Here is a 112,804-nt window from a genome sequence, read left to right as displayed (position 1 = left end):
GAGGCGAGCGATCATTTCAACGCCCGGCCCCGCCACCCCCTGATCGGCGCGCGCGACCGCGCCGACGCGCTCGAATGGCGGGAAGTCCTCGACATTGCGCTGGAGCCGGCGCTCGCCGACCATGTCGTGGCCGGCCAAATCTATCTGCCTGGCGCGGCCTTCCTCGAAATGGCGCTCGCAGCAGCGCGCGACTGGCTCGGGCGCGACGACTTGGCCCTGAGCGGCTTCGAAATCCTGCAACCCCTGGTGTTCGCGCCGAACGCCGCCCGCGAATTGATCTGCCGCGTCGCGCCCGCTGGCGCGACGGTCGAGATTCTGAGCCGCGCGCGCCTGACCGAGACGACGCCGACTCTCCATGCGCGCGGCAAGATTCTGTCCGATCCCGGCCCCGATTCGGCGACGGCCGCGCCGGATTTTGGCGCGCTCGACGTCGAAATGGATGAGATTTACGCCGTGGCGGAACGGTGCGGCCTCGCCTATGGCCCAGCCTATCGCCGGCTCGCCCGCGCCGCCCGCGTGGACGCCGCGACGCTGGCGGTCGAACTGACGGCGGACGAGGGCGACCCGCGCTATCTCGTCGATCCGGCGCGTCTCGACTCCTGCTTTCACGGCCTCAATCTGCTGTTTTCCGGCGCAGGCGCGTCCTCGGCCTTCCTGCCCACGCGTTTCGACTTGGCGCGACCGCCCGCGGCGGGCGCGACTTTGGCGCGCGCCATCATCCGCCTGCGCCGCCACGACGAGCGCATCCTCGTCGCCGATTTTCTCCTCTTCGACGCCCACGGCCGGCCGGCCGGCGCGTTGCGCGGCGCCCGCTTCCAGGCGATGCGCCACAGGCCGGCAAGCCCGCCTGCGGATATCGTGAAACTCTGGGCGCCCGCCCCCGGCGACCTGAACGGCCCGCCGCCCTCCCGGCGCGCGCTTACCGCGCCTCTCGCGGATGAAGCGGCGCCGGCGCGCGACCCGCTGCTCGCCGACGCCTGGGCCGCCAGCGCCGCCTTGCGTCTCGCTCAAAATCTCGCCCGCCAAGGCCTTGTCGACATCGACGCGGCGATCCTTTCGGGAAAATTTCCTCTGGCCCTGCGCGGCTGGGCCTCGGCGCTGCTCGATTCGCTCGCCGACGACGGATTGCTCGCGCGGGACGCCGCCGGCTTTCGCCTGGTCGAGCCGGACTTCCCCTCGCCCGAGGCGTTGTTGCGCCACAGCGCCGCCCGCCAGCCGGGCGATGTCGCGGCCTTTAGGCTTGCCGCCGCCTCCGCCGCCATGCTGCGCGATGTCGCGGCTGGCCGGCCGCCGGCGCCGGCGGACGCCGCCTTCGAAGCCTATGAGCTGCGCTCGCTGCCGGTTCAGGCCTGCGCCCGCGCCGTGCGCCGGCGGCTCGACGCCCTGCTCGCGGATTTCCCCCGCAACCGGCGTTTGCGCCTGCTGCAGGTCGGCTGCGGCTTCCCCTTGACCCAGGCCCTGGCGCTGGCGCGCGATTGCGGCGCCCGCCTCACCTTGTTCGATCCCGACGCCCGGCTCGTCGAGCGCGCCCGCCTCATGCAGGCGCCGGGCGAGGAGCTCGCCTTCCTGTCCGACCCGGCTCTGCTCCCCGCGAACGGCTTCGATCTCGTCCTCAGCGCCGGCGGCTTGACGCGCGCCGCCGCCGACGTGGAAATCCTCGGCCGCATCGCCCAATCTTGCGCCTCGGGGGGCCGCATCGTCGCCGTCGAACCCGGCCCGTCGCGTTTCCGCGATCTGACGCTCGGCTTGAAACAGGCTCTCGACGGCGCCGCCCCTCCGGCAAACGCAACAGATTGGCGCGAAATCCTCGCTACGGCTCGCTTTGCCGCCCGCGACGTCAGGCCAATCGAACCAGACGGGGAGAGTGCCCTGCTGATCGTCGCCGACGCGCCGGAACGGCCGGCCTATATGGCGCCTGCAGAAGAAATATTGATCGTCCGCGACAAATCCGACGCCACCCCCTTCGCCTTGCTCCTGCGCGACGCTTTGCTCGCGCGCGGCGCCGCCTGCCGTCTCGCTTCCACCGGCGAGGAGCAGCCCAGCGAGGCGATATTGGTCCTCATCGGCGGAAACGACGGCGATGGCGAGGGCGCGGCTCGGCTCGCGGCCCGCTGCATGGCGATCCGGCAATGCGTCCTCGCGCACGACGGCGCGAGGACGGTTGTCGTGGCTGAATTCGCTCAGGACGCCGCCGTCGCCGAGGGCGTTTTCGCCTTCACCCGCAGTTTCGCCAACGAAGCGCCCGGGCTCGATTTCCGACGGGTCGAATTGCTGGCGCCGACCCCGCAGGCGGCAAAAAAGCTTGCCGATTTCATCCTCTCGCGCGCGCCGGAAACCGACGTCGCCTGCCGCGACGGGACTTTCGAGGTTCTCCGCTATGCGTCGCCCCCCTCGGCTCCGCCGGCCGGCCGCGCGCTGCGGCTGGAGAAATCGGCCGAGGGCGGCCTCGACCAGGTCGCCTGGAAGCCCATCCGGCGCCGCGCGCCGGGACCTCGTGAAGTGGAAGTCGAGATCGCCGCGAGCGGCTTGAACTTCCGCGACGTCATGTGGGCCATGTCGCTACTGCCCGACGACATGTTGGAGGACGGCTTCGCCGGCCCGAGCCTCGGCCTCGAATTCGCGGGCCGCGTCGTCGCGCTCGGCGCCGATGTCCAGGGCCTCGCCATCGGCGACGCCGTGGTCGGATTCTGCGGCTCCGCTTTTTCCACACACGCCACGGTCGATTGCGATCACCTCGTCGCCGCTCCCGCGTCGCTTGCGCCCGAGGCTGCCGCGACATTGCCGGTGGCTTTTCTTACCGCCTATTATGGGCTCGTTCATTGCGCCGATCTTCAGCCCGGCGAATGGGCGCTCATTCATGGCGGCGCCGGCGGCGTCGGGCTCGCCGCGCTCCAGATCGCGCTCGCGCGCGGCGCCCGGCCGATCGCCACCGCCGGAACGCCGGAAAAGCGCGAATTGCTGCGCGCGCTGGGCGCCGAACACGTGTTTGACTCTCGCGGCGGCGGCTTTTTTGACGACGTTCTGCGCGTCACCCAAGGGCGCGGCGTCGCGGTCGTGCTCAATTCGCTCGCCGGCGAAGCCATGGAGCGCAGCCTCGACCTGCTCGAACCCTTCGGGCGTTTCATCGAACTCGGCAAGCGCGACTATCTCGCCAATACGCCGCTTGGTCTGCGGCCCTTCCGGCGCAACCTGAGCTATTTCGGAGTCGATCTCGACCAGATGCTTCTGGCGCGCCCGGAATTGTCGCGCCGGCTTTTCGCCGAGCTGATGGCGCAATTCGCCGACGGGACATTCGCGCCCCTGCCCTACAGCGTCTATGAGTCGGGAGAAGTGGTCGAGGCGATGCGCGCAATGCAGCAATCGGCGCATGTCGGCAAGATCGTCATTCGTCCGCCAACCCCGTCGAAAGCCGCCCCGGCGCCGGAAACCGCCTTTCGCGTCAGCGCGGAAGGAACCCATCTCATCACCGGGGGGCTCGGCGGCTTCGGCCTCGCCGCCGCGCGCTGGCTGGTCGAGCGCGGCGCGCGGCGCCTTGTCCTCGTCGGCCGCTCGGGCGCCGCCGACGCGCAGGCGCGGCAGGCGCTTGAAGAATTGCGCCAAAGCGGGGCGAAAGTCCGGGTCGAGAAATGCGACATCGCCGACGCCGACGCCCTGCGCGCCCTGTTCGACGCCTTGGCCGCGAGCGAGCCGTCGCTCGCCGGGATCATGCACGCGGCGATGATTCTCGACGACAGCGTCATCGCCAATCTCGATGAGGCGAGGCTTGCCGCCGTCCTGCGGCCCAAGGCCACAGGCGCGGAAAATCTCGACCGCCTGACGCGCGGCATGACGCTCGATTATTTCTGGCTGTTCTCCTCGGCGACGACCGTGGTCGGCAATCCCGGCCAGGGCGCCTATGTCGCCGCCAACGGCTTTCTCGAAGGTTTTGCGCGCGCGAGGCGGAGCCAGGGCCTGCCGGCTTTGGCGGTCGCCTGGGGCGCGATCGCCGACGCTGGCGTGCTGGCGCGCCACGGCGCGGCGCAGGACAATCTCGCGCGGCGGACCGGCGTCAAGGGCGTCGCGGCGCGCGAGGCGCTCGACGCGCTGGCGCGCCACGCCGCTCTCGACGGCTCGGACTTCGTCGCCATCGCCGACATGGACTGGAGCGCGGCCTTCGCGCAATTGCCGCTGTTGCGCTCGCCAAGCTACGACCGGCTGCGCCGCGACGAGGACGGCGACGCCGCCGCGCTCCATTCGAGCGTCGATCTCGCCGAGCTCGCCGAACGCCTGCCCTGGGACCAGGCGCGGCGCACGGCGGCGGACATGATCGCCGAGGAAGTCGTGCGCATCCTGCGCCTGCCGCGCGACGACGTGAGCCTGACCAAGCCGCTCGCCGACATCGGGATCGATTCGCTGGTCGCGGTGGAATTGTCGCTCAGCCTCGAGGCGCGGTTCGGCCTGGACTCGGCCGCCGTCGCCGGCGGCTTGTCGATCATGGATCTCGCCGGCCAGATCCTTGCCGCCGTCGAGCCGGCCGGCCGCGATTGCGCAATGGCCGAGCGGGTCGCGCGGCGCCACGCCATGGCCGAGCCCCCACACGAAAGGCATCGCGAAGAGGCGCATCACGACGCACGCCGGGCCTGAAAGGCGAGGAGACCGACGCGACCATGACCCAGGCGCCGCCGTCTCAGCCCGATCCGCCCGCCGAGATTGGCGCGCGGCCGCTCATCTTCGACATCACCCGTCTTTTGCTGCGCGTGTTCAGCCGAACGCCCAACGGGATCGACCGTGTCGATTCGGCGCTCGCCGGATATTTTCTCGACCGCGCCGATCCACATCGCTCGGGCGTGATTCTGACGCCGATCGGGCCGCGCGTCCTCGCGCCGGAGGCGGCGCGCGAGGCCATCGCCATCATCCGCGAACATTGGGGCGAGAACGAAGCCGCGGACGATTGTCCGACCCTGCGCGGGCTGCTCGCCTCGCTCGGCGGCCTGGCTGCGCCGGTGAAGCGCCTGTCCAAGGGCCGCCGGGGCCGATATGCCAAGGCATTGCATTGGATCTTCCGCCACGCCGTCGCGAGGGGCCAATCGCCGCGCGATTTCCTGGCCGACGGCGGCGCCTATGTCAATGTCAGCCAGTTCCCGCTCTGGGCGGATCGCTATTTCCGCTGGCTCGACGACGCGTCAGGGATCGACGGCGTCTTTTTCATCCACGACCTGCTTCCGCTGGAGACGCCGGAATATTTCCGGCCGAGCGAAGAGCCGCGTCATCGCCGCCGCCTGAACACCCTGGCCCGGCGCGGCGCCGGCGCCATTGTCTCGACCGAGGTCGTGCGCCAGGCTTTGAGCCGCCATCTCGCCACGCTCGGCCGCGCCGACCTGCCGATCCTGGTCGCGCCGCTTCCGGTCGATCCGATTTTTTCCGCGCCATCTGGCGAGGGCGCGCCCGAGGACGTCCCGCCCTATTTCGTCCTGTGCGGCACGATCGAGCCGCGCAAGAATCACCTTTTGATTCTGCACGCCTGGCGCGATCTCGTCGCCGCCCATGGCGACGACGCGCCCCATCTGATTCTCGTCGGCGCGCGCGGCTGGGAGAACGAACATATCATCGACCTGCTCGAACGCTGTCCCGGACTGCATCGCCATGTCACGGAAGTTTCTGGACTTTCGACGCCGGCCCTGCGCCATTTGCTGGCGGGCGCGCGGGCGCTCCTCATGCCGTCCTTCGCGGAGGGCTATGGCCTGCCGCTGGTCGAGGCGCTTGCCTCCGGCGTTCCGGTAATCGCCTCTGACATTCAGACGTTCCGGGAGACCGGCGGCGCCCGCGTCCTGATGATCGATCCGACCGACGGGCCGAAATGGCGCGCCGCCATCGAAGCCTTCGCCGCGACGCCTTCGCCGGCGCGGGAGGAAACGGCCGCGCGCGCCGCGTCCTTCCAGCCGCCGGACGCCGCCCGACATTTCGCGCGCATCGAAGCCTTTGTCGCGTCGTTGAGCCAAGCCAAGGCCGCTGCGGGAGCGTTCAGGCGAAAATGAAACGACTGGCGTCGGCCTGCAATGGCGCCATGCCTGGACCAGCCATATTGGCGGCCCGTCACGAGTCCCCGTCACGAGTCAATGTCATCCGCGATGAAGCGCCCGGGCTCTTCAACGGCGGCATGGGAGAGAACCATGGACCGGAACGCAATCGAGAACCGCGATATGCCGAAACTCGCCGGGTTTAAGATATGCGACGGCGATAACAGGAGAAATTTTTGGGCCGTGGAGCGGGCGATGAGAATCGAACTCACGACATACAGCTTGGGAAGCTGTCGTTCTGCCACTGAACTACGCCCGCGCTCACGACTCTCATAGCCGGATCGCGCCCTTCCTTCAACCGGGCGCGCGAAAATCTTGCGCATTGGTCGTCAGGGCCATTCCGTCCGGCCACGCCGTTCGAGCGGAACAAGCGCGCGTCTGCCGTGTTGAATAGCGTGGCCATGGGGCGCGCGGGAGTTTAGCGTCATGGATCATCGAGCGCATTCGCCGCGCGCAATGCAGGATCGAACGAAGAATCACGACGCTCTGATCCGGCGATTGGCGAACTATTCGGTCATTGGTCTGTTTGCGCTCGCGCTGCTCACAACCCTGCAGATCGCCTCGGACATTGTGGTGCCGATTTTTTCCGCGCTGGTCATCGGCGCCATCCTCACGCGAATCACCGACCGCCTCATCGCCTGGGGATTGAAACCCGCGGTCGCGGCGTTTTGCGTCGGCGCGGCGGCGACCGCGCTCGGCGTGCTGATAATCAATGCGCTGATCGACCCTTTCTCCGCCTTCGTCGCCCAGGCGCCGAAAATGACCAGCGCCGTGCCGGAGATGGCGGAGCCGATCCTGCATCCGCTCGCCAATCTCAGGCACGCCCTGTTTCAAACGGCGGCCCCGGAAAGCCAGGCGCTTTCGATCGGCAACGAGACGGATTGGATCGCGGCCTTCCTCAGCCGCCTGACGCCGGCGCTCGGCGGGCTGCTGGTGTTTTTCGCCAGCCTGGCCTTTTTCGTCGCCGGCCACCCGGCCTTGCGCAGGCAACTCATCCTGGCGATGCCGGCGCACGCCAGCCGACTGAAAGCGCTCCGCGCCTTCGATGCGGTCGAAAACGCGCTGGCGCTCTATTTCGGCGCGACCGCCCTCATCTATGCCGCGGTCGGCGTCGCCACCGCTTTCGTCGCCTTCGCTTTCGGCTTGAGCAATCCGATTCTCTGGGCAGTCATGACGTTCGTCGCCGCCTATATTCCCTATTTCGGCGTAGCTCTCGTCACGCTCTCGCTCGCCGCCACGAATCTGCTGACGCATCCCCATTCCGCCTTCGTCCTGGCGCCAGCGCTGATCTACCTCGCGATCCATGAGGGCGCCGATCTTTTCGCGATTCCGACCCTGTTCGGCCGCCGTTATGAGATCAATCCGTTCCTGGTCTTCCTTTCCATCGTCTTCTGGAGCTGGATGTGGGGGCCGGTCGGGGCGCTTCTCGCCGTGCCGCTTCTAGTGACGTTGCAAAGCCTGATCAGCGTCCTGTCCGACGGAGACGGACGCCTTCCGTGATCGCCAAAAAAATGCCCGTGAAAACGAGACGCCGGAAACGCCTCCTTTTGCGATCAACGAAGTTGCGGCGGCGCGATATGGACGATGATTGGCCACTGCGCACGGGAGCCTAGCCTCTGCGCGCCGGAGCCAAAGCAGGGCGGCCGACGCTCACTTCGCGCTGTCGGCGCGCTGCAACCAGACCGTCTTCTCCTGCAGGCCATCCGGGCGGCCTCGTCAATGCCGGAACCTGCGGCTCCAGCGCTGGGGCTTGTCTCGAAAACTTCGTCAGTCTTCGAAATCTTCGGCTTCTGAATTGCGACACTGAGGCTAATGTGTTGCGCATGATGGTGAAGAGCCGGGCGCGCAAAGATGTGCCCGGCTGGAACCGATCCTCGGCCGCCCAGGTCTTGATCAAGGTCTCCTGAGCCAGGTCATCGGAGCGGTCGGGCGTATGGCAGAGCAAAAGGGCAAAGAAGCGAAGCTGAGCTAATTCACCCCGCAGCGCCGTTTTGAAATCCATCTTCGCGGTCATATGTTCACATCGATAGACGAACTCGACCGGGGGTCCTGCGGGGCGGAGGCCCCTGCGTCGCCGGCTTCCAGACGATCAAGCAGCGCCGCAAGCCGGCGCGGGATCGGCTGATTGGCCGTCTCGGCGAATAATTGTCTCAATTGGGCGCCGAGATGCGCCTGCAGCGCGGCGTCCATTGGCGGGCGCGTTTTTGCGGTCTTGCTGTGGCTCTCGTTCATTTTCGCCGCCGACGTCAAAGGGTTACGGTTGCGCTCGCCCGCATGAACGCCGCGCGAAAGCTTCCGGAAGGCGAACGCCAATGACGGTCGCGCGTTCCAAATTTTTATTGGTTTTTTTTATTTGACGGGAACCGGAGGGAAAGGGCGACGTTCTCAGTCGAGAGTTCTTCCGGCGTATGAACTCCTCGACATCGAAGGATTATTCGCCATGTCGCTGTCCGCGATGATCGCCCCGCAGCTCCCCTATCTCCGCCGCTATGCGCGCGCCCTGTCAGGGAGCCAGGCGAGTGGCGACGCTTTTGTGATGGCGACGCTCGAAGCCATCGTTGAGGACCCGTCCCTTTACGACCAGTCGCTCGACGCCAAAACCGCTCTGTTCCAGACCTTCTCCCGCATCTGGAATGCGATGCCGATGAACGCCGCGGTCGGCCGCGGCCCTGCCGATACGATCGCCGACCGGCGTCTCGAAGACGTTACGCCGCTGCCGCGGCAGGCTTTCCTGCTGACGGCGCTCGAGGGCTTCGGCGCCGGGCAGTCGGCGTGCATTCTCGAAATCGGTCTCGACGCCTATTCGCGCCTGATCGAAACCGCCGGCCGCCAGATCAGCGCGCAGCTCGTGACCTCCGTGCTGATCATCGAGGACGAGCCCGTCATCGCGATGGATCTCGAACATCTGGTCACGAGCCTCGGCCATGTCGTCGCCGGCAGTGCAAGGACGCGCGGCGAAGCGGTCGAAATGGCCAAGCGCGAGAAGCCCGGGCTCGTTCTGGCCGACATTCGCCTCGCCGATGGCAGTTCGGGTCTCGACGCCGTCAATGACATCCTCAAATCGCGCCAGATCCCGGCCATCTTCATCACCGCTTATCCGGAAACGCTGCTGACGGGCAAATGGCCGGAGCCAACGTTCCTGATCGCCAAACCGTTCGAGGAGGACATGGTCCGCGCGGTGATCAGCCAGGCTTTGTTTTTCGACGCCAAGGCGACGAAGGAGACGGCGTCCGCGGCCTGAAAGGCGGCCTGATTCCCAATCCCGCTCGAGTAATTCGGACGATGCGATTCATCTCGGATATCGCCGTCGGGATCGCGTGTCTTACGGCGGCGCTCGCGATCCTGTTCTATCTCTCGCGGCGTCGGGATGTCGCGGCGGAGGACAGGACGGCGCTGTGGTGCGCCATTTTTGGCCTCGCCCTTTTCGGCGGCCTGCAGATGGCCGGCGTCGCGGCCATCGCGCCCCCCGGCTGGTCGACGCCGAATATGCCGCAATTCATCGCCGCCGTCGTCGCGCTCGCCTCGGCATTCGCGATCTGGGCCATGGCTCCGAAATGGCTGTCGCGGCCGACGGTCGACGATCTGCCTGAAAAATCCAGCATTCTGGGCGGCGCGGCGCAGGAAAGCGCCGAGCGGCTAGAGCGGCTCGCGGCGGAAAAAGCCGCGCTCGAAAATGCGGTCGCGGCGCGAACCCGCGAATTGGACGAAGTCAACCAGCGCTTCTTCCTCGCGCTCAAGAACACCGGCGTCACCATGTCGCAACAGGATCGGGACCTGCGCTACGTCTGGATTCACAATGCGCCTCAGGGTCGGAAACGGCGCGAATTCGTCGGCCATTTGCAGGCGGAGGTCCTGCCGCCCGAGCTTGAGCCGAGAATCGCGCAGGCCAAACGGCAGGCGATGGAGCAGCGGTCGTCGGTGCGGATCGAAGTCCAGGCGACGGTCGACGGCGAAAAACGCTGGTTCGACGAAAGATTCGAGCCGATCGCGCGCGACGGCGAGATTACCGGAGTCATGACCACCTCCATCGACACGACCGCCTATCGCCGCCAGGAGGAGGACCTGCGCGAACTCCTGCGCGAACTCACCCACCGCACCAAGAATCTTCTCGCCGTCATTCAGGGCATCGCCCGCCAATCCGGGCGCGCCGCGCCCGACGTCGCCTCCTTCGTGACCGAATTCAACGGACGCATCCGCGCGCTTTCCGTCACCCACGAACTTCTGGTGAGCGCCAACTGGTCGGGCGTGGATTTGAAATCGCTGATCGAGGCGGTGTGGCGCGCGACCTCGCCGCTGACGCTGGCGCGCGTCAGCCTCTCGGGAGAGAGCCGCAAGCTGGCGCCGGAAGCCGCGCAGAATCTCGCGCTCGCCGTTCACGAAATGGCCGCCAACGCCGCGGCGTGCGGCGGCGACGCCCAGAACGCCGCGCAAGACGCCGCCTGGGTGCGCATCAGCTGGAGCCCCTATTGCGAAGAAGAAGGCCGCGGCGTCACCATCCTGTGGGAAGAAAGCGCCGCCGCGCCGCCCGATCAGGGTCTCGGCGAATTCGCGAAATTCTATGTCGAGTCCCTGTTGCCGCGGGCGACCGGCGGCGCCTCGGAAATCGTGGCCACCAAGGCGGGCGCCCGCTGGACGCTCAAGCTGCCGTCGCGCAATTTCATTTCCTGAAAAATGGCCTCTTCGCGCCGCGACCGAAGGCGCCATTGTGAACAGACATTGTGAACAGACGCCGCCCTCGCGCTACGCCGCCGATCCGGCGGGTTTCATCGGCTTCGCCGGGCCTTGCGCCTTCGATCCGATCGGCGCCAAAATCTTCGACTTGCGATCAATCGAGCGCCTCGTGTCCGATTGCGCCGCATGTGGCGAGATCCGATCCGTTTTTCGAGGGATAAGCCTTCGACAGGTCGCGCAGGGCGGTCCGCAGGCCCTCTTCGAGCGTCGGATGGTAGAAGGGCATGGCGAGCATGTCCCAGACCGTCAATTTGCGCTCCACCGCCAGAGCCAGCAGATGCGCCATATGCTCGCCGGCCGGGATGCACATTTCCGCGCCCAGGATCACGGCGGTCTCGCGGTCCGCGTGGATGCGCAGGAGGCCGGCCGCCGCCGCCGCCATGCGGGCGCGCGGCTGTTTGGCGAAATCGGCCTCTCCGGTCGCGCGGCGCGCCTCGGGAATTTCCGAAAGGGCGAGCCCGACGCGGGCAATCTGCGGCGAGGAAAAGACGATCGCAAGCGGAGGACGGCGGCAATGGGGCGCCGAGCCGACGCCGGGCGCCGCATTGCGGCCGGCGATATGGCCCTCGTCGGCCGCTTCGTGCATCAAGGGGCGATAGCCATTGGCGTCGCCGACCAGAAAGACCGGCAGGTCGCCAAGACGCAAGGTCGTCGGATCGATCGCGGGCATGCCGCGGCCGTCGAGCGCCACGCCCAAGCTCTCAAGGCCGAGTCCGTCGATATTGGGCCGCCGGCCGATGGCGGCGAGAACCGCGTCGGCCTCGAACCGGCCGCCGGCCGCGCTGACGGCAATTCCGCCCTCGGACGCCGCCAATTCCGCGGGGGCGCCGAGATGAAGCGCCATTTCGCGCGCGAGCAACGGGCGGAAGGAAGCGAGAATTTCGGGATCGTTGATCCCGGCGAGGCCGTCCACGGCGTCGAAGCCCGCGACCTCGACGCCAAGCCGCGCCAGGGCTTGCGCGATTTCGACCCCGATCGCGCCCATGCCGATCACGGCGATGCGGCGGGGCAGGTCCTCCTGCTCGAACAATGTGTCGCTGGTCAGGATGCGGTCGCCGAACGCGGCCCAGTCCTTGGGAACCACCGGCCGGCTCCCCGGCGCGAGAATGATCGCCCGCGCCTCGATCTCCTCGCCATTGACCTCGACGAGGTTCGGCCCCTTCAGCCGGACCCGTCCGGCGATGGCGCGCCGGCCGAGCTTCCCGCGGACCGATTCCGGCCCGGCGACAAAACCGTCGCGCAGGTTGCGGACATGAGCGAGAACGGCGGGAATGTCGGCGCGCAGGGCCTCTCCGCCGCGAATGCCGAAAGCGTCGAAAGCGACGCGGCGATGAAAGGCGTTGGCGACTTCGATCAGCGCCTTGGACGGCATGCAGCCGACCGCCGCGCAAGTGGTGCCCCAGCGTCCGTCGTTGACGAGGAGGAAATCCTTGGTATAGCGGCCGACCTCGCGCAGGGCGGTAAGGCCCGCCGTGCCCGCGCCGACAATGATCGTATCGACCTTCATCCCGGCCCCTCGCCTTTCAGGGCTGCGTCCGAATCCGCGCCGGCCCGCCGGACCATAACAACCGAATGCGAAGATTGTCCTCTTGTTTCGGCGCGGCCCGCCGCTATTCCGCCACCGCCCGGCGCCAGCTATAGTCGGCGCGAAGCGGAGACGCGTGGAATGTTCAAGGTGATCGAAGTCGCGACGCCCGAGAAGCGCGTTCATGCCGTCGTCGCCGTGGCCGAGGAGATGAAGGCGGCCGACGTCCAGATCGGGCCGCCCTTCGAGGATGGGCGGCGGCCGATTCGCCTGCTGGTGGGCGAAATCGATCGCCAGGCCCTGATCGACCGGCTCCATGGGGCGCTCGGCAAGTCCGAGAACTGGCGCATCACGATGCTTCCGACCGACGCCGCCATTCCCGACGAGCCCGAACCTGAAAAGACCGCGCCCGAGGAAGAGGACGAAGAGGCGAAAAAGGACGAGCAGGCGCGCGCCTCCCGGGAGGAGCTTTACCATCTGATCGAGAACGGAGCCCGGCTCGACGCCAATTTCATTCTGCTCGTGTTTCTCTCGACCTTGGTCGCGACGGTCGGGCTGGAGCGCAACGATGTCGCGGTGGTGATCGGCGCCATGGTCATCGCGCCTTTGCTTGGCCCCAATGTGGCCTTTGCCTTCGCGTCGGCGATCGGCGACCAAAAACTGATGCTGTCCGCGGCGAGCGCCAGCGCCGTCGGGGTCGTTACGGCGATCGCGATCGCGACGATTCTGGCCCTGTTGGCCGCGGCCGACCCCAGCACGCCCGGACTGATGGCGCGCACCTCGATCGATTACGCCAACATCATCCTGGCGATCGCGTCGGGGACCGCGGCGGCGCTTTCGGTCACGACCGGCCTGTCGTCAACCCTGGTCGGGGTTATGGTCGCGGTGGCCTTGCTGCCGCCGGCGGCGACGCTCGGGATCATGCTCGCGGCGCGCCGGTTCGATCTCGCGGGAGGCGCCGCAATGCTGCTCGGCGCGAATATGGCCAGCGTCAATCTCGCCGCTCAACTCGTCTTCATGGCCAAGGGCGTGCGCCCGCATGGCGGTGGCGATCAATGTGGCGACGTCGGTCCTCCTGCTCTGGGCGCTGATCGCCTTCATCGCCCTGCGCCCATCGTCCTCCTGACGCGCCGCGGGCGAACGATTCACGCCCACATGCGTTGTCAAGCTTGGGTCATATGATTTCCGAACGATCGATTCGGCCATCTTGTTCCGCGCGCACCGATTGCGAAGCAATCTTGCGGAAACCGCATCATAGGAGAGCGCCTAATGAACACCGCGAATTTGCAGCTCGAGGGAGTCTATATCGTCCTGGCGTCGCTGCTCGAGGCGTTGGTCGCCAAGGGCGCCTTCGACCAGGCGGAGCTGGTGGCGATATTGTCCGACGTCGAGCGTCGCATCGGCGCCGATTCCTCACGGCCGGTCGAGATCCGGGAATCCAATGTCGAGGCGGCGCAATTCCCGGCGCGCTTCCTGAAATCGGCCCTCCGGGCGTCGTCGGACGGCCGCAAGCCCTCCTTCGCCGAGATCGTCTCGCTCATCAAGGAATCGCGGCGTCCCGAAGGCGCGCCCGCCGTCAGCCCCTGATGCCGACCCTTAAGCCCGGCGCGGGGCGCTCGCGCAGCACGTCGCGGCGGAAGCGGAACAAAGCCGCGGGGCGGCCGCCGGTCGCGTGCGACATTTCGCCGGTCGGCTCGACCACGGCGGACCCTTCGACCAGGCGGCGGAAATTCTGCTTGTGGAGATGACGCCCGGAAATGGCCTCGACCGTCGTCTGCAGCGCGGTGAGGGTGAAATCCTCCGGCATCAGTTCGAAAATCACCGGGCGATATTTCAATTTTGCGCGCAGGCGCCCCATGGCCGTGGCCAGAATCCGGCGATGGTCGGCCTGCATGGATTCGCCGAGCGGCGGGCGCTCGCCGAAACCCGGCGCGGGCTCGCGGCCGTCGCGCACGCTTTCCTCGACGAGACCCGCCTCGTAAAGCAGCTCGTAGCGGTCGAGGACATTCTCCTCATCGAAACGGTCGCCGTCGTCCCCGAACAGCATCCGCACGCGCTCGATCCGGGTCAGGCCGCGCCTTTGGGGCGCATCGCCGCCGCGCGCGACAAAGGCGCGCAGGCCGGGCATGATGGTCGCATCGATCAGATCCGGCCGGCCCTGGCGCCAGTCCTCCCAGGGGAAGAAGCGATACCATTCGCGAAAGCCGGCGCCCGGCGCGGTCGGCGGCTCCTCGCCGCAGATGCGGGTCAGCGCCAGATAGCCGACCGAGACGACATGGGGATCGCGGCTGTCGGCGCGGCTGTGGCGGCCGCGGTCGCCAAAGGTGTAAAGCTGCTCGACATAGCCGACCGGCACGCCGGTCTGTTCGGCGACCCAGGCGCGCAGGCCGATCTCGAAAGTGCGGTGGTTGACCGGATCGAACGGGCCGGAAGGCAGGGCCGCCGCCCCCCCGGGCTCGTCGCCGCGCGCGCCGCGCGCCACCAGAATGAGCGGCGTGTCGCCGCGCACCGCGACGATCGCGGCGGTGAGGCCGATCTCCATAGGAATGGAAGGATGGGAGGGGCGGTTCATGTCAAATCCATGCAGAAAATTTCGCCTTCGAAACAATCCGCTCCGCGTCCGATCGATTCGATCGCCGCGACCATCCTTCCTTCGCGCGACAGGATTGCGTCGGCAAGAGCGACCAGATGCCGATTCGGCGTCGCGGTCGGCGAAAGCCTGCGCAAGTGGTTGGCGATTTCGGATTCGGAAGCCTTGGTCAGCGCGCAAGCCGCGATAAAGGCCGCCGCCGGCGACCGGCTGACCCCGGCGTAGCAATGAATGACGAGCGGGCGGGCGCGCTCCCAGCCCCGGACAAAGGCCAGCAGCGCTTCGATATGCTGCGCGCCGGCAAGCACATGCCCTTCTTCCGCCGCCACAATGTCCGACACGCCGAGCATGAGATGGTTTTGCGGCGCGACGCCCGTGACGCGCGGCGCCGTGGCGGGCGGGCCGAGCAGGGACACCACGGCGCCGGCGCCGGTCGCCGCGGCAAGCTCTCCGACCTTGCGGAGCGGGCAGACATAAAGGAGGCCCATCACGAAGCCCTTTCGAAAGCCTTGAACCGCTCGAGGAAAAGCGCCTGCGCTTCTTCCGAGCCCATCGGCGCCAGCAGATCGTCGAACAGGCGTGGATCGACGGCCGGCGCGCCGAACAGGCGCTTCGCCTCGTCGGTTTCGAAACCGGCATAAAGCGTCGCCTCGAAAAAGGCCGAAATCCGGTCGGCCCGCTTGGTCAGGCGCGCGAGCGCCGGCGGCGGATCGGGACTGAGCGAGAAACGCTGCAGAATGGCGCGCGCCAGCCGCGCCTCGACCTCGGTATAAACCGCGCCCAGCGCCGCCTTGAAGGGCGAGATCATGTCGCCGATGACATATTCCGGGGCGTCGTGGAGAAGTGCGTGGAGGCGCCAGCGCGCGGGCGCGGCGGGATCGAGCCGGGCGCAGATTTCGGCGACCAGGACCGAATGTTGCGCCACCGAAAAGATGACGCCGCCACGGGTCTGGCCGTTCCAGCGGGCGACGCGGGCGAGGCCATGGGCGATGTCCTCGATCTCGACGTCGAGCGGCGAAGGATTGAGAATGTCGAGGCGACGCCCGGAGAGCATGCGCTGCCAGGCGCGCGGCGCGGCCGTCGCCTTCATGCGCGCCCCGATTCGATGTTAGTACGCTGACAGGCCTCATGGCGATGGCAATCGACCAGATGGTCATTGACCATGCCGACCGCCTGCATGAAGGCGTAAACGATGGTTGGGCCGCAGAATTTAAAGCCGCGCGTTTTCAGGTCCCGCGCCATCCTTTCCGAAACATCCGTTTTCGCGGGAACCTCGTCCAGCGCGCGAAAAGAGTTCACGATCGGCCGTCCGTCGACAAAGTCCCACAGGTAACGCGAAAAACCCTGTCCGGCCTCGATGTCGAGGTAAAGGCGCGCCGAAGCGACGGCGCCCTCGATCTTGGCCCGATTGCGGACGATGCCGGGGTCGAGCATCAGGCTTTCGATTTTCGCGACGTCGAAAGCGGCGATCTTTTCGGGGTCGAAGCCGGCGAAGGCGCGGCGGAAATTGTCGCGTTTGCGCAGGATCGCGATCCACGACAGGCCGGCCTGAAAGCCGTCGAGCATCAGCTTTTCGAACAGGGCGCGGGAGTCGAACTCCGGAACGCCCCATTCGTCGTCGTGATAGGCGACATAGGCCGCATCCTGCCCCGGCCAGGGACAGCGCCTTTTGCCGTCGGGATGAAGAATCGCCAGTCGTTTCGCCTCGCTCATGCAGAAGATTTAGACAATGCGCGGCGCCAAGCCAAGGCGGCTCGCCGGTTTAGGCAAGGACAAGGGAACCGCTTCGCCACATGAGCGTTGCTTTGCCGCGCCAAGCCTCGGCTTGCTGGCGAAGGGAGCCTGTCCCATGTCCGTCAAGACCTTCCTGGCCGTTATCAGCATACTCGCCGTCGCCTATGGCGTCGCCTTCATTCTCGCTCCGGGGACGCTCGGCGCGATCTACGGGACCGCGAATTCGCCAGCCTCCGAAATGATGTCGCGCTTTTTCGGCGTCGCCTTGCTGCCGCTCGGCCTCATTTTATGGTTTGCAAGGGATTTCGACGGGCCGGCCCTGCGCAACGTCCTGGTCGCCATCGCGATCGGCGACACAGCGGGCATAGGCGTTTCGGCTTTGGGAACGCTCGCCGGCGTCATGAACGTCATGGGCTGGACGGCGGTTTTGATCTATGTATTCGGGGCCGTGGGCGCTTTTTGGTTCCTTAAAGGGAATTAAGCCTGAGAGGCGGGCTCGTCACGAAGCTGTCTTGATATATTCGTCGAGCCCTATATATCTGCCGCAACGCAACATGGAGCGCCCCATGATCTTCGACTGGCCTGAAACCACGCATAAGCTCTCCACCCAGCTGCGCGATCTGCGCGCGGGAGACGGCGTCGCCGACGTGATGAAGGCCTTTGCCGCCATGGCGCAGAACGCGACCAAGCCCGGCGTTCTCGATCCCAAGACCAAGGAGCTGATGGCGGTCGCGATCGGCGTCGCCACCCGCTGCGACGACTGCATCGCCTTCCACGCCCGCGCCGCCATCAATCTTGGCGCGACCCATGACGAACTGATGGAGACCCTCGGCCTCGCCATTTACATGGGCGCCGGGCCGTCGGTGATGTACGCCAGCCACGCCGTCCAGGCCTTCAAACAATTCGCCGACGCCAAAGCCGCGGCGGAATGATCACATCAGCCGCAGCCGGGTTTCGCCGCTGACGAGCGCCTGGCCTGCCTGGGCCGCCTCCTCGGCGCGGTCGATGCGCAGCAGCGCGAGGCCCTGCGCGCCGGCGCTCGAACCCATTACGCCGATCTTGGTTTCACCCGCCATGACGATCGCCCCCGGCGGCGGCGCGGCGCCTTCCAGCGCCACTTTCAGCACGCGGTTGCGGGTCGTGCCGCGATATTGCATGCGCGCGACCACTTCCTGGCCGACGAAACAGCCCTTCTTGAAATCGACGCCGTTGAGCTGATCCATGTCGGCTTCGTGGGGGAAGGCGTCGCCATAGGCGAAATCCACCCCGCCCTCGGGAACGCCGAGCGCGATGCGATGGGCGGCGTAATCGTCAAGCCCCGCGTCGCCGCCGAAGGTCAGCATCTGCGCCGCGATCTTGCCGTTGAGCGCGATCAGCCGCGTCCCCATGTCGGGATGGCGCGAATCGCGGGCGCCCTCGCCCGGCGCCCCGCCATAGAGCGCGATCACGCCAAGATGTTCGCTTTCGTCGGCGATGTCGACCTTGGCGCGCAATTTATACATGGTCAGCTTCTTGACCAGATCGGGAATTTTCTCGCGACTGACGTCGAGCAATATGGCGTCCGAATCGGCTTCGGATCCGGCGCTCATCAGGAAATCGAACAAAATCTTGCCCTGGGGCGACAGCAGCGCCGCCCAGCGCGCCTCGCCCGGCTGAAGCGTCACGACATTGCCGGTCACGAGGCCCTGAAGAAAGCCGCGCGCTTCCGGGCCGCCGATCCTGACCACGCCACGATCCGTCAAATGAGCCGCTTTCATCTTCTTCCCCGTAATCTCTTGCGGCGGCGTTCCGCGCCGCCGCCGGCCTGTCCAAATTTACCGACGCGATATAATGTCGGGCGCGGATAATTACGAACCCGTCCATGCAAGCTTCGGTCCGAAGCGCGTATATTATTTTGGAGACCCCATGCCGCAAAAAGTTTTCGATTTCATCCTGCGCGGCGGCGTGGTGGTCAACCAGGACGGCGTCGCGCCCCGCGACGTCGGGATCGTCGGCGAAACCATCGCCGCGATCGGCGACCTGTCGCAGGCGAGCTCGGGCGAGACGATCGACTGCGCCGGGCTGCATGTTCTGCCGGGCCTGATCGACAGCCAGGTCCATTTCCGCGAGCCCGGCCCGACCCACAAGGAGGACCTCGAAACCGGCTCGCGCGCCGCCGTGCTCGGCGGCGTCACCGCCGTGTTCGAAATGCCCAACACCAATCCGCTGACGACGACGCCCGAGGCCGTGGCCGACAAGGTTGCGCGGGCGACAGCGCGCATGCATTGCGATTTCGCCTTCTGGGTGGGCGGAACGCATGAGAACGCCAGGCATGTCGCCGAGCTCGAGCGCTTGCCCGGCGCGGCGGGCATAAAGGTGTTCATGGGCTCCTCGACCGGCTCCCTTCTCGTCGAGGACGACGCCGGCGTGACGGAAATCCTGCGCCACGCCCGCCGCCGCGCCGCCTTCCACAGCGAGGACGAATATCGCCTGAACGAGCGCAAGACTCTGCGCGTCGCCGGCGACCCGGCCTCGCATCCGGTGTGGCGCGACGTCGAAACCGCGCTGAACTGCACCCGCCGCCTCGTCGCCATCGCGCGCCGCGAACGCGCCCGCATCCACGTGCTCCATGTCTCGACCGGCGAAGAGATCGAATTCTTGAGCGAGCACAAGGACATCGCCAGCGTCGAGGTCACGCCGCATCACCTGACGCTGTCGGCCGACGATTATGCGACGCTCGGGACCAAAATCCAGATGAACCCGCCGGTGCGGGAAAAAAGCCATCGCGAAAGAATCTGGCGCGGCCTCGACCAGGGGGTGGTGGACGTGCTCGGCTCCGATCACGCCCCGCATGGTCTGGAGGAAAAGGCCAAGCCCTATCCGGAAAGCCCGTCCGGCATGACCGGGGTGCAGACCCTCGCGCCGATCATGCTCGACCATATCGCCGCCGGCCGCCTGACCCTGCAGCGCTTCGTCGACCTCACCAGCGCCGGCCCCGCCCGCATCTTCCAGATCGCGCGCAAAGGCCGCGTCGCCGTCGGCTATGACGCCGACCTCACCCTGGTCGATCTCAAGCGGCGGCAAGAGATCACGGACGGCTGGATCGCCTCGCGCTGCGGCTGGACGCCCTATGACGGCAAGACGGTGACGGGCTGGCCGGTCGGAACTTTCGTGCGCGGCGCCCGCGTGATGTGGGAGGGCGAGTTGCTGACGCCCGCCACGGGCAGGCCGGTGCGGTTCCTGGAGGCTTTGTAGGCTGGTGCGATAAGCGGGTTCAATCCTTGGGCGCCGCGCGGCAGACGCGCAGGATCGGATGGTTGTAATCCCAATTGCTGATCTGGACGCGACGGCGGAAAACGCAATTCTCCGCGCCGGAATGCGGGCCGATGACCGTCATGGGATGATATTCCGGATCCCAGCGGTTGCGCTCCATATAGCCATAGGGGTCATATTTGTACTGTCCGGAGGTCCAATAGGGATCGTTGACCGGCCCCGGATCGCCCTCCCAATAGGCCTGGCCGCCCGCCACTTTGATATTGGCGGCATGAGCCGCCTCAAGCCCCGACAGCGCCAGCCCGGCGCCGAGCGCCGCCATGCATGCGAATGAAAAGGCGCGCATCTCGCATATTCCCCGCTTTGCCTGCGATAGTCGTTGGTTCTCGCGGCGTTTTCGTGAATGCCGCCGGCCGCTTTCGTTCCGCCGCTAATTAAAGCCGCCGAACAATTTTTGGAAGACGTTGCGATTGTCCGGTTCGGGCGGCAGACGCCGCCCTGGCGGCGCGCCCGGTATGTCTTCCGGCGGAACCGGCGCCCCGTCGCCGCGCGGCGGCGCGGCGACGGGCGCGCCGGCGCCGGTGATGAGGAGCGGCGGGGAGGAATTGCCGGCGTCCATATGCGGCGGCGGATTCTGCGCCGGTTGCGAGAACGGCCACAAGGACGCCGCCGGCCCCGGCCCGGGCGCGCCTTGGCTGCGCCAGCCGCCCGTCGGCAGGCCGGCGACGGCCATGCCTCTCAGCGCGTCCCGCATATAGCTCGACCAGATCTCCGCCGGCAGATTGCCGCCGGACGCCTTCCTCGTCGGCGAATTGTCGTCGTTGCCGACCCAGACGCCGGTGACGAGCCTGCTGGTGTAGCCGACGAACCAGGCGTCGCGGTAATCCTGGCTGGTGCCCGTCTTGCCGGCGGCCTGCCAGCCGGGAACACTGGCTCTCCTGGCGGTGCCGATGATCAGGGTCTGCTCCAGCATTGAGTTCATCATCCCGACATAGGCCGGATCGACCACCCGCCCGTTGCTCGATCCCTTGCGGGCGTAAAGCAGCTTGCCGTCGGCGGTGCGCACCCTGGTGATGATGTGCGGCTGCACGCCGACGCCGCCGTTGGCGAAGGGCACATAGGCGGTGACGAGCTCCAGCGGCGTCACCTCCGAGGTGCCGAGGGCGATCGAGGCGTTGGACTGCAAGTCGGAGACGATTCCGAGCCGATGCGCGGTCTGGATGATCGCGCGCGGGCCGACTTCGAGTCCGAGCCGCACCGCCACCGTGTTGAGCGACATGGCGAGCGCGGTGGTGAGCGTGACCGGACCCATATAGCGGCGGCTGGCGTTCTCGGGCTGCCAGCCTTTGACGTCGATCGGGGCGTCGTCGCGCACCGTGTCGGGGGTGAGGCCATGCTCCAGCGCGGTGAGATAGACGAAGGGCTTGAAGGAGGAGCCGGGCTGGCGATGGGCGGCGACCGCGCGGTCGAACTGACTGTCCCCGTAATCGCGCCCACCGACCAGAGCGCGGATCGCCCCGCCAGGGTCCATCGAAACCAGCGCCCCTTGCGAGACGCGGTATCTGGCGCCGTCCTTGTCGAGGACGCCGTCAAGGGCGCGCTCCGCCGCCGCCTGCATTGCGGGATTGATGGTCGAGGTGACGACAATATCCTCATCGATCGCCCCGATCGTGTCGTCGAGCACGTCCATCACATAATCGGCGGCGTAATTGAGCGACGAACTGTCGCGCCCGCGCACGGCGTGGGCGGGATGGGCGATGGCGACCTCCGCCTGTTTTCTGGTGATGAAACCCTGCGCGGCCATGGCGGCGATGACCTCGTTGGCGCGTTCGATCGCCGCGGGCAGATTGTGGTTCGGCGCGAGCTTGCTCGGCGCCTTCATCAGGCCGGCGAGCATCGCCGCCTCGGGCAAGGTCACGTCCTTGGCCGGATGGCCGAAATATTTCTCGGCCGCCGCGTCCACGCCATAGGCGCCCGAGCCGAAATAGACCCGGTTCAGGTAAAGCTCGAGGATCTTGTCCTTGGAATATTTGTGCTCCAGCCAGAGGGCGAGGATCGCTTCCTGAATTTTTCGGGAAAAGGTGCGCTCCTGGGTGAGGAAAAGGTTCTTCGCCAATTGCTGGGTGAGGGTCGAGCCGCCCTGCATGGCGCCGCGCCCGAGGACGTCATTGACGATGGCGCGGGCGATTCCGATCGGATCGACGCCCCAATGGCTGTAGAAGCGCCGGTCCTCGATGGCGATGAAGGCGCGCGGCAGATAGGGCGGCAGATCCTGGAGATGGACCGCCGCGCCGCCGGTGTCGCCGCGATTGGCGATCAAGGTTCCGTCGGCGCCGAGAATGGCGATATTGGGGGGGCGCTTCGGGATCGCCAGGTTCTCGATATGCGGCAATTGCGAGCCGTAATAGATAAAGACGCCGCCGACGCCGATGACGCCCCAGACCGCGACGACGAAACCCCAATAGATCAGGCCGCCGAGCAGGGAGCGCCGCCGACTTTTCGACTCCTTGCTCCGGCGCGACGGCTTCTTTTCCCCGCCGCTCTTGCCCTTGTCCGAACCTTTGGCGCGGCGTTCCCCCGCGACGCGGGGCGCGCGATCGTCGTCAATATCGGGAAATCTGGGCTCGATGCGCTCTTTCAGAGCCTTTTTGCGCGCCATGCCTCGCGGTCCGCCTTATCCTGGAGCGCCGTCGGGAGACCAGCGCGCGACGGCTCGCCGCTTGCGGGTTCGTCCGCCATGTTCCTGTGCCCCGCGATAGAAAGAATAAATCGGGCGGTTTAAGGGCTGGTAAAGGCTTGTGGCCGCGCCGCGGCGCACGGAAAACCCCCAAGAAATGCCGGCGCGGCGCTTGCTTTGGCGGCTCAGGCGCTGCAAAGTTGCGCCCCCCGAAAGGCCTGATCCGGAACGCCGCCCCATGAAAGTCACAATCGAGAGAACAGCTCTGCTGAAGTCGCTCGGCCATGTCCATCGCGTCGTCGAGCGGCGGACGACCATTCCGATTCTCTCCAATGTCCTGTTGAGCGCCGGCGGCGGCGGATTGCAGCTCAAGGCGACCGACCTCGACCTTGAAGTGACCGAGACGGCTCCCGCCGACGTAGGCCGGCCGGGCGCCACCACTTTGCCGGCGCATGTGCTTTATGAAATCGTGCGCAAATTGCCGGACGGCGCCCAGGTGTCGCTTGAAACGGGCGAGGACGGCGGCCAGCTCCAGTTGCGCTCGGGCCGCTCGCGCTTCAGCCTCCAGGCCCTGCCCGAAAGCGATTTCCCCGATCTCGCGGCCGGCGACATGGCGCACAGCTTCAAGCTCGGCGCGGGCGAGTTGAAGCGCCTGCTCGACAAGACCCAGTTCGCGATTTCGAACGAGGAAACCCGCTATTACCTCAACGGCGTCTTCCTCCATGTGGCGGAAACGGACGGCCAATCCCTTTTGCGCGCGGTGGCGACCGACGGCCATCGCCTTGCCCGGCTCGAAACCCCCGCGCCGGCGGGCGCCGCCGGCATGCCCGGCGTGATCGTGCCGCGCAAGGCGGTCGCCGAAGTGCAGAAGCTGATCGAGGATCCGGAAGCCGAAATCACGATCGAACTCTCGCCGGCGAAAATCCGCTTCACTCTGGGCGCGGTGGTGCTGACGTCGAAACTGATCGACGGCTCCTTCCCAGATTACGCTCGTGTCATCCCGACGAGCAACGACAAGTTCCTCACCGTCGAGCGCAAGGATTTTTCCGACGCCGTGGACCGCGTCTCGACCATTTCGTCGGAGCGCGGGCGCGCGGTAAAACTGTCGATCAGCGCCGGCAAGCTGGTGCTCTCGGTCACCAATCCCGATTCTGGCTCGGCGGTCGAGGAGCTGGAGGTCGATTACGACGGCGCGCCGCTCGAAATCGGCTTCAACGCCCGCTATCTCATCGAAATCGCCAGCCAGCTCGAGAGCGACACCACCCTTTTCAAGATGAACGATTCCGGCTCGCCGACCATCATCCTGGACCGCGAAGGCGCGAGCGCGCTCTATGTCCTGATGCCGATGCGGGTGTGAGTTAACGCCTTTCCGGCGGCGGCAGGCTGGCCGAGGCTATGGCGCGCGCCTCCTCGCGCGGCAGGCCCAAAGCGGCGAGCGCCAGTTCGGCGAGATCCATTCCCGCCTCGCGCCAGGTCTTGGCGCCGTCGAGCACGGTGACGATCGCCCCGATGGTCGCCCCTGAAAGGAAGCCGACCACCGATTCGACCTGGCTGTCGCGGAACAGAAAACGGCCTCGCGTCAAACCGGCGTAGAGATCAGCCAAGGGTTGGCCGCAGATGCTGGCCATGGCGGCGATCGGCCTGGCGATCTTCTTGCTGTGCCGCGCGCATTTCGCAAAGGCGATGAGCGAGGCGACCTGAGACTTCGGTCTGACTGGAAAGGATTCTTGACCGTCGGCGTTTTGATCTGCGGCGGCGCGAAAAAATGGTTCGCGACCCCGGCGACGAGGGTAAAAACCCTAATGAATTAATAAATTCATAGTTTTCACAAACTTGCATTTCGATCACAATTCATTGCTACGCAAGGCTGCTTCACGACGCATCGCGCCAAGCTTCAGCTCTATTACGCCATCAGTCAGACGACTGCTCACGGCGCAGGAGATTGTTGCGGCATGAAAATCGGAGGATGGCATGAAAGCGTTCCACGCATCTCTCGCCTCGATCAGCACGCTTGCCCTCATTTCAGGCGCGAGCGCGAAAGATATGGATCTCAAGCTGACGCAAAATCCCGCTGACTGGGTGATTCAGGCTGGCGATTACGCCAACAACCGCTATTCCGCCCTCGACCAGATCACTGACCAGAACGCCAGCAAGTTACAGCCGGTCTGGACCTTCTCGACCGGCGTTTTGCGCGGCCATGAGGGCGGGCCGCTGGTCGTCGGCGACATCATGTATCTTGTCACCCCCTTCCCGAACATCGTCTATGCCCTCGACCTCAATCATGACGGCAAAATCCTGTGGAAATACGAGCCCAAGCAGGATCCGAACGTCATTCCGGTGATGTGCTGCGACACCGTCAACCGCGGCCTTGCTTATGCCGACGGCAAGATCTTCCTCAACCAGGCCGACACCACATTGGTGGCTCTCGACGCGAAGACAGGCAAGGTTGACTGGAGCGCCGTCAACGGCGATCCCAAAATCGGCGAAACCGCCACGGCGACCGTTCTTCCCGTCAAGAACAAGATCATTGTCGGCATTTCCGGCGGCGAATTCGGCGTCCACTGCCACATGACCGCTTATGACATGGACACCGGCAAGCGGATCTGGCGCGCCTATTCCGAAGGCCCCGACAATGAACTTCTGATCGATCCCGAGAAGACCACCGAACTCGGCAAACCCATCGGCAAGGATTCCAGCCTCAAGACCTGGAAGGGCGACCAGTGGAAGACCGGCGGCGGCTGCACCTGGGGTTGGACCTCCTATGATCCGAAGCTGAACCTCATCTATTACGGCACCGGCAACCCCTCGACCTGGAACCCCACGCAACGTCCGGGCGACAACAAATGGTCGATGACCATCATGGCGCGCGACCCGGACACCGGCATGGCCAAATGGTTCTACCAGATGACCCCGCATGACCAGTGGGACTATGACGGCATCAACGAAATGCAGCTCGTCGACCAGAATTTCGACGGCAAGATGCGCAAGCTCCTGGTCCATTTCGACCGCAACGGCTTCGCCTATACCCTCGACCGCACGAATGGCGAACTGCTCGTCGCCCAGAAATACGACCCGGCCGTAAACTGGGCGACCAAGATCGATATGGACAAGAACAGCCCGACCTATGGTCGTCCGGAGGTCGTCGCCAAATATGAGACCCAGGGCCACGAGGACGTCAACGTCAAGGGCATCTGCCCGGCGGCGCTCGGCACGAAGGACCAGCAGCCTTCGGCCTTCTCGCCCAAGACCGGCCTGTTCTACGTGCCGACCAACCATGTCTGCATGGATTACGAGCCGTTCCGGGTGAGCTACACTCCGGGCCAGCCCTATGTCGGCGCCACCTTGTCGATGTATCCGCCGGAAGGCAGCACCAACATGGGCAATTTCATCGCGTGGGACGCCACCAAGGGCAAGATCGTCTGGTCTGACCCCGAGACCTTCTCGGTCTGGTCGGGCGCCCTCGCCACCGCTGGCGATGTCGTGTTCTACGGCACGCTGGAAGGCTATCTGAAGGCGGTGGACGCCAAGACGGGCAAGCTGCTTTATAAGTTCAAGACCCCGTCGGGCATCATCGGCAACGTGATGACCTATATGCATAAGGGCAAGCAATATGTGGCCGTTCTGTCCGGCGTCGGCGGCTGGGCCGGCATCGGCCTCGCGGCGGGCCTGACCGATCCCCATGCCGGTCTCGGCGCGGTCGGCGGCTATGCGGCGCTCAACGATTACACCGCGCTCGGCGGCACGCTCACGGTGTTCGCGCTGCCCGATTGATTTCGCTCACGACGATCCTCCGGGCGGCGACGCCGCCCGGAGGATTTGCGCTGGCGACAAAGGCAAGAGGCGCTTGGCGACAGCGTCGAGCTTGCGCGCGAACCGGACAAGTCGTACGGGAAATTTCCGTCTTCATCTTTGATCGGCCACAGTTTGCGCCTAGCGTCAACACGGTTCAGTTTCCACTCCGAAACGGGACGACACGCTGAAGCGCCCGCCGCGGCCGCCGCGGCGGCGTTTTTATTTTTTTTACTATCAATCGAATAACAGCGATCGCCGATCATGATGAGATCACGATCGGCGATGGATTTGTGTTCTCCGCGCGACCGGCGCCGGTTCAGGCGCTCGGGAAGGCAAAGGCGACGAAACGTTCGCCCGCGGCAGTCTTGATCTGGAACAGCACGGCCTTCCTGCCCTCCTTCTTCGCCGAGTCGATTTCGTCGTGAACCTCCGCGGGCGTGGAAACCGACTTGCCGGAAACGCTGAGAATGACGTCGCCCTCCTTCACGCCCTTGGCGGCGGCGCGGCCGTCGGGGTCGACTCCGGTGATCGCGACGCCCTTCCCGCCGGCCCCGGTCACCTCTCCAGCCGGCGCCAGTTGCAGGCCCAGCCATTCATGCGCGGCGCCCTCGGCGTTTTCAGCCATGGCGATCTTCGCGCCGGGCTGACCGGCAAGCGTCAGGGTGACGGTCTTTTCAGCTCCATCACGCCAATAGGCCAGCTCAACTTGCGTACCGGGCTTCATCTCGCCAATGCGGCGGGTGAGATCGCCGGCGCTGGCGACCGCCTGGCCGTCGAGCTTGACGATCACGTCGCCCGTCGCCAATCCAGCCCCGGCGGCAGGCGTTCCCGGTTCGGTCTTGTCGATGATTGCGCCGCCGACCTTGTCGAGACCAAGGCCCTCGGCCATGTCCTGGGTGACCGGCTGAACCATGACGCCGAGATAGCCGCGCCTGACGACGCCGCCATGCTCCAGCGCATTGACCACATATTGCACCGTATCGGCCGGAATGTCGAAGCCGATGCCGACGCTGCCGCCAGACGGCGAGATGATCATCGTGTTCACGCCGACCACATGTCCGTCGGCGTTGAAGGTCGGGCCGCCGGAATTGCCCTTGTTAATCGGCGCGTCGATCTGCATGAAATGCTCATAGGGGCCGGCGCCGATGTCGCGGCCTTCCGCCGAAACGATGCCGGCGGTCGCCGTCCCGCCCAATCCATAGGGATTGCCGATCGCGACCACCCAGTCGCCGACCCGCGGCTTCGTCTTGGCGAAGGCGACATAGGGATAGTCGCCGGGGTGATCGACCTTCAACAGCGCCAGATCGGTTTTCGGATCCGTGCCGATCACCTTGGCGCTGACGATCTTGCCGTCGGACATCGTCACCGTGGCGGTCTTGGCGTGATCGACGACATGGTTGTTGGTGACGATATAGCCGTCGCTCGAAACGAAAAATCCGGATCCCTGGCCGATGATCGGCTCCGGCCGGAGTCGCGGCAGGCCGTTCTCATCGCCGAATTCCTTGAAGAATTTCCTTGCCTGCGGGGGAAGGTTCTCGAACGGCTCGGTCCGGCCATTGAACGTGACATTTTCGCTTTCCAACTGGACCTTGATCGACACCACGGCGGGCTTCACCCGGGCGATCAACGGCGCGAAGGACGGCGCCGATTGCGTGGCGAGATCGGCGGTGTTCACCGCCGCCGCCCGGGCGGCCGGGACATTGCCGAGGACGAACTCCCCGGCCGCGCCGGACGCGAGCAGGGCCAAAGCGGCGGCCGACGCGAGCAGACGGCTGCGGGTCGATGATGCGTTGTTCGATTGGGGGTCTGATCTGGGGTTTGACATGACGCCTCCTTGAAATCGTCAAGCTCAACGAAGGTGGAGGCATGCTACGCGCGGCCGCCTTTCCGGAATTTGGCCAAGAGATTAAAATGATTTAAATCTGAAGAGAGCTGGTCCCGGCTGTCTGAACAAATTCCCGCGAAGGATAAGAGGAATCTGCCGGGTTTCTCTTTGCTTGGTTTCACGCGTTGGGCGTGATGCAGGGAGGGCGTAGCCCGACCGAAGTCCCGTCCAGCGCGCGGCGGAAAATTCGCTTCGCGGACCTTTGGTTCATGCCACCGCCTTGCAGGGCGCCGGGGTGAAGTAGGCCTCGTCCGGCGTGCGTCGGTCAAGGGACGAATGAGGCAGCCTGGCATTGTAAAAGTCCAGATAACGGCCGATTGAGGCGCGCGCGCCGACGCTGGCGTTGGCGCGGAGATAGACCTCCTGGTATTTCACGCTGCGCCGAAGCCGCGCGGCCGCGCGCGCGACAAATCAAATTGCCGAAGGAGACATTTATCGACGCGCGCGGCGGAATCGAAGACCAAGGCCTGCGACGCTCATGCTTCGGGACATGCATGACATGACATGAAGGAAAATCGTCAGCCGCCGACCGGAAGCCGCAGGATGAAAATCGCGCCGCCATGCTCGCGATTGGCCGCCGAGATGGAGCCGCCGTGCTCGCGGGCGATGGCGTAGGAAATCCACAGGCCGAGTCCGGTGCCCTCGCCCACCGTCTTGGTGGTGAAGAACGGCTCGAACATTTTGTCGAAGGCGACGTCGGCGATGCCGGGACCATTGTCGGCGACGGAAATCTCGATCTCGCCGCCGGCCGCGGCCGCGCGGACTTCGATATGCGGCTTTTTGCTCGCCCGCACGGCGTCTATGGCGTTGTCGATCAGATTGACCACGATCTGGTGAATCTGCCCCTCATTTCCCCAGACGACGAGACCGGGCGCGACATCGAGGTCGATGACGGCGTGATTCTTTTTGGCGCGCGCCGACCATTGCGTCGCCGTGGTCAAAAGGCGCTCGACGTCGATTCTTTGCGCCTCATGCGCGCGATTGAACGAAATTCGCCGCAGGTTCTTGACGATCTCGCTAATTCTCTTTGCGCCCTCGAGCGTGCCTTCAATGAGCGGCTCCAAATCGGCCAGGATGGAGCCGACCCGATATTTGCGGCGCAATTCGCTTGCGTCCGAATCGTCCCGCCGCGCTTCCTCCGCGAAATAATCCGCCAGAGTTTTGCGGTAGCGGTCGAGCACATGGACATTGCCATAGACGAAGGAGATCGGGTTGTTCAGTTCATGCGCGACGCCGGCGACCAGACGGCCGAGGCTCGCCATTTTCTCCTGTTCGATCAGCTTGCGCTGGGCCTGCTGCAAGTCGAGATGAGCTTTGTGCAAAGCCTGATAGGCCCGGCGCAATTCGCCGATCGGTCGCCCGGTGAGCACCGCGCCGACGCAGTGGCCCGAATGATCGAACCGGCCGGAAAAATTGATCGCCATCATGTCCGACGGCCCCTGCGCTCCGAGAAAGCGCAATTCGCAATCCGTCACGGCGCTCCGCCCCTCGCCGCGGTCGCCGGTGCAAAAACAGCGGCGCGCCTGTTCGCGGTCCTCGGCGACGATAAGGTCCTGCAGCGGCAGGCCAGCCAGCTCGTTTTCGGCCCGGCCGAGGAGAGCGACAAAGGCCGGATTGGCCTGCAGCACCTGCCCCTTGTCGTCGCAGACGATGAGAATGTCCGAAACCGAAGCGATCACGCTCGAAATGAAGCATTGCGCCTCTTCCAGCTCGGCATTCTTGCGTTCGAGATCGGCCTCGTAACGCAGGAGGTCGGAATAGACCTCGTCCACCCTTTTGACGACATCCTGCCAGACCGATTCCTGATTGTCGGTCAGTTCGGTCTCGATTCCCGTACCGGTAAGGGCGAGGATATTTTCCGGCCGATCGCGGCGCTCAGCCGACATCGTTCAAATCCCTGCGCAATTGATAGCGCTCTATCTTGGCGCGCAAGCCCACGCGCGACAGGCCGAGCCTTTCCGCCGCCCGGCTAATGTTGCCGTCGAGCTCTTCCAGGGCGCGGGCGATAATCGCGCGCTCGAGGCTCTCGACCTGGTCCTTCAGGGCGTCGCCCGGAAGGGCCGCCGTCGGCCCCGATCCCATGCGTGGCGAGAGCAGTTCCGGGGCGAGCGGCGCGTCGTCGTCCGACATGGCCACCATGCGCTGAATCTCGTTGCGCAATTCGCGAATATTGCCGGGCCAGGAATGGGCCCGCAGCAGCGCCATCGTTTCCGGGGCAAAGCTTTTCACATTGCGGCGGAAGGCGCGATTGACCTCGGCGAGAAGATTGGCGGCGATCGCCGGAATATCGTCCGGGCGTTCTGCGAGCGAGGGCAGATGAATCGGAAAGGCGTTGAGGCGATAAAAGAGATCGCGGCGAAACCGTCCGGCTTCGACCTCGCTTTCCAGATCGCGATTGGTCGCCGAAATCACCCGCACGTCCACCTTGCGCGAGCGCGCCGCGCCGAGCGGGCGGATTTCGTGCTCCTGCAGCACGCGCAGCAATTTCACCTGAAAGGCCGGCGAGGTCTCGCCCACTTCGTCGAGAAAAATCGAGCCGCCGTCGGCGAGTTCGAACAGGCCGATCCGGTCCTGATAGGCGCCGGTATAGGCGCCCTTCTTGCAGCCGAACAATTCGCTTTCCAGCAATTCGTCGGGAAGGGCGCCGCAGTTCTCGACGACAAAGGATTTGTCACCGCGCGCCGAGCCAAAATGGATCGCGCGGGCCAGCAGCTCCTTGCCGGCGCCGGACGCCCCGGTGATCAGCACAGATATGTCATAGCGCGTCGCCCGGCGCGCCAGAGCCAGCGTCGCGCCCATCGGCCCGTCGGGCTCGTGCACGATGCGGTCGAATTCGAACATCCGCCGCTGTTCGCGCCGCCGATCCGCCAGCACCCGGTTGAGCGTGTCGTGCGAGGGCTTGGCGTCAGCGCCGAGCCCGCCCGGCTCCTTCTGCATGCGGTAGAGTTTGACCGCGTCGCGCACGCAGTCGATCAGTCTCTCTGGGTGCCAGGGCTTGGTGATATATTGATAGATGCCGGCCTCGTTCACCCCGGCGATGATGTCTTCCGATTCTGAAAAGCCGGAGATGATCATGCGCACCGGATCGGGCCAGGTCTCGCGCACGCGACGCAGGAAATCGACACCCGTCTCACCCGGCATGCGCTGGTCGCAGAGAATTACCTGAACCAGATCGCCGGCCAGGATCGCCTCGGCCTCCTGCGCGTTCTGGGCGCAGAGAACGTCGAATTCCTCGCTCAGGACGCGCTGCAGCGATTCCCGCGAACGCAATTCGTCATCGACGATGAGGACGGCGCCGGACGGATTCATTTCCTTTTTCCTCAGCAGATGCGCGGCAATTGCTCGCCGGACAGCCAGTCGACGATGCGGTCGCCGCCGAAACTCGTCGCCATCTGCACGAAATGGTTCTCGTCCTCCACGACATGGCCAATGATCGCGGCGTCGCGGCCAAGTTCATGCGCGCGCATCGCCGCCAGCAGCTTTTCCGCCGCCTCGGCCGCGACAAAGGCGATGAGTTTCCCCTCATTGGCGACGTAAAGCGGATCGAGCCCGAGCAATTCGCAGGCGGCCGCCACTTCCTTTTTCACCGGCAGCGCGTCCTCCTTGATGCGGATTCCGACGCCCGACTGATGCGCGACCTCGTTGAGCGTGGCCGCGAGACCACCGCGCGTCGGATCGCGCATCAGGCGCAAATGCGCGCCGCAGGCCGAAACCATTTCCGCGACCAGGCCATGCAGCGCGGCGGAATCGGAAAGGATTTGCGTTTCAAACTGCAAATTCTCGCGGCTCGACATGATCGCGACGCCATGATCGCCAATCGAGCCGGAGACGAGGACGACGTCGCCGGGGCGGGCGCGGTCGCCAGAGAGATGAATTCCTTCCGGCACGATCCCGATTCCGGCAGTCGAGATGAACACGCCGTCCGCCTTGCCGCGCTCGACCACCTTGGTGTCGCCGGTCACGATCTTGACGCCCGCCGCCCGCGCCGCCGCGCCCATGCTTTGCGCGATGCGCTGGAGATCGCCAAGCGGAAAGCCTTCTTCGAGAATGAAGCTTGCGGAAAGATGGAGCGGCCGCGCGCCCGCCATGGCGAGATCGTTGACTGTGCCATGGACGGCGAGCGAGCCGATGTCGCCGCCAGGAAAGAACAAAGGCGAGACGACGTAGCCGTCGGTGGTCATGGCGAGCCGCCCGGCGGGCATGTCGAACTGAGCCTGATCGTTGCCCTGGGCCAGCAGATCGTTATCGAAAGCCTCGCGGAAAATCTCGCCGATCAGTTGCGCCATCGCCCGGCCGCCCGATCCATGGGTCAGGTCGATCCGCCCGTTTTTGACGTCAAGTTTTCGCGTCCTGAGGCGCGGCGCGTTCATGAGGCTTGCCTTTCAGCTTTTTGATTGGCGAGGCGCTTTTGCGAAAAACTGGCGTCCACTTTTTCGCGCGCCGCGCCCGCGTCGCGGAAGCGGCCATAAGTCCAATGCGCGGCGCAGGAGCCTTCCGACGACACCATGCAGGATCCCATCGGATTGTCCGGCGTGCAGACCGTGCCGAACAATTTGCAATCGACCGGCTTCTTCTCGCCGCGCAGGATCGCGCCGCATTCGCAGGCCGGATTGTCCTGCGCCGCAACGGTGTGGATGTCGAAGACCTTTTCCGCGTCGAAAGCTGCAAATTCCTCGCGCAATTTAAGCGCGCTGAAGGGCACGGCGCCCAAGCCGCGCCATTCGAACGCCTCGCGCAGTTCGAAAACCTTCGCCACCACGTCCTGCGCCTTGACATTGCCCTCTGGCGTCACCGCGCGAATATATTCGTTTTCGATTTCGTGCCGCCCCTCGTTGATCTGGCGCACCAGCATCAGAATGGCCTGCATCACGTCGAGCGGTTCGAAGCCGGCGATCACCACCGCCTTGCCGTAGTTCTCGGCAAATTCCGCATAAGGTTTCGTGCCGATCACGGTCGAGACATGGGCCGGGCCGACAAAGCCGTCGAGCGGCACAGAGGCAGCCGCCTTCGGATCTCCGACGAGCGCGGAAATCGCCGCGGGGGTAAGCACATGATTGCAGAAGACGAAGAAATTTTTCAGCCCCTGGCTTCGCGCATTCAGCAAGGCGAGAGCGGTCGGCGGCGTCGTCGTCTCGAAGCCGATGGCGAAGAACACCACCTTGCGTTCGGGCTCCGCGCGCGCGATGCGCAGAGCGTCGAGCGTCGAATAGACCATGCGGATGTCGGCGCCCGCCGCCTTGGCCTTCAGCAGGCTCATGCCGTCGGAAGACGGCACGCGCATGAGGTCGGCATAGGTGCACAGCGTAATGTCAGGCCGGCGCGCGAGCCTGATCGCATCGTCCATGCGGCCGACCGGCAAGACGCAGACCGGACAGCCGGGGCCATGGATCATATGCACATTGGGCGGCAACAAATCTTCGAGCCCATAGCGCGCAATGGCGTGAGTGTGGCCGCCGCAGAATTCCATGAAGCGATAGGATTTGCCGGGCCGGACTTCGTCGCGGATTTTTCCCGCGATTTTTCGCGCGAGCTTGCCGTCGCGATATTCATCGACATATTTCATGCGCTGAACTCCCGCAGTTGCCCCGCCTCGGCCAAGAGGGCGAGAGTCTTTTCCGCCTCGTCGGCGTCGATCTTGTTGAGCGCATAGCCGACATGGAGGATGACGTAATCGCCGGGCTTCACGTCATCGACCAGCGCGAGCGAAATCTCCTTCTTCACGCCGTCGAGCGTCACACGCGCCATGTCGCCATCGAGCAGTTCCGTGACCTGAACGGGAATAGCCAGGCACATTTTTTTACTCCTGCTTCAACTTCGCACGCGCCAGAACCGCCTGGCCGAGCGACAGGCCGCCATCGTTTGGCGGAATTTTTCGCGCGAGCAGCGGCGTAAAGCCATTTTCGCGCAGCATTCCTGCGAGACCTTCCGTCAGAATCCTGTTCATCATGCAACCGCCGCCAAGCGCTATTTTCTCGCCCGGCTGAGCCAAAGCCGCGAGCCACGCACCAAGCCCTTCGATGAGCGTTCCATGCAGCAATTCCGCGCCCTCGCGCGGATCAGGCCGCGTGTCGATGAAATGGGCGAGAAGCGGCGCGAAATCAACTTCAGTCTCGCGCAACACGAAGCCGCCGGCGAGCGCGCGCGGCGTTTCGACCAGGGCTTCGAGCCGCATCGCCGCCTGTCCCTCGAAATCCTGACGGCGCGAAAAGCCGAGCAGAGCGGAGGCGGCGTCGAACAGCCGGCCGAGACTGGTGGTGAAAGGCGCCGGCCGCACGGAAAAAATCCGCGCAAGCTCGGCAGCCTCCGGCCGCGACGCGAAAAAGCCCGCCGCCTCGTCGAGGCGGCCGAGCGCCGCAAATGCCGCAACGCCCATGCGCAAAGGCTCGCGCGCGGCGCGGTCGCCGCCGGGCAGGGCCAAGGGCGCGACATGGCCCGCGCGGAAAAAGCCGCCGCGCGCGTCGAGCCGCAGAGCTTCGCCGCCCCAATTGCCGCCGGGCTTGCCGCATTCATTCTGGCCAAGGCCATGGCCGTCGAGCGCCGCGCCGAACAGCGCGCCGGCGACGCCATGTTCCGCGCCGATCGCCGCGACATGGGCGGCGTGATGCTGGACGCGCAGGACCGGCGCGCCGCTTTCTTCCGCAAAGCGCGTCGAAAGATAATCGGGATGGAGATCGCAGGCGTAGGCGTCCGGCTTCACATCGAGCAGGCGCAACAGATGCGCCGCGCTTTCGCGATAGAAGCGAAAGGTCTCGGCGTCCGAAAGATCACCGACATGCTGGCAGACGAACGCTTCCCGTTCGCGCGTCAAAGTGAGCGTCGCCTTGAGATGGCCGCCGCAGGCGAGCACTGAGGGGCCGTCCTCGCCGAGGTCGATCGGCTCGGGAACGAAGCCGCGGGCGCGGCGCAGAAAGGCCGGAGCGCCGTCCACCATCTGCATCACGCTGTCGTCGGCGCGCGTGACGATGTCGCGGTCGTGCGTGACGATCAAGTCGGCGATCGCGGCGAGCTTTTCCCGCGCCTCGTCATTGTCGATGATGAGCGGCGCGCCGCCGGGATTGGCCGAGGTCGCGACCAGAACAAAATCCTGTGGCGCGTCGCGCCGTCCGCCGGCGGCGTGAAACAACAGATGATGGACCGGCGCATAGGCCAGCATTACGCCAATACGCGACATATCCGGCGCAACCGAGACGGGCAGGATCTTTCGGCTCTCGACGAGAACGATGGGGTGAGCGGGCGCGCGCAGGAGCGCGCGTTCTTCCGCGCGCGGCCGTGCGAACAGCGAAACGGAAGCCTCATTGGCGACCATGATCGCGAAAGGTTTGGCTTCGCGGTTTTTCCGCGCGCGCAGACGGGCGACGGCTTCGGCGTTCCTGGCGTCGCAGAGCAGATGAAAGCCGCCGATCCCTTTCAGGGCGACGATCTTTCCGACGCGCAAGGCGGCGACGATTTCCGCCGGCTCGTGCGACAGGCGCGGGCCGCAATTGGGGCAGGCGATCGGCTCGGCGTGGAAGCGGCGATTGGTGGGATCGGCGTAATCGCGCGCGCAATCCGCGCACATGGGAAAGCGCGCCATCGAGGTCTGGGCGCGATCGTAGGGCAGGCGCTGGGTAAGCGTATAGCGCGGGCCGCAATGGGTGCAATTGACGAAAGGATAGAGATGAAAGCGGCTCGACGGATCGAACAGGTCGTCGAGGCATTTTTCGCAGGTCGCGGAATCGGCGGGAATGCGCGTGCGCGCGACGCCCTGGGCCGTCGTCTCGATGACAAAGCGGCGCTCGCCGCGCGGCGCCAAAGTCTCGATCTCGACGCCGTCGAGCCGCGCCAAAGGCGGCAGTTCGCGTTGCAGCGCCGCGACAAAGCCTTCCGTCTGCGCGCCCTCCACTTCGACCGTCACGCCCTGGGCGTCGTTGCGCACGAAACCGCCGAGCGCAAAGCGCGCGGCGAGCCCATAGGCGAAAGGCCGGAAGCCGACGCCCTGCACCGCGCCGCGCAGGCGCAGACGCAACCGGGTCGCTTCCTCTTTCGCCTCGCGCGCCGCTACCGTCATCAGCCGGCCTTTCTCTCCTGGGCCTTGCGCCGCGCCAGAGCCGCGCGCGCCTCGATCCAGGCGTAGAAGGCGGCAAGGCCTTCCCCGGACTTGGCCGAGACGACCAGCGTTTGCAGATTGGGATTGACCCGCAACGCATGGGCGATGCAGGCGCCGACGTCGAAATCGAGATGCGGCAGCAGGTCCGATTTGTTCAGCAGCATCAGATCAGCGACGGCGAACATGTCGGGATATTTCGCCGGCTTGTCCTCGCCTTCGGTCACCGAGAGCAGGACGACCTTGTGCGCCTCGCCGAGGTCGAAAGCCGCCGGGCAGACCAGATTGCCGACATTCTCGATGAACAGCAGGGAATTGTCTGCGATGTCCAGCGTCTCCAGCGCATGGCCGACCATATGGGCGTCGAGATGGCAGCCTTTGCCGGTATTGACCTGGAGTGCGCGGGCGCCGGTGGCGCGGATGCGCTCGGCGTCGTTGGAGGTCTGCTGGTCGCCTTCGATCACCGCTATGCCGTGGCGGTCGTTGAGATCCTCGATCGTGCGCACCAGGAGCGAGGTTTTGCCCGAACCGGGGCTGGAGACGAAATTCAGCGCCAGCACGCCTTTTCGGGCGAAAAGCCCGCGATTGTCCTCCGCATAGGAGCGATTCTTGGACAAGATGTCGCGCTCGATCTGGACAATGCGCTCCTGGCTCAGGCCGGGCGCATGGACGCCGGCGAGACCGGCGCCATAATCATGCGTTTCGCCAGCGCCATGCGAATGATCGTGATGGTGGTGATGATCGGGATCATGATGGTGATCATGGTCGTGCGGGTGATCGTGATCATGGGGATGGGAATGGACGTGATCGCCGTGCGCATGGACATGATGATGCGCGTGGGCGTGCTTGTCGTCCTTCTGCTTTTCGTTTTCCTGGGTGGCCGTTCCGCAGCCGCAAACCGTGCACATTATTCGACCTCCAGTTCCTTCACCCGCATTTCGTCGCCCGCCGTCATCTGGACCTTGTGGCCGCCGCATTCCGGGCAGGCGCCGAAGCGCTCGGCGAGCGCCACATCCTTTTCGCAGGCGAGGCACCAGCCCTGCCCCGCCGTGCGGACGATCTCCAGCCGCGCGCCTTCCGCCAGAGTGCCGCGGGTGACGACATCGAAGCAGAATTCCATGGCGTCCGGCTCGACGCCCGAAAGCTCGCCGATCTCCAGCCAGACTGTTCTGACCCGCGAAAAACCCTGGCGATGAGCCTCCTCGCATAGGATTTCGACCACGCTTTCGGTCAAGGACATTTCATGCATCGCTTTTGTCCGGAAGTTCGGCGATGGCGCGGATGCAAGGATCGAACACAAAGGCCAGCCGCTCAACCCGCCTCCTGGCCTCGGCTCCGGCGCCGATTCTCGCGCCGCGCAGGGCGTGAACGCAAGGCCCTTCGGGATGAAAGTTCCATTCCGTCGGCGCAACGATGCGATAATCCGCGATCCGCCCCGCGCCGTCCAGCCGCAAAAAATGATAAAGCCGTCCGCGCGCCGAATCGACCGCAGCAAAGCCTTGGCCGCCTTCGCCCTGGGCGCAGAGCAGCCCGTCCGGCGCGTCGCCCCCTTGCAGCGCCTTTTCGATCGCCTCGACGGTCGCCGCCATGTCGTCGATGCGCGCGGCGAGCCGCGCCGCGACGCCGCCGCCGCGACCCTGGCGCGCTCCCGCGCCTGTCTCCGGGCGTCGCCCCGGCAGTTCCGGCGCGCGCGAAAAAGCCGCGTCGCGGCTCATGGCGGCGCGCACTTGCCCATCATCCGCCGCGCTCAAGAAATCCGCCTCGCGCGACGGCAAGGTCCAAAGCGCGTCGTCGGCGCGCGCCTCGGCGAGCTGGCGCGCGAAGAAGTTCTCCCCGCGTTCGGCGTTCAGGCCCAAAGCGCCGGTCGCGGCGCGCAGCTCCCGCATCCGGGCCGCATCCGGCGCCTGCGGCAGGGCGCGCAAAAGCCTCAATGCGTCGCGCAGCCTCAGGACGTCCTCCGGCGCGGGCGCACCGTCGCGCGGCCAGTCGAGCAGGCTGGCGCGCAGCATCTCGCCGAGCCTTTCACAGAGCAGGTTCAGCGCCCGCGTCCGCCGCGACGCGGCGTCTATCGCCACGCCGAGCGCCGCCTCGCTCGCGGCTTGCGCGGCGATCGATTGCGACGCCGGGCAGAGCGAGAACAGGCGGCCGGCGAGAACGGCCGCCTCCTTCGGCGCGAGGCCGATGAAAATGGGAGAGGGATCGGCGCGCGGCGAGACGATCTCGACATTTTCGACCATGCCGTCGCGCAGCTTGGCGCGCAGGATCAGGCATGCGGCGGCCGCGCTCATGTCGCCGCCTCGCGCTCGGTGAAGGCGCCGCGAAACAAGGCGCGGCGATCGAACCGCGCGGCCAGCTGTTCGGGCGGCGGCGCGGGCGGAGTCAGAAGCGCGTCCAGCGCGGCGCGCGCCGTGGCGAGCGCGGCCTCCTGATCGACGAAAGGGTCCATCGGCGAGAACAGCGAGCAACTCAGCAAGCGGCCGAAGCCTTCGACTTCGGCGACGAGAAAATCCACCTCACCGACCGGCAGAGCCAGCCTTTGCGTCTCGCCGGGGGGCGCGGCGACGGGCGCCGCGAAGGGCGCGGCGAAGATGTTCATGAACCAGGGCGTGACCACAATTCCGATGGCCCAATCGCCGCAGGGGCGAAAGCCCGCGCCGGCGACCGCGAGCCTGTCGTTGCAGATCGGCAGGTCTTTCATGGATTGCGCATGGACCATGCGGAAATGCGCCTCGAGCCCTTCGGCGAGGCGGGCGCATAGCGCGGTTCGCGCGGTTTCATCCATTATCGCCGAGCCTCATGAAACGTTCCTGCGCCGCGTCGCAATGCGGACAGCGCCAGTCCTCCGGCAGCGCTGAGAACGGCGTCCCCGGGGGAATTTGCCACACCGGGTCGCCCTCGGCCGGATCATAGACATGCCAGCAGACGCCGCATTCCATTTTCGCATCATCTTCGACATTCAGCTTTTTGCCGAAATTCTCGAATCCGCTCATGCGAAATAGGCCTCCTCGATCTCGCGCAGCCGCCGGGCGCTTTCGCGAAAATCCTCCTGCGCCGCACAGGCCGCCGCCGGCGCATCGCCGATTTCGAGCGTGTCGAGAATGATCTCGTCCATGGCGTTGAAGAACTGGACCGACCAGACATTTCTGGTCGCGGTCGAAAGGATGCGGCAAGAGCCATAGCCCTTGGAGACCAGCCGCACCGCGCCGGGGCCGAGGCGCCGCTGCAAATGGCTCATGTCGTCCGGCGACATCGGCAGCAGCGAGAAGGTGATGGTGTGGGCGGCGTCGCCCGGCTTATGCGCCGCAGAGCGGCTGGCGATCTCGGTCAGGAGCGGCATGACGTTCATCGCGCCGGCGGGCGGCTCGCCGGACGTCAGGGGCTGGCAATTGTTCAAGGCGGCGCGGCGCGCGATTTCCGGCAGGCTCGACACTTCGAGATAATCGGCGACCAGCTTGCCGCCGGCGTCGGTGAAGCGCACCCGCCACAGGCCGGCCATGACCGATTCATGGATTTGCGCGCCGATCCCGTCCGGCAGCGACACCACGCCCGCGACCTCGCCCTCGCCTGTCACCTGTTCGACGAGCAGGATTTCGTCCGACGAAAATTCGGTGAGGTCGAACAGCCGGCCGGGCGCGTTTTCCGCCTGCGTCTCCAGCGCCGCGACAATGTCGGGCAGCAACTGGCGCACGCGCGGACAGGCGGCGATCAGATCCTCGGCCTTCCCGGTCGCGAGCAGCGAGATTTTTCGCCCGGCGGGCGTCTCGTCCAAAGGCTCGCCGCCGATCGGCATGACGCTCATCGCTTGTTCGCCGCCCTCGGGCGCGACCCAAAATCCCGCTTTCATCGATCCGCCCCCTGCGAGAATGTGAACACCGTTTTCGGACCCGCTGCGGCGGTCAAGACCGGCGCCTGCGGGTCGAGCGCCGCCTCGATCCGTTCGAGATAGTCCGCCCAATCGAGAATTTTCGGCAAAACTGCGACCGGCGCCGCGCCCCGCGTGACGCAGAGCGAGGGCGCGACGAAAACCTGGAAACGGGTTTTCAGGCTGGCCTCGGCTTCGGGCGCGACAATGGCGCCGCGCAGCCGTCCTTCGAATGCGCGCAGGATTTCGGGCAGGATGGTCGCGACGTCGGAGCTTTCCGGCCGCGGCGCGGCGGCGCCGGAGAAGAACAGCAGCGCGTTCGAACATTCGCCCGCCGCCGGGGCGAGAAAGGCGTCGATATTGGATTCATCGACCAAAAGCAGGCCGGCGCGCGCGACAAGCGCGTTCAGAACGGGATGATCCATGGCTTCCTCTCCGCCGCGCGCCCGTTCCTCGCGGGTTTGCGCGGACGTCCTGTGACAAGAGACTTTACACCGGCGTTTAGGGACCTTCCAGCCTTCAGCGCAGATGTTCGGGCAATTGCGGCCCGCGTTCGATCAGATCGGCGAAGGCCTCTTCGAAATCCTCGCCGCGCAAGGCGGCGGCGAGGCCGTCGAGGGCCCGGCCGATCTGGGCCGCCTCTCCCGCGTCCAGAGTCCGGATCGCGGAATCGATATGGACCAGAACCTTTGTTCCGACGGCCTGAGGCCCGATCAGGAGCAGCGACACCCGCCGCAGCTCGCCGCCACGTTCGCAAAGCGCCGAAATCTCGTCGCCTTCGACAATGGTCATCGGGATCCCAAGGCACATGGCGAACCTCAGGCGCCGCTCAGCATCCAGACGCCGCCGACCGCAACCAGCGCGCCGGCGACGCGCGACAGCGTCCGGCCCGGGCGCAGGGAGGCAAGCGCGAGGCCGGCGCCCTGAAGGATCAGGCTCGCCGCCACGAAGCCGGAGAAGAACAGAACCTGCGTGGCGGCGGCCGGCGCCTCGGCGCCATGGGCGAAACCATGGAAGAAGGCGAACAGGCCGACAAGGCCCGCCGCGGCGGGCGCCGGCATCTTCACGTCGAAGGCGATGAGCGCGCCCATGATCGCAACGGAGGCGGCGATCCCATATTCGATGAAGCCGGGCGCCTCGGAATGAAAGCCCAGCGCCGCGCCGAGCGCCATGACGCCGACGAAGACCGCTGGAATGACGAAACGCATGCGGCCGCCGAACTGGCCGGCCCAATAGCCGACCGCGGTCATGGCCATCAAATGGTCAGCGCCGGTAAAGGGATGGATGAAGCCGTCCTCGAAGCCGGTCGCGTGCAGTCCGGGATGCGCCGAGGCGGCGACGGGAATGGCGACGAGCGCGGCGGCGGCGGCGGCGGTTTGCCAAAATCTCTTCATGTCATCCTCCCGTGCGGATCGTGGCCATCCGCGTTTCGTAATTGTGCAGGTCGATGTCATTGCCAAGCAGCGGCGTGACCGCCTCGCCCGGCGCCCGGCGCCGGCAGGGCGCGCCCCATTGGTCGAGAATGACCGCCGCGAGTTCGGCCGCCTGGAGCAGGCGGTCGCGCACCGGCGCGGTGAGCGGGCCGCCCCAGTCCTCGAGATCGAGCGGCTGGCAGCCGATCAGCGCGAGTTTTTCCGGATAGGAGCCGAGCAGATCGGCGGCGGAAAGCACTTCCTGAAAGCCGGTCTGGTGCAGGCTCATCTTTTTCGCGCCGGTGAATTTCGGCACTTCGTCGCCTTGCACGATCTTCAACGATCCGGGCTCGAGGCCGTAATCGATGGCGTCGAACACCAGGAGATAATCGGCCGCCTCGACGAATTGCACGAGATAGAGCCCTTGCGTGCCGCCGTCGAGCAGGCTGACATTTTTCGGCGTGGCATAGAGCGCGTTGAAGGTTTCCAGCGCGCGGACGCCGAAGCCTTCGTCGGCCCAGAGAATATTACCGATGCCAAGCACCAGGATGGTCGGTTGCGGACGCGCTTCCATGTCAGACGTCCTCGTCGCGGAACTGGCGTTCGCCGGAAATCATCGAGGAGATCATCGACTGGCGCGACATGATGTCCTCGCGCACCGCGGCATAGATGTGGAGCATGGTGAAGGACACCAGAACCCACATGCCGAGATGATGGAGCGTATGAACGTCCTGGCTGTTGGGAAAGATCGAGAACACCCAGCCGAACACCTTATATTGCCAGCTCTCGCGGCCCGCGCCTTCCGAATAAAGCGCGAAGCCGGTCACGATCATGAACAGGGTTCCGAGCGTGAAGACGCCGAACATCATCAAATGGGCGAGCGGATTATGCCCGACATATTGCCTGGGATATTTTTCGAGAAAGGCGTACCAGCGGATTTCGTGCAGCACGCCCTTCCAGAAATCGCGGCGCCAGAACGGAACATAGAAAATCTGCTTGGCATGGGCGTTGCCGGCGAAGGCCCAATAGATGCGGAGCAGGAACAACGCCGCCATGGTCTGGCCGGCGGCGAAATGGGCGAAGCGGATATAGCCCATCTGGAAATGGTCATAGGCCTCGCCGGTCACGCTGTCCGGCGGCGAGGCGATCAGATAGCCGGTGATGAAAAGCGTCACCATGCAAAGCGCGTTGACCCAGTGCCAGATGCGCACAGGCGCCTGATAGACATAGACGGTGCGCCGCGCGACCGTTTTTTCGCCATGCGAGTCCGAAAGATCGCCGACCTGCGTCATCACATTCATCGCGGCCTCCCAATTCTTGTGGTTCGAGACGCTCCGGCCGAATCGCCGGCCGGAGCTTCGGGCGTCTCAGCGCACCGTCACTTTCGCCATTTCCTGGCCGTCCTCGCTCATCACATGGGTCGAGCAGGCGAGGCAGGGATCGAAGGAATGAAGCGTGCGCAGGATTTCGACCGGCTGGTTCGGATCGGCCATCGGCGTGTTCATCAGCGAGGCCTCGAAGGCGCCGATATTGCCCTGCGGATCGCGTGGGCTGCCGTTCCAGGTGGTGGGCACCACCGCCTGGTAATTCTCGATCTTGGTGTCCTTGATCTTGATCCAATGGGCGAGCGCGCCGCGCGGCGCCTCGGTGAAACCGACGCCCTTGACCTCGGAGGGCCAGGTCGAGGGCTCCCACTTGTCCACATTGGCGGTGGACTGGTCGCCGGCCTTGATATTGGCGATCAGCTTGTCCTGGAAATGCCGCATCTTATAGGCCGCCCACTGGCATTCGAGCGCGCGCGCGGCGGTGCGGCCGAGCGTCGAGAACAGGGCCGTGGTCGGCAGGCCGAGGTCCTTCAGGAGCTTGTCCACCGGCTCCTTGAATTCGGCCTTGCCCTGGGCGTAGCCGACGATCCAGCGGGCGAGCGGGCCGACCTCCATCGCATGGCCCTTCCAGCGCGGCGACTTGATCCAGGAATATTTGCCGCCCTCGTCGAGGCTCTCGATATTGGTCTTGGTTCCCTTGGTGTTGGGGCCGAGCTGGTAGTTCGGCACGGTGACGCCGTCCCAGGGATGCAGACCCTTGGTCTCGTCGGGATATTCGTACCAGGAATGGGTCACGAATTCCTGGATTTCCTCGGGGTCGCGGTGGTTGACGGGATGAATCTCGTTGAGATTGCCGTTGATGATCGCGCCCTGCGGCAGCAGGAGGTTCTTGGCCGAATAGTCATTGGCGTTTTCCGGCACGTCGCCGTAGGCGAGCACCGACGTGCTCGACAGGCCGCCGCCATAGAGCCAGCCCTTGTAGAAGGAGCCGATCGCCTGCACGTCGGGGATATAGACCTGATTGGTGAATTCGATCGAGCGGTCGATGATCTCGGTGACGTAATTCAACCGCTCCATATTGATCGCGCCGACGCCGCCGACGCCATCGACATTGATCGGGCACGGCACGCCGCCGACCAGCCAGTTCGGATGGGGGTTCTTGCCGCCGAAAATGGTGTGGATCTTCACGATCTCCTTCTGGAAATCGAGCGCCTCCAGATAATGCGCCACCGCCATCAGATTGGCCTCGGGCGGCAGGAGATAGGCCTTGCTGCCCCAATAGCCGTTCTTGAACGGGCCGAGCTGGCCGGATTCGACGAAACGCTTCAGCCGGCCTTGCAGGTCCTTGAAATAGCCCGGCGAGGACAAAGGCCAGGGCGAGATCGACTGCGCCAGAGCCGAGGTCGCCTTGGGGTCGGCCGAAAGCGCCGACACCACATCGACCCAGTCGAGCGCATGCAGGTGGTAAAAATGCACGATATGGTCATGCACCTGCAGGGTGAGCTGCATCAGATTGCGGATCGAATTGGCGTTTTCCGGAATCTTGATCTGGAGCGCGTCCTCGACGGCGCGCACCGAGGTCAGCGCATGGGTGCCGGTGCAGACGCCGCAGATCCGCTCGGTGAAGGCCCAGGCGTCGCGCGGATCGCGGCCGCGCAGGATGACCTCGATGCCGCGCCACATCGTGCCGGTCGAGACGGCGTTGCGGATGACATTGTCGGAATCGACATTCACCTCCACGCGCATATGGCCTTCAATGCGGGTGACCGGATCGACGACGATGCGCTTGCCGGAATTGTCGAGAGTGAAACCGTTCGGTGTCTGGACGCCCATGGGTGATTTCCTCGGATCTGGTTGTTAAGGCCGGCGGAGACGGGGAGGCGATCTCCGCCGGCCTTCGCATTGACGATAAGCGCTCAGGCCTTGGGCGGCGCCTTGTCGTCGTGCTTGGCTGTCACCCGGCCGACGGCGGTGACGGCGGCATGGGCCGCGACGCCCACGCCCACGGCTCCGGCGACCGCGAAGCCAATCTTGTCGGCGTTGGCTTCGATCCCGAACTGGTTGATGTTGGACAGCCGCTTGTAGAACGGCCCCTTGTCCCAGAAATCGTCTTCCGAACAGCCGATGCAGCCATGGCCGGACTGAATGGGGAAGGACAGGCCGTTGTTCCAGCGCACGGTCGAGCAGGCGTTATAGGTGGTCGGCCCCTTGCAGCCCATCTTGTAGAGGCAGCGGCCCTGGCGGGCGTTTTCGTCGTCCCAATGCTCGACGAACTGGCCGGCGTCGAAATGCGGGCGGCGGTAGCATTTGTCATGAATGCGCTGGGAATAGAACATCTGAGGCCGGCCCTGACGGTCGAGTTCGGGCAGGCGGCCGAAGGTGGTGATGTAAGTGATGACCCCGGTCATGACCTCGGCGATCGGCGGACAGCCCGGCACTTTGATGATCGGCTTGCCGGTGATGACCTTGTCGATCGGCGTCGCCTGGGTCGGATTGGGCTTGGCGGCCTGGACGCAGCCCCACGAGGCGCAGGCGCCCCAGGCGATGATGGCGCTCGCGTCCTCGGCCATTTCCTTGAGCTTTTCCACGAAGGGCCGGCCGCCGTCGATGCAGAACATGCCGCCTTCGTTGAGCGGGGGATTGCCCTCGACGGCGAGAATATACTGGCCCTTGTGCTTCTCCCGGGTCTCTTTCAGGATCGCGTCGGCCTGGAAGCCCGCCGCCGCCATGATCGTGTCGTCATAGTCGAGAGAGATCATCGACAGGATGACGTCCTTGACCAGTGGATGCGCCGAGCGGATGAAGCTCTCCGAGCAGCAGGTGCATTCGAGCCCATGCATCCAGATGACGGGAACGCGCGGCCTGGTCTCCAGCGCCTGGGCGACCTTCGCCGCGCCTGTCGCGCCGAGCCCCATGCTGGCGGCGGTGAGCGAGCAGAACTTGGTGAAACTCCGGCGCGTGACCCCCTGCCGGCGGATCACATCGTAAAATGTCTCGGCGACAGCCATGAAGCGCCCCCCTGTCCCTTCGGTTCTTCGCCTCGCCTGATGCGACGGGCGGTTGAGGACCATTGGGCAAGAAGGGCGCCAAGCGGAAAGCGGGGGAAAGATTCTATTTTTTATTATAATTTTCAAATAGTTCAGAGGAAGCATCGCCACATCGGCGCTTCGTTCCGCGCCCGAAAAGCGAAAAGAAGCTTTTCACCCCTGAACAATGTCCTTCCAATTTCAATGCGCCGTGCAGACCATGCAGGGATCGAAGGAGCGGACCACATGCTGGATCGCTGGGGCCTTGGCGCCGGCGTCTCCGACCTCGACTCCGACCAAGGCCTGCTCCAGCGGCCCGGGAACGCCCTGTGCGTCGCGCGGAGAAAAATTCCAGGTGGTCGGCGCGACGATCTGATAGCGCTGGATAAGGCCCCTGTCGACGCTCAGCCAATGGCCCAGCGCCCCGCGCGCCGCCTCGACCATGCCGACGCCCGCGCCCGCGGCCGGCGCCGGACCATGCGCGCAAAAACTCTCCCGCAGGCGCAACGCGCGCGCCCACGCCTCCGCCGCGAGCGTCAGCCGCGCGATCTCGATCACCCGCGCCACAACCCGCGCGAAGACATTGGTTCCGCGCCCTCGCGCGATCAGGGCCCGGATGAGCGGATCGCCGGCGACCGCCTGCCGCGCCACCGCGCCGGTCTCCGCCGGCTCACTGGCAAGGCGCGGCGCCTTGGCCCAGGAATAGGCGTTTTGGCGCTCGGCGTCGGGCAGGGTGACAGCTCTCGCCGGATCGGCCGCACTGTCGCGCAAATAGGAAAAGGCGACGTCCTCGCCGATTGCGCCGAACGGCAGAGGCCCGGCCGCGCCCGCGCGCGGATCGAACAGACCCGCCGGAAACAGCGCGCCTTGCGCGCCGTGATAGGCGCCGAAAGAAATCAGCGGCAAAGCGATGGCGCCAAGTTCGGCCAGACCCAAATCCCTGGCCAGTCGCAGGAAGGCCGCGAAATCGCCCCGCCCTTCCGCGAAATCGGCCATTTGTTCGGGCGTCGCGATCGCAACGACCTGTTCGAGCGGCGCGCCGAACAGGACCTTTTCGAGAAAGGCGCGGAAATCGCCCAAGATAGCGATCAGCCGCATCTTTTCGCCGAGTTCGAGCGAGCGGGTCACGCCGCCGGGCTGGATCGCCAGGGAATGCGGCCATTTGCCGGCGATCAGCCCCATGATGTGCAGAAGCCGCGCGCGCGCCGGCAGAACTTCCGCCGCCGCCGCGCCGGAAAGCGCCTTGAACCGCGCCTCGACGCCGGCAAACCACGCCGCGTCCGCATAAAAGGCGCGACAAAAGTCCGGCATGAAGAACAGATAGAAATGGGTCAGGTGGTCGGCGATATTTTCCGCCGCATGGGCGATATTGGCGGCCATTTCGCCATTGGGCGGCGGCTGGACGCCGCTCACCGCCCGCAAGGCCGCCGCCGCCGCCATGCTCTGCGACAGGGAGCAGATGCCACAGATGCGCGGCGCGATGGCCAAGGCGTCGGCGGCCGGGCGGCCGACCAGAATCTGTTCGAAGCCACGGTAAAGCGTCGTCGCCACGCGCGCCTCGGCGACCCGCCCGTCGGCGATGTCGAGGGTGAGTTCGAGATCGCCCTCGACCCGATTGAACGGCCCGACCACCAGACGCGTCATTTGCCGCGTCTCGGATTTTCGACGATGCGGTCGGCTTCGGCGTTCTTGCGCACGCGTTCGGGGGTGGCGGATTTGGACAGAGCCGCCAGGGTCATGAACCAGGCCTTGGGCATGTCGAGCGGCAAGCCGACCGGAATGCCGGCGATCTTGGGCGTGACGTGGAAATTGCGCCCATTCTCGAAATTGGGGGCGGTGCAGGAGATGCAGGCGAAGCCGCCATGGGTGCATGAGCCGCCGCCATTCCAGGCGCGCTGGTTGCAATCGCCGATCGCCTGGGTCGCCTTGCAGCCGAGATGCTCCATCAGGCAGCCGCGCTCGGAAAGGACGCGGGCGCTGGCCTTGAATTCATAGAATTCGTTGCGCGAACAACCGTGATGAGCGAGATGCGCGGCGAAAAAGGTCGGACGCCCGAGGGCGTCAAGGTCGGCGGCGGTCAGATCGTGCGTCGCCAGCGCCTGGAGCGTTTCCATGATCCAGCCGGGATGGGGCGCGCAGCCGGCGACATTGATCACCGGCAGCCCTTTGCCCGAGCGATAATCGCGGCCCAGGGCCCCGCCCGCCTCGGCGCCGTCATAGTGCAGGCCGCAGGCGTCGGTCGGATCGGGGTCGCCGGCCGGAACGCCGCCAAAGGCCGCGCAGGACCCGATAGCCACGCAATATTGCGCCCGCTTCGCCAGGCTGCAGGCGATATCGAGCAGGCTCCGTTTCGTGCCCGACAAGCGGTTGAACATGCCCGTGCCCTGCGGCCCGCGCAGAATCGAGCCTTCGACGCAGAGAATATCGAGCAGGGTCTCGCCGCTCTCGATCCGGGCGAGTATGTCCAGAACCTCCTCGCCGCTCTCCTCGCTCACGCTCGGATGCCAGAGGAGATTGAGGCCAAAGGTCTTCAGCTCGGCGAACCATCCCGAAGCCCCTTGCTCCAGCACGGACATGGTGCAGCCGCCGCAGGAGCCGGCTTGAAGCCACAGGAGATTGGTTGGAACGGCGACCATCGCGCCACCTTCATCGGTTTATGTCCGAATTTCAATAGGCTCCTGGAGCCTATTGCCGGAATCGGCGCGCCAGCGATCCCGCGAGATGTCGTTTGGCGCCCATGATCGGACGTTCCGGGTCTTTGGCGGCGCGCCATGGCATATGCCGCAACATGAAGACGGCGATTGCGACCGCCAGCGCGCAGTTGCTCCAACTGTCGCCCTTTCCGGTCGCGGCTATCGTCGATCGGCCTTGAGAGCTGACGCGGCCCAGGCGACCTGGCGCGTGTAAATGAAAAAACAGACTGCCGCGGTCGCTGCCAAGGCGACGGTCGCCGCGACGATGATCGGCGCCTCGAACCGCCACGGCGTGAACATCATCCCGAAGGCTGCGGGGATCGTCGCCTGGATCATCATGGCTCCGCTGATGTTCGCCAAGGCCAATCCGACTTTGCCCTGACGGACCCAGACGATCGAATTGACCGTTTCCGGCATTTCGGTCGCGATCGGACTGAGCAGCAAGGCGGTGACCTGCGGCGCGAGACCCATGAGCGACCCGATAAGCTCCAGCTCCCGCACGAAAGCGCGCGATGCGACCAGAATGACCGCCAGGGACAGGCCGAGCTGCAACCAGATCCAGAATTGCCTGGGATCAGGGTCGTCGGGACGAATGGCGAGAGCGTCGAGATCCGCCGCCTCGTGCTGTCCGCAATTGGCGCTTAATTCACGACGAACGTAAATCGCATAAGCCGCGATGAAGAGAATGCCGAACAGGAATTTTCCGTCGAGCCGAACAATGCCCAGAATCGTTCCCGTCGCGAACAAGGACAGGAACCAGATCTGGTCGCGCAACAGCCATTGAAACGAGCCGCCTTCGATCGGGTTGCGGAAAATGCGGGGCGCGCCGCTGAACGCCAGAACGGCGATCACGCCATAGCCGATCGTGCTCAGCGCCAGCGGTCCGCCCACGGCCGCGCCGACGCCTATGTCTTTCTGCGCCGACCCCGATCCGAAGGCGACGGCGCTCAGCGTAACGACGCTTTCCGGCAGGGCTGTTCCAAATGCGGCGAGCAAAGTCCCCGTCGCCGTCTGCGAAAGCTTGAGCCTGCGCCCCAGCCATTCGACGCCGTTGGTGAAATATTCGCAGGCGAAATAGATCGCCGCCGTGGCGAGAGCCATTTCGAAAAGCACCATGCCCATGAGCCACGCCCCGTCGTCGGATGAGCCTCGGGAGCGGCAGGCGAGAGGCGCCGCCCGAGATCGAGAACCACTCCGGCCGGGCAAGCGCCGCGCCAGGCGGCCTATTTGTGCAATTGATTGTTTTTATGTGATTATTTTTTGCATCCCGACGGCTTTTCGCGTCCGCAAAGGACGGACGCGGCGTCCAGATTCCGGTTGCCGGCGATCGACGCCGCCGCGCCTCGCCGCGATCGGATCGCCGTCCGGAATTCGAACGTTCGCGACGTCCGGATTCCGGACGATACGAAATAGGACCTATTGAGGATCAAGGCTTTTCGATGCTGGCGCGTTTATTGCGTTCCGTAAGTCCGATCCGATTCGACATCAATGTCGTCGGGCTCCGGCGCGGCTTGTCGACAATTCCGGAAATGAGACAGAGGCGACGCGTTTTCCGCCTCGCAAGAGAAAGGGACTGGTCGCGCTGGCCAACGGCGATCCGCCGAGCAAACTTGGCCCGCTCGCTTTGCGGACCTCGAAAGCCGCGTTAAACTGCGAAAAATCAAAAAACAAAAGAAGAAGAATATGGGAGGAAGGCGAGATGAGTCGCGACCTGACCGGCCGCCGATTGGAATCGGGCGGCGAGCGATCGATTATGGTCGCTTGGGAAAAATTTCTTTCCGGCGACGATCTGCCGGATAACGCTGTTCGGCGAATGGTCGAGGATTCCTGGCGCCGTTGTCTCGATACAGGCGTCAGTCCCGATCGATGTTCCGCGCCCGTAGTGGTCGACGATGAAGGGATGCATTCGCTCCAGCGGCGCCATCACGACCTGATCGAGGCGGCAAAGCCGGTCATGGCCCATGCGCGGGATTTCCTCTCCGAATCCGGCACCATGATGATCCTGACCGATCCGAACGGCGTCATTCTCTGGGTCGAAGGCGATCCCAGCGCAAAATTCGAAGGTCATGAGGTTAAGCTGGTTCCCGGCGCGCTCTGGGATGAAACCGCCAGCGGCACAAACGCGATCGGCACGGCGCTCGCCTCGGGACAGCCAATCCAGATCTGCGCCGCCGAGCATTTTTGCGAAGGGGTCAAGCACTGGACGTGTTCGGCCAGCGTCATCCGCGATCCCTTCGACGGCTCCATCCTTGGCGCGCTCGACATTTCCGGCTTGAGCGGGAGTCACAACACGCATTGCCTGGCCCTTGCCGTCGCCGGCGCCAGCCGCATCGAGACCCGGCTGTCGACGGTCGAAATGGAGCGGCGCGCGCGCCTGCTCGACATCACCTTCATGCAGTCGACGCGCTGGAGCGAAAGCGGACTGGTCGTTTTCGACCGTCGCGGACGCCTGGTGCGCGCGAACGAAAACGCCGGTCTCTATTTCAACAGCGTCGGCCTCGACCTCAATGTCTGCAACGACCTCGGCGCGAAGCTCGCCGTGGAGCGGCTGGAGCGCGCTCACAGCAATCTGCCGCACTGGTTGAAGGCCGACTGGATCGAACCGGTTCTCGAACGTGACGAGCGACTGGGTACGATTCTCGCGATTCCGCCGTCGCGTCGCTGGGCGTCGCATGCTGTGGCCAAGTTCGGCGAATATGCCGCGCCCTCCGTCAAGGATCCGTTCGATCGGATCATCGGTTCGAGCGAAAGCATCGCCAGGGCCAAAGACCGGGGACGGCGGCTGGCCAAGCTTCATCTTCCCGTCCTGCTGCTTGGGCCGACAGGCGTCGGCAAGGAGGTGTTCGCCCATGCGCTGCACGACGCCGGAAGCTGCGCCAAGGGACCTTTCGTCCCGCTCAATTGCGGCAGCATGACCCGCGATCTGCTGGCGAGCGAATTGTTTGGCTATGCGGAGGGCGCTTTCACCGGCGCGCGCCGCGGCGGCATGGCGGGAAAATTCGAGGCGGCCAACGGCGGAACCTTGTTCCTCGACGAAATAGGTGAAATGCCGCTGGAGCTTCAAGCGCATTTTCTCCGCGTGCTCGAGGACGGCGAGGTCTATCGCGTCGGCGAAAACAAGCCCCGCAAAGTGCAAGTGCGCGTCATTGCCGCGACCAACCGCAACCTGCGCGACGAGGTCGCGCATGGCCGCTTCCGCATGGACCTGTTCTATCGGCTCGCGGTCGCAACCTTGCGCCTGCCGCCGCTCGTCGACCATCGTGAAGACATACCGGCGCTGGCGATGCATTTTGTCGATCTGACCGCGAGGACGCACAAGGTTCCGAAAAGGTCGATCGACGCCAATGTCGTCGAGGCGCTGCTCGCTTATTCGTGGCCGGGCAATATCCGCGAGCTGCGCAATGTCATCGAGGGCATGACCTTGCTCGCCGAAGGCGATCGCCTGACGGCCGACGACCTCCCGCCCGAACTCACGGGCGCGTCCGAGTCCTCGCTGACCGCCGCGCCGGTCATGTTCGGGGAAGGCGCAACGCCGCTCCGTCTGGCGGATCGCGAAAGACAGGCCATCATCGCGGCAATCGAGGCCGAGCATGGCAATCTGACTCGCGTCGCGTCGCGTCTGGGCATCGCCAAGAGCACGCTCTACGAGAAAGTGAAGCGTTACGGCATCAGCCGCATCGCTGCGGAGCGATTCAAATTCTGAACCGGCGCTGTGCATTCCGCCAGCGCCAGAATCCATCGAGCCGAATTAACCCAAGTGCAGCGCGTGCGGACCTGGTCCACACGCGCTTTTTTGTTTTGGGCGTCGGCTGCGATCACGTTCCGACTGCGTCCGGAATGCAGACGCGAAAACGTTTGCTGCGAACGCGAGATGGACTCGCGATCTCGAAAATAATTACGTTAAATCAATTTATTAGACGAAAAAAAATTCTGGCACATCCGTTGCGGACTACTCCGTGAAGCGCGCCGGTTCGATTGTGGTTGAGCCTCCGGACGTTTCGAAAAATCACAGCGGAGGACCCCGTGGAGACTCAGACCAATTCCGTCCAGGTTATGGGCATCGACGCCGGCGGCACGATGACCGACACCTTTTTCGTGCGCGCCGACGGACGTTTCGTCGTCGGTAAGGCGCAGAGCAATCCGGCCGATGAATCGCTCGCGATCTACAATTCGTCGGTCGATGCGCTGGCCCATTGGAGCCGCGGGGTCGACGACGTCTATCCCGAACTCGTCACCTGCGTCTATTCCGGCACGGCGATGCTCAACCGCATTCTCATGCGCAAGGGCCTCAAGGTCGGCCTGATCTGCAACAAGGGTTTTGAGCAGATCCATTCCATGGGCCGCGCCTTGCAGAGTTATCTCGGCTACGCGCTGGAGGATCGCATCCACCTCAACACCCATCGTTACGACGACCCGCTTGTGCCGGTTTCGCGCACCCGCGGCGTCACCGAGCGCACCGACGTGCAGGGCAAGATCGTCATTCCGCTGCGCGAGGAGGAAGTGCGTCAGGCGACCCGCGAACTGATCGATGAAGGCGCTCAGGCGATCGTGATCTGCCTGCTGCAATCGCACAAGAACGAGACGTCCGAACAGAAGGCCCGCGACATCGCGAAAGCGGAGCTGGCGCGTCTCGGCGTTGAAATCCCGGTCTTCGCTTCCGTCGATTATTACCCGTCGCGGAAGGAAAGCCATCGCATGAACACGACGATCCTCGAAGCCTATGGCGCCGAGCCGTCGCGTCAGACCCTGAAGCTGGTCAACGACCGCTTCAAGAAGCACGGCGCTAAATTCGACCTGCGCGTGATGGCCACCCATGGCGGCACCATCAGCTGGAAGGCGAAGGAATTGGCGCGCACCATCGTCTCCGGCCCGATCGGCGGCGTCATCGGCTCGAAGCTGCTCGGCGAGGCGCTCGGCGATGAGAACATCGCCTGTTCCGACATTGGCGGCACGAGCTTCGACGTGGCTTTGATCACCAAGGGCAATTTCGCGATCAAGTCCGATCCCGACATGGCCCGCCTCGTGCTGTCGCTGCCGCTGGTGGCGATGGATTCGGTCGGCGCCGGCGCCGGCAGCTTCGTCCGCCTCGACCCCTACAGCAAGTCGATCAAGCTCGGTCCGGACAGCGCCGGTTATCGCGTCGGCACCTGCTGGCCGGACAGCGGCCTCGACACGGTTTCGGTTTCCGACTGCCATGTCGTGCTCGGCTATCTCAATCCCGAGAACTTCCTCGGCGGCGCGATCAAGCTCGACGTCGAACGCGCGCGCCAGCACATCAAGGCCCAGATCGCCGATCCGCTCGGCCTCTCGGTCGAAGACGCCGCCTCCGGCGTGATCGAACTGCTTGACCTGACTTTGTCGGAATATCTGCGCGCCAATATTTCCGCCAAAGGCTACAACCCGGCCGAATTCACCTGCTTCTCCTATGGCGGCGCCGGCCCGGTCCACACCTATGGCTATACCGAGGGCGTCGGCTTCAAGGATGTCGTCGTTCCTGCCTGGGCGGCGGGCTTCTCGGCCTTTGGCTGCGCCTGCGCGGATTTCGAATATCGCTACGACAAATCGGTCGATCTCGGCGTCGCGCAATTCGCGAGCGACGACCAAAAAGCCGCCGCCTGCAAGACCCTGCAGGAGGCCTGGGCCGAACTCGCCGTCAAGGTCATCGACGAATTCGTGATCAACGGCTTCAAGCCCGAGGACGTGCTGCTGATCCCCGGCTTCAAGATGCAGTACATGGGCCAGCTCAACGATCTCGAAATCGTTTCGCCCGTGACCTCCGCCCAGACCGCCGCCGACTGGGACCAGATCGTCGACGCCTTCGAAAACACTTACGGCCGCGTCTATGCGAGTTCGGCGCGCTCGCCGGAACTCGGCTTCTCGATCACTGGCGCGATCCTGCGCGGCACGGTGGCGACCCAGAAGCCGGTGCTGCCCGAAGACCCGGATTGCGGTCCCACGCCGCCGCCCGAAGCGAAGCTCGGAACCCGTCCGTTCTATCGCCACAAGAAATGGGTCGACGCCGTCCTGTGGAAGATGGAGGCGCTCAAGGCCGGCAACCACATCGTCGGGCCCGCCATCATCGAATCCGACGCGACCACTTTCGTGGTGCCAGACGGCTTCGAGACCACGATCGACAAGCACCGCCTGTTCCATCTCAAGGAAGTGAAATAAGGGGAGGATTCCACCATGAACATGCAGGACAAAAATTTCGCTGGCCTCGCGACCAATTACGGCAATCTGCTCGGCAATGGACTGACGCTGAAGCAATATCGCGACGCCATCATCGAGCGCACCAAAGCGACCGGCTATTACAACGGCCTCGAAAAGCTCGCCTTTCGCGACAGCGATCCGATCCGTTATGAGAAGCTGTTCTCGAAGCTGCGCGGCGGCGTGGTCCACGCCCGCGAAACGGCGAAGAAGATCGCGGCGAGCCCGATCGTGGAGCAGGAGGGCGAGCTTTGCTTCACCCTCTATAACGCGGCCGGCGACTGCGTGGTGACCTCGACCGGCATCATCATCCATGTCGGCACGATGGGCGCGGCGATCAAATATATGATCGAGAACAATTGGGAGGGGAATCCGGGCATCAATCCCGGCGACATGTTCACGACCAACGACTGCGCCATCGGCAATGTGCATCCTTGCGACATCGCGACCATCGTTCCGATCTTCTGGGAGAACAAGCTGATCGGCTGGGTTGGCGGCGTCACCCACGTCATCGACACCGGCGCGGTGACGCCCGGCTCGATGTCCACCGGCCAGGTGCAGCGCTTCGGCGACGGCTACATGATCACCTGCCGGAAGACCGGCGTGAACGACACGCCCCTGCGCGACTGGCTGCATGAATCGCAGCGCTCGGTGCGCACGCCGAAATACTGGATCCTGGACGAACGCACCCGCATCGCCGGCTGCCACATGATCCGCGATCTGGTCGAGGAGGTGATCCGCGCCGACGGTCTCGAGGCTTACGAGAAATTCGCTAGCGAGGTGATCGAGGAAGGCCGTCGCGGCCTGTTGGGCCGCATCAAGGCGATGACCCTGCCGGGCAAATATCGCAAGGTGGCCTTCGTCGACGTACCCTTCAAGCATCCCGACGTGCAGGTTTCATCTGCCTTCGCCAAGCTCGACTCCATCATGCATTCGCCCTGCGAAATGACCATTCGCGGCGACGGTTCGTGGAAGCTCGATTTCGAGGGCGCGAGCCGCTGGGGCTGGCATACCTTCAACGCCCATCAGGTCGCCTTCACCTCGGGGATCTGGGTGATGATGTGCCAAACTTTGGTGCCGACGCAGCGCATCAATGACGGCGCCTATTTCGCCACCGATTTCCACCTGCCCAAAGGCTCCTGGTGCAATCCCGACGACCGCCGCACCGGCCACGCCTATGCCTGGCACTTCCTGGTGTCCGGCTGGGCGGCTTTGTGGCGCGGTCTAGGTCAATCCTATTTCAGCCGCGGCTATCTGGAGGAAGTCAACGCCGGCAACGCCAATACGTCGAACTGGCTGCAGGGCGGCGGCATCAACCAGGACGGTGAAATCCACGCGGTCAACTCGTTCGAGGCTTCGTCCTGCGGAACCGGTGCCTGCGCGGTCAAGGACGGGTTGAACCACGCCGCCGCGATCTGGAACCCGGAAGGCGACATGGGCGACATCGAGATCTGGGAAATGGCCGAGCCGCTTCTCTATCTCGGCCGCAATGTGAAGGCCAATTCCGGCGGCTACGGCAAATATCGCGGCGGCTGCGGCTTCGAGACCTTGCGCATGGTGTGGAACGCCCAGGACTGGACCATGTTCTTCATGGGCAATGGCTTCATGAACAGCGACTGGGGCATGATGGGCGGCTATCCCTCGGCCACCGGCTATCGCTTCGAAGCCCACAACACCGGCCTGAAGGAGCGCATCGCAGTCGGCGACTCGCTGCCGCTCGGCGGCGATCTCGATCCGACCCATCCGGATTACGAGCGCCACATCGACGCGACCGCGGCGGTCAAGCGTGACAAGCAATGCGTCACGACGGAGGATTGCTACGAAAACCACGACCTCTATCTGAACTACCTGCGCGGCGGACCGGGCTTCGGCGATCCCATCGACCGCGACCCCAAGGCCATCGAGGACGATCTGAATCAAAAATTCCTGCTGCCGGAATATGCCGCCAAGGTCTATGGCGCGGTCTTCGCCGTGGACGCCAAGGGCGTATTCACGGTCGACGCGGCGAAGACGCAGGCGCGGCGCGCGGAAATCCGCAAGGAGCGCCTGGCGCGCGCCGTGCCGACCCGCGAATGGATGAAGGAAGAGCGCCAGCGCATCCTCGACAAACACGCCTCCGTCCAGGTGCGGCACATGTTCGCGACGAGCTTCGGCCTGTCCGAAAAGTTCAAGTCGGAATTCAAGTCCTTCTGGGACCTGCCCGCCGGCTGGGACCTGCGCGAAGAGGAACTCGGCGTGCCGTCCTACGGCTCCAAGCACCGCATGGATCTCTCGCTCCTGCCCGACGTCCACACCGTCGTCCAGGTCGAGGAATGATCCGCCAGCCACGCTTCAAACATTGAGGAAACGAACATGTCCTACACCGAGGAACAGGTCGCCAATCTGGTCGACGGCAAGCTCGACTGGGAAACCACCTTCCGCATGCTCTCCATGCCCAAGGACCTGGGCCGCTTCGAGAAATATCTCGCGGCGCTCCAGGCCAGGGTTGCCTACGCTGACAAGATCGTGCTGCCGCTCGCTCCGCACATGAACATCGTGCAGCGCGCGAGCGACAAGAAATGGATGATCAAATGCGATTGCGGCCACGAGTTCTGCGATCACACGCAGAACTGGAAGCTCCATGCCTCGATCTATGTCCGCGACACCGAGGAAGCGATGACGGATGTCTATCCCAAGCTGATGGCGCCCGACACGCAATGGCAGGTCTATCGCGAATATTACTGCCCGAAATGCGGGACCATGCATGACGTCGAAGCCCCGACGCCCTGGTATCCGGTGATTCACGATTTCGAGCCGGATATCGAGACCTTCTACCGGGATTGGGTCAATCTCCCGGTGCCCGAGCGCGCCTGACCCCCCCGGGTCGCTCGAAAGGCAAAGCCGCCGGCGGACCTCCCACCCGCCGGCGGTCTTTGGCTCAATCAGAACAGCATTCGACGACCGGCCCGTGAAACGACGTTTCGCGAGATCGATGTCGTGCGCCTTGCCGGGCGGAGGAAACATTGCGCATCAACTATCTCTCAGTCGCCGCGCTTGCCGCGGTCTTCGCTCATGCGCCGCAAGAGGCTCACGCGGGCTCGCAATTTCAGCCGGGCACGACGACCGGTCTCGCCATCGCGGCGCCTTTGCCCGAGGGCCTTTATGACATCATCCTGCCCAACTGGGGCGCGCGCGACACGCATCCCGCGACAGACGTCGGCGTATTGACGCCAGCCTGGATCGTTTGGTCGACGCCCTGGACCTTGCTAGGCGGCCGACTTGGCTTTGACGCGGCGACCCCGGTGGCTCAGGTCAGCATCGACAATCCGGTCGGACTGAACAAGGCCGGCTGGACAAATCCGCTGGTCGAGATGAGCCTGAAATGGGATCTCGGCAATCATTTCTTCTTCGGCGTCCACGAAGGCGTTCATCTTCCGGTCGAGGGACCCTTGGAGCAGATTGGCGTCGCTTATGATTTCGCGACTTTCATGCAGGTTGCTGCGCTGTCCTACCTCAACGACGGCTGGAATCTCTCCGCGACCTTCCTCTACGGCACAGGCCGGAACGGGACGACGGTCGGCTCCTTCGCGCCGTCCTGGTTCAACTACGACCTGACCGCGACCAAGACGTTCGGCAAATGGGAGATCGGCGCCGTCGGTTTCGGCTCGACAGATCTTTCAAGTCCCTATGCCGGCTACGCCCGCCAGAGCCAGTTCGCGCTCGGCGGCCTCGTCGGATACAATTTCGGCCCGGTCGATCTTCAGCTGAAACTGACAACCGATGTCGCCGAGCAGAACTATGGCGGCAGGGACACGCGCCTGTGGGCGAATATTGTCCTGCCGATCTGGACGGCGGCGAGCCGAAAATAGTCGATCGCGGCGAATTTCTGATTTCGCCGCGCCGCGAATCCGACATCCAACGGAATATCCGGCGATTGAAGCGCTTTCCGTGAAGAAAGCTCATCCAGACGCCAGCTCCGCCATGGTTCGATCGCCGCTGTTCAATGACGTGAAGCGCCGCCTTGCCGCGCTTTACGGCCGCAGTCTGTGAGATCGCGTGGAATGTTGTCCCCTTGAGGGGCTGATTTCGCGTTGAAGATTGTCCCCCCGGTTACGGCTTTCAGCGATCCTTCCGGCTTTGCGGAGGGGTCTGGGGATGATGGGCGTGGAGACGATCACGCGGATCCGGTTCGAGCATTTCCAGAACGGCAAAGGGATCAAGCGGATCGCGCGGGAGCTGGGGATCGCGCGCGACACGGTCCGCAAAGTTCTGAGCTGCTGCCGGTTTTTCGGACACCGAGATAAGGTGTTTGACGAAGCCGGAGGTTGGCGATGGAAAGGCGTAAATTCAGTCGGGAATTCAAGATCGAGGCGGTGCGACTTATTCGTGAGCGCGGCGTGAGCGTCGCACAGGCGGCGCGGGACCACGACCTCCATGAAAATATGTTGCGCCGTTGGGTGAAGGAAATGGCTGGCGACCCCGCTCAAGCGTTTCCAGGCAATGGCCAGATGAAGCCCGAACAGATGGAAATTGATCGTCTGCGGCGCGAAGTCGCCAAACTGCGGGCGGAGCGCGACATTCTAAAAAAGGCCGCAGCCTTCTTTGCGAGGGAAGCGAAATGAGATTCGCTTTTATCGCGAAGCATCGTTCGATCTGGCCGGTGGCATGGCTCTGCGAAGCGCTGGACGTCTCCCGCTCGGGCTTTCACGCCTGGCTCAAACGTGGGCCAAGCGTCCGTGAGCAGATCGACGAGGAGATGACGGCCTCAATCCGGGCGAGTTTTGTCGCCAGCGGCAGAACCTATGGCGCTCGGCGCGTCTGGCGGGATGTCTTGTCCGACGGCTTCTCCTGCGGGCTGCACAAGATCGAGCGGCTGATGCGGGCAAACGCCTTGCGGGCGCGGCCTCGGCGGCGTGGCTTGCCGAAAGACGGAGGCCAAAGGCTCGCCAATGCCGTGGCGCCGAATGTTCTGGATCGCCAATTTGTCGCCGAGCGACCGAACCGGAAGTGGATTGCCGACTTCACCTACATCTGGACAGCCGAGGGCTGGCTTTATGTCGCTGCCGTGATCGACCTGTTCTCGCGACGGGTCGTCGGCTGGTCGATGAAGGCGGAAATGACCGCACAACTGGTCGCCGACGCGCTCATCATGGCGATCTGGCGACGACGGCTTGAACCTAGCCAATACACCAGCGACCAGTTCCAACGCCTGATGACAGACAATGGCGTGACCTGTTCGATGAGCCGCTCTGGCAATGTCTGGGACAATGCGGCGATGGAGTCGTTCTTCTCATCCTTGAAAACCGAGCGCATAGGCAGAAAAGTCTACCGGACGCGCGACGCCGCCGGGGCGGTTGTGTTCGATTATATCGATCGCTTCTACAATACCGCGCGCCGGCACTCGACCATCGGCTATCTCAGCCCGGTTGAGTTCGAAAGGAAGGTGGGATTAGCTTAACAGACCGTCCACGAAGCCGGCAGCAGCTCAGCCGTCCATGTCACGGCGATGGACCAGCGTTGCGTGGGGAGAGAACGACCTACCCGGACGTCATCCAAAATTCCCGACGCGCCACCGAAAAAAAAGCACGTCGGCGGCGGCCGTTTTGATCGCGCCCGGCCAGTCAACCGATGAAGCGTGGGAAGAGCATGTTGTTCTCGACATGGATATGTTCCACGAGATCGTCGGACAATTTCTTCAGGCCGGCGTAAAGCGCGAGCCACGAGCCGCAGGCGCCCTGAGGCGCCTGCATATCATGGGTCGCCGTCGCCAGAGCCGCCAAGGCGTCGCCGTGATCGACGTGCTCCGCCCGCATGGCGGCGATGGGCGCGGATACCCCGGGGTGATGGGCGCGCATCAAAGGAAAGAGCACAAGTTCTTCCTTTTCCATATGCGTTTCGAGATCCGCGCTTATCCGCTCCAAAAATTGCGCCAAACCTTTCGGCGCTTGCGGATGGTGGGCATGGACGCGTTCGACTCGCCGCGCCAGCTGGATGAGTTCCGGAAACTCGCGCCTGTGGGTGTCGTGAAAGCGCGTGATGATGAATTCGATCAACTCTTCGGTCTCGCGCGGCGGTTCGCCCGGCTGCTCGAGCAGCGCCGCGATCTGGTGTTCGATGTCGCCAAGTTCAAGACCGCGCTTGCGAACCGCTTCGGCGAGCGAGGCGCCGCCGTTGCAGCAATAGTCGAGCTTGTATTTGCGGAAGATTGCGGTCGCACCCGGGGCGCGCACGGCGATTTCCCCGATCGGAATCGCGCCAAAATTCCGCTCAGCGCCTTTCGTTTCTGTCATCGTCAACCTCGGTCCAGTAAATTTCGTCCTTCGACGCGACGCTAGCCTAGGCCTCGGGAAATCGACGATCGTTGCGCCGGCGCAACCAATACCGGAGTGGGGGCCTGTATCGAGGGAGGCCGACAAAAGGATTGATCGCAATGTCCCAGACGAGACGCCCGGAAACGATTGCGGCGGCCCATGGCGTCGCCGCCGACGCCGCCTTTGGCGCGGTGACGCCGCCGATCGTCCTATCAAGCACTTTCGCCTTCGCCGGCTATGATCGACCGCGCGCCCACGACTACAGCCGGGGCGCCAATCCGACCCGCGAACTGCTCGCCGACGCCATCGCGCAACTGGAGCGCGGCGCGGCGGCGATCGTGCTCGCCTCCGGCATGGCGGCGGTCGACCTCGTGCTTTCCCGCCTTCGTCGCGACGACCTCGTCATCGCCCCACACGATTGCTATGGCGGAACCTATCGCCTGCTGGCCGCGCGCCGCGAGCGCGGTCATTTCGACGTCGCCTTCGTCGATCAGAACGACGACGACGCCTTGCGCGCGGCATTGGCGCGCCGACCGGCCCTGGTGCTGATCGAAACGCCGAGCAATCCATTGATGCGCGTGGTCGACATTCGCGCGCTTGCGGCGGGGGCCCATGCGGCCGGCGCGAAGGTCGCGGTCGACAACACTTTTCTTTCGCCCGCCCTGCAACGTCCGATCACGCTCGGCGCCGATTTCGTCATCCATTCGACGACCAAATATCTCAACGGCCATTCGGATGTCGTCGGCGGAGCCGTCGTCGCCGCCGACCGCGCCGAAGCCGAAACCTTGGCCGCCTGGGCCAATACCATCGGCGTGACGGGCTCGCCGTTCGATTCCTATTTGACCCTGCGCGGATTGCGCACCTTGTTCCCGCGACTCCTGCAGCAGCAGGCCAATGCCGCCGCGATCGCCCGTTTTCTCGTCGGCCGGGCCGAAGTCAGCGCGGTCCATTATCCAGGACTTGCCTCACATCCTGGCCATGCGATCGCCAAGGCGCAACAATCCGGCTTCGGCGCGATGCTGAGCTTCGAATTGGCCGGCGGCGCCGAAGCGGCTCGGCGCTTCGTCGAATCCGTGGAGGTGTTCGCATTCGCCGAATCCCTGGGCGGCGTCGAGAGCCTTGTCGCTCATCCAGCCACCATGATCCATGCCGGAATGGGCGAGGAAGCACGCCGCGCCGCCGGAATAGACGATGGATTGCTGCGATTGTCGGTCGGCCTCGAAGCCGAGGCCGATCTCATCGCCGGCCTTGAAACCGGCCTCGCCGCACTGGGCGATCCGACGCCGCTGACTGGTGCGTTTGACGCCCGTTCGAAATGATTGGCCGCCGTAATGTTGCAAACAGGTTGGCGGGTCGCCGACGATGTTTTATCGACATCTATTCGTCGGCCGCCCGATCTTAGTCCGCAAAGAGGCCCGGCCCAAAAATTTTTCTCAAGCGCCAACGGCCGGCCGCTGTGACGGCCAGGCCGCGCGAGTCGTCGATCGGCTGAGGCAACTTCTGCTCCAGAAGACGTTGCGCCAGGGCCGCGCCAACGGCGCCGCCAATATGCGGGCGACGCTCGGTCACATCGAGACAGGAACGGCACAGAGCGCGCCGTTGACGGGCCTGGGCGCGCACATCGATCCCGAGTTCAGCGAAGAAGGATTCGCCCTCTGCTGTCACCTCGCAAACGCCCTCGCCGATCACGATCCGCCCGCTCGCGCAAGGCAGATCGGCGATTCCGACGCCGAGCCGCCCGGCGAGGTGACCATAACACAGCCTCGCGGCGCGCAATTGATGATTGCCCCGCCGCTTTCGCACCAAATTCGATGCGACGAGAGACGCGGCGCCGGCAGCTTTCACAACGGTCGTCATGGGCGCAGCTTAGCATATTCGGCTGTCCGGCGTCTGGGATTTGTCAACCCGAGCGGGTCGCCGTCTGATCCTCAACCCTGTCGCATCAGGCGGATGCCTCGACAAAAGCCGAATAACCGCGCCGTTGGCGTCGATTGCTTTCCGTCGTCCCACCGGCCTCAACCGCCAGCCGCTGTCATCGTTGCGCTTCGGCAGTGGCGGCGACCGCCGAGGTGCGTTGTCACGTGGCGGGTCGGACGCCGAAATCCTTGGGCCGGAGCACGAGATCCGCCAGCGTATATTTGTCGAGAACGGCGTGAAACGCGTCGAGGCCCTCGTGAAGGATGCCCCGCATCCGGCAACAGCGCGTGATGACACATTCATTGCCGGGGGCGAAACATTCGACCATGGCGAAATCCGGTTCGGTCAGGTGGATGACCTCGCCCAGCCGGATCATATTCGGCGCCTGCGCCAGGGTCAGGCCTCCCGAACGCCCACGCACCGCTTTCAGATAACCCGCGCGCGTCAGGGCGTAAGCGACCTTCTTGAGATGGCCCCGCGATATTTTGAAAATATCGGCCGTTTCTTCGATCGTGATCAAACGGCCCTCTTGCGCCGCCGCATACATCAGCAACCGTAGAGCGAAGTCGGTAAATCCCATCAGCCGCATAAATGCTCCGCCCAAAAGGCGCGACTGAGACCGGCAGGCCGTTCGTCGGCGCGACGCGCAGCGAAAAGATATCCGAGCAATATCCCTTTTGCAAGCCTGTCGGGATCCTGGACGGCCGTTGCGCAACGACGCCCTTGTTCAAGGCGATCGCGGTCGATCCGCCGCGTCCATCGCCGCCAAGGAAAGGGCGCTATGCGCATAGGCGCCGCCGGCGCGCATCTCCGCCGCGACCCAGATCGCCTCCATCAATTCCTCGCGCGTGGCGCCGTGGCGAAGCGCCGCCTTGGTGTGGCCCTTGATGCAATAGGGGCATTGCGTGACATGCGCGACCGCGACGGCGATCAGCTGTTTGGTCTTTGCGGGCAGCGCGCCGTCGGCGAAGACCTGACGACTGAACGCCTGGAACGCTTTTTCGGTCTCGGGCGCGAGCGCCCTTCTCTTCTCGGACAGTTCGCGCGTCGATTCAGGATAAAGGGTCTCGGCCATTTCGAACCTCCTTGTTTTTTTTGCGCCGACGGCAAATTTATGGCGCGGACGCAGTCAGCCTCCATCGGGGCGCCGCGGCGCAAGGCGAAGCGGCAGGCCTAGGACCTCTCCCGCGGTCGGCGAGCTTCCGCAGGGCGTCCAGCGGTAGGTCGGCGGCCGCAAGGGTGGCGGAGTCCCGACCTTGACGATACGATGATCGAACCAATTTCATTCTGACACGCCAAATATTTCGAAAACCCCAAACGGATGTTCCGACGCAGGGCGCGCACCTCTGGCGGCGCTTTGAAGCCTGATCGACAAGCGACGCGGCGCTATGACCGCGTCAGCCGTCCCCCGGCTTCGGGCTGAAATGCTCGGCCAATTTGCTGGGCGCGCCGTTCCATTCGTCCGCGTCCGGGGGCGTCAGGCCCTTTCGGAGGATATTTGGCCATGATTCCGCATATTTCCGGTTATGATCCAACCAATGCGACTCGACCTGGTCGTCCGTGTCCTGAAAGATCGCCTCCGCCGGACATTCGGGCACGCAGACGCCGCAGTCGATGCATTCGTCCGGATGGATGACGAGCATGTTTTCGCCGACATAGAAGCAGTCGACCGGGCAGACCTCGACGCAATCCATATATTTGCATTTGATGCAATTGTCGGTGACGACATGGGCCATCGCCTTTCCTTTTCGAGATTCCGGCGTTTCCGTTCGCGCTCCTATAAAGAGCGATTTGTAATATCTCTTTATGCAGGGGATGCGCAAAAAGCAATATGGAAAATATCTCTTTTTGCGGCGGCGATGGCGCGCGCGCCGTTGACAGGCGCGCCAGTGATGATAGTCCGATCGGCTGTTGTTCCCGCCAAACCCCGAAAACAGCAAAAGGCGTCGCAGGCATTGGGGCGATCCGTGCGAAAACGCTTCGACGAAAAACGAAATTGACGTCGATATGATAATTCTGTTTCTAACATCGACGCTGGGAGAAGAGCCCGATATGTCGCCGCGTTTCGGGGCGTCGCTGCGCGGCGCGAAAAGCCCTCTTTCATGAAACAGAAGGTAGCGCCATGGAGACTGCGCTCGTCATGTGGCGATGCATCGGCTGCGGCGCCATGGGCAATGGGGAGGCCTGCGTCGGCGCGTGCGATTTCAAGAGGCTGGAAGTCGTCGACGCGCAGGATTACGCCGATCTTCTCGAAGGGCGCGACGAGATCGACGAACAGACGGCGCGCCTGAGCGAATTGGCTCGCGCCGTCGCCACGCTCACGGCGAGCGCGAACGATCTTGCCAGCGAATATCGCGCGCTGCGGGAGCGCGCGCGAAAATTGCTCGGCGCGCTGGATCGCGACGTCATGGACCTGCCCGCACCCACGACGTCGGAGGACGAGCGCATGACGATCTGGCTCTGCTCCGCCTGCGGACAGGTGGAAGCGCCTCAAGACTGCCTCGGAATCTGCATCCGACGCATGGGAGAATTCGTTCGCGCCGAGGCTTGCGACAAACCGGCGGCGGCCATCGCGGCGCGATATAATTGCGTGCGTGGATTGAAATCGCTGTTGCGTCAATTCGCCTGGGTCGCGCCACGCGCCGGCCAGGAGGAAAAGACGCGCGTCGTCTTCCGGAAAAAGGCGGCCGAGCTTCTCCAATCCGTCGAATAATTGGCGCCCGCGCTTCAGCGGCGGATGGCGATCATGACGGCAAGGGAAATTTCCGATTTGCGCCTCAAGCGCGCCTATGACCCCCCCTCCTCCGAGGATGGTGTACGAATCCTGGTCGATCGTCTTTGGCCGCGCGGTCTGCGCAAGGACGAGGCCGCGATCGATCTATGGCTGAAGGAACTCGCCCCCAGCGATGAATTGCGGCGATGGTTCGGGCATGATCCAAATCGCTGGGATGAATTCCGCCGATGCTATTTGGACGAGCTATCGCAGCGATCCGATCTCGTGAAAGACCTCCGGGAAAGGGTGCGGGAGCGCCGCCACACGCTTATCTTCGCGGCGCGCGACGAGCTTCATAACCAAGCTGTCGTCCTGCGCGACCTTCTCGCTGAATGACGCGCGCGGTCGCCGTATCCCGACTGCGGCGCTGCTGGCGCTTCGCGCCAAGAACTTCCGCGCGCAGCACGCTGCGGACTTTCGCCATTTCCGCAGACGGGCTGGACCGAACCGACGCACAAACCCGAAGACGTCGTGCGCCAATCCGCCGGGCTTAACCCTCATCAAGGACGCCGCATGGGAGGCGGATAATGATGCGCGCCCCCCAGAGGAGCGGGGACAAAGCAGAGGCCAAGCTCTATAGTCGCGCTGCTCTTGTTGGCGACGGCGCCAGCGATGGCCGAAAGCAAATGGCTGGAAAGCGAACGCCTTGGTGGATCGGAGATCAAGGCGCTCTGTGAAAGGGCAAGCGACGTACGAACATTGGCTCACATGCAAATGATGGCGTCCGGCGACCGGCGTTGGCTGCGGTTGGCGCGCCAGGAACTCATTGTGGAGTCGTTTGTCATGGGCGCGCCTCTTCGGGATCCGGGACGGTGTTACCTGGTGGCGCGAGCCGGACGCGCCGACGATACCGAGCGCCAGGCGTTTGAGGTTCGTGCTTTCGCCGTCAATGGCGAAAGCACAACCGTCTTCGTGATTGGCCGCGCCTTTAAGTTACCGAAAAAAAGCGGCGAGTCAGGCCGCTGATCAGCATCGGGGCGGCGTCCCAACCTTGGTGGAACGGAGCGCAAAGCGCGCCAGTCGTCGAAATAGTCAGCAAGCTGGTTCATAGCGGGGCGCCAAAGCGTGTCATTCTGGATTTAGCCTATTCGTTGGCGTCCTGCGGACCAATTTCGCGTTCATTGCTCCGCAACAACGATTTGGAGCGCCAAGTGGTGAATTCTGGCGACGTTGGACGGTCGAAACACGAGTGCGCGATCCACGGACTCCGGCTGTCCGAGACTGAAGGTGAATTCCGTGCGATTCACGCGGAATTCAGGTTAGCAATAAGCCCGCGCGGATTTCGTGATTTTGCCTGAGCAACGCCGTCCCATGACGGCGGGAACAGCATTGCCGCCACGGACGTTCGGAGAGCGACACAATCGAAGCCGGCGAGGAGGCCGTCAAAGGCGAAGTTCCATGGACGTCTGTCTCGCGCGCACTTACCTCGCGGTTGTTTCGACCGGCAGCTTCGTCGCCGCCGCCGAAAGGCTGAACATCACCCAAACCGCGGTCAGCGCACGCATTCGTACGCTTGAGGAGCAGCTCGGACGGTCGCTGTTCGTTCGCACCAAGGCTGGAGCCAAGCTGACGGCCGCGGGCGAACGTTTTTTCCGCCATGCGAACAATCTTGTCCAGACATGGGAGATCGCCCGTCAACAGATCGCCGTGCCGGCCGGCCGCAGCGAAGGCGTCAGCGTCGGTGTGGAGTTCAGCCTGTCCGACCCGCACTTCGCCGACTGGCTGGTCTGGATGCATCATCACCAGCCTGATATCGCCATTCGCGCCGAAGTGGATTCGTCCTCGGACCTGATGGAAAAAATTCGCAAAGGGTCGCTCGATATGGGCGTGCTGCACAATCCGCCGCAAAATTCTGAACTGGTCGCCGAATTGCTTTGCGAAGAGAAACTGATTCTGGTGACGACGGCGGAAGACGGCGGATTTAAGCCCGACGACTATATTCTGGTCGACTGGGGCCCGACCTTCCTGGCCAACCACCCGGCCGCCGCTGCAACGCCCCCCAGTCCGCCCGTTTCGATCAACCTGGGTCCCTTGGCGCGTAACTACCTGCTCGCCGTTGGCGGAGCCGGCTATTTCCGTCAAGGATCGGTTCAGCCGTACCTTGCGCAGGGGCGATTGCGGCGCGTCGAGGACGCGCCAGAGTTTTCGCACTCCATCTATATCGTTCACTCCGCTCAGCGAGACAAAGAGCTGATCGATCTGCTTCGCCGGTCATTGCGGGATTGTTTTGTCAGGTGATGAGGCGACGGCCCCGTCGCAGGTTGTCATGGGCCTTTTTCGCCGATCAACAGTGTGTTCCTGCGCGCGCCTCCGGCCAAGGCCAGACGGGCGACAATCCGGCCGGCGAGCTTTTGCGCCTCGGCCACGACTTTCTCATCCTTGGCGCGTTCGGCGATCGAAGCGTAACGATCGAAGCTTTCTTCCAGCGCCCGCAAGCCATCCGCGGCGCCGCGCAAGGTGCGCGTCCTCGCCGCCGCGGCGCCTTCGGCGGATAGTTTCTCGTCTTCGGCTAGGCGACGAAAGATTCGGGCGTCGGATGTTTCTCCGATGGCGTCGAGCGCATCGGCCAGAGCGGCGTGGGCGGCGGCGGCTTCCGCGTCCCAGCGTCGCGCCAGCGCGCGCAATTCGCCGATATCTTGCGGCGTTTCGATCGTCGCCGGCCGCTGCTGGCGGAAGGCGCGGCGGCGAAATTGCCGGAGCAGCGCGGCGTGCTGCAATTCCTCGGACGCCATTTCTTCCGCGAGGGCGCGAATCTCCGCGTTTTCCGCTTCGGCGGCGACATAGCTGTAAAAGGCGAAGGCGCGCTCCTCATTGCGGACGGCGAAGGCCAGCGCATGATAGGCGCTCAACTCGGCCCCGCGCGCTTCATCCTCGTCATATCCCGGCGGCGTCTCCCATTTCGCGCGGGCGAACTTGGGCGCGCGACCCGACATACGCAAACCGCGTTCGCCGATCTGCTCCGCGTGGCGATCCTCCATTTTGGCCAGGCTCTCGAATTGCGCCGCCAGCTCGGCGTCGCCCTGCCGCGCCATGCGCGCCGCCAGACTGCGGTAGCGCGCGGCGGCCTCCTGTTCCAAAGCCTCGGCGAGCGAAAGCAGATCGTCGGTGGAACCCACCCGAACATTGACTTGGCCGGTATCGCCCATCCGCCATCTCCCCCATCCTTTGCACGTTCGATCGCGTTCGCCGAACGCGATCGAGCTTCTCGTTTTTGCGCATATTCTCGTCCGAAAGCCGGACCCACTTTTCGGGAATATGCGCAAACGGAGCGCCTATCCGGCGCCGCCCTTACGCCCGCTGCGTCAGCCGCGAGCCGTCGGGGCGGATGAAATGCGCGGTCAGCCCAAGCTTGCGGACGATCGGCGCCGTCGCTTCCTCCGGCATCAGACTGAAGGCGGTTGAAAGCGCGTCGGCTTCGGTCGCCGTCGCGGCCTCCACCGAAACCGAAAGCCAGCGCCAGCTCGTGTGGCCGCTGCGCGGATCGAACAAATGATTGAAACGTCCGGCCGGATCGAAAGTCGTGCCGTAGCCGGCAGAGGTCGCGAGCGCGCGATCCTGCAAGGCGACCTCTTCGGTGATTTTCGTCGGCGCGCGCGGGTCCTCGAGACCGACTGACCAGGAGCCGCCGGCGGGCCGCGCGCCGAGCGCATAGATTTCGCCCATATTGACCATGGCGTGCTCCACGCCGCCGGCGCGCAACAGCTCCACGACGCGATCGGTGACATAGCCTTCGCCTATGCCGTTGAGCGTGACGCTCATCGCCGGACGGGTCAGGCTGATGCGGCTTTCCGTTACGTCCAGGGCGTCCTGGCCGATTCGCGCCACCGCCGCCGCCAGTTCGCGCTGTGAGGGACCATTCGGCGAAGGGTTCGGTTGCGAAAAATGCGCCGCGTAAAGATTCCACAAAGGCTGGACCGTCACGTCAAAGGCGCCGCCGGTGATCTCGCCGTAACGAAGACTTTCCGCCAAAGCCCGCAACAGGTCGAACGGCGGGTCGTCCAGAACGCCGTCGCGATTGAGGCGTGAAATGGCGCTGTCCGGCCGGTAAAGGCTCAGCTGCTTCTCCAGACGCCCGACCTCGGCGAGGCTCGCGGCGATCAACCGGTCGGCGACCGCCGGATCGGGATGATGGATCTGCATGCTGGCGTCGGCGCCGAGCGCCGCGCCGGACCAGAACCGCAAAAGCGGATTTTTCGACGGCGCGCCCCAACCGGCGGCAAAGGGCAGCAGCGGCAGACCGCCGGCGGCGGCGGCGATGGCGATAAAACGGCGGCGCGTGGAGCGCATCATTTTCCTCCCGTCTTCGAGCCGAGGACATAATCACTTGGCACGTCGTCGAAACCAACGATCTTCCCGCCCTCGGCCTTTACGAATTGTTGCGCGGCGGCGGCGGTACCGAAGGGGATCGTCTCGGCCGCGTTCATTCCGCCGCTGCGGCGGCTGTCGATCACGTAAACGGCCTTGTGCGCGTCAATCCAGGTTCCAGGACCCGGATGGTCCCAGTTCCTGGCTTTCGCCATGTCGTTGACATAGACCGCCACCACCGCCTTGGGCGTTTCCGGCAGTTTGAGAAAGGCGAAGGCGTCGCGCACGCTGGAGAACCAGAAGGGATCTTTCTGATCCCGAATGAAGATCTGCGCTTTCGGACCATTATGTTCGTTGAGCGACATGCCACAGAAATAGGCGACCGACGAATCCGTGATCTCGCGCGGCGGCGGCATGGCTTCGGCATCGCCGTTCCTCTTGCAGGACGCCAGTAAGGGCGCCGCCAGCAGGACAAGAAGGAAGCGCCTGCGCTTCATACCTGCCTCCGCGCGAAAAGGGCCATGGCGCCGACCAGCGGCGCCAAAATCCACGCGACCAGCGCGCCGATCAGCGCTTGCGGCCCAATGCCGGAATGCGCGCCGAGCACGGCGACGCCCGAGATGGCGCTCACGTCTTTCGTCGCGGTCAGATTGAGCAGCCGATAAGCGTCGGTCGGATTGACCAGCAGCAAAAAGTTGAGCATGGACGCGGTCATCGTGCGGCCTTGGTCGACCGCCAGTCCTCCGAGCAGGGCCATGTCATATATCACCACGAAGAACAGCCAGACTCCCACCGCGATTCCGCCGGCGGCGCCGCGGTCGCCGACCATGGCGCTGATCAGATAGCCGATGGCGATGAAGACGCCGCCAAGGAGGGCCGAAGTCGCGATCAGCAGGGCGAACGCGGCCCAGGCGTCGGGATCGCCGCTTCCGGACCATTGCGCGGCCATGCCCGCAGTTCCATAGCCGACCACGGTGGCGAAAACCAGAATGGCGAGATGTCCGATGAATTTGCCGAGCAGCACCTGCCAACGCGCGACCGGATAAGTCAGCAGCAGCGACATCGTCCCGCGGTCGATTTCGCCGACGATCGCGTCATAGGACAGCAGCAAGGCGATCAGCGGTACTAGGAAGATGGTAAGGCTGGAGAGGCTCACGACGGTCACCGCGAGCCCGCCGACCTTGACCGTCCCTGTCGGCGCCGAGCCGAGAAAGGCAAGCGTCAGCGCCAGAGCGGCGAGAAGCGCGGTCGTCGCGATCACCCAGCGATTGCGCAATCCGTCGCGCCATTCCTTGACGGCGATGAGCAGCGTCTGGCTCACAAGACCCCTTTCTGAAATTCGGCGTAAAGATCGTCCAGGGACGGCCTGAGGATTTCTATCTCGCGCGCGGAAGCCGGCAAGGCGCGCAGAATTCCGGCGACTTCCTCTTCCGTGCAGCAACGTTCCAATTGGCCGCCGGGGATGGGAGTCCAGCCCTCAAAGCTTTCATGCGCCGCGGCGGGCTGGAAGCGGATGCGCGGCGGGATGGCGGCGACGCGGCGCAATTCGGTAATGGCGCCGTCGGCGACCTTGCGGCCACGGTTCATGACGACTACGCGGTCGACCTGTCCTTCCAGTTCCGCCAGCACGTGCGACGACAGCAGAACCATCGCGCCGTCGCGGCGCAATTCACGCAGGATCGCATAAAAATCCTGGCGCGAGGCGGGATCGAGCCCCGTCGTCGGCTCGTCGAGGAACAAGGCGCGCGGAGCGCCGAGCAAAGCCTGAGCAAGCCCTAGTCTTTGCCGCATTCCCTTGGAATAGGTTCCAACGCGTCGCCCCGCCGCCGCCTCCAGTCCAACGCGCTTCAGCAAGGCCGCGTTCCCCTCCGTCGTCCCCCGCTTGAGACGCGCGTAAAATTTAAGCGTCTCGGCGCCCGTCAGGGACGGATAAAGCGCAAGATTTTCCGGCAGATAGCCCAATTCGCGCCGGACCGCCGCGGCGGCGGCCGCGCCGGGCTCCTGGCCGAGCGTTTTCACCGAACCGGAGGTCGGCGGCAGCAGTCCCAGCATCATTTTAATCAGGGTGCTTTTGCCGGCGCCATTATGGCCGACGAGTCCGACGCATTCCCCGGCGCGTAACGTCAGGTCGACGGCGTCGACCGCGACGAGCCGGCCATAGCGCTTGGTGATGTCGCGCATCTCGACCGCGTTCATGCCGAGGGACTCGTGTTTCATCCGTTCAACCGTTTCAGCGCGGGCGGAGGCAGCGGCTTCATCAGCGGCGCCGAGTCGAACACGCCGCCCGGATGAATCGCCGGAAAGCGCGCCTGAGCCCAGCGGACAATCTGGACCGCCGGACTGTTCAGCAACAGCTTGGCCTCCGGCGCGCGCCAGATGACCTGATCCATCAAATCGTTGGGCCGGTAGGGTGCATCGGCGATCCCGTCGCCGTTGAGGTCGAAGGCGGGATTGTCGCTGTAATAATTGCCGCGTCCCTTGACCGACCAGTCCAGGCTCGTCGTCCCCACATACATGACCTGGGTGCGGCTATTGACGAAGGAATTGCCGGTCATCTGATTCTGTTCGGACCCGGCGGTGAAATGAATGCCGATATTGCAGCCTTGAAACCAATTACCCGAGAAACGGTTCTTGTTTGAGTTGTAAATGAAGACGCATTTATCGCTTGTGCGCACGGCATTGTTTTCTACCAGCGAGTTATTGGCGTAATTGAACAGCAGTCCGTGCTCACGATCACGTGCGGAGGCGTTGCCCATCACGATGAGCCGATCGGAATACATCATGGCGTAGCCGATGTCGTTTCCGACGGAAACGTTGTCGATGACGGAGCTATTGTTGGTATACATGAAATGAACGGCGAAACGCAGGTCGCGGAAGCGGTTGCCGCGCACCTCGTTGTCGCGGCTGTTGACGGAAAACACGCCGTCGCGCCCGTAGCTGAAATCATTGTCGATGATGCGCGAGCCTGGCGTGTCGAACACTTCGACCCCCGGTCCGCGCTCATTCAGCCGCATGGTCCGCAGGCCATCGATGCGGTTGTGCTCGACCAGTGCGAACTTCGGACCGTCGAGGTAGACGCCGATCAGATCATTTTCGAAATGATTGTCGATGACGGTCGCGTGGTCAGCTCCACGATCAATGAAAACGCCGGAATCCTTGTCGAAAAGGCTGAGCCCGGATCCCGTAATCGTCAGACCCCGCAAAGTCACGCCGGGCGCCCTGATGGTGACGGCGCTGCCTTTGCCCTGCCCGTCGACGATCGCGCCGGGCTCGCCTTCAAGTGTCAGACGCGGCGTGGCGATCACCACCGCGCCGGGATGAGCGCCTGACGCCAGATGGAGCACGTCGCCGGGCGCGGCCCGGGCGACAACCTCGGCGAGGCCGCCGCCGGCCGGCACGGCGATGTCCGCGGCGCGCGCGCCGCCCGCCGCCGCGGCTACGACGGCCGCAATCAGCAAGAAGGAGCGCGCGCGCCGCATGTTCAAACCTTCCTGGGATGCACAATCATCGGATTGGACATTTCCATGTGAAGTGCGTGGCAGAACCATTGGCGATAATACCAATGAACTCCAGGGCGGTCGGCTATGAAGGTGACGGATGCCGTTTCCTGGGGCGAAATCTCCATCATGATTCCGTATCTGACGATGGTGAAGCCGTGGGTCAGATCCTCGATGTCGTCCATGTTGGTGAGGACGATGGTGACCTCGTCACCCTCGTTGACCTCGATCTTCTCGAGGCTGTATTGCGGCGCGTTGGAGTGCATATAGACGCGCACCTTGTTGCCGTCGCGAATGATATTCGCCGCCGTCTCCAGCTTGACGCCATCCTTTTCCGCCTGTTTGCGGACATCTTCCCACATGGGATCGTCGCGCTTCCAGACCTTGATGGGATTGACCTTAGAGCGGTGCACGATCAACATGTCATGCGGCTCGGCGAAGGCGGGATGGTCCGCTGCCAGCACCATCTTGTCGCCCGAAATATCGATCAGCTGATCGTTTTCGGGATGAAGCGGCCCGACGGGCAGGAAGCGGTCCTTGGAGAACTTGTTGAGGGAGACGAGCCATTTGCCGTCCGCCTCCTTGGTCTCGCCCATCGTCGAGTGATTGTGGCCGGGCTGGTAATGGACGTCGAGCTTCTGCAGCACCGGCTCGACCTTCTCGCCGGCATAGGCGCGCCGCGCCATGTCGATGTTCCATTTGACGATCTGGCTGTCGATGAAAACGGTCGTATAGGCGTTGCCTTTGCCGTCGAACGCCGTGTGTAGCGGGCCAAGGCCAAGCTGCGGCTCCGCCACGACCGCGTCGCGCTGCTTGATTTTGTCATCGAACAGATCGTCGAGCTTGCGGACGTCGATGACCGTACAAGTCGGCGACAGCTTGCCGTTGACCACGACATGGACGCCGTCGGGCGCAGTGTTGACGCCATGGGGCGAACCGGGAATCGTAATGTAGCGCGTATATTTCGATCCGTGGCGGCCATCGACCACCTTCACGCCGTTGATTTCCTTATAATCACCCGACGCGACGGCCTGTTCGATTCGCTTGAGGTTGAATACGACGCACCAGGATTGCTCGTGGTCGGTCATGCTGCTCAAATTGGTGCCCTTGTTCGGGTTATAGCAGGTCGAGAAGGCGTATTTGCCCTGGTAGTCGGCGTCGGTATTATCGAGATTGCCGTCCACCAGGACCTGCCAGGCGACCTTCATCTGGTCGCCGTCAACGGCGGTGAACACCGACCAATAATTCTTCGTCGGATCGTCGACGACCTTGCCGTCGTTCGGAATGGGGATCGGGTGCTCGCTGTTGCAGAAGACATAGCCGGTGCGCGGATATTTTTGCGGGCGCAGGCCGTGGATGTCGGAGGCGTTGGGAACCTCGATGATCTTGTCGCACTTCATCACGTCGCAGCGGATGCGCGCGACGCGACAATTGGCCTTGTCGTTGATGAAAATGTAGCGACCATCGTAAGTGCCGTCCGTAAACGACATATGCGGGTGGTGCGCGTCTCCATTGTGGTAATTGCCGCCCCGCGTTTCGAGAAACTTCTTGGTTTCCGGCAGCAGACCCTCGGTCAGTATCTTTTTGCTCTCGTTCGTCAGGCCCCAGCCGGTCCCGCTGTCGCGGTTGAACACCGGGATGCGCATGATCTCACGACCGGATGGTATTCCGAGGATACGGACCTCCCCGGTCTGGCCGCTGCTGTTGAACCCATAATATTCGTCGAGGTCACCCGGCTTGACCTCGGATTCGGCGATATTTTGCGTCGCCGCCTTCGCGGTTCGGACGAAATCCATATAGGATCCGGCGCCGGAAATCGCCGCCGCGCCGACGACCGCTGTTCCGCCCAACAGGTTGCGGCGGCTGACGCTGGTTTTGGGTTCGTGTTCGTGTTCATGATCGGTCATGTCGTCCTCCCAAGTTTCGCTTCGCCCTGCGAAGCGGTGGTCGCCAAATTCGCGCAAGTCGCCCCCTAAGGCGGCGACGTAGTGTCCACTCGCTGCGCCGAAATTTTTGTTTTGGGCGGCAGGTCGACGGATTGCGACGAAGCCGCGCGCCTTTCGCGCTTGAGTCGCCGTTGGATCATGACCGGGCATTTTTGGTCGTGGTGGTAGAGCATCTGGCAGTGCAGGCACTGGATGCATTCGTTCGGATTGATATGCCCTTCGGGATGGATAGCCTGAACGGGGCATTCGTTGCCGCATCTCTGGCAGGGATTGCCGCATTCGCGATAGCGCCGCAGCCAATCGAACATGCGTAGGCGTGACGGGATGGCGAGCGCCGCGCCCAACGGGCAGAGATAGCGGCAGAAGGCGCGTTCAACGACAATGCTGGCCGCGACCATCGCCCCCGCATAGAGGACGAATGGCCATTCCCGTGCGAAACGCAGGATGATCGCCGTCTTGAACGGCTCGACTTCCGACATGCGTTCGGCAAGCCCGAGATCGCTCAGGGAAATGCCGAACAGGACCAGGAAGACGATATATTTGAGGGCTGTCAGCCGCTGGTGCAGACCGAAAGAAATTTTCAGCTGTGGAACTTTCAGGCGGCGCGCCAGGCGATTGACCAACTCCTGCAAGGCGCCAAACGGGCACAGCCAGCCGCAATAGGCGCCGCGATTCCAGAACAGCAGCGACGCCGCGGCCGCGAACCACAAAATGAAGATCAGAGGCGCCATCAGGAAATAATCCCAGCGGAAATTGGTCCGCAGGGCGCCGAGGAAGGCGAAGACATTGACGACCGACAATTGCGCCTGAGTGAGCCAGCCGATCCAGACTAGGGTGAAGGCCAGGAAACCCAGGCGTACCCGATCGTAAAGGACAGGCCGGCGCACCAGCCAATCCTGGAAGAAGAAGATCAGGGTCAGGAGAGCGATGGCGGCGAGCATCACGCCGACTTGGGCCGTCTTCGCCTGCCACAAGGTAAACCAAACCGGCGGTTCGGCGGCCTGCCCCGCCGCGCTTCCAAACAGTGCGGTGGTGATCCTGGTGGAAAGCGAAGGCGGAGGCAGCGACTTGAGATAGGCTTCCGGAAGCTGATAGTTCAGGCGGAACGTCAGGAAGGCCTTGTCGCGCGCGCCATAGGCGCGCTGCGCCAGCAATTGCAGGCGCCACGGCTGGGTGGGATCGAGCGTGGCGGAGGTCGGGACGGTGAAAAGATCCACGTCCTGGAATACCGGCGCGCCGGCCACGTGAACGTCGCTCAGGCGGGAATGGTTGAGGTCGCGAAAACGTATGCTCGAATCGCCTTGTAGAATCTCGAAGCGGTCGAAAATGCCGCCGCGCACATAGCCCGAGCCCTTGAAGGAATAGATGCCGTTAGCCGCAATCAGAACGGCCTGCTGTTTCGGCGCCAGCGACTTTTGCAAAGCGGCGAAGCCTTGTTCGCCGAGCAGGCGTTTCCCGATCGCCGGAACCGACACAGGCGCGATATAGAGGTCGATAAAAGACGCTGCGGGATCGTCGGATTCAGGATGATCGGCGCCTTGCTGATTGCCCGCGCGTTTGAAGGCGGCGGTGACGTTCCCGACCGATAGGCTCAGCCTTTCCACTGCGCCTTCCTTGACGAGGCTGCTCCAGTCAGCAGGCGCGACATGGGCGGCATCGAGTTCACGCGTCACGACTTTCCGCGAAGTCGGGGCGCCGGGCATTTTCTCGGCTTCCGCCACCTTTTCCGCCGCACGCACCATGCTCTCGGCGATGACCGTTACGGTCACGGTCGCGCCGCTCACGATATCCACCGGCGGCCGGCTGGACGAAGCAGACTGGCTGGTGGCCAGAACCGAGCGCCCGATATAGCCGTGAATAAAATGTTCAATGCGCGCTGGCGGGATGCCGATCAGCACGATCGGCTCGTGATGCTTCATCAAACGGGCGCCAGTGATCTTGCCGTCGGCGGAAAGTCCTTCCAATATTTCGATCGGCTGACCCGAATAACCGGTGGAATTCACCCAGTCGGCATTGACGAAAGCATAACCAGCCAGCTTGTCGCCGGAGAAAATTTTAGCGACGTCCGGCTTGCCCCCGACGGGCCCGTAATGGTCGGCGCCAGGCGCCAATTCTCCGGCGGAAACTTGCTTTAAATAGGCCGCCAGATGGCTTTCCGAGGCAAATGCCGAGCCGGCGACAAGCGCCCAACATAGCAAGGCCAGCGTCCCGAACAGATGTTTTACCCCGAGCCTCACATTACGCCCCGTTTGAGCGGAACAACCGGCGCGCAAATCACCGCTTTCGCGCAGGCCATGCGCGAAGTCGCCTGTTCCAGGCCAAAGAAGAAACTGCCGCCTGCGTCCGAACGCACCCGGCCGAGAACACAATTATTTGAGCGTCGCCAGATAGGCGATCACATTGGCGCGATCTTCAGCATTGGGCAGGCCGGGAAATGTCATTTTGGTCCCCGGCACATCTTTCTGCGGATTGGTCAGCCAGGCGTCGAGCGTCTTTTCATCCCAGATCTTGTTGGAGGCCTTGAGCGCATCGGAGAAGTTGTAGCCGGGCAGCGAAGCGGCTTTTCGCCCGACTACGTCGAAGAGCGACGGGCCTATGCTGTTTCTGCCTTTAACCGCCGTATGGCAGATAGCGCACTTATAGAACACCTTCTTGCCGGCGTTCACGTCGGCGGCGGCCGCGGAAGCCGCGTAGCCGACGACGACCAATGCGGACAGGAGAAACGTTGCGGTCTTCATTGTTCAGCCTTCTGTTTGTGCATCGGCGCCCGGCATGGTCCGGGACGCGCTTTCCTCCCTGGCGAGCGAGGACGAAAACACCTTGAACTTCAGCATGATCGGCACGATCTCGTCGACGGCGATGATCGAGGTCAATTTGAATGATCCGCATTTCGGCGACAAACGAATTAAATTGTTGGTTATACGAAAAAAATTTGCTGTGACTCATCCGGATCAATGGCGACACCACGAATGCTCCGGTGAACGGCCGGTCGAGACGCCCGGCGGCGATCGGAAGGCCACGCGAATGGATCGGCCGATGTCGAAACAATCGGCGGCTTCTTTGCGCGGCAGCAAATTCAGGAATGGGCGAAGCCGCGGATGAGGCAGCGCAAATCGACGCGGCGTTGGTCGATGTCACGATCGACGCGGAACTGGGTAAATATGTGAATGGCCTCGCGGATCGCGGGCATTTCGACGCCGTGTGTCCGTCGTCAGAAGATTTGAGACAATTCGCGACGCTCGGGAACGGAGGCTCTGGCTCACTGGGGTTAGATTTTACGCGGCCTGAGCGCGATGCTGCAAGCGGCGGTTTCGCATAGTCTGGCGTTTGATGTTTTCGCGTTCGAGCAGGATGGCGTCTCCGCGCCCGAACCCGAAGTAGATGTCGGCGGGCGTTAGATTGTCGAGACTTTCATGGTAGCGGCCATGATTGTAGTGGTCGACAAAGGCGGCGATCTGCTGCTCCAGTTCGCCGGGCAGGTAATAGTTTTCCAGCAGGATGCGGTTCTTGAGCGTTTGATGCCAGCGTTCGATTTTGCCCTGTGTCTGAGGGTGATAGGGCGCGCCGCGCACGTGGCTCATGCCCTTGGCCTTGAGATAATTGGCGAGGTCCTCGGCGATATAAGACGCGCCATTGTCCGACAGCAGCCGCGGCCGATGAACGACCGCGACCTGATCGAGCTTCGCCGCCTGGAGGGCGAGATCGAGCGTCGCCGTGACGTCCTCGGCCTTCATCGTGGCGCAGAGTTTCCAGGCCACGATAAAACGCGAGTAGTCGTCGAGAATCGTCGACAGATAATACCAGCCCCAGCCGGTGATCTTGAGATACGTAAAATCGGTCTGCCATTGCTGGTTTGGCGCCGTCGTCTTGTCCTTGAACTCGTTGGCGGCCTTGATGACAATATAGGCCGGGCTGGTGATGAGGTCGTGGGCCTTGAGCAGGCGGTAGACCGAGGCCTCCGAGACAAAATACTTCGCCTCGTCGGTGAAGCGCACCGCGAGTTCGCGGGGCGAGAGCTCCGGCTGCTCCAGCGCCATGGCCACGATCGCCTGGCGCGTCTCCTCGGGAATGCGGTTCCAGTTGCGCTCAGGGCGCGACGGCCGATCGGCCAAAGCCTCGGGGCCGCCCGCTCGCAGCCGCTCGACCCAGCGGTAAAAGGTCGAACGGGGAATGCCGAGTTTTTCCAGGGTCTTCGATGCGGAAAGATGCGACTCCTCAACCAGGCGGATGATCTCGGACTTTTCGGAGGGCGAATATCTCATGCCTCGTCCTCCAGGTCCTCGACCCCATCCGCGATCACGCTTTTTTTGAGCAGGCGGTTTTCGAGGGTGAGATCGGCCACGACCTCTTTCAGCGCTTGCGCCTCCCGGCGCAGCGTCTTGACCTCGTCCGAGGTGGCGGCGCGGGCCGTGTCGCCGGCCAGACGCTTTTTGCCGGCTTCAAGGAACTCCTTCGACCAGCCGTAATACATCGAGGTGGCGATGCCTTCGCGCCGGCACAGTTCGGCGATGCTTTCCTCGCCGCGCAAGCCTTCCAGCACAATGCGGATCTTGTCCTCGGCAGAGAAATGCCGCCGCGTCGCCCGACGGATATCCTTCAAAACAGCTTCTGCCGGCGCCTTCGCCGGTCCGGATTTCTGTCTCATCTTCGCTCCTTGATCAGCTATGATGAGCCAGAAATCCTCCCCTCACAAAACGACCTGTTTTGTCCCACTCGCGCTGACGTCGGACACGTTCGACTGGCTGAGCACCAGCTTGTTGAACGGGATGTCGCGCGACGACGAAAGGGTGATCTTCTGAATGGCTGACGCCATGCTCTTTACTCCGCGACGGGCGGCCGGGAGACTCTCTCTCGACCTCTAACCCGTCACGAAGCGAAGCGCCGCCCTCTCCCTCTCACGGACAGCGCAAGGGAAATCCCCAAGCCGCAAAGGCGACCACGTCCGAAATGCGGCTACGGCTTAACGGTTAGCCAAAAGGAGAGGCACGACTCAGTTCATCCCACTGAAACTATGTTGATGTGTCTTAACTTATGCGCCCCACGACGGAGAATGCTGGTTATCACAAAACAATTGGTACCCTATCATACTGGTCGAATCGCGCCCGCCGCAGAATTTCCGAGAGCAAAGTTTGGAACTTCATGACCTGAAACTCATGCTTCAGAAGCATTTGACCGACGGCCTCGTGACGATCGTTGGTTCCGGTCTGTCATGCGCCGAGGGGCTGCCAGGCATGGGAGAGCTGGCCAGCCATCTCGACACGACGGTAATTCCTGGCTTGGCGGCTGCAGACAGGGACAGGTGGACGGCAATATCGCCGCTTATATCTGCCAAGGGGCTGGAGGCGGCGCTGTTGGAGGTGCCCCCAACGCCTGGGTTGGAAACCGCGATCGTAACTCGGACGGCAGAATTGATAGCTTCCCGAGAGCGGCAGATTGTCGCGGAAGTTTTCTCCCGCACGAGGACGTTGCGGTTCACACGGCTGATAAAGCAGTTGCTGAAACCGCAAACTGGCCTTCCGATCGTCACGACGAATTATGACCGCCTGATCGAAGTGGCAGTGGAAGAGGCGGGTCTCGGCGTCGATACTCTTTTTGTTGGCCACTTTGCGGGAGAGCTGAACGAGGCGGAAAGTCGTTTGAGCTTTTGTCGGGAAGTGACACTTCGGGGAAAGCAGGTGCAGTATCGCTATCGTCTGCGCGCCAACGTCTTCAAGCCACACGGCAGCCTCGATTGGTATCATCGCGACGGGAAGCCAGTCCGCTATTCCGGTGATCTCGACCTTCCGAGGCTCATCATCACGCCAGGCCTGAACAAGTTTCGAAACGGTTACGAAAGCCCCTTTGATCGTCATCGTGAACGCGCTAATGCGGCGATCGACCGCGCGAGTCGCTTCTTGGTGATCGGCTACGGCTTTAACGACGACCATCTCGAAACTCACTTGACGCCACGAATCCGCAGCGGCGTCCCGACACTCCTCCTGACCCACACCCTATCGGCGAATGCATTAAAGTTGGTGGCAGAGTGCCCCACTGTCATTGCCATTCATCGCGCCGAGTTGGGCGGTATCGCGGGCTCCAGCGTTCATGTCGCTGGCGTCGAAACCTTCTTTTCCGGCCTGGCCCTATGGGATCTAGGCGCATTCGTTGCCGAGGTGCTCGAACCATGACTGAAGCCGCTCTCCAGTTTGCCGACGACGACAAAATCGGGCGTGTAGCCTCGGTCGATACGAGCCGCGTTGCTATCGATGTCACCAACTCGGTGTTGTTGACCCGGATAGGGATCGGCCAACTGGTCGCAATCCGCGGGGCAACGGAGCGTGAGTATTTGATCGCAATGACCGAGCGTGCAACGCGTAACGTTCGGGAAGAACTGCCTATTCCAGACGATGAATGTTGTAGCCCCTTAAGTTTCGGACAGACACTCTCCGGCTTCGGCGGCCAAGCGATCCGCGATGAACTCGCGGGGTGAACGATAGCCAAGCGCGCGATGCGGATGGCGTGTGTTGTAATGCTCGAACCACGACGGCAGCAAGCGGATCACGGTTTCGGCGTCCGGCAGTGGCGACACGCGCGCGTAATCGCGTTTGATCGTGCGGACGAAGGCTTCGGCCATTCCATTCGATTGGGGGCTTTCGACCGGCGTGGTCAGCGGCTCAAGGCCGATTTCGCGGGCAAAATGTTTCGTGTCGCCAGCGATGTAGCAAGACCCGTTGTCGGTCAGCCATTCGATCGGGCTGGGCAGGCGATTGACCGGGCCAAAGCGATATTCGACGGCGCTGACCATCAGGTCGCGGATGTCCTCGCCCTTGACGCCCGCCGTCGTGGCGACATGGCCGAGGGCTTCCCGGTCGCAGCAATCAAGCGCGAAGGCGACGCGGACTTTTTCGGCATTGTCGCAAGCGATCTCGAAGCCGTCGGAACACCAACGCAGGTTGGAGCGCAGAACGGCGATCTTGCCGTCATGCCGGCGGTTTTCGCCGCCGCCGGCATGACGTTGAAGCAACAGGCCGTGCGCCCTCATCACCCGATAAACCCGCTTGCGGTTGACCGGCGCCGCGCCCTCGGCGCGTCTTTTGCGGCGCAGGTCGGCCCACACGCGGGCGTAGCCCCAGGACGGCTGTTCGGCGATGATCCCCTTGATCTCGCAGAGCAGATCGTCTTCCGGCAGGGGCGGTCGGCCCATGCGTTTGGCCGCGCCGCCGGCAATGCGCGCGGCGACATTCGAGCGGGCGACGCCGAGGGTTTCGCAGACGGCCTTCATCGCGAACCGTCCCGTGGATTGAGCGTCGGCAGCGACAACGACCGCAACATCCGTTTTTTTGAGCCTACGGCGACTTCAAGCGCCTCTTTGAGGATTTCGGCCTCCATCGACTTCTTGCCGAGCAGGCGCTGCAGTTCGCGCACCTGGTCGACCAAAGCCCTGTAGGCGGACGCCGGAACGACGTCCTCCTCGGCCTGCGTCGCGGTCAGGGCGCCTTGGTTCGCCAGCCGCCGCCAGGTGAACAGCTGATTGGGGGCGATGCCGTGACGGCGCGCGACAAGGCTAACCGTCATGCCCGGCTCCATCGTCTCGGCAATGATCGCCAATTTCTCCGCCGACGTGCGCCGACGCCGTCGTTCTCGGCCCGGCAGGACCTCACTCTTCGGATTGTCACCAGTCATAAACACCACATTACTCCTACCTCTTAGCGAAGTGGGAGTGCCTGTCCGGCGACTTACGGGGCTATTTCAACCGACGAGATGATGAGCCTTCGCGCGCTTGTGGAAAAGGCGCCCGACACGGATTTTCTGCGCGAGATGATCGGCTTTGCCGCCGAGCGGCTGATGGAACTGGAGATCGGCGCGCTGACCGGCGCCGCCCACGGCGAACGCAATCCCGCCGCGCGGCTTGCCCAGCGCAACGGCTACCGCGATCGCGATTGGGAGACGCGCGCCGGCGCGGTTGAACTGCGCATCCCGAAACTGCGCAAGGGCTCGTACTTCCCGAGCTTCCTTGAGCCGCGCCGGATGGCGGAGAAGGCGCTCGCCGCCGTGATCCAGGAGGCCTATGTGCAGGGCGTGTCGACCCGATCGGTCGATGAACTCGTCAAGGCGATGGGCGGCTCCGGCGTTTCGAAAAGCCAGGTGTCGCGCCTGTGCGAGGAGATCGACGAGAAGGTCCAGGCCTTCCTCACCCGACCGCTCGAAGGCGAATGGCCCTACGTCTGGCTCGACGCCACCTATGTCAAAGTGCGGCGCAACAACCGCATCGTCTCCACCGCGGTGATTGTTGCGATCGGCGTCAACGCCGACGGCAGACGCGAAGTGCTGGGCATGGACGTCGGCCCCTCGGAGGCGGAGACCTTCTGGACCGAGTTCCTCCGCAAGCTGCGCCGGCGCGGCCTTCGCGGGGTTCAACTTGTGATTTCGGACGCCCATGAAGGCATCAAGGCCGCTGTCTCCAAGTTGATGAACGCCACTTGGCAACGCTGCCGCGTCCACACCATGCGCAACGCCCTCGCCCACGCCGGCAAGAGCGGGCGGCGCGTCGTCTCCGCCTTCATGGCCACCGCCTTCGCGCAGGACAGCGCCGAAGCCGCGAAGACGCAATGGCGCAAGGTCGCCGACCAGTTGCGCCCAAAACTGTCCAAGCTCGCCGGTTTCATGGATGAATCCGAGGCCGACGTGCTGGCCTACATGACCTTTCCCAAGGAGCACTGGCAAAAAATACATTCGACCAACGGCATGGAGCGTCTCAACGGCGAGGTGAAACGCCGCACCGAGGTCGTCGGCATCTTCCCCAACGACGCAGCCATCACAAGGCTCGTAGGCGCCATCCTGCTGGAGCAGAACGATGAATGGGCGGTGCAGCGCTGCCGCTACATGACGCTGGAAACCATCGCCAGCTTGAGAGATGATGCCACCGTCGGACTGCCCGCAGTGGCCGTCTGACCAACCCGGCCCATGCCGGAAAACGCGGTGCAAGGCCAAGCTTCAGCTACACCACCGCCGGGGACACGATCTGGTTTGAACGCCGGGATGAGTGCGCCGATCGCGGGCCACAACCCCTCGACGGTACGCTCCGGCGCCTTGCGGAGCTGCGCTTTCAGCTTCGAGAAGGTCTTTTCGATCGGATTGAAGTCCGGGCTGTAGGGCGGCGGGTAGAGCAGTGTCGCGCCTGCGGCCTCGATTGCGGCGCGAATGCCGGGGCGCTTATGACTACCCAGATTGATGGGGTGGACGCCCCCTCGACGGCGCCGTTGTGCCAAAGTGGCGACGTCGCGGGTCATTCAAAGGAGGCGTCCGTGGAAAACGTTCACATTGTCGGGCTCGATCTCGCCAAACATGTGTTTCAAGCTCACGGAGCTGACCAGAGCGGGGCTGTGATATTTCGCAAGAAACTGCGCCGCCAACAGGTTTTGTCATTTTTCTCCGATCTTCCTCGATGCACGGTGGCGATGGAGGCTTGCGCCGGCGCTCACTATTGGGGGCGAGAGATCGGCAAGTTGGGGCATTGCGTCAAATTAATTGCGCCGGCCTATGTGAAGCCCTTCGTCAAGCGGCAAAAAAACGACGCATCCGACGCAGAGGCGATCTGTGAAGCCGCGCAGCGTCCAACGATGAGGTTCGTCGCCGTCAAAACGGAAGAGGCCCAAGCCTCCACCATCATTTTTCGAACACGCGATTTACTCGTTCGGCAACGCACACAGATAATAAATGCATTGCGCGGTCATTTGACCGAGTTCGGCATAATCGTCGCGAAGGGACCGCAGCATGCAGGAAAGCTCATCGCTCTTGTGAACGATTCAGCCACAGACCTGCCAATGCCGCGCGCGACATTTTGAAATTTCTGACCGAGGAGTTGAACGCGTTGAACGCACGCGTGGCGAACCTCGATCGAGAGATTGCGCGCCGAGCGAAAGAAGATCCGGCAGCGCGCCGGTTGATGACGATTCCGGGCATCGGCGCCATCACCGCAGCGGCGCTATCCGCTCTGGCGCCGCCAACCGAAACGTTCAAGCGTGGACGCGACTTCGCTGCCTGGCTGGGCTTGACGCCCCTCCAGAGGTCAACTGGAGGTAAGGAACGTCTCGGACGAACCTCAAGAATGGGCGAAAGAACGCTGCGGCGTTTGTTGATCATTGGCGCCAGCGCCGTAGCCTCATGGAGGGCGCGCAAAGGCGCTCCAACAGGTTCGTGGTTGGATCGCATGCTAACCCGCAAGCCTCCAATGTTGGTGCGAGTGGCGCTGGCCAACAAAATGGCCCGCATAGCATGGGCAATTCTCAGCAAAGGTGAGGTTTACCGGGCTCCGGTCTTGGCCGTGTAGGTCAAGAGCGCGAGGTTGTCGACGGCGTAAGAAGAACGAACGGAAGGTATGGCGCAACGGTCGCAGAGACGGGGTCGGAAAAACCAGTTCATGGATAAGCGCCGTGAGCGCGCCAGATTGTTTTGGATCCGATCCGCGAACTCCCATACGGGCCGGCGGCATGTAACGCGCCGCATCAGAGGCCGGATACATGTCAGCACTCGACTACGCGCAGCGCTTGCCGAAAGATTCTTCTTGCTCCAACGGGGGCGTCCATACATGTCCATGATCACTATGTCGCCTTGCGAGAGCGTCGGAACCAAAACCTGATCGACATAGGCCTGGAACCAGACGCCGTTGATTGGGCCATCGAGCACCATCGGCGCGACCATGCCGGAGCGACGCAAGCCCGCGATGAAAGTCGTTGTTTTCCAGTGGCCGTGAGGGATTGAGGCGCGCAATCGCTCGCCTTTGGGAGCGCGGCCGCGCGTTCGCGCCAAATTGGTCGAGGTCCGTGTTTCGTCGATAAAGACCAACAGGTCCGGGTCGAGATCGAGCTGGCCGTCGAACCAGTCTTCGCGTCGCCGTTTTATGTCGGGACGTTCCTGTACGCTCGCATGAGCCGTTTTTTTCCAAGTGTATCCACGACGGGCGAAAAACCGCCACAGCGTCGAAACCGCGCCCCGGACGCCTTCGCCCGCCAGGCTTTCGCGAAGCTCGTCCCGTGTAATGTCGGACGTTCCGGCGACGGCGGCCATCATGAAATCTGCGTGCGCTTCAACGCGATGCGAACGTTGGTCGCCACCCATCGGCCTGGGCTTGGGATCGCCTTGACGCTGCGCAACACCTCGGCCCGAGGCGCCGGCTGTCGCCCGGCCTCCACGCCAACGTGCTATCTGTTTTGCCGCGAGCCTGCGCAGTGCAGGCGTCGATGAGCGTCCCGACGCGATCTTGAAGGACCAGTGCGATGTCAACCGATTCCGCTTCAACATCGGATTCGCGAGGGCTCACCGAGGAGGAAGCCACGGCGCGTCTCGCTGCCGAGGGCTTTAACGAACTGCCGCAAGCTGACCGGCGGACGCCATTCCGCATCGTTCTGGACGTGTTGCGCGAACCCATGCTCGTCCTGCTGATCGGCGGCGGCGTCATCTATCTCGCTTTGGGCGACGTTAAGGAGGCGATCGTCCTTCTGGTTTTCGCGTGTCTTTCCGTGGTGATCACCGTCGTTCAGGAAACGCGCACCGAAAAGGTGCTGGAGGCGTTGCGCGATCTGACCAGTCCGCGCGCGCTGGTGATCCGCGACGGCGAGCGCCAGCGGATTGCCGGGCGGGAGGTCGTTCGCGGCGATTTGATCGTGCTCGCGGAAGGCGATCGCGTTCCTGCCGATGTACGGCTCGTCGTAGGGGAAGACCTTCAGGCCGATGAATCGTTGTTAACGGGGGAATCCGCGGCCGTGCGCAAGATTGCCGCCGCCAGCGGCTCGAAGGCGACGCCGCGACCCGGCGGCGACGATCTACCCGTTGCTTATTCAGGAACCTTGATCGTCCGAGGCTCCGGCATCGGCGAGGTTATCGCCACTGGCGCCGCCAGTGAAATTGGCAAAATTGGCAAGTCGCTCGGGGAATTGGAGACCGCAGCGCCCCATTTACAAACCGAGACGCGCAAGCTCGTGGGCATTTTCGCCATATTCGGCGGCATCGTCAGCGTTGTGGTCGTCGTTCTTTACGGGACTCTGCGCGGCAGTTGGCTCGACGCCCTCCTCGCAGGCATTGCGGTTGGCATGTCGATGCTGCCGGAAGAGTTTCCGGTCGTGCTGGCCGTTTTTATGGCCATGGGCGCCTGGCGCATTTCGCAGGCCCGGGTTTTGACGCGGCGCGCCATGGCGATCGAGGCCCTTGGCTCCGCCACCGTGCTTTGCACCGACAAGACGGGAACGCTGACCGAAAACCGCATGACGATCGCAGAATTGCGGCTGGCTTCGGGTGCTAGCCAGACTGTTAGCGCGGTGGGGGAAAGCTTGCCCTCCGGCTTTGGCGATCTGGTCGATTTAGGGGCGCTCGCGAGCGCTGTGGAGCCGTTCGATCCGATGGAAAAAGCGTTTCACGCTCTCGCGCAGCGTGGCATTACGCCGGCCGCGTCAAAAGGCGCATTGGTCAGGTCTTATCCATTGCGATCCGACTTTCTCGCCATGGCACAAGTCTGGCGGCCGGCCGGGGCGACGAATGACCATGTCGTCGCGGCGAAAGGGGCCCCCGAGGCCATAGCCGATCTTTGTCGTCTGGGCGCCGGGGAGCGGGCGGCGCTGGCGGCGGCCGTGGATGAAATGGCGGCTTCGGGACTGCGGGTTCTTGGAATCGCGCGCGCGGCATTCAAAGGAACCGATTTTCCCGAGACCCAGCGAGACTTTCGCTTCAAATTCATCGGCTTGGCCGGTCTTGCCGACCCCCTGCGGAAAAGCGTTCCGCCAGCGGTCGCCTTATGCCGGACCGCCGGAATTCGCGTCATCATGATTACCGGCGATTATCCGGCGACGGCCCGAGCCATCTCCCGGCAGGCGGGGATCGACAGTGAAGACGCGATCACGGGCGAGGAGCTAGAACGACTTGATGACGCGGCGCTCGCCGCCCGCGTAAAGACCTGCTCCATATTCGCCCGCATCATGCCGGATCAGAAGCTGCGCGTCGTCAAGGCCTTGAAGGCCAATAACGAGATCGTCGCCATGACGGGCGACGGCGTCAACGATGCGCCTTCGCTCAAGGCGGCCCATATCGGCGTCGCCATGGGCGGGCGCGGTACGGACGTGGCGCGCGAGGCTTCTTCCATCGTATTGCTCGACGACGAATTCGGCTCAATCGTGACGACGATTCGGCTCGGGCGGCGCATCTACGACAATCTGCGCAAGGCTATGAGTTTCATCTTCGCGGTGCACGTCCCCATCGCCGGGTTGGCCTTGCTGCCGCTGGCTTTTGGCATGCCGATCCTGTTCGGACCGATGCATATCGCCTTCCTCGAAATGATCATCGATCCCGTCTGCTCGCTCGTCTTCGAGGCTGAAGTCGAGGAAGACAATCTGATGCGCCGTCCGCCCCGCGATCCAGCGGAGCCCTTGTTTTCGGGCGCTATGATACTGTGGAGCGTCTTTCAGGGCGCTTTAACTCTTAGCCTCGTCGCCGCCATCTACCTGGTCGCGCTCCAACGTGGCATGCCAGTGGACGAAGTGCGCGCTCTGACCTTCTTCTCGCTGGTGATTTCGATTGTCGCGCTGATCTTCGTGAACCGTTCGATCAGCGCTTCGCTGTTCAAGGCTCTCCTGCGGCCCAATCGGGTGCTTGCGGCGGTGCTTCCCGCCGTGGTGGCCATGCTCGCCGCCACATTGCTGTGGCCCGCCGCCCGCGACCTGTTCCGATTCGGCCCGCTCCATGCCGACGATCTCTCGCTCACTTTTGGCGCCGGCCTGATCGTGCTCATTGTGCTCGAATCGTTTAAGTGGTTGTGGTCTCGTCGCGATCGAAATCAAAGGGCGGACCAATGACGGCGGAGCGTTCACATATCGATTCCAAAGGCGAATCGTTTATCAAACGCGTTTTCGTTGTCTTCCTGATGGCTGCATTGGCCTATGCCTTGTGGCGACTCGCGGATCTTGTCGTTCTCACCTTTGGCGCCGTTCTGTTCTCGGTCGGGCTCCAGACGGCGGCGGCGGCCGTCTCGCGCCGAACGCGGGCGTCAAACGCGGTCTCGCTCGCCATCGTCGTTCTGATCGGCTTGGCGTGTTTCGGCCTGGCAATCATTTTCTTTGGAAGCGTCATCACCGCGCAGGTCGACGAACTCATCAAGCAAGTCCCGCAGGGGCTGCGAATCGTTGTCGAACGCATTCAGGCCAATCCCTATGGCCTCTATGCTTTGGAGCAGGCGCGCGCTTTCAACGTTGCAGGTTCGACGGGCTGGGTCGCTTCGTCCTTGGCGCTCATCGCGCGCTCCACCTTGCAGGCGGTCGCCTATGCCTTTCTCGTTTTCTTTCTCGCAATTTACCTGGCGGCCGAATCGGGACGATACCGGAGCATGTGCCTGCGCCTTCTGCCGCCATGGCAACAGCCGGCCCTGTCGAGCGTCTTCGACGAGACGGGAAAGGTTTTGAGACGCTGGCTTCTGGGACAGCTCATCGTCATGACCATCATTGGCGTCTTGTCTGGCGTCGGACTCTGGCTGCTTGGCATCGAATCGGCGATCGCGCTGGGTCTGGTCGGCGGCTTCCTGTGTTTCATTCCCTATGTCGGAGCTGTCATCGCCGCCGTTCCGGCGACGCTCGTGGCTCTGACTCAGGGGCCGACTTATGCGCTTTCCGTCGTCGCTATGTATGCCGCCGTCCATTTCATCGAGGGTAATTTCATCACCCCCTTCGTCCAGGCGGAGGCGACTTCGCTCCCGCCTGTCCTTTCCTTGCTTTCCATCGTGGCGTTTGGCGTGCTCATCGGTCCCGCCTCGGTGCTCATCGCAGCGCCGCTCACGCTTTTTTTGATAGTCGTTGTCGAACTGCTCTATGTCGAGCAAACCTTGGGGCAAGATCCCATTTCGACATCAACGACGCCAAATGGATCGTCTTGAGAAGGAGAGCGCCTTTAACCAAGCGATGATTTCATGCGTTGCTCAAAGCCGCGCAACGGACAGATATCCGCCATCGACGCTCGGAAGGACTGCTTTGATGCGTAAATCGAGTTCCAGGTCACGATTGGTGAAGGACGGCTGTGGGTCACGAGCACTGGTTCATTTCGCTTTCGGAATGTCCGTTGAGCGCGCGACAGCCGCCGGCGGGACCTTCATGTCCTTGGACCGCAACGGCCTGGCTTATCGAACCGCGGATGACCTCGTGCTGGCCTCTCGACAGAGGTACGAAGCGGTGGTACAAAGCTCAAACGCGGCCCCGTCGTAAGATGCTGCTTTTATTGAGATAAATCGCGAGAGCGGGCAATCCCTCCCTCTCCGCCACGCCACCCTAGAAACCCAATGTTTACGCCTGTCCCGCCATAATCAAGGGACCGATCTCCTCGTCCGTGGCGTAGGCAATGACAAGTTGCTCAACCATCGCCGACATCGGGCTGCTCCGCCTCCAACTTAGAACATAAGAAGAACATTTTGACGAGTGGGAGTCTAAGAACGGCAATTTGCATAATCATGATTACGCCAAATGCGATGCTGTTAATCAGCAGGGCGCAGGTCGACGGACGTGCCGGCCGAGGCCGCGTGCCGGAAGCGCGAAGTCAAGAGGGGGCCGGTCCCGGCTCCGACCGGTCCCAACGTGGTCTGCTCCGACGACCGCAGGCCGGTCGAGCCGCGCGGGAAGCGAAAGGATGGGTAGCAACAATGCCGCCCGGAGCGATCCGGGCGGCCTTTCGCACGCGAGAGGGGCGCAGCCGGTTCCTCAGGCCGCCCGGACGCGACGGACGCGCAGATCAGGCAGGCGCAGCCGGATCTGCTCCCGGATTTCGACGGCGTCCGACGCCTTACAGCGGACCTCGAAAACCCCGCCCTGCTCGAAAATCTCCCTGAACAGGCCCTTCGTCAGCCGCCAGCCCCAGGACGACAGGATTCCGTGCAAAACGTAGCGCTTTACGACCCGCAGGCGAAACTCCGGCTCCGGGTCGATGTAGACGTCGATACGGGCCGCCTCGGCCTTTTTGCCGCCCTTGCGCGACCGCGCCGGCGCGGTGTGAAGCGCGACGTGGACGCGTTTTTTAAACGGTACGATTTTCCCCATTTTTGTCTCCCTCGTTCTTGTCTAACTGCATTGAATTTGATCACGAAATGCTGTCTAGTCCAGGCTAGTAGCATGTCCTCTATATGCCCTCGTTTGAGGGCGATGCGACGACATTCAGAGGACACATGGATGTTGGCGGACAGGCCAGGTCTCTGATTTCGCAGCATTCATGGGTCGAAGCAGGAGAGCCACGATGAACGAAAACGCGTCGATAAAAATCAACACGGGGAGCCGGTCTCCTGCGGTGACCTTCAAGGCGCAGGGCGGCCAACTCGTCATCCGGGTCGCGAAATCAAGCGAAGAAGCCAAGGCGATCGCGGGCAAGGCCGCCGTCAAGACGCGCGCGAAGGCGAAAGCGAGCCGGGCGATCCTGCGGGCGCTGGACGACCTGCTAGACGAGGAAACGCGCGACCGCTCGGGATTCCTCCAAGGCGACGTGCCCGCGAAGCTGAGGACGGAACTTGGGGAACTGGCGAAGGCGGGCGGAAAAACGCTCACGGCGCTGTTTCTGGACCTGATCGACGAATGGGTCGATCCGAACACGGGAAGACCGCGTCTCAAGCGCCGCGCCAACGGCAGCACCTACGACAAATGGCCGGGCATCCGCAGGTACGTTGGCGAGGCCGGCCCGGTCCACAACGAGGCGAAAACGGCGAAGACGCTGTCCCGCCTTCAGGTCGAGGTCGGCCCGAAAGTCGTCGCGGCCGTCGAAGGTCGCCTGATCGGAAGTCGCGTCTCGAAAGGCCTGTTCCTGACCGCGGCAGGCTTGGACATCATCGAGCGGCACAAGGCCGAATAGGGTTTCGGCGAGTCCCCGCCGGGCGCGCGGTGCGCCTAGCGACCGCGGACCGGCGAAGGCGCTCGGGAAATGGCCCGACCACGCCCTACCACCACCGCACGGCCAGATTGTCGCGCCAATGGGTCGTCTGCGCCAGCAGCGGATCGCCGGCCGGCACCGACCCGCCTTCCGGGAGCAGGTATCCGAGCAGCCAGCCGAACGTCGGATCCCCGTAGAGGCCCGCCGGCGAAAAGAACTCCGGTGGATAGGCCACATGGGCGCTTTCTGCGATGATCCCCACGACGGAATAGCACGCGACGACGAATGCCGAGCAGATGTAGCTCTCGTCGACGAAGCTTTTGAGCGAGCGCCACTTCCCGTAATTGGCTTGGATTATTTCCAACTGGTTGTCGAAATAATCGGCGCTCTTCCGCTCGAAGCCGGCGGCGGCGCCGACATTATAGAGCCTTCCGCGACTGACGACGGCGTCGACGAACTCGTTCAACTTTGCCGCCCGCTCCGCGGAAAACACGCATTGGGTCCGAAGGACGCCGACGCAAAGGCTGCCATTCAGCGACTGTCCGACCGCGGATTTCCCGACGCCGCGCAGAAGAGGTCAGGCCACGGACTCGGCGATCTCGCCTCCGCCGAGGTGGATCGCCGCGTGCGTGTAAGGGCTGCTTGTCGTCGCCGAAATCCGCCTTTGCACGGCGTTCGGACCGGCCGGACGGTACAGCAGCACGTCGCCCGGCAGGAGGTCGTCTAGGCTGACGACCGGCGGGTCGGCGACGGCGCTCTTCGTCGAATCGTCGTCTGCCATGCGTCACCTGTAGTTGGCTGGGCGGTCGCGACCGCTTCGCGCGGGGGTAAGGGCGCCCGCCATTCGATGGCGTATATCCGCAGCCAAGGCCAAGTACGAGCTCGGCGCAAGAACGCCCTTCGGCGGTTTCGCGCGGCCCCGCAATGCCCCCGGGCGCGGGGCCTTTCGCCGGGGGGCTTCCGGGGAAGGCCAAGGTTGTGGTTTTCCATTGTCTCAGCCGCCTCGGCGAGCATAATCCGCCCATGTGTAATTTGTATTCGATCACCAAGGCGCAGGACGCTATGCGGTCCCTGTTCCGCGTCACCCATGACCGGACCGGCAACCTGCCTCCAATGCCCGGCATATTTCCCGACTACCCGGCGCCGATCGTCCGTGTGGCCGCCGGCGAGCGGGAACTGACGACGGCCAGGTGGGGCATGCCGTCGCCGCAGTTCGCCCTGAAGGGGAAGGCGACCGATCCCGGCGTAACCAACGTCCGCAACGTGGCGTCTCCGCACTGGCGCCGCTGGCTCGGGCCGGCGAACCGATGTCTCGTGCCTTTCACGTCATTCTCGGAATACGAAACCATGCCGGATAAGAAGAAAATCCCGGTCTGGTTCGCCCTCGACGACGGCCGCCCCCTCGCCGCCTTCGCCGGCGTCTGGACGAGTTGGACATCGGTGCGGAAGGCCAAGGAGGGCGAGGTCACCGCCGACGTCTTTGCCTTCCTGACGACAGAGCCGAACGGCATCGTTGCCCCGATTCACCCGAAGGCCATGCCGGTGATACTGACGACCGAGGACGAATTCGACGTCTGGCTGCGGGCGCCGGCGGCCGAGGCCATGGCGCTTCAAAGACCGTTGGCTGACGCGGCGCTCAAGATCGTGGCAAAGGGGGAGCGGCAGGACGGGGTGGCTGAATAATCGAGCCGAGCTTGAACGAAGGCGCTACTTGCCGCAGTCTGCCTCGTGGGGATCGCAGGCATGTTCGGCTGGTTCGACCGTGCGAGGACCGAGCGGACTTTTTCCCCGCTGTCGTGTCCCCATCTAAACGGTGCAAATTTAGGGGGGAGCGAAGATGATCACTGAAAAAGGATAAGACGGCGGGATTCGCGGCCATGGACTCGGAGAAGCGGCGCGACCTCACACGCGTCGAGTGCATCGGTGCGGCGACGGAATGGCCCGGCTTCTCGAAGAAGACGCCTCTTCCGGCGCAGAAGGCTCGAGGTCGGGGATTCGCGCCCGTAATGCGCGGATTCGGCGCGAGACATGCGATGGCGAAGGCCTCCGGCTCCAAAGGCGCCCGCCCGTCAGCTCACGGGCGTTCGCGGCATAAATAGCGCTGAACGGACCGGGCTTCGCCCGCGCCCCCATCGGCAGCGTCAGTTGCAATAGCCGGGGCCGTCCTTCAGCGTCCTCAGCGCGGCGGGGTTGCCCTCCAGCGTGGCCTTGACGAGCCTCCCGCACTTCGAGTTCGGCATCTCGACATAGTAATGGGCGGCGTTCCCGGCGCAGGCCGAGCAAAGGCCCATTTCCAGAAGCCGGTTGTCAACGTCGTCCACCCGGAGCTCACGGGGCGACACCTTCGAGCGCAGCACGTCCACCCTGTAGAAGACGTCGTCTGGGTCGTCGAAGTCGTCCTTCTTGCCGACCTTGCAGTTGGTGAGGCGGAGCGCCTCAACCTTCTGCCCGTCCACGAGGACATCAGTCGGATAGCAGTAGCCGCCGTGCGAGCAGAATGAGCCCATGCCGGTCTTCTTGTTGACGCGGTACTGGGTAATCGCCGTGTCGTGCTCGCCGCGCCGGAGAATCGAGGACGGTTCCTCCACGGCGGGGACGTCCCTGAGGACGATCGCCTCGCAGATGTCGGCGGCGAAGGCGGGCATGATGGGCGCCGTGGCGAAAAGGACGGCGAGGAGGGCGAACGGCTTCATCGTGTCGGGCCTCGATCGAGGGATTCCGGATTTCTGGCCCAGCCTATCGCCGGCGCGCGCGGCCCTGCCTTGGCATAGGTCAGGCTCTTCAAGCACTGTTGAAAAACGCCGCGTCGCCCGCCGCCATGGTTTTTACAAGCAGCGCCCGGTCCAAAAACAGATTTCGGCTCTCGCAACTTGTCTCAGCCACGAGCAGGCATCCGTGGCAAGCGGCGCCATGTGTCGCCCGATCGCCGCTGCGATCATCGGGCTCATGATCGGCGCAGATCGGATCGTTGGAGCAGATCTCCAAGCGGCGCAGAGCAGCCTGCAGGATGCTTGCAAAACGTGACGCGACCCCAACCAGACCGCCCAGCGTCCCTTGAGCGCCCGTACTGGCGGTATAAATTAGAAGACCGCAGCGATCGTAAGCACCCCCGCGGATCGCCTGCTGTGCATAAACCCTCTCTTTCAACGAACTCGCCGGATTGCCGCAATCAAGCGCGATTTCTTGCATCAAAGCATGCGCCAAGCTGTGCAGCAGGACATAGGGTGTTCCAGGATAATCCGGTTTCTTGCCCGAAAACTTCGACGCCCAATGGGCATAGCCTCGCAAGAGCTGTTCCTCCCGCGCCCGGACTGTTTGCTTGTTAAGCCAAGCCTTGATGGCCTCATATTCAAAATGGACGAACAGCCCCTCGCCGAATAGCTCGACGGCCGGCAGCCAATCGGCGTCCTTTGCGATCGGTGCGCCATCAACAGCCAAATGAACATCTTCGATGTCGCCATCGGCCGACGATGGCGCCGCTTCAAAGCGGGTGAATGCGCTGCGAGAACTTCCGGGGCGTCGGGCGCGCCATGACCGATCTTGGCCCATTCGTCTTCATCGAGCGACCTGGGCGCAATTTCCGCGTCCCAAAGCACTTCAAGCGGTTCGCCCTGAGCGTCGTCGGAAATGCAGGAGAGGCGAACGGATTCGAGGTCGCCGAGATCGCCGTCGGTACCTTCGACCAACCATTTCCGGCCGCGCAACTCAACAAAACTGCCGATTTCCGTCATTTCAAATTCCGCACGCTTTATCAAAGGCGAAAAGCATCAAGGTTGGAGCAGGATAGCGACCGAACGGTGGGGCGCAAGGCCAAGCCGCCTGACGAATAAGGCATAACAATAATATCGAGAGGCGCCCAAGAAATTTCATTGGATATATCAGTTGCTTGTCGGAGCGCGAAACAAGGCGATCATGCTTCCACGACGAAGCCGGTTGCAAAGCCTTTTTCTCGGGGCGTTGCCGTCCGATTTGCGTTTAGACGCACGCACTGGCGCGCCGAGCGAATAATCGCCCGGCGCGCCGGCTTTTGCCTCTGGCCTGCCATAAGGAATTTGCAATCGCGAACAACGGGGCCGACATCGGTAGACATAGACGAAAGTCGTGCTTAGGCTTCGCATTTTGGCCCCGATCCCGTGGAAACATTCCCCTCAACCTGAACAGTGTCGGGAGGGTCCTCCTGCGCCAGCCAGCGCATTTCATCGTATTTGTGAAGGGACGAACGATATTGGATAAGAATTTTGATAAGACGTGGCGGTTCATTGAAAGCATCGAGCGTTCCAGCGACGCGGCGGAAGTCGAACGTTCACTGCTGAAAATTGCCGTCCAGTACGGCTTCAACTCTGTGTTCGCTGGCATCGTACCCACAACCCGCGTCTCGCCCGATGAAATCGCATCCCGAATCCTGTTCCAGCGCTTCCCCTCGGAATGGGCCGGCCGCTACCACGACCGCGGCTTTGTTTTTCGCGATCCGATTGTGCGTCGCCTCCAGAGCGATCGGGCTCCCTTCGATTGGGATGAGGCCTACAGCTCGTGCCCCGCGGCCGACGACGTCGCGCTGATCAAGGGCGAGGCGGCGGAATTCGGCCTGCGCGATGGCTATGTCGTTCCCGTGCCGACTCTCGACGGCAGCCTCGCGGCGGTGTCGTTCGGAGGCCCTGACGCTGCCGTCGACGCGGAAGGCCGCGCACTGCTAGGTTTCGCCGCCAGTTACGCGGTCGGCGCATTCCTGCACCACCGCGAGAGTCGCCGGCGTCTCCTCGGCAAGGTCACCCCGCGGGAATTCGACTGCCTGCTGTGGGCGGCCGAGGGCAAGACGGACTGGGAGATCGCCGTCATCCTCGGAATCTCCAAGCCCACCGTGGTCAAACATCTCCTCTCCGCCCGCGAAAAACTCGGTGCCGTCACCAAGGGCCACGCGATCGCCATCGCCTTGCGGATGAAGCTGCTGCGCTGAGTGCGAATTCCGCCGGCGGTCGCATCACCCCATGCGTTGACCCTTGTTGGTCTGCGCCTCGGCGCCCTCGCCCTCGATGTCGCGCAAGACCTTTTCCTGCTCGGCGCGAAGCTTCGCCAGCGCGTCGGACTCGACCGACGCCTGCGGCAAAGGCCGCGCCGGATGATCGGCGAGAACATTCGCCGCCTCTCGCGCCGCGGCAGCCTCTCGCGCCGCCGCCTGCTGCGCGCCGGCGACGATCGCCCGATCGGCGCGGGTTTCGCGCTGCGACTCGGGATCGACCCCGCCCCTTCCCTCCTGGCGGCGCTCGGCCTCGATCGCGCGATCGGCGAGCCGCCGCGCCTCCGCCGCCTCCCGCTCCTCTTTCGCGCGGATCGCCTCGACGCGCTCGATCAGGCGGTCGGCGTTCGCGCCGGCGATTCTTTCGACTTCGGCGCGCGAAAGCTCTTGGGCGCCGCGCTCCTGCGCCCGTTGCAGGTCGACGCGGTTGGCGAGCGTTTCGAGATAGCGCGCCGACCGCTCGCGAAACTGCAGTTTGGTCTCGCCGTCGAGAAGATCGGCGGTGCGCGAAACCGCCTCGTTCATCAAGCGCAGATCCTTCGTCATCTGCTCCGACGTGATCGCCATGTCCTGGTCCTCCTTGGCAAAATAGGCGACGCGGTTCTCGATCGCGTGCAGGATGCCGCCGATCGTCTGCGCGAGGCTCAAGCGATCGTGCATGTCTCGGGCGGCGGCGTTTTCGGGGTTTTCCCGCGCGACCGCCGCCCAGGCCGAAACGCTTTCGCTGACGGCGCGCCGGTCCGGTTCCGACGCCGGCAGCCGGATCGGATTGGTCCGCGCAATGCGGATGCGCTGGCGGGCGTTGTCGATCAAGCATCGATTGGCGGGATCGGCGGCGTAGGCGCGGTCGCGCGCCTCGCGCGCCGGCCGCGGCCGCGGCCGCTCGGCGGCGTCAACGATCGCCTTGTCCTTCGGGCCGTAGCTCTGCGACGACGCCCGCTCCTTCGCCGAAGTCGCGACGATCTTGAGCCCCTGCGCCTGCGCGTGCTCGGCGTAAGATTCGCGCCAATCGCGAAACGTGTCGCGGTTCGGATGGATTTTTTGGCCAGATTCGTTCCTGACCGTGATGACCGCATGGGCGTGGATGTGCCCGTCGGCCTCCTTGTCGGTATGGACGCCGAACATGAATTTATGGTCGGCGAAGCGGTCGTGCAGGAAGGCGCGCGCGGCGTTGGTCAGCGCCGAAACGTCGGTCCCGGCCTTCGCCGAAATGATCAGATGCATCGTGTCGCGCGATGATTGCGAGCGCAGCGACGGGCCCCATTGCCGCGCGGCCAAGCGAATGTCGCCCGGGCTTGCGATCGCCTCGCCGCGGTCGTCGGCCGCCGCGCCTTTTTCGACGAGCCTAGTCAGCCGGTCGACGACCCCGTCCCGGCCGTGCCCGGGGGCGCCGGGGATGACGGCGATCGCCTGCGGCGCGGAGTTCGTCGCGGCTTCGATGCGCGCCTTGATGGCCGCTTCGGATTTGCCATCGAGGCGACGGCGCGCAAATCCGTCCCCCTCGGCGTCGAACCGCTCCTCGCGGACGCGGAACCTCTCCTTCGGCGCGCCGGCCGTCGCGACGACCACGCGCGCCTCGATTTCGCCCGAAGGCGAGGCGTCGATGCGCCAGGCGTGACGATGCCCCTCGAATCCGGCGGCGACCGCCATTTCGTAAACCGCCCGGCCCTCGGGCGTATTGGAAACACCGGTCAACTTCAGCCGCAGCGCCACGACGTCCTGACTCTCCGCCCGCCTGGAGAAACTCGCCGACCAGGCCTTGATTTCTTCGGCGACCGCGTCGCGGTCCTCCAGCATGCGCCCGTCATGGGATTCGAGGGCAACGTCGTCGCGCTGCACATATTGCCCGGTCGCCGTCGCCCGGGCCGCGCCGCGCGCATAGGAAACGACTTTGATGACGGCGGGCTGGTAGCCGGCGGCGAGTTTTCTCGCCCGGCCGAGTGCGCCGCCGCTCTTTCCACCGCCACCGGATAAGTCGCCGGCGATCGGCGCGCTTTCCGCTCGCGGATCACCTGTCCCGCCCGTCGCCCCGCCGCCTCCAGAAGCTGCAGGCAGGCCGCGGCGGCGTTCGTCGTCTCGGGCGCCGGTGATCGTCCTGCCCTCGACGCCGGCCTCGCTGGCCGGAGCCTCCATCGTCCGTGTCGCCTGCGCGCGGCGCGCCCAAGGCGCGTCATCGAGCGGGCCCGACGGCCGCAGCCGTCGGCGCTCGTCCCGTCCCGACAGGACCGCGCGCCGGCTCACTTCGACCTGCGCGAGCCACCAGTCGATCTGCGCGGCTTGGCTCATTCGGCCTCCTCGCGCAGCGTCAGCTGCGCCTCGCGGCGCAGCTTCGAGCCATAGGCGACGGTCATTTCGGTGAGTTCGTCATTGATCGCCGCGACGACCTCATGCAGCCCGCGCCAGACCGCCTCGGTGTCTTCGAGACGCACGGCCTGGCCGCGATGGATCGCTTTGAGGACCTGCGCCAGGTTGCGGCCGACCATCCGCACCTGGCTCGCCAACTCCACCACGGCGCGCGTGTTCTCGGCCGACAGCGCCGGCCCGGCCTGGACGGAGGCGCGGATCAGCCGGCGCACGACTTCGGCCTTGGGCAAGCCGAACAAAGCCACTGCCTCGGCCAGGCGTCGTTCGTCGGCCTCGGACAATTCCGTCCGCAGCCGCGGTTTCTTCCGCCGCTGTGCGCTCGACCCGGCCAACGCCCCTCCCCTTTCACGGCGAACGCCGCGCAGGTCGCAGAACCCGCGCCGTTACATTGGATGCCCGTTTTCGTCGCCTTATCGGCGGCGCTGGCGCGTCAGCGCCCTGGCTGCGTCGAGCAGTCTTCCCGGTTGTGGCCCACAAACCGGTATCTTGTCAAATAATATCCAATATACTGACTATTAAAACGCTGCGAATGAAGGGCGGCCACGGCCACCAAAGCAGTCCTCATGAAATCAACGGCCGTTCGGCGCGAAGCGCCCCCGCGCAGCCGTCCTCAGGCGCGATTGCGCAAGACCTTCGGATCAACGCGCGGCCAACGCTGCTTACGCAATGCCGCATTACCGCATTTCGACACTGATGAAATGCGACGATGCCGCAAAGCCGAAAGGCAGAAATACCGTACTTTCGTGATGCCGCATCGCGGGAATCCCGTATCCATGCACTGCCGCATTTCGTCATTGGTGAAGGGCGTCAACGATGAAATGCCGAACGACGGCAACACCGCCTTCCCGCAACGCCGCATGGCGGGAATGCTGCATCGATGCATTGCGGCAATGCCCACTTAAGGCGAAGCCGGAACGCCGCAAAGCGGCATTGCCGTATGTTCATTTTATTGTATGTTGTTATTCGCTCATTGCGGCATTGCCGCATTAACCCCGAGGGCCCCCATGCCGAGCATCTTCGCCATCGCCAACCCGAAAGGCGGCAGCGGCAAGACCACTGTCGCCATCATCCTCGCCGGCGAATTCGCCAAGCACTCCTATTCCGTCGCCATCATCGACGCCGATCCGCAAGGCTCCGCCTATCAATGGCACGCCTCGTCGGTGGCGCGCGGCATGAGCCCCAACGGGATCGATCTGGTGCGCGCGCCGGACGACAAAACTCTTGCCCAAGCGATCGAACGCCTCGACGCTTACGATGTCGTCGTCGTCGACACGCCCGGCTATTACGGCGGCGCGCTGACACAGTCGGCCCTGCGCGCCGACCTCGTCGTCCTGCCCTGCAAGGCGCACACGTTTGACGCCACTCAGGTGGTCCGCACGATTCGCAGCCTCGAGCGGCATGCGGCCGAATCGAAATTGCCGATGAGCCAGCACCGCGTGCTCTTCAACGAATATGACAGCCTCGACCGCAACACGCGGCCGCTACGCGAGGTCCTCGCCTATTTCGACGCCGAGCGCGTGCCGGTCTGCGCTAACGCGCTTTACCGGCGCGTCACCTATCGCACCATGACGAGCGGCCACGGCACGCTCTATCAGATGAACGACAAGGACGAATCCATTCGCAAGGCCCGCTATAACGCCGACCAGGTCGTGCGCGAGCTTCTCGCCGCGAGCCAAGGCGCCGAACAGGGCGGCGCCGCCGCATGAGCGATCCTGCGCAAGACAAAAAGCCCGACCGCCCCGCCCTGCCGCGCGATGCGTTCCGCGCCCAACGCGCGGCGGCGGACACGACAGCGGCTCCCCCCGTGAAGCCGGTCATCGTCACGCCGGACTATGACGATCGCCCCATTTCGCCGACGCCCGCTCCGCTGCGAAAAGACGGCAGGGCACAAAATCTTGAGCCGCCGGCGCGCGCCGGCCGATCCAAGGCGGACAGCGGACGCAATCCGTTCGACGCCTATGGCGAACGGTCGTCGTCGCGGCCCTACGCCCTGCGGCTCCCCGACCCGATCGACCTCGTCATTCGTCAAATGGCCGCGGAGGAGCGGACGCAACCGTTGCGCATCGTCGATCGCATCCTTTACGAACATCTGAAGAAGGCGGGACGCCTGCCGCCCACGCGCGGCGCCTGACCACAGGCCCTCCGCCGTCCCTGCGGCGCTATGGGGAAGCGCGGTCCGGCTACGGGCCCGCTCCGCTGCGCTGCGGTCGCTGCCGCGACTGGACAGCCGCCGCGGAACGGCTCTTCCCTGAACGAAGGTGTGCGACGAAGACAAGGCAAGACAGGCTCGGCCAAAGCGACGTGACAGCCAACGCGTCCGCCCATGCTCTTGCCGACCAGCACGATCGGGCCGGCGTGTCTTTCGCGCAGTGCCGCGAGCGCGGCCCAGTGGGATTCGATGAGCTTGGGTAGTCGGTCGGGGCTGTTCCGACCTTCAAGCGCGTAGGAGTAGTCGAATGGGACGACCGCCCCAATCGATTCCGCCATCGCGCGAAAGCTCTGCATGCCCGGATGCGACGTCGGAGCGCCGGCGCCGGTAGCGAGAAGATAGGCGATATCGCGTTTTGCCATCGTTGAAGTCTAACACGTTGCGTCGGCGCCGGGGCTGCTCCGCTGACGGCACGTCGGCTCGCCGCTATCCCCCAACCTTCCGCGAGCGCGCCTGCCGGGCGACGCGCCGATCGGCTTGGTTCTTCTTGCAGATCGCCGCAGACAGGTCGTCGTAGTCGACGCCACTCTTCTTCAGCGCCCGACGCGCGTCGTCGACCTCAAAGCCGAGAAGTTCGAGAACGCTCATATTGAGGCTAGATGCGATCCGCTCCATCGTCTTGAAGGTCGGATTCCCGAGGCCGCGCACGATCGTATAATAGGTGCCGCGCGCGATGCCGGTCTTCGGCTGGAACGCCTCCATGCCGCCGTTCTCAAGTTCGAGCTGCTGCAGCCGAATGGCCAGCATTTCGTTAAGGATCGAATGATCGGCGGGGAGGGGCTTTCGTACGGGCGCCATGGGAGGATCGTTGCTCGATCACGAGGGAGATTCGGCCGCGATGAAAGGCGGCATAATATACATTAGCTCGTATATTGAATGTTGCAAGACTGGGCTGAGATCGCCCGCAATGAATCTCTTGGTCGCAGAGCCGGTCGTTCCTGCTCGGTCCTATGTCCGATGACGGCGGTCACGGTGCTGAGAGGGGGCCGCAGCTCCCGTCGTCGCCGTTCGTTGGGGACTCTCCGCGTGTCGGTTAGATTTGATCGTCAGCTACCCCATTCGCATAAAGCCGGGCATGGCCGGGATAAGATCGACTTGACCGCTGCTGTCGCTTGCAAAATCTGCTAGATCTGGATGGGGCGAAAGTAGGCGGGTTTGGGCGGATGACCTATTGGAAGGATCGGGCGGCCGATGCCGCGAATTTGCGGCTCTTCGTTCCAGGAGATGGCTGGCGCGCGTTCAAGGACAAGATGAACGCAGAAGGCAATCGGATCGAGGACTCTGGAACGCAGCGCGCCATCGAGAGCAGCTTGCTCAACATCCTGAATGCAACAAACGTGGCAGTTCTCACAGGCACGGGCTCCTCCTTCGCCGCGACGAACACGGCAGAGAAGCTGACTCCGGCGGGCATGTGAGACGTATGGCAGGCAGTCGAGTCAGAGGTCGGAGCCGCAGCATTCAAAGAGGTGTGCGACACCTTCGCTAGCGCGAAGATTGATGACAATATCGAGCGCCTGCTCACCTTATGTAAACTCTATCTCGAGTTGCACGAGACTGCGATCGAGGACGAGACCTACAAGAAAGTCCACAATTTCGTGGAGGCAGCGGAAAAGGCAATCCTAGCGCGTGTTAATTTCGTTGACCAGACGACCATTCTGGACGCGCATGCCGGGCTCATTCAGAAGATCGGCCGCCGCGGTGTGCGCAAAGCGCGGATGAAGCTGTTCACAACGAATTATGACCTGTGCTTCGAGGAAGCAGCGCGGCGCCATCGCTTCACGATCATTGATGGCTTCTCGCACGGGATGGACCAAGTCTACGACAGAAGCCATTTCGAGTTCGACATCGTGCGGAGGTCGGGCTTGCGAGACGCGCCCGATTACATCGAGAATGTGTTTCACCTCTACAAGCTGCACGGCTCGCTGGATTGGCGTAGGCAGGCGGCGGACATTTTTCGATCGCGCGGGCCAGAGGGCAAACCGGTCCTAATCTATCCGCGCTCAAGCAAATATCAGGAGAGCTTCGAGGTGCCGTATCTCGATATGATCGGCTCATTCCAAGCCGCGTTGCGCGAGCCGGACACGGCAGTCCTGATCTCGGGGTTCGGCTTCAATGACGACCATATCAGCCGGCCAATCCTGTCGGCCATCGAAGCCAATATGTCGCTCCGCCTCGTCATCTGTGATCCTGCGTTTGTGCCCGCTGACAACCTTGCCGAGGGGACGCAGTCGATGACCGAAGTAGCAGACCCAACGAACCCCTTTCTTCAAACATTTAAGCGGATGGTCGCGGGCGGCGATGCTCGCATCCACCTGATCAACGGACGCTTCCAAGATCTGGTATCTGCTCTCCCTGATCTGATCGGCGAGACCGATCGGGAACGACACATGCAGCGCATCCGGTCGCTTCGAGACGGCATGGACGGCGTGGCGTGACCCGCATCAATCCGATCAACCCCGATCGCTATATAGGGACGGTCACGCAGGCTACGGCTTCACATGTGTATGTTAATCTTCCAAATGCCGCCGCCGCCCCCGAGCGGCGCGGACTTGCGCTCGGCGCGGTGGGTGATTTCGTGTTCGTCGATTGCGAGCGGTTTCAAATCCTCGGCCGGATCGTTGAGACGAAGATTCCCGACGCCGAACGCCTGACAGTCGAGCCGACGCTCGGGAAGGCCGGTATTACCAATCCGATCGGTCGGGTACAGTTACTGGCGGCGGTCGAACAGCGCTCGAACCGACTACGTCGCGGGCTGCCAGAATTTCCGCGAATCGGGGACGGTGTTTATCTCGCAGAGCCGAGTCAGCTTGCCACGCTGATCCGAAATGCCGTCGCTGACGAGGAAGAACTGACGCTGAGAGCCTGACCTGAAATTGGTTGACCGGCCTCGCGGCCCTTGATTCCCTTGGTTTGCAACAACTTTGGGAGATTCGCGATGCCGTGGAGCGAGGCCGATCGCGCGAAGTATGAAGTCATTCGGGCGCGCTATTCAAGCGATATGTCGGAGGCCGAACTGGCGCTGATTTCGCCGCTGTTGCCGCCGCCCAAACGGCGCGGACGCAAGCCGACAGATGCCCAGATCATTCTCAACGCCTTGTTTTATTTGATCCGCTGCGGCTGCCCATGGCGATATCTGCCGAAGGATTTTCCGCCGTTCACGACCGTGCAAAACCGCTTCTACGCGTGGCGCGACAGCGGCGTGTGGGCGCAAATCATCAGCGTTCTCGTGATGGACGCCCGCGAAGCGGAAAGCCGTGAGGCCGCGCCGACGGCTGTCGTCGTCGACAGCCAATCTGTCAAGACGACGGAAGCCGGCGGCCCCCGTGGTTTCGATGCGGGCAAGAAGGTCAAGGGGCGCAAGCGCCATCTCGCCGTCGACACGATCGGTCTGCCCATCGAATGCCAGATCACGACCGCCGACGTGCAGGACCGCGACGCTCTCGCGCCGTTGCTGAAGGCCGTGCATCGCAAGAGCCCGTGGGTGAAAATGTCCTTCGTCGACGGGGGTTATCAGGGTGATGAAGCCAAGCGCGCAGCCTTCGAGGCGAGCCGCATTTCCATCACCGTCGTCAAGCGAACCGATAAAGAGGTGAAAGGATTTACGGTGCTGCCGAAACGCTGGGTCGTCGAAAGGACGCTCGGTTGGATCAATCGCGCGCGCCGTCTGTCAAAAGACTTCGAGGCGACCATCGAATCCGCCCTCGCGTGGCTGCAATTGGCCCTGGCTTTCCTTCTCATGCGAAGGCTGGCGAGGGCAAAAGCCAGTCAGAATTGAAATTCGAGTCGGGTTCTGAGCGTCGGCCGCATCGACGCTGCCGATGGTGTTGACGTTTGCCTTCCACCCGAAAAGATCTTCGGCCGACATTGCGGTGTTTTCGGCGCGACGGGTGGCGCCAAGAGTTGGACGGTCGCTACACTGGTGCAGCAACTCAAGAAGGCAGGTGGGAGGGCGATCATTCTCGACCCTACCGGCGAATTTGCCGATATGGGCAATGTCGATGATGTGTTTGTCTTCGATGCCCCCGTCGGGGCGGCCAAACTCGTCCACTTTCCCTATCGCGAAGTGACCGAAGACGATCTGTTCTCGCTGTTCAGGCCATCGGGACAGAGCCAAGGACCGCGCCTCCGCGAAGCGATCAAGAGCCTCAAGCTCGTCGCGGCGGTGGCCGGGGCGGTGCCGGCGGGGCTCGTCATCAACAATGGCCTAATCGAAAAAGCCGGTCGCCAGCGTGCACCCTACTTCACCGCACTCCACGCTCATGCCGCGCAGCTTCACGCGCCAGCCTGCGATTTTGACATCGCCAATCTCGCCGAGCAGGTGAAGAACGAGTGTGTATGGGGCAGCGCGCAGAATAATGCAGGTGCGTTCGGCAACACCGATCAGAACTCGATAGGTTATTGCGAGTCGTTGATCGCGCGGATAAACACCCTTCTGGGCTCGCGCGAGCTTGAGTGCATCTTCCGAACCAACGGCACCTCACTCGTCGCGGAGCTACGCGCTTTTCTGGCCGACGACAGGAAAGATCTCGCCGTCATCTCGTTCAAAGACGTGCGTTTCGAGCATAACACGCGAGAAATTCTACTGAACGTCATCGGCCGGTTCCTGCTGGCGGAGGCGCGTGCTGGCGCCTTCAGGACATCACCGCTGGTGGTGTTCCTCGACGAGGCTCATCAGTTTCTCGGCCGCTCGGTCGGTGACGACTACGGCAGCGTAAATCTCGATTCCTTTGGGCTGATCGCCAAGGAAGGCCGCAAATACGGATTGACCTGCGTCCTCGCCACACAGCGCCCGCGCGACATTCCGCAGAATGTGATGAGTCAACTCGGCACACTGTTTGTGCATCGTCTCACGAACGACCAGGACCGGGAGACGGTCGAGCGCGCTTGCGGCGATCTCGATCGCAGTGCCGCGCAGTTCGTTCCGATGTTGGCCCCGGGGGAAGCGGTGGTGATCGGTCCGGACATTCCGGCGCCGGTGCCGTTGTTCATTCATCCACCCGAATATCCTCCGAACTCGAAGGGGCCGGAATTTCAAAGCTTTTGGAAGACGCGGCGTGCGAGGGCCGAGGCTGCTGCAGCCAATCTGCTAGCGAACGCTGCGCAACCGTCAGTCGTGCCGCAATCCGTGCCTGCCGAAGAGGCTGTCGCCGGGCAGGCTGACCCGCCGGCCGCCACGCCCGCTCCTGGCTTTTATGGCGACCTCGACGATGACATTCCTTTCTGACCGGTCGCGGCATCGTCGACATTGAGCGTGAATCGCTACCCCCAGCGGACATCGCCGACCGGTGTCGAGCTACTACTCGTTTATGTGCGATACGCCTTCGTCTGCGGTTAGACGATATATCACACTTTATAGGTCGGGCTTGACTGGTGTCCACCAGTCGGATACGTCTCCACCCATGGGACATTTATGACTTGTCATCTATCCTTGCGATAGAGCTCAAACACCTGCATTTGTTGTCTGCACAGCCAACGAAGCGAGACTACCATGGACGAAAACGCGCAACAATCGGCAGATGCGACGATTCCCGCGGCGGCGATGAGGACGACGAATAAGGCGTCAGCCGAAAAATGGGGGCAGGCGGTGATGGATCTTGGCTTCTGTCTCGTTCCATCGCTCCTGCTGCGCGCCCAGCGACGATTGAACCTGAACCCGACGCAGCTGGCCGTCTTGCTGCAGCTTTGCGATTTTTGGTGGGACAAGGAACGTAAACCTTTCCCCAGCAAAGAAACGCTCTCGCAACGCCTCAGCCTCAGCGAGCGACAGGTTCAAAGATACATTGCCGAACTTGAACAGGAAGGCCTCGTCAGGCGCATCGAACGCCGGGCCAGCAACGGAGGAAAGCTTAGCAATACTTATGATCTTTCCGGACTGGTGAAGCGCCTGCAGAGCCTCGAGCCTGAATTCCGCGAAGTGGAGGAAGCCAACAAGGCGGCGCGCAAAGCCGTTTCGAAGCGAGGTTATAGGCCGCCGCCCGTCAAAGCGGTCTCTGCCTGAGCAATCCGGCCGCGGCGCCGGCTCCACAAAAAGCTGAGCCCCGGGCGCATGCCAGAGGCAGAGGCGTATCCAGGGCTTACGGGGCCAATATGAGTTCAAACGAACCAGTAGTCAAGGGCGCCTTCTCCTACACGGATGCGATGCTCGACGCCCTGGAGACGTCCCTGTCGCCGGAGCGGATGACTGCTTATCTGTGCCGCACCGGCGGCGACCGCGAAAGAGCACTGCGCCTATACACCTGGAATACGGCGGTCAGCGCCGCCTTCTATGGACCATTGCAAGGTCTGGAGGTCGCCCTTCGTAATGCCGTGCACCGCGAGCTGAGCGCTAAATACGGCGCTGACTGGTACGACAATTCAGCCTGTGACCTCGATGCGGGAACGCAAGCGCGGATCGCAGCGGCGCGGGCCGATCTTCTGCGCGATCGATATGTCGACGACCCGCCGCACATGGTGGCCGCGTTGTCGTTCGGCTTCTGGGTCGGGCTGTTGGGGGCTGGCGGTCGGCTTTCTGGATTCGGCAAGGCCAATTACGAAATGACTCTCTGGCGGCCGGCGCTGTATCGCGCATTCCGTTTCGTCAAGATCAATCGCAAAAATGCGCACGCCCCGCTGGATTATTTGCGAACGTTCCGCAATCGAATCGCCCATCACGAGCCAGTTCTCGATCGCCATTTGGCCAAGGACTATGCCTCGATCCTGCAAGTCGCAGGCTGGATCTCGCCACATACCCAAACCTGGATTTCTCACCACAGCCGCGTCCCTGCCCTGCTCTCTCAGTCTCCCGACGATCCTAACCTCATGTTTTGATCGGTTTTGCATCAATGTCTGCACTTGCCGCGACACAGATTCCCAAGCCTGCCGACGAACAAGCGTTCGAGCGGGGTTCGGTTGTGCTGTTTCGCTGTCTTCTCGGCGATCCGAACGTTTCGCGCCATGGTCGCAGAGGCCAACGTCAAAATGGCGTCGACCTGGTGGGGATAAGAAATGGCGATCCGACCCATCTCGTCGGCGTCCAATGCAAACTCAAGGGCGCCGGCCACGAGCTCTCGGAGAAGGAGGTTCGAGACGAGCTCGACAACGCTCTCACGTTTAATCCCCAACTACGTGAATACTTCATCGTCACCACGTCGCCAGACGACGTCGACCTGCAACAGCTGGCTCGCGAGTTGGCGGTTGATCTGATGGCGAAAGGTCGACGCCTCCTAATTCATGTCTGGGGCTGGAACACGCTCGAGGAGCGCATCAGCGAACATGCCGCCGCTCGCAAGGCTTTCGATCCCAGTCACGGCGTCTTCAGCGAGCAAATTCTCGATAAGGTGACTGAAGGCGTCGGCTTGCAGGTCAGCTTCCAAACCGATTTCGCCGTAGGATTTTCGACGATCAATTCCTCTCTGGCGCGGATTGAAGCGGCTTTACCCGCGCTTCCTGGCGACGCCACCGTCGTGGCGAACGCGCTCGAAGCTCACCTCGACGCAGAAATTGACGAGTTTCGCGACCTGGCGAATGCCGGCAAGCCACGCACAGCGCTGCCGCTCCTGGAGAGACTTCTTGACCGCGTCGCGTTTTCGGCGTCCGGCAGGATATTGTTTCGCATCAAGGCCAATATTGCGAGCTGCCTCCTTGCGTTGGGCGACGACTCCAAAGCGACTCAGGTTCTCGCCGATGCCTATGACCACGCGCCGACCGAGCCGAAGGCCGTCGCCAACAAAGCCTTGTCGCTGCTCCTACAAGGAAACTGGCGCGAGCTCCTGGAATTTGGCAAGGTCGCCCTGCGCGCCGATCCGACAAATGACGGCGTTGCAGGCTATCTCGTTCAGGCGGCGCGCTTCGACGGCACGATCGAGGAACCGCTGGCCCTGTTGCCCGACCATGTCAAGACATCGGCCCCAGTCGCCATCGGCCGAATTCTTTTTTTGCAGCACCGAGGCCGAGGGCTCGATTGGTGGCAGGCCGCCCGCGAGGCCGTCGCCACCCACCCCGATGACCCTCTTACCCGGCAATTCGCTGCCGAAGCTGACCTCGATCAGATCCTGCGTGATCCGCAGTTTCAGCAGACAGGTTTGTTCCGTCCCGGCGAGCGCGGCCGGATCTCGGCGGCGGCGGATCTGCTGCTCGCACTTTGGGATAAGGCGCGTTCGGGCGAAGCAAGCGTTCGACCCGAACACATCGCCCTCTGTAGCAACCTCGTGGTCGCTTTCTTCGCGTTGGAAGACCTTACGCGAGTCGTCGAGATCGCTCGGCAAGGACTGGCCATCGCGCCAGATGACCGCGATCTCGTCGGGAGAGCCATGGCGGCTGCGATAGATGGCCGCAACGACGATTTGGCACGAGAGCTCTTGCCGAAGCTGCCGCCAGGCCCGGAAGCCGTGATTCTTGCTTTTCGTTTTTACGCACAACACAACGATTGGGCGAAGGTCGCTGAGATTTGCCGCGCGCATGCGGGCGAGATCCCGGAGGTCGAGCGTACGCTCGTCATGACAGCGGCCCGGCTGGCTGAACTGAAAACCGACACCGGCGAGGATGCCGAAGCGCAACTTCGCGCGGTTGTTGCCAATGTATCTTGTGACCCAAGAGCGAGCATCGTTGCTGCCGACTTCTCCATGATGCTCGGTCACGAGACAATCGCCGAAGAAGCCTATCAGAATGCGCTAAGGAAGGTCGACGCAGACAGTCATATCGCGCCCCGCCTCATGGTCGCGATGCACGCCGCAAAACGCAACGACTGGAAATCTGTGGCCGATTTGCTGGACGGTCATGTCGGAGAGGAGTGCGACAGCCATGAGCTTCGAACCCTCGCGACGGCCCTCGTCAACGACCAACCGGTTCGCAAACGGGCCATTCGCTTTTTCGAACGGTTGCCGCAATCGATAGGGACTCTGCCATTCTACCTTCACGCTGCCGGGCTTATGCATTTCAATCGCGGCGCGTTGAAACAGGCGGAGGCTAGTCTTCGCAGAGCGATCGACAGCAGTCCCAGCCTCACCAACTATCTCGCGCTTTTCGCCATCCTTCGTCGAACGGAACAGGCGGAGAAGATTCGACCAATCCTAGAAACTCTAGATCTCGCCACGCTCCAAGGAACGCCAGGCCAGAAAATGTATTTGGCCCAGGCGCTGCACATGGCGGGCCAAAAGGAGCGCGCCCTCGCTTTTGCCTACGAGACTTTGACACATGCGCCGAACGACCCCGACGCGGCGCTTCGCTACTTTGGCCTGTTGATGGCCGATCCGGACTCGCGCGTCATCCCGCCAATAACCCGGGTCGGTGTGGACGCCTGGGTCCGATTGGAGGGCGTCAATGGAGAAACATTTCGATTCATCATTGAAGACAGCGTCGATCGTCCAGCGGACGGTATCCTAAATCCAAAACATCCGATCGCCGCAGCCGCGATCGGCCTAGAGGTCAACGCCTGCTTCGAGCAGAGAAAGGCCGTCGGCGGCGATACGACATGGCGGGTTGCCGAAATCAAGCACAAGTATCTGCATGCATTGCACGACGTGATGGAGAATTTTCAGACCCGGTTTCCGGAGTCGAAGGGCATATATAAATTTTCAATCCGAGAGGGAGACATCCAACCGGCGCTTGACGAGGTGCGACGGGCGTCCGAGGCCAATAGGCAGCTCGCCGACCTCTATCTGATTCAGCATCTCCCGATGGCCGTTGCCGCCGCCGCTCTCGGCGGAGATGCGATCAGTTTCGCGGATTACGTCAGGACGCTCGACCGCAATATCGAGGTGTGCGTCGGAACCGAACCTGAGCGGCTTGCGGCGCTCGACGTCATCGTGCGGCAGCGCGAATGCGGCGCTGTTCTCGATACATATACCGCTTGGACTGCGGCGACGATGGATATTCTCGATGTGCTCGCAGCCGTGTTTGGAAGGCTCACGGTGCCGCAATCCGCGCTCGACGAGCTTCGCATAATTCATGAGAAAGACGCCCGCCCGGCAGAACGCGCGATGACCATCGCATGGCACAATGGGCAATATTTCAGACAGGAATTCACAAAGGAGGACATCGAGGCGCGTCATCGCTTCATCGGAGAGCAGATACAAAAGATCGAGTCGGTTTGCCAGGTTGCGCCCAACGCCGCGCCGGATGCGCCGACAGAAATAGCGGTTCTTCTGACCGAAAGCTTTGGATCGCATATCCTCGACGCGGCCAATCTCGCCGCCGATGGCTACGTGCTGCTGGCCGAAGACATGTACTATCGCCAGATCACCGAAGGCGCTGTCGCCGCCAGGGGAACCTGGCTCCAGCCGGTGCTCGCTTTCGCGCGCGATCAGGGAATGATTTCGCGTGAGCGATACGCAGACGCCGCAGTGAAACTCGCTTGGCGCCGGCACAGCCATTTATCGCTCGATCCCGAAACTCTCTCTAACGTCCTTCACGCCGACAATACCGAAACCCTCGATCGATTTCGTCCCGTGACCGCGTTCATCGCCACCAAGAACGCAGACATGAGGTCGCACATGACTGTCGCTTCAACGTTCCTCGGAGGGTTATGGAGCGGCAAGGACGTGATGCCCCTGAAGGCGATGCGCGCGACGGCTTTGCTGTTGGACCGCCTGACCGCGCATCACGCTGTTGATTGGCCCTTCGCGCTCGCCTTCGTCAAGCAAGGGGCGGATTGGCGGCTGCAACAGTATGTGGATTCGTGGGTGATCGGACATTTCCTGCCGATCGGCAAGCTTGCCGCGGCTGAGCAGGACCTAATTGGGTTTCAAGCGGCCTTGCATCACCGACTTAGCTCAGGAAAACGACGCCTTTCAGCACTCGCTTCGA

Annotated in this window: 105 protein-coding genes, 1 tRNA gene and 4 pseudogenes (2 of these 110 only partly in view); 44 read left to right on the top strand and 66 right to left on the bottom strand. The window is 63.5% G+C overall.

The genetic code is table 11. The features are described 5' to 3' along the window. Together K2U94_RS03535 and K2U94_RS03530 are read left to right on the top strand one after the other, a co-directional pair. Positions 1 to 4,623, top strand: the 3' portion of a protein-coding gene (locus tag K2U94_RS03535; RefSeq protein ID WP_243065886.1) for a type I polyketide synthase. Its footprint begins 2,646 nt before the window's first position; 4,623 of the gene's 7,269 nt are visible here — the last part of the coding sequence; its start codon lies beyond the left edge, outside the window; it ends in the stop codon at positions 4,621 to 4,623. 23 nt (positions 4,624 to 4,646) lie between these two features. After that, positions 4,647 to 6,014, top strand: coding sequence for a glycosyltransferase family 4 protein (locus K2U94_RS03530; protein WP_243065885.1), 1,368 nt, complete (start codon positions 4,647 to 4,649; stop codon positions 6,012 to 6,014). 226 nt (positions 6,015 to 6,240) lie between these two features. On the opposite strand, the gene K2U94_RS03525 is transcribed toward K2U94_RS03530, so the two are convergent. Continuing rightward, positions 6,241 to 6,315 (bottom strand) — tRNA-Gly (locus tag K2U94_RS03525). A gap of 167 nt (positions 6,316 to 6,482) precedes the next feature. On the opposite strand from K2U94_RS03525, the gene K2U94_RS03520 reads away from it, so the two are divergent. Continuing rightward, the gene (locus tag K2U94_RS03520) at positions 6,483 to 7,556 is read left to right on the top strand and encodes an AI-2E family transporter (RefSeq protein ID WP_243065884.1); all 1,074 of its coding nucleotides are present in this window, start codon (positions 6,483 to 6,485) and stop codon (positions 7,554 to 7,556) included. Positions 7,557 to 7,665: 109 nt separating this feature from the next. Here the strand turns inward: K2U94_RS03520 and K2U94_RS03515 are convergent, their stop codons facing one another. Beyond that, positions 7,666 to 8,070: a sigma factor gene (locus tag K2U94_RS03515; protein ID WP_243065883.1), complete on the bottom strand. Its 405-nt coding sequence runs from the start codon at positions 8,068 to 8,070 to the stop codon at positions 7,666 to 7,668. Next, entirely contained in the window at positions 8,067 to 8,288 is a 222-nt protein-coding gene (locus tag K2U94_RS03510; RefSeq protein ID WP_243065882.1) for a NepR family anti-sigma factor, read from the bottom strand. The genes K2U94_RS03515 and K2U94_RS03510 overlap by 4 nt, the downstream gene beginning before the upstream one ends. Positions 8,289 to 8,496: 208 nt before the next feature. Between K2U94_RS03510 and K2U94_RS03505 the strand changes: the two genes are divergently transcribed. Both K2U94_RS03505 and K2U94_RS03500 read left to right on the top strand, forming a co-directional pair. Beyond that, complete coding sequence (locus K2U94_RS03505) at positions 8,497 to 9,297, top strand: response regulator (protein ID WP_243065881.1); 801 nt, start codon at positions 8,497 to 8,499, stop codon at positions 9,295 to 9,297. Positions 9,298 to 9,338: 41 nt separating this feature from the next. Beyond that, entirely contained in the window at positions 9,339 to 10,724 is a 1,386-nt protein-coding gene (locus K2U94_RS03500; protein ID WP_243065880.1) for a sensor histidine kinase, read from the top strand. 157 nt (positions 10,725 to 10,881) lie between these two features. On the opposite strand, the gene K2U94_RS03495 is transcribed toward K2U94_RS03500, so the two are convergent. Then, entirely contained in the window at positions 10,882 to 12,294 is a 1,413-nt protein-coding gene (locus tag K2U94_RS03495) for a dihydrolipoyl dehydrogenase (RefSeq protein WP_243065879.1), read from the bottom strand. A 159-nt stretch (positions 12,295 to 12,453) separates the two neighbouring features. Between K2U94_RS03495 and K2U94_RS03490 the strand changes: the two genes are divergently transcribed. Then, positions 12,454 to 13,494 (top strand): TIGR00341 family protein, encoded by a 1,041-nt coding sequence (locus K2U94_RS03490; protein WP_243065878.1) that lies wholly within the window; start codon positions 12,454 to 12,456, stop codon positions 13,492 to 13,494. An 87-nt stretch (positions 13,495 to 13,581) separates the two neighbouring features. After that, entirely contained in the window at positions 13,582 to 13,899 is a 318-nt protein-coding gene (locus K2U94_RS03485) for a hypothetical protein (RefSeq protein WP_243065877.1), read from the top strand. On the opposite strand, the gene K2U94_RS03480 is transcribed toward K2U94_RS03485, so the two are convergent. Genes K2U94_RS03480 through K2U94_RS03465 form a run of 4 tightly spaced genes read right to left on the bottom strand, consistent with a single transcriptional unit; the run spans position 13,889 to position 16,615 of the window. After that, positions 13,889 to 14,884, bottom strand: coding sequence for an NUDIX hydrolase (locus K2U94_RS03480; RefSeq protein WP_243065876.1), 996 nt, complete (start codon positions 14,882 to 14,884; stop codon positions 13,889 to 13,891). The genes K2U94_RS03485 and K2U94_RS03480 overlap by 11 nt on opposite strands. Beyond that, positions 14,881 to 15,390: a tyrosine phosphatase family protein gene (locus tag K2U94_RS03475; protein ID WP_243068796.1), complete on the bottom strand. Its 510-nt coding sequence runs from the start codon at positions 15,388 to 15,390 to the stop codon at positions 14,881 to 14,883. The genes K2U94_RS03480 and K2U94_RS03475 overlap by 4 nt, the downstream gene beginning before the upstream one ends. Further along, positions 15,390 to 15,992, bottom strand: a complete 603-nt coding sequence (locus tag K2U94_RS03470; protein ID WP_243065875.1) for an HD domain-containing protein — start codon at positions 15,990 to 15,992, stop codon at positions 15,390 to 15,392. Before K2U94_RS03470 ends, K2U94_RS03475 begins: the two co-directional genes overlap by 1 nt. Further along, a complete protein-coding gene (locus K2U94_RS03465; RefSeq protein WP_243065874.1) occupies positions 15,989 to 16,615 on the bottom strand; it encodes a DNA-3-methyladenine glycosylase I in 627 nt (208 codons plus the stop codon). Before K2U94_RS03465 ends, K2U94_RS03470 begins: the two co-directional genes overlap by 4 nt. A gap of 136 nt (positions 16,616 to 16,751) precedes the next feature. On the opposite strand from K2U94_RS03465, the gene K2U94_RS03460 reads away from it, so the two are divergent. Further along, positions 16,752 to 17,117 carry a hypothetical protein gene (locus K2U94_RS03460; RefSeq protein WP_243065873.1) on the top strand — a complete coding sequence of 122 codons (366 nt, stop codon included), beginning with the start codon at positions 16,752 to 16,754 and terminating at the stop codon, positions 17,115 to 17,117. A gap of 85 nt (positions 17,118 to 17,202) precedes the next feature. After that, complete coding sequence (locus K2U94_RS03455) at positions 17,203 to 17,568, top strand: carboxymuconolactone decarboxylase family protein (protein WP_243065872.1); 366 nt, start codon at positions 17,203 to 17,205, stop codon at positions 17,566 to 17,568. Here the strand turns inward: K2U94_RS03455 and ygfZ are convergent, their stop codons facing one another. Further along, positions 17,569 to 18,393: a CAF17-like 4Fe-4S cluster assembly/insertion protein YgfZ gene (gene ygfZ, locus K2U94_RS03450; RefSeq protein WP_243065871.1), complete on the bottom strand. Its 825-nt coding sequence runs from the start codon at positions 18,391 to 18,393 to the stop codon at positions 17,569 to 17,571. 148 nt (positions 18,394 to 18,541) lie between these two features. Between ygfZ and K2U94_RS03445 the strand changes: the two genes are divergently transcribed. Further along, positions 18,542 to 19,870 (top strand): dihydroorotase, encoded by a 1,329-nt coding sequence (locus K2U94_RS03445; RefSeq protein WP_243065870.1) that lies wholly within the window; start codon positions 18,542 to 18,544, stop codon positions 19,868 to 19,870. Positions 19,871 to 19,889: 19 nt separating this feature from the next. Here the strand turns inward: K2U94_RS03445 and K2U94_RS03440 are convergent, their stop codons facing one another. Together K2U94_RS03440 and K2U94_RS03435 are read right to left on the bottom strand one after the other, a co-directional pair. Next, positions 19,890 to 20,234 carry a hypothetical protein gene (locus tag K2U94_RS03440; protein WP_243065869.1) on the bottom strand — a complete coding sequence of 115 codons (345 nt, stop codon included), beginning with the start codon at positions 20,232 to 20,234 and terminating at the stop codon, positions 19,890 to 19,892. An 84-nt stretch (positions 20,235 to 20,318) separates the two neighbouring features. Continuing rightward, positions 20,319 to 22,547, bottom strand: coding sequence for a transglycosylase domain-containing protein (locus tag K2U94_RS03435; protein ID WP_243065868.1), 2,229 nt, complete (start codon positions 22,545 to 22,547; stop codon positions 20,319 to 20,321). 256 nt (positions 22,548 to 22,803) lie between these two features. Between K2U94_RS03435 and dnaN the strand changes: the two genes are divergently transcribed. Then, positions 22,804 to 23,922, top strand: a complete 1,119-nt coding sequence (dnaN, locus tag K2U94_RS03430) for a DNA polymerase III subunit beta (protein WP_243065867.1) — start codon at positions 22,804 to 22,806, stop codon at positions 23,920 to 23,922. A 1-nt stretch (position 23,923) separates the two neighbouring features. Here the strand turns inward: dnaN and K2U94_RS03425 are convergent, their stop codons facing one another. Then, complete coding sequence (locus K2U94_RS03425; protein ID WP_243065866.1) at positions 23,924 to 24,193, bottom strand: hypothetical protein; 270 nt, start codon at positions 24,191 to 24,193, stop codon at positions 23,924 to 23,926. A 343-nt stretch (positions 24,194 to 24,536) separates the two neighbouring features. Here K2U94_RS03425 and xoxF5 point away from each other — a divergent pair, with 343 nt between their 5' ends. After that, complete coding sequence (gene xoxF5, locus K2U94_RS03420) at positions 24,537 to 26,336, top strand: lanthanide-dependent methanol dehydrogenase XoxF5 (protein WP_243065865.1); 1,800 nt, start codon at positions 24,537 to 24,539, stop codon at positions 26,334 to 26,336. 337 nt (positions 26,337 to 26,673) lie between these two features. Here the strand turns inward: xoxF5 and K2U94_RS03415 are convergent, their stop codons facing one another. From K2U94_RS03415 to K2U94_RS03295, 25 genes and pseudogenes are all read right to left on the bottom strand, one after another. Then, complete coding sequence (locus K2U94_RS03415) at positions 26,674 to 28,182, bottom strand: Do family serine endopeptidase (protein ID WP_243065864.1); 1,509 nt, start codon at positions 28,180 to 28,182, stop codon at positions 26,674 to 26,676. Between the two features lie 267 nt (positions 28,183 to 28,449). Beyond that, positions 28,450 to 28,632 (bottom strand): annotated as a pseudogene (locus K2U94_RS03410) (IS3 family transposase); the annotation flags it as partial. Between the two features lie 128 nt (positions 28,633 to 28,760). Continuing rightward, complete coding sequence (locus K2U94_RS03405) at positions 28,761 to 30,128, bottom strand: sensor histidine kinase (RefSeq protein WP_243065863.1); 1,368 nt, start codon at positions 30,126 to 30,128, stop codon at positions 28,761 to 28,763. Next, positions 30,118 to 31,551, bottom strand: a complete 1,434-nt coding sequence (locus K2U94_RS03400) for a sigma-54-dependent transcriptional regulator (RefSeq protein ID WP_243065862.1) — start codon at positions 31,549 to 31,551, stop codon at positions 30,118 to 30,120. The genes K2U94_RS03405 and K2U94_RS03400 overlap by 11 nt, the downstream gene beginning before the upstream one ends. A gap of 11 nt (positions 31,552 to 31,562) precedes the next feature. Beyond that, positions 31,563 to 32,612, bottom strand: coding sequence for a hydrogenase expression/formation protein HypE (gene hypE, locus K2U94_RS03395; RefSeq protein WP_243065861.1), 1,050 nt, complete (start codon positions 32,610 to 32,612; stop codon positions 31,563 to 31,565). Continuing rightward, positions 32,609 to 33,805 (bottom strand): hydrogenase formation protein HypD, encoded by a 1,197-nt coding sequence (hypD, locus tag K2U94_RS03390; protein WP_243065860.1) that lies wholly within the window; start codon positions 33,803 to 33,805, stop codon positions 32,609 to 32,611. Before hypD ends, hypE begins: the two co-directional genes overlap by 4 nt. Further along, positions 33,802 to 34,035 carry a HypC/HybG/HupF family hydrogenase formation chaperone gene (locus K2U94_RS03385; RefSeq protein WP_243065859.1) on the bottom strand — a complete coding sequence of 78 codons (234 nt, stop codon included), beginning with the start codon at positions 34,033 to 34,035 and terminating at the stop codon, positions 33,802 to 33,804. Before K2U94_RS03385 ends, hypD begins: the two co-directional genes overlap by 4 nt. Before the next feature lie 4 nt (positions 34,036 to 34,039). Then, positions 34,040 to 36,289 (bottom strand): carbamoyltransferase HypF, encoded by a 2,250-nt coding sequence (hypF, locus tag K2U94_RS03380; protein ID WP_243065858.1) that lies wholly within the window; start codon positions 36,287 to 36,289, stop codon positions 34,040 to 34,042. Then, positions 36,289 to 37,233, bottom strand: a complete 945-nt coding sequence (hypB, locus tag K2U94_RS03375; RefSeq protein WP_243065857.1) for a hydrogenase nickel incorporation protein HypB — start codon at positions 37,231 to 37,233, stop codon at positions 36,289 to 36,291. The genes hypF and hypB overlap by 1 nt, the downstream gene beginning before the upstream one ends. After that, complete coding sequence (hypA, locus tag K2U94_RS03370; protein WP_243065856.1) at positions 37,233 to 37,574, bottom strand: hydrogenase maturation nickel metallochaperone HypA; 342 nt, start codon at positions 37,572 to 37,574, stop codon at positions 37,233 to 37,235. Before hypA ends, hypB begins: the two co-directional genes overlap by 1 nt. Beyond that, entirely contained in the window at positions 37,567 to 38,613 is a 1,047-nt protein-coding gene (locus tag K2U94_RS03365) for a nickel-dependent hydrogenase large subunit (RefSeq protein WP_243065855.1), read from the bottom strand. The genes hypA and K2U94_RS03365 overlap by 8 nt, the downstream gene beginning before the upstream one ends. Next, entirely contained in the window at positions 38,610 to 39,107 is a 498-nt protein-coding gene (hybE, locus tag K2U94_RS03360) for a [NiFe]-hydrogenase assembly chaperone HybE (RefSeq protein WP_243065854.1), read from the bottom strand. The genes K2U94_RS03365 and hybE overlap by 4 nt, the downstream gene beginning before the upstream one ends. Continuing rightward, a complete protein-coding gene (locus tag K2U94_RS03355) occupies positions 39,100 to 39,315 on the bottom strand; it encodes a rubredoxin (protein WP_243065853.1) in 216 nt (71 codons plus the stop codon). Before K2U94_RS03355 ends, hybE begins: the two co-directional genes overlap by 8 nt. Next, positions 39,312 to 40,169 carry a hydrogenase expression/formation protein gene (locus K2U94_RS03350; protein ID WP_243065852.1) on the bottom strand — a complete coding sequence of 286 codons (858 nt, stop codon included), beginning with the start codon at positions 40,167 to 40,169 and terminating at the stop codon, positions 39,312 to 39,314. The genes K2U94_RS03355 and K2U94_RS03350 overlap by 4 nt, the downstream gene beginning before the upstream one ends. Next, positions 40,166 to 40,612: a thioredoxin domain-containing protein gene (locus K2U94_RS03345; protein WP_243065851.1), complete on the bottom strand. Its 447-nt coding sequence runs from the start codon at positions 40,610 to 40,612 to the stop codon at positions 40,166 to 40,168. The genes K2U94_RS03350 and K2U94_RS03345 overlap by 4 nt, the downstream gene beginning before the upstream one ends. Positions 40,613 to 40,706: 94 nt before the next feature. Further along, positions 40,707 to 40,997: a HypC/HybG/HupF family hydrogenase formation chaperone gene (locus K2U94_RS03340; RefSeq protein WP_243065850.1), complete on the bottom strand. Its 291-nt coding sequence runs from the start codon at positions 40,995 to 40,997 to the stop codon at positions 40,707 to 40,709. Between the two features lie 8 nt (positions 40,998 to 41,005). Continuing rightward, entirely contained in the window at positions 41,006 to 41,581 is a 576-nt protein-coding gene (locus K2U94_RS03335) for a HupE/UreJ family protein (protein ID WP_243065849.1), read from the bottom strand. A 1-nt stretch (position 41,582) separates the two neighbouring features. Beyond that, positions 41,583 to 42,173: a HyaD/HybD family hydrogenase maturation endopeptidase gene (locus K2U94_RS03330; protein WP_243065848.1), complete on the bottom strand. Its 591-nt coding sequence runs from the start codon at positions 42,171 to 42,173 to the stop codon at positions 41,583 to 41,585. Position 42,174: 1 nt separating this feature from the next. Further along, positions 42,175 to 42,900 carry a Ni/Fe-hydrogenase, b-type cytochrome subunit gene (gene cybH, locus K2U94_RS03325; protein WP_243065847.1) on the bottom strand — a complete coding sequence of 242 codons (726 nt, stop codon included), beginning with the start codon at positions 42,898 to 42,900 and terminating at the stop codon, positions 42,175 to 42,177. Between the two features lie 66 nt (positions 42,901 to 42,966). Next, positions 42,967 to 44,757 (bottom strand): nickel-dependent hydrogenase large subunit, encoded by a 1,791-nt coding sequence (locus K2U94_RS03320; protein ID WP_243065846.1) that lies wholly within the window; start codon positions 44,755 to 44,757, stop codon positions 42,967 to 42,969. Positions 44,758 to 44,840: 83 nt separating this feature from the next. Beyond that, positions 44,841 to 45,932 (bottom strand): hydrogenase small subunit, encoded by a 1,092-nt coding sequence (locus K2U94_RS03315; protein WP_243065845.1) that lies wholly within the window; start codon positions 45,930 to 45,932, stop codon positions 44,841 to 44,843. 219 nt (positions 45,933 to 46,151) lie between these two features. Continuing rightward, complete coding sequence (locus tag K2U94_RS03310) at positions 46,152 to 47,594, bottom strand: nickel-dependent hydrogenase large subunit (RefSeq protein WP_243065844.1); 1,443 nt, start codon at positions 47,592 to 47,594, stop codon at positions 46,152 to 46,154. Continuing rightward, on the bottom strand, positions 47,591 to 48,586 hold the full coding sequence (locus tag K2U94_RS03305) for an NADH-quinone oxidoreductase subunit B family protein (RefSeq protein WP_243065843.1): 996 nt from the start codon (positions 48,584 to 48,586) through the stop codon (positions 47,591 to 47,593). The genes K2U94_RS03310 and K2U94_RS03305 overlap by 4 nt, the downstream gene beginning before the upstream one ends. Positions 48,587 to 48,802: 216 nt before the next feature. Next, complete coding sequence (locus K2U94_RS03300; RefSeq protein ID WP_243065842.1) at positions 48,803 to 49,765, bottom strand: sodium:calcium antiporter; 963 nt, start codon at positions 49,763 to 49,765, stop codon at positions 48,803 to 48,805. A gap of 538 nt (positions 49,766 to 50,303) precedes the next feature. Then, positions 50,304 to 50,549, bottom strand: coding sequence for a hypothetical protein (locus K2U94_RS03295; RefSeq protein ID WP_243065841.1), 246 nt, complete (start codon positions 50,547 to 50,549; stop codon positions 50,304 to 50,306). Between K2U94_RS03295 and K2U94_RS03290 the strand changes: the two genes are divergently transcribed. The 6 genes from K2U94_RS03290 to K2U94_RS03260 all read left to right on the top strand — a co-directional run bounded on the left by K2U94_RS03290 (position 50,544) and on the right by K2U94_RS03260 (position 60,287). Beyond that, positions 50,544 to 52,346, top strand: coding sequence for a sigma-54-dependent Fis family transcriptional regulator (locus K2U94_RS03290; protein WP_243065840.1), 1,803 nt, complete (start codon positions 50,544 to 50,546; stop codon positions 52,344 to 52,346). The two genes, K2U94_RS03295 and K2U94_RS03290, sit on opposite strands and share 6 nt — an antisense overlap. 320 nt (positions 52,347 to 52,666) lie before the next feature. Continuing rightward, the gene (locus tag K2U94_RS03285) at positions 52,667 to 54,814 is read left to right on the top strand and encodes a hydantoinase/oxoprolinase family protein (RefSeq protein WP_336606149.1); all 2,148 of its coding nucleotides are present in this window, start codon (positions 52,667 to 52,669) and stop codon (positions 54,812 to 54,814) included. A 15-nt stretch (positions 54,815 to 54,829) separates the two neighbouring features. Then, entirely contained in the window at positions 54,830 to 57,166 is a 2,337-nt protein-coding gene (locus tag K2U94_RS03280) for a hydantoinase B/oxoprolinase family protein (protein WP_243065839.1), read from the top strand. Between the two features lie 36 nt (positions 57,167 to 57,202). Continuing rightward, a complete protein-coding gene (locus K2U94_RS03275; protein ID WP_243065838.1) occupies positions 57,203 to 57,703 on the top strand; it encodes an acetone carboxylase subunit gamma in 501 nt (166 codons plus the stop codon). Between the two features lie 149 nt (positions 57,704 to 57,852). Further along, positions 57,853 to 58,698: a transporter gene (locus K2U94_RS03270; RefSeq protein ID WP_243065837.1), complete on the top strand. Its 846-nt coding sequence runs from the start codon at positions 57,853 to 57,855 to the stop codon at positions 58,696 to 58,698. 462 nt (positions 58,699 to 59,160) lie between these two features. Further along, a protein-coding gene (locus K2U94_RS03260; RefSeq protein ID WP_243065836.1) for an IS3 family transposase occupies positions 59,161 to 60,287 on the top strand; the annotation gives its coding sequence in 2 pieces (ribosomal slippage) (positions 59,161 to 59,410 and positions 59,410 to 60,287; 1,128 coding nt in all). 163 nt (positions 60,288 to 60,450) lie between these two features. Here the strand turns inward: K2U94_RS03260 and ric are convergent. Beyond that, positions 60,451 to 61,119 carry an iron-sulfur cluster repair di-iron protein gene (ric, locus tag K2U94_RS03255; protein ID WP_243065835.1) on the bottom strand — a complete coding sequence of 223 codons (669 nt, stop codon included), beginning with the start codon at positions 61,117 to 61,119 and terminating at the stop codon, positions 60,451 to 60,453. 140 nt (positions 61,120 to 61,259) lie between these two features. On the opposite strand from ric, the gene metB reads away from it, so the two are divergent. Further along, positions 61,260 to 62,459, top strand: coding sequence for a cystathionine gamma-synthase (gene metB, locus K2U94_RS03250; protein WP_243065834.1), 1,200 nt, complete (start codon positions 61,260 to 61,262; stop codon positions 62,457 to 62,459). A gap of 79 nt (positions 62,460 to 62,538) precedes the next feature. Here the strand turns inward: metB and K2U94_RS03245 are convergent, their stop codons facing one another. The 4 genes from K2U94_RS03245 to fdxA all read right to left on the bottom strand — a co-directional run bounded on the left by K2U94_RS03245 (position 62,539) and on the right by fdxA (position 64,793). Then, positions 62,539 to 62,829 (bottom strand): hypothetical protein, encoded by a 291-nt coding sequence (locus K2U94_RS03245; protein ID WP_243065833.1) that lies wholly within the window; start codon positions 62,827 to 62,829, stop codon positions 62,539 to 62,541. 388 nt (positions 62,830 to 63,217) lie between these two features. Beyond that, on the bottom strand, positions 63,218 to 63,646 hold the full coding sequence (locus K2U94_RS03240; RefSeq protein ID WP_243065832.1) for an RrF2 family transcriptional regulator: 429 nt from the start codon (positions 63,644 to 63,646) through the stop codon (positions 63,218 to 63,220). Positions 63,647 to 63,784: 138 nt separating this feature from the next. After that, complete coding sequence (locus tag K2U94_RS03235; RefSeq protein WP_243065831.1) at positions 63,785 to 64,132, bottom strand: carboxymuconolactone decarboxylase family protein; 348 nt, start codon at positions 64,130 to 64,132, stop codon at positions 63,785 to 63,787. Between the two features lie 322 nt (positions 64,133 to 64,454). Next, positions 64,455 to 64,793 carry a ferredoxin FdxA gene (fdxA, locus tag K2U94_RS03230; RefSeq protein WP_243065830.1) on the bottom strand — a complete coding sequence of 113 codons (339 nt, stop codon included), beginning with the start codon at positions 64,791 to 64,793 and terminating at the stop codon, positions 64,455 to 64,457. Between the two features lie 386 nt (positions 64,794 to 65,179). Between fdxA and K2U94_RS03225 the strand changes: the two genes are divergently transcribed. The 4 genes from K2U94_RS03225 (at position 65,180) to K2U94_RS03210 (ending at position 68,068) form a co-directional block, all read left to right on the top strand. Next, positions 65,180 to 65,770 (top strand): FtsB/FtsL family cell division protein, encoded by a 591-nt coding sequence (locus tag K2U94_RS03225; RefSeq protein WP_243065829.1) that lies wholly within the window; start codon positions 65,180 to 65,182, stop codon positions 65,768 to 65,770. 57 nt (positions 65,771 to 65,827) lie between these two features. Then, entirely contained in the window at positions 65,828 to 66,166 is a 339-nt protein-coding gene (locus K2U94_RS03220) for a DUF488 domain-containing protein (RefSeq protein ID WP_336606148.1), read from the top strand. Positions 66,167 to 66,442: 276 nt separating this feature from the next. Beyond that, on the top strand, positions 66,443 to 66,796 hold the full coding sequence (locus K2U94_RS03215) for a hypothetical protein (protein WP_243065827.1): 354 nt from the start codon (positions 66,443 to 66,445) through the stop codon (positions 66,794 to 66,796). Between the two features lie 318 nt (positions 66,797 to 67,114). Beyond that, on the top strand, positions 67,115 to 68,068 hold the full coding sequence (locus K2U94_RS03210; RefSeq protein WP_243065826.1) for a LysR family transcriptional regulator: 954 nt from the start codon (positions 67,115 to 67,117) through the stop codon (positions 68,066 to 68,068). 26 nt (positions 68,069 to 68,094) lie between these two features. Here K2U94_RS03210 and K2U94_RS03205 read toward each other — a convergent pair whose 3' ends face one another. From K2U94_RS03205 to K2U94_RS20485, 12 genes are all read right to left on the bottom strand, one after another. Then, entirely contained in the window at positions 68,095 to 68,976 is an 882-nt protein-coding gene (locus K2U94_RS03205) for a ferritin-like domain-containing protein (protein WP_243065825.1), read from the bottom strand. Positions 68,977 to 69,118: 142 nt separating this feature from the next. Beyond that, positions 69,119 to 70,120 (bottom strand): FAD:protein FMN transferase, encoded by a 1,002-nt coding sequence (locus tag K2U94_RS03200; protein ID WP_243065824.1) that lies wholly within the window; start codon positions 70,118 to 70,120, stop codon positions 69,119 to 69,121. Next, positions 70,117 to 70,632, bottom strand: coding sequence for a nitrous oxide reductase accessory protein NosL (locus K2U94_RS03195; RefSeq protein ID WP_243065823.1), 516 nt, complete (start codon positions 70,630 to 70,632; stop codon positions 70,117 to 70,119). Before K2U94_RS03195 ends, K2U94_RS03200 begins: the two co-directional genes overlap by 4 nt. After that, positions 70,629 to 71,456 (bottom strand): ABC transporter permease, encoded by an 828-nt coding sequence (locus K2U94_RS03190; RefSeq protein ID WP_243065822.1) that lies wholly within the window; start codon positions 71,454 to 71,456, stop codon positions 70,629 to 70,631. The genes K2U94_RS03195 and K2U94_RS03190 overlap by 4 nt, the downstream gene beginning before the upstream one ends. Beyond that, complete coding sequence (locus K2U94_RS03185; RefSeq protein WP_243065821.1) at positions 71,453 to 72,352, bottom strand: ABC transporter ATP-binding protein; 900 nt, start codon at positions 72,350 to 72,352, stop codon at positions 71,453 to 71,455. The genes K2U94_RS03190 and K2U94_RS03185 overlap by 4 nt, the downstream gene beginning before the upstream one ends. Further along, positions 72,349 to 73,614 carry a nitrous oxide reductase family maturation protein NosD gene (locus tag K2U94_RS03180; RefSeq protein WP_243065820.1) on the bottom strand — a complete coding sequence of 422 codons (1,266 nt, stop codon included), beginning with the start codon at positions 73,612 to 73,614 and terminating at the stop codon, positions 72,349 to 72,351. The genes K2U94_RS03185 and K2U94_RS03180 overlap by 4 nt, the downstream gene beginning before the upstream one ends. 2 nt (positions 73,615 to 73,616) lie before the next feature. Next, positions 73,617 to 75,539: a TAT-dependent nitrous-oxide reductase gene (gene nosZ, locus K2U94_RS03175; RefSeq protein WP_243065819.1), complete on the bottom strand. Its 1,923-nt coding sequence runs from the start codon at positions 75,537 to 75,539 to the stop codon at positions 73,617 to 73,619. Between the two features lie 65 nt (positions 75,540 to 75,604). Continuing rightward, the gene (locus K2U94_RS03170) at positions 75,605 to 77,689 is read right to left on the bottom strand and encodes a NosR/NirI family protein (protein WP_243065818.1); all 2,085 of its coding nucleotides are present in this window, start codon (positions 77,687 to 77,689) and stop codon (positions 75,605 to 75,607) included. A 258-nt stretch (positions 77,690 to 77,947) separates the two neighbouring features. After that, positions 77,948 to 78,316 (bottom strand): c-type cytochrome, encoded by a 369-nt coding sequence (locus K2U94_RS03165; protein ID WP_243065817.1) that lies wholly within the window; start codon positions 78,314 to 78,316, stop codon positions 77,948 to 77,950. Between the two features lie 3 nt (positions 78,317 to 78,319). Further along, the gene (locus K2U94_RS20490; RefSeq protein ID WP_272884837.1) at positions 78,320 to 78,451 is read right to left on the bottom strand and encodes a hypothetical protein; all 132 of its coding nucleotides are present in this window, start codon (positions 78,449 to 78,451) and stop codon (positions 78,320 to 78,322) included. Positions 78,452 to 78,853: 402 nt separating this feature from the next. Further along, positions 78,854 to 80,223, bottom strand: a protein-coding gene (locus K2U94_RS03160) for an IS3 family transposase (RefSeq protein WP_243065816.1) whose coding sequence is annotated in 2 segments (ribosomal slippage) — positions 78,854 to 79,887 and positions 79,887 to 80,223 — 1,371 coding nt in all. Because the reading frame shifts where the segments join, the coding sequence is not laid out codon by codon here. A 42-nt stretch (positions 80,224 to 80,265) separates the two neighbouring features. Further along, positions 80,266 to 80,391 carry a hypothetical protein gene (locus tag K2U94_RS20485; RefSeq protein WP_272884836.1) on the bottom strand — a complete coding sequence of 42 codons (126 nt, stop codon included), beginning with the start codon at positions 80,389 to 80,391 and terminating at the stop codon, positions 80,266 to 80,268. Positions 80,392 to 80,707: 316 nt separating this feature from the next. On the opposite strand from K2U94_RS20485, the gene K2U94_RS03155 reads away from it, so the two are divergent. Then, on the top strand, positions 80,708 to 81,745 hold the full coding sequence (locus tag K2U94_RS03155) for an SIR2 family protein (RefSeq protein ID WP_243065815.1): 1,038 nt from the start codon (positions 80,708 to 80,710) through the stop codon (positions 81,743 to 81,745). Then, on the top strand, positions 81,742 to 82,047 hold the full coding sequence (locus K2U94_RS03150) for a hypothetical protein (protein ID WP_243065814.1): 306 nt from the start codon (positions 81,742 to 81,744) through the stop codon (positions 82,045 to 82,047). The genes K2U94_RS03155 and K2U94_RS03150 overlap by 4 nt, the downstream gene beginning before the upstream one ends. Here K2U94_RS03150 and K2U94_RS03145 read toward each other — a convergent pair. Next, a protein-coding gene (locus tag K2U94_RS03145; protein ID WP_243065398.1) for an IS3 family transposase occupies positions 81,982 to 83,240 on the bottom strand; the annotation gives its coding sequence in 2 pieces (ribosomal slippage) (positions 81,982 to 82,901 and positions 82,901 to 83,240; 1,260 coding nt in all). The two genes, K2U94_RS03150 and K2U94_RS03145, sit on opposite strands and share 66 nt — an antisense overlap. A gap of 78 nt (positions 83,241 to 83,318) precedes the next feature. On the opposite strand from K2U94_RS03145, the gene K2U94_RS03140 reads away from it, so the two are divergent. Then, positions 83,319 to 84,509 (top strand): IS256 family transposase, encoded by a 1,191-nt coding sequence (locus K2U94_RS03140; RefSeq protein WP_243065813.1) that lies wholly within the window; start codon positions 83,319 to 83,321, stop codon positions 84,507 to 84,509. A 68-nt stretch (positions 84,510 to 84,577) separates the two neighbouring features. Here K2U94_RS03140 and K2U94_RS03135 read toward each other — a convergent pair. After that, positions 84,578 to 84,787 (bottom strand): annotated as a pseudogene (locus K2U94_RS03135) (transposase); the annotation flags it as partial. A 75-nt stretch (positions 84,788 to 84,862) separates the two neighbouring features. Here K2U94_RS03135 and K2U94_RS03130 point away from each other — a divergent pair. Further along, a pseudogene (locus K2U94_RS03130) lies at positions 84,863 to 85,887 on the top strand (IS110 family RNA-guided transposase). A 260-nt stretch (positions 85,888 to 86,147) separates the two neighbouring features. On the opposite strand, the pseudogene K2U94_RS03125 reads toward K2U94_RS03130, so the two are convergent. Next, positions 86,148 to 86,717, bottom strand: a pseudogene (locus tag K2U94_RS03125) (transposase); the annotation flags it as partial. A 116-nt stretch (positions 86,718 to 86,833) separates the two neighbouring features. Between K2U94_RS03125 and K2U94_RS03120 the strand changes: the two are divergent. Beyond that, a complete protein-coding gene (locus K2U94_RS03120; RefSeq protein ID WP_243065812.1) occupies positions 86,834 to 89,398 on the top strand; it encodes a cation-translocating P-type ATPase in 2,565 nt (854 codons plus the stop codon). After that, the gene (locus K2U94_RS03115) at positions 89,395 to 90,468 is read left to right on the top strand and encodes an AI-2E family transporter (protein ID WP_243065811.1); all 1,074 of its coding nucleotides are present in this window, start codon (positions 89,395 to 89,397) and stop codon (positions 90,466 to 90,468) included. The genes K2U94_RS03120 and K2U94_RS03115 overlap by 4 nt, the downstream gene beginning before the upstream one ends. An 814-nt stretch (positions 90,469 to 91,282) precedes the next feature. Here K2U94_RS03115 and K2U94_RS03110 read toward each other — a convergent pair. Next, the gene (locus tag K2U94_RS03110; RefSeq protein ID WP_243065810.1) at positions 91,283 to 91,618 is read right to left on the bottom strand and encodes a hypothetical protein; all 336 of its coding nucleotides are present in this window, start codon (positions 91,616 to 91,618) and stop codon (positions 91,283 to 91,285) included. Between the two features lie 193 nt (positions 91,619 to 91,811). Between K2U94_RS03110 and K2U94_RS03105 the strand changes: the two genes are divergently transcribed. Continuing rightward, positions 91,812 to 92,417 carry a hypothetical protein gene (locus K2U94_RS03105; protein WP_243065809.1) on the top strand — a complete coding sequence of 202 codons (606 nt, stop codon included), beginning with the start codon at positions 91,812 to 91,814 and terminating at the stop codon, positions 92,415 to 92,417. A gap of 85 nt (positions 92,418 to 92,502) precedes the next feature. On the opposite strand, the gene K2U94_RS03100 is transcribed toward K2U94_RS03105, so the two are convergent. Both K2U94_RS03100 and K2U94_RS03095 read right to left on the bottom strand, forming a co-directional pair. Continuing rightward, complete coding sequence (locus tag K2U94_RS03100) at positions 92,503 to 92,901, bottom strand: hypothetical protein (RefSeq protein WP_243065808.1); 399 nt, start codon at positions 92,899 to 92,901, stop codon at positions 92,503 to 92,505. A gap of 111 nt (positions 92,902 to 93,012) precedes the next feature. After that, a complete protein-coding gene (locus K2U94_RS03095) occupies positions 93,013 to 93,216 on the bottom strand; it encodes a hypothetical protein (protein ID WP_243065807.1) in 204 nt (67 codons plus the stop codon). Between the two features lie 242 nt (positions 93,217 to 93,458). Here K2U94_RS03095 and K2U94_RS03090 point away from each other — a divergent pair, with 242 nt between their 5' ends. Next, a complete protein-coding gene (locus K2U94_RS03090) occupies positions 93,459 to 94,118 on the top strand; it encodes an SOS response-associated peptidase (RefSeq protein WP_243065806.1) in 660 nt (219 codons plus the stop codon). Between the two features lie 458 nt (positions 94,119 to 94,576). Here K2U94_RS03090 and K2U94_RS03085 read toward each other — a convergent pair whose 3' ends face one another. Together K2U94_RS03085 and drmB are read right to left on the bottom strand one after the other, a co-directional pair. Further along, positions 94,577 to 95,128: a hypothetical protein gene (locus K2U94_RS03085; protein WP_243065805.1), complete on the bottom strand. Its 552-nt coding sequence runs from the start codon at positions 95,126 to 95,128 to the stop codon at positions 94,577 to 94,579. 88 nt (positions 95,129 to 95,216) lie between these two features. Beyond that, the gene (gene drmB / locus K2U94_RS03080; protein WP_243065804.1) at positions 95,217 to 95,984 is read right to left on the bottom strand and encodes a DUF1998 domain-containing protein; all 768 of its coding nucleotides are present in this window, start codon (positions 95,982 to 95,984) and stop codon (positions 95,217 to 95,219) included. On the opposite strand from drmB, the gene K2U94_RS03075 reads away from it, so the two are divergent. After that, the gene (locus K2U94_RS03075) at positions 95,966 to 96,265 is read left to right on the top strand and encodes a hypothetical protein (RefSeq protein WP_243065803.1); all 300 of its coding nucleotides are present in this window, start codon (positions 95,966 to 95,968) and stop codon (positions 96,263 to 96,265) included. The genes drmB and K2U94_RS03075 overlap by 19 nt on opposite strands. Positions 96,266 to 96,660: 395 nt before the next feature. Next, complete coding sequence (locus K2U94_RS03070; protein ID WP_243065802.1) at positions 96,661 to 97,389, top strand: helix-turn-helix transcriptional regulator; 729 nt, start codon at positions 96,661 to 96,663, stop codon at positions 97,387 to 97,389. Between the two features lie 24 nt (positions 97,390 to 97,413). Here the strand turns inward: K2U94_RS03070 and K2U94_RS03065 are convergent, their stop codons facing one another. Together K2U94_RS03065 and K2U94_RS03060 are read right to left on the bottom strand one after the other, a co-directional pair. Next, the gene (locus K2U94_RS03065; RefSeq protein WP_243065801.1) at positions 97,414 to 99,735 is read right to left on the bottom strand and encodes a relaxase/mobilization nuclease domain-containing protein; all 2,322 of its coding nucleotides are present in this window, start codon (positions 99,733 to 99,735) and stop codon (positions 97,414 to 97,416) included. After that, complete coding sequence (locus tag K2U94_RS03060; RefSeq protein WP_425332501.1) at positions 99,732 to 100,094, bottom strand: hypothetical protein; 363 nt, start codon at positions 100,092 to 100,094, stop codon at positions 99,732 to 99,734. The genes K2U94_RS03065 and K2U94_RS03060 overlap by 4 nt, the downstream gene beginning before the upstream one ends. 282 nt (positions 100,095 to 100,376) lie before the next feature. Between K2U94_RS03060 and K2U94_RS03055 the strand changes: the two genes are divergently transcribed. The 3 genes from K2U94_RS03055 to K2U94_RS03045 all read left to right on the top strand — a co-directional run bounded on the left by K2U94_RS03055 (position 100,377) and on the right by K2U94_RS03045 (position 101,944). Continuing rightward, a complete protein-coding gene (locus K2U94_RS03055; protein WP_243065799.1) occupies positions 100,377 to 100,715 on the top strand; it encodes a hypothetical protein in 339 nt (112 codons plus the stop codon). 102 nt (positions 100,716 to 100,817) lie between these two features. Further along, on the top strand, positions 100,818 to 101,519 hold the full coding sequence (locus K2U94_RS03050; protein WP_243065798.1) for a ParA family protein: 702 nt from the start codon (positions 100,818 to 100,820) through the stop codon (positions 101,517 to 101,519). Continuing rightward, positions 101,516 to 101,944, top strand: coding sequence for a hypothetical protein (locus tag K2U94_RS03045; protein ID WP_243065797.1), 429 nt, complete (start codon positions 101,516 to 101,518; stop codon positions 101,942 to 101,944). Before K2U94_RS03050 ends, K2U94_RS03045 begins: the two co-directional genes overlap by 4 nt. Here the strand turns inward: K2U94_RS03045 and K2U94_RS20725 are convergent. Together K2U94_RS20725 and K2U94_RS03040 are read right to left on the bottom strand one after the other, a co-directional pair. Then, positions 101,893 to 102,384 carry an alpha/beta family hydrolase gene (locus tag K2U94_RS20725; RefSeq protein ID WP_369334844.1) on the bottom strand — a complete coding sequence of 164 codons (492 nt, stop codon included), beginning with the start codon at positions 102,382 to 102,384 and terminating at the stop codon, positions 101,893 to 101,895. The genes K2U94_RS03045 and K2U94_RS20725 overlap by 52 nt on opposite strands. 64 nt (positions 102,385 to 102,448) lie before the next feature. Continuing rightward, entirely contained in the window at positions 102,449 to 102,820 is a 372-nt protein-coding gene (locus K2U94_RS03040) for a helix-turn-helix domain-containing protein (protein WP_243065796.1), read from the bottom strand. Positions 102,821 to 103,185: 365 nt separating this feature from the next. Between K2U94_RS03040 and K2U94_RS03035 the strand changes: the two genes are divergently transcribed. The 8 genes from K2U94_RS03035 to K2U94_RS03000 all read left to right on the top strand — a co-directional run. Next, positions 103,186 to 103,437 carry a hypothetical protein gene (locus tag K2U94_RS03035; RefSeq protein ID WP_243065795.1) on the top strand — a complete coding sequence of 84 codons (252 nt, stop codon included), beginning with the start codon at positions 103,186 to 103,188 and terminating at the stop codon, positions 103,435 to 103,437. A 51-nt stretch (positions 103,438 to 103,488) separates the two neighbouring features. Continuing rightward, on the top strand, positions 103,489 to 104,457 hold the full coding sequence (locus K2U94_RS03030) for an SIR2 family protein (protein WP_243065794.1): 969 nt from the start codon (positions 103,489 to 103,491) through the stop codon (positions 104,455 to 104,457). Further along, on the top strand, positions 104,454 to 104,888 hold the full coding sequence (locus K2U94_RS03025) for a hypothetical protein (RefSeq protein ID WP_243065793.1): 435 nt from the start codon (positions 104,454 to 104,456) through the stop codon (positions 104,886 to 104,888). The genes K2U94_RS03030 and K2U94_RS03025 overlap by 4 nt, the downstream gene beginning before the upstream one ends. Before the next feature lie 69 nt (positions 104,889 to 104,957). Further along, positions 104,958 to 105,797 (top strand): IS5 family transposase, encoded by an 840-nt coding sequence (locus K2U94_RS03020; RefSeq protein WP_243065792.1) that lies wholly within the window; start codon positions 104,958 to 104,960, stop codon positions 105,795 to 105,797. Between the two features lie 15 nt (positions 105,798 to 105,812). Then, positions 105,813 to 107,246 carry an ATP-binding protein gene (locus K2U94_RS03015; protein ID WP_252393717.1) on the top strand — a complete coding sequence of 478 codons (1,434 nt, stop codon included), beginning with the start codon at positions 105,813 to 105,815 and terminating at the stop codon, positions 107,244 to 107,246. 264 nt (positions 107,247 to 107,510) lie between these two features. After that, the gene (locus K2U94_RS03010) at positions 107,511 to 108,020 is read left to right on the top strand and encodes a helix-turn-helix domain-containing protein (protein WP_243065791.1); all 510 of its coding nucleotides are present in this window, start codon (positions 107,511 to 107,513) and stop codon (positions 108,018 to 108,020) included. Positions 108,021 to 108,109: 89 nt separating this feature from the next. After that, positions 108,110 to 108,829, top strand: a complete 720-nt coding sequence (locus K2U94_RS03005; protein WP_243065790.1) for an Abi family protein — start codon at positions 108,110 to 108,112, stop codon at positions 108,827 to 108,829. Between the two features lie 14 nt (positions 108,830 to 108,843). Then, positions 108,844 to 112,804, top strand: partial view of a tetratricopeptide repeat protein gene (locus K2U94_RS03000; RefSeq protein ID WP_243065789.1) — the 5' portion only. It continues 23 nt past the right edge of the window; only the first 3,961 of its 3,984 coding nucleotides appear in the window; its start codon is at positions 108,844 to 108,846; the stop codon falls past the right edge of the window.

The sequence above is a fragment of the Candidatus Rhodoblastus alkanivorans genome, from assembly GCF_022760755.1.
Lineage (GTDB): Bacteria > Pseudomonadota > Alphaproteobacteria > Rhizobiales > Beijerinckiaceae > Rhodoblastus > Rhodoblastus alkanivorans.
The sequence above is the reverse complement of the archived record's forward strand: the minus strand, read 5'-3'. Positions and strand labels throughout refer to the sequence as shown.

What these genes read in the sequence shown, in the direction of transcription:
- K2U94_RS03065 (WP_243065801.1), bottom strand. Translation starts at nt 99,735, where the DNA reads ATGAGCCAAGCCGCGCAGATCGACTGGTGGCTCGCGCAGGTCGAAGTG.
- K2U94_RS03005 (WP_243065790.1), top strand. Translation starts at nt 108,110, where the DNA reads ATGAGTTCAAACGAACCAGTAGTCAAGGGCGCCTTCTCCTACACGGAT.
- K2U94_RS03050 (WP_243065798.1), top strand. Translation starts at nt 100,818, where the DNA reads ATGCCGAGCATCTTCGCCATCGCCAACCCGAAAGGCGGCAGCGGCAAG.
- K2U94_RS03345 (WP_243065851.1), bottom strand. Translation starts at nt 40,612, where the DNA reads ATGGATCATCCCGTTCTGAACGCGCTTGTCGCGCGCGCCGGCCTGCTT.
- hypE (WP_243065861.1), bottom strand. Translation starts at nt 32,612, where the DNA reads ATGAACGCGCCGCGCCTCAGGACGCGAAAACTTGACGTCAAAAACGGG.
- K2U94_RS03280 (WP_243065839.1), top strand. Translation starts at nt 54,830, where the DNA reads ATGAACATGCAGGACAAAAATTTCGCTGGCCTCGCGACCAATTACGGC.
- K2U94_RS03475 (WP_243068796.1), bottom strand. Translation starts at nt 15,390, where the DNA reads ATGGGCCTCCTTTATGTCTGCCCGCTCCGCAAGGTCGGAGAGCTTGCC.
- K2U94_RS03460 (WP_243065873.1), top strand. Translation starts at nt 16,752, where the DNA reads ATGTCCGTCAAGACCTTCCTGGCCGTTATCAGCATACTCGCCGTCGCC.
- K2U94_RS03085 (WP_243065805.1), bottom strand. Translation starts at nt 95,128, where the DNA reads ATGAAGCCGTTCGCCCTCCTCGCCGTCCTTTTCGCCACGGCGCCCATC.
- K2U94_RS03320 (WP_243065846.1), bottom strand. Translation starts at nt 44,757, where the DNA reads ATGGGCGTCCAGACACCGAACGGTTTCACTCTCGACAATTCCGGCAAG.
- K2U94_RS03510 (WP_243065882.1), bottom strand. Translation starts at nt 8,288, where the DNA reads ATGAACGAGAGCCACAGCAAGACCGCAAAAACGCGCCCGCCAATGGAC.
- K2U94_RS03215 (WP_243065827.1), top strand. Translation starts at nt 66,443, where the DNA reads ATGGCCGAAAGCAAATGGCTGGAAAGCGAACGCCTTGGTGGATCGGAG.
- K2U94_RS03195 (WP_243065823.1), bottom strand. Translation starts at nt 70,632, where the DNA reads ATGAAGCGCAGGCGCTTCCTTCTTGTCCTGCTGGCGGCGCCCTTACTG.
- drmB (WP_243065804.1), bottom strand. Translation starts at nt 95,984, where the DNA reads ATGGGCCAAGATCGGTCATGGCGCGCCCGACGCCCCGGAAGTTCTCGC.
- K2U94_RS03340 (WP_243065850.1), bottom strand. Translation starts at nt 40,997, where the DNA reads ATGTGCCTTGGGATCCCGATGACCATTGTCGAAGGCGACGAGATTTCG.
- K2U94_RS03040 (WP_243065796.1), bottom strand. Translation starts at nt 102,820, where the DNA reads ATGGCGCCCGTACGAAAGCCCCTCCCCGCCGATCATTCGATCCTTAAC.
- K2U94_RS03090 (WP_243065806.1), top strand. Translation starts at nt 93,459, where the DNA reads ATGTGTAATTTGTATTCGATCACCAAGGCGCAGGACGCTATGCGGTCC.
- K2U94_RS03425 (WP_243065866.1), bottom strand. Translation starts at nt 24,193, where the DNA reads ATGGCCAGCATCTGCGGCCAACCCTTGGCTGATCTCTACGCCGGTTTG.
- K2U94_RS03440 (WP_243065869.1), bottom strand. Translation starts at nt 20,234, where the DNA reads ATGCGCGCCTTTTCATTCGCATGCATGGCGGCGCTCGGCGCCGGGCTG.
- K2U94_RS03105 (WP_243065809.1), top strand. Translation starts at nt 91,812, where the DNA reads ATGAACGAAAACGCGTCGATAAAAATCAACACGGGGAGCCGGTCTCCT.
- K2U94_RS03405 (WP_243065863.1), bottom strand. Translation starts at nt 30,128, where the DNA reads ATGTCGGCTGAGCGCCGCGATCGGCCGGAAAATATCCTCGCCCTTACC.
- K2U94_RS03385 (WP_243065859.1), bottom strand. Translation starts at nt 34,035, where the DNA reads ATGTGCCTGGCTATTCCCGTTCAGGTCACGGAACTGCTCGATGGCGAC.
- hypD (WP_243065860.1), bottom strand. Translation starts at nt 33,805, where the DNA reads ATGAAATATGTCGATGAATATCGCGACGGCAAGCTCGCGCGAAAAATC.
- K2U94_RS03035 (WP_243065795.1), top strand. Translation starts at nt 103,186, where the DNA reads ATGACCTATTGGAAGGATCGGGCGGCCGATGCCGCGAATTTGCGGCTC.
- K2U94_RS03480 (WP_243065876.1), bottom strand. Translation starts at nt 14,884, where the DNA reads ATGAACCGCCCCTCCCATCCTTCCATTCCTATGGAGATCGGCCTCACC.
- ric (WP_243065835.1), bottom strand. Translation starts at nt 61,119, where the DNA reads ATGACAGAAACGAAAGGCGCTGAGCGGAATTTTGGCGCGATTCCGATC.
- K2U94_RS03095 (WP_243065807.1), bottom strand. Translation starts at nt 93,216, where the DNA reads ATGGCAGACGACGATTCGACGAAGAGCGCCGTCGCCGACCCGCCGGTC.
- K2U94_RS03290 (WP_243065840.1), top strand. Translation starts at nt 50,544, where the DNA reads ATGCATTCGCTCCAGCGGCGCCATCACGACCTGATCGAGGCGGCAAAG.
- K2U94_RS03500 (WP_243065880.1), top strand. Translation starts at nt 9,339, where the DNA reads ATGCGATTCATCTCGGATATCGCCGTCGGGATCGCGTGTCTTACGGCG.
- nosZ (WP_243065819.1), bottom strand. Translation starts at nt 75,539, where the DNA reads ATGACCGATCATGAACACGAACACGAACCCAAAACCAGCGTCAGCCGC.
- K2U94_RS03075 (WP_243065803.1), top strand. Translation starts at nt 95,966, where the DNA reads ATGACCGATCTTGGCCCATTCGTCTTCATCGAGCGACCTGGGCGCAAT.
- K2U94_RS03330 (WP_243065848.1), bottom strand. Translation starts at nt 42,173, where the DNA reads ATGGAAGCGCGTCCGCAACCGACCATCCTGGTGCTTGGCATCGGTAAT.
- K2U94_RS03200 (WP_243065824.1), bottom strand. Translation starts at nt 70,120, where the DNA reads ATGATGCGCTCCACGCGCCGCCGTTTTATCGCCATCGCCGCCGCCGCC.
- K2U94_RS03435 (WP_243065868.1), bottom strand. Translation starts at nt 22,547, where the DNA reads ATGGCGCGCAAAAAGGCTCTGAAAGAGCGCATCGAGCCCAGATTTCCC.
- K2U94_RS03235 (WP_243065831.1), bottom strand. Translation starts at nt 64,132, where the DNA reads ATGGCCGAGACCCTTTATCCTGAATCGACGCGCGAACTGTCCGAGAAG.
- K2U94_RS03300 (WP_243065842.1), bottom strand. Translation starts at nt 49,765, where the DNA reads ATGGGCATGGTGCTTTTCGAAATGGCTCTCGCCACGGCGGCGATCTAT.
- K2U94_RS03305 (WP_243065843.1), bottom strand. Translation starts at nt 48,586, where the DNA reads ATGGTCGCCGTTCCAACCAATCTCCTGTGGCTTCAAGCCGGCTCCTGC.
- dnaN (WP_243065867.1), top strand. Translation starts at nt 22,804, where the DNA reads ATGAAAGTCACAATCGAGAGAACAGCTCTGCTGAAGTCGCTCGGCCAT.
- K2U94_RS03150 (WP_243065814.1), top strand. Translation starts at nt 81,742, where the DNA reads ATGACTGAAGCCGCTCTCCAGTTTGCCGACGACGACAAAATCGGGCGT.
- K2U94_RS03505 (WP_243065881.1), top strand. Translation starts at nt 8,497, where the DNA reads ATGTCGCTGTCCGCGATGATCGCCCCGCAGCTCCCCTATCTCCGCCGC.
- K2U94_RS03225 (WP_243065829.1), top strand. Translation starts at nt 65,180, where the DNA reads ATGGAGACTGCGCTCGTCATGTGGCGATGCATCGGCTGCGGCGCCATG.
- K2U94_RS03055 (WP_243065799.1), top strand. Translation starts at nt 100,377, where the DNA reads ATGAAATCAACGGCCGTTCGGCGCGAAGCGCCCCCGCGCAGCCGTCCT.
- K2U94_RS03520 (WP_243065884.1), top strand. Translation starts at nt 6,483, where the DNA reads ATGGATCATCGAGCGCATTCGCCGCGCGCAATGCAGGATCGAACGAAG.
- K2U94_RS03165 (WP_243065817.1), bottom strand. Translation starts at nt 78,316, where the DNA reads ATGAAGACCGCAACGTTTCTCCTGTCCGCATTGGTCGTCGTCGGCTAC.
- K2U94_RS03185 (WP_243065821.1), bottom strand. Translation starts at nt 72,352, where the DNA reads ATGAAACACGAGTCCCTCGGCATGAACGCGGTCGAGATGCGCGACATC.
- K2U94_RS03115 (WP_243065811.1), top strand. Translation starts at nt 89,395, where the DNA reads ATGACGGCGGAGCGTTCACATATCGATTCCAAAGGCGAATCGTTTATC.
- K2U94_RS03310 (WP_243065844.1), bottom strand. Translation starts at nt 47,594, where the DNA reads ATGACGCGTCTGGTGGTCGGGCCGTTCAATCGGGTCGAGGGCGATCTC.
- xoxF5 (WP_243065865.1), top strand. Translation starts at nt 24,537, where the DNA reads ATGAAAGCGTTCCACGCATCTCTCGCCTCGATCAGCACGCTTGCCCTC.
- K2U94_RS03350 (WP_243065852.1), bottom strand. Translation starts at nt 40,169, where the DNA reads ATGAAAGCGGGATTTTGGGTCGCGCCCGAGGGCGGCGAACAAGCGATG.
- K2U94_RS03365 (WP_243065855.1), bottom strand. Translation starts at nt 38,613, where the DNA reads ATGAGCGCGGCCGCCGCATGCCTGATCCTGCGCGCCAAGCTGCGCGAC.
- hypA (WP_243065856.1), bottom strand. Translation starts at nt 37,574, where the DNA reads ATGCATGAAATGTCCTTGACCGAAAGCGTGGTCGAAATCCTATGCGAG.
- hypF (WP_243065858.1), bottom strand. Translation starts at nt 36,289, where the DNA reads ATGACGGTAGCGGCGCGCGAGGCGAAAGAGGAAGCGACCCGGTTGCGT.
- K2U94_RS03045 (WP_243065797.1), top strand. Translation starts at nt 101,516, where the DNA reads ATGAGCGATCCTGCGCAAGACAAAAAGCCCGACCGCCCCGCCCTGCCG.
- K2U94_RS03010 (WP_243065791.1), top strand. Translation starts at nt 107,511, where the DNA reads ATGGACGAAAACGCGCAACAATCGGCAGATGCGACGATTCCCGCGGCG.
- K2U94_RS03515 (WP_243065883.1), bottom strand. Translation starts at nt 8,070, where the DNA reads ATGACCGCGAAGATGGATTTCAAAACGGCGCTGCGGGGTGAATTAGCT.
- K2U94_RS03335 (WP_243065849.1), bottom strand. Translation starts at nt 41,581, where the DNA reads ATGAAGAGATTTTGGCAAACCGCCGCCGCCGCCGCCGCGCTCGTCGCC.
- K2U94_RS03110 (WP_243065810.1), bottom strand. Translation starts at nt 91,618, where the DNA reads ATGGGGAAAATCGTACCGTTTAAAAAACGCGTCCACGTCGCGCTTCAC.
- K2U94_RS03120 (WP_243065812.1), top strand. Translation starts at nt 86,834, where the DNA reads ATGTCAACCGATTCCGCTTCAACATCGGATTCGCGAGGGCTCACCGAG.
- K2U94_RS03485 (WP_243065877.1), top strand. Translation starts at nt 13,582, where the DNA reads ATGAACACCGCGAATTTGCAGCTCGAGGGAGTCTATATCGTCCTGGCG.
- K2U94_RS03495 (WP_243065879.1), bottom strand. Translation starts at nt 12,294, where the DNA reads ATGAAGGTCGATACGATCATTGTCGGCGCGGGCACGGCGGGCCTTACC.
- K2U94_RS03490 (WP_243065878.1), top strand. Translation starts at nt 12,454, where the DNA reads ATGTTCAAGGTGATCGAAGTCGCGACGCCCGAGAAGCGCGTTCATGCC.
- metB (WP_243065834.1), top strand. Translation starts at nt 61,260, where the DNA reads ATGTCCCAGACGAGACGCCCGGAAACGATTGCGGCGGCCCATGGCGTC.
- K2U94_RS03205 (WP_243065825.1), bottom strand. Translation starts at nt 68,976, where the DNA reads ATGGGCGATACCGGCCAAGTCAATGTTCGGGTGGGTTCCACCGACGAT.
- K2U94_RS03275 (WP_243065838.1), top strand. Translation starts at nt 57,203, where the DNA reads ATGTCCTACACCGAGGAACAGGTCGCCAATCTGGTCGACGGCAAGCTC.
- ygfZ (WP_243065871.1), bottom strand. Translation starts at nt 18,393, where the DNA reads ATGAAAGCGGCTCATTTGACGGATCGTGGCGTGGTCAGGATCGGCGGC.
- K2U94_RS20725 (WP_369334844.1), bottom strand. Translation starts at nt 102,384, where the DNA reads ATGGCAAAACGCGATATCGCCTATCTTCTCGCTACCGGCGCCGGCGCT.
- K2U94_RS03020 (WP_243065792.1), top strand. Translation starts at nt 104,958, where the DNA reads ATGCCGTGGAGCGAGGCCGATCGCGCGAAGTATGAAGTCATTCGGGCG.
- hybE (WP_243065854.1), bottom strand. Translation starts at nt 39,107, where the DNA reads ATGGATGAAACCGCGCGAACCGCGCTATGCGCCCGCCTCGCCGAAGGG.
- K2U94_RS03180 (WP_243065820.1), bottom strand. Translation starts at nt 73,614, where the DNA reads ATGCGGCGCGCGCGCTCCTTCTTGCTGATTGCGGCCGTCGTAGCCGCG.
- K2U94_RS03240 (WP_243065832.1), bottom strand. Translation starts at nt 63,646, where the DNA reads ATGCGGCTGATGGGATTTACCGACTTCGCTCTACGGTTGCTGATGTAT.
- cybH (WP_243065847.1), bottom strand. Translation starts at nt 42,900, where the DNA reads ATGAATGTGATGACGCAGGTCGGCGATCTTTCGGACTCGCATGGCGAA.
- K2U94_RS03140 (WP_243065813.1), top strand. Translation starts at nt 83,319, where the DNA reads ATGATGAGCCTTCGCGCGCTTGTGGAAAAGGCGCCCGACACGGATTTT.
- K2U94_RS03415 (WP_243065864.1), bottom strand. Translation starts at nt 28,182, where the DNA reads ATGTCAAACCCCAGATCAGACCCCCAATCGAACAACGCATCATCGACC.
- K2U94_RS03315 (WP_243065845.1), bottom strand. Translation starts at nt 45,932, where the DNA reads ATGGCTGTCGCCGAGACATTTTACGATGTGATCCGCCGGCAGGGGGTC.
- K2U94_RS20485 (WP_272884836.1), bottom strand. Translation starts at nt 80,391, where the DNA reads ATGGCGTCAGCCATTCAGAAGATCACCCTTTCGTCGTCGCGCGACATC.
- K2U94_RS03295 (WP_243065841.1), bottom strand. Translation starts at nt 50,549, where the DNA reads ATGCATCCCTTCATCGTCGACCACTACGGGCGCGGAACATCGATCGGG.
- K2U94_RS03530 (WP_243065885.1), top strand. Translation starts at nt 4,647, where the DNA reads ATGACCCAGGCGCCGCCGTCTCAGCCCGATCCGCCCGCCGAGATTGGC.
- K2U94_RS03445 (WP_243065870.1), top strand. Translation starts at nt 18,542, where the DNA reads ATGCCGCAAAAAGTTTTCGATTTCATCCTGCGCGGCGGCGTGGTGGTC.
- hypB (WP_243065857.1), bottom strand. Translation starts at nt 37,233, where the DNA reads ATGTGCACGGTTTGCGGCTGCGGAACGGCCACCCAGGAAAACGAAAAG.
- K2U94_RS03465 (WP_243065874.1), bottom strand. Translation starts at nt 16,615, where the DNA reads ATGAGCGAGGCGAAACGACTGGCGATTCTTCATCCCGACGGCAAAAGG.
- K2U94_RS03355 (WP_243065853.1), bottom strand. Translation starts at nt 39,315, where the DNA reads ATGAGCGGATTCGAGAATTTCGGCAAAAAGCTGAATGTCGAAGATGAT.
- K2U94_RS03455 (WP_243065872.1), top strand. Translation starts at nt 17,203, where the DNA reads ATGATCTTCGACTGGCCTGAAACCACGCATAAGCTCTCCACCCAGCTG.
- fdxA (WP_243065830.1), bottom strand. Translation starts at nt 64,793, where the DNA reads ATGGCCCATGTCGTCACCGACAATTGCATCAAATGCAAATATATGGAT.
- K2U94_RS03400 (WP_243065862.1), bottom strand. Translation starts at nt 31,551, where the DNA reads ATGAATCCGTCCGGCGCCGTCCTCATCGTCGATGACGAATTGCGTTCG.
- K2U94_RS03470 (WP_243065875.1), bottom strand. Translation starts at nt 15,992, where the DNA reads ATGAAGGCGACGGCCGCGCCGCGCGCCTGGCAGCGCATGCTCTCCGGG.